Source organism: Bacillus sp. DE0042 (genome assembly GCF_007680225.1).
GTDB classification, from domain to species: Bacteria; Bacillota; Bacilli; order Bacillales; family Bacillaceae_G; genus Bacillus_A; species Bacillus_A wiedmannii.
In genome coordinates, this window is the sequence record NZ_VEJP01000011.1 from 1 (window position 1) to 115,343 (window position 115,343).

105 protein-coding genes, 4 tRNA genes, 1 pseudogene and 1 riboswitch are annotated in these 115,343 nt (G+C 35.4%); of the genes and pseudogenes, 75 read left to right on the forward strand and 35 right to left on the reverse strand.

Features of this window, described 5'->3' with window-relative positions; genetic code table 11:
- Window positions 1-262: 262 nt before the first annotated feature.
- The 6 genes from gyrA to dnaA all read right to left on the reverse strand — a co-directional run bounded on the left by gyrA (window position 263) and on the right by dnaA (window position 8,922).
- Window positions 263-2,734: a DNA gyrase subunit A gene (gene gyrA / locus FS802_RS27730; protein WP_098653619.1), complete on the reverse strand. Its 2,472-nt coding sequence runs from the start codon at window positions 2,732-2,734 to the stop codon at window positions 263-265.
- Window positions 2,735-2,822: 88 nt separating this feature from the next.
- A complete protein-coding gene (gene gyrB / locus FS802_RS27735; protein ID WP_000435974.1) occupies window positions 2,823-4,745 on the reverse strand; it encodes a DNA topoisomerase (ATP-hydrolyzing) subunit B in 1,923 nt (640 codons plus the stop codon).
- Between the two features lie 38 nt (window positions 4,746-4,783).
- Window positions 4,784-5,911 (reverse strand): DNA replication/repair protein RecF, encoded by a 1,128-nt coding sequence (gene recF / locus FS802_RS27740; RefSeq protein WP_000470743.1) that lies wholly within the window; start codon window positions 5,909-5,911, stop codon window positions 4,784-4,786.
- Between the two features lie 12 nt (window positions 5,912-5,923).
- Complete coding sequence (gene yaaA, locus FS802_RS27745; protein ID WP_000821366.1) at window positions 5,924-6,136, reverse strand: S4 domain-containing protein YaaA; 213 nt, start codon at window positions 6,134-6,136, stop codon at window positions 5,924-5,926.
- Window positions 6,137-6,263: 127 nt separating this feature from the next.
- The gene (gene dnaN, locus FS802_RS27750) at window positions 6,264-7,403 is read right to left on the reverse strand and encodes a DNA polymerase III subunit beta (protein WP_001212889.1); all 1,140 of its coding nucleotides are present in this window, start codon (window positions 7,401-7,403) and stop codon (window positions 6,264-6,266) included.
- Between the two features lie 178 nt (window positions 7,404-7,581).
- Window positions 7,582-8,922 (reverse strand): chromosomal replication initiator protein DnaA, encoded by a 1,341-nt coding sequence (gene dnaA / locus FS802_RS27755; RefSeq protein ID WP_098653620.1) that lies wholly within the window; start codon window positions 8,920-8,922, stop codon window positions 7,582-7,584.
- A gap of 565 nt (window positions 8,923-9,487) precedes the next feature.
- On the opposite strand from dnaA, the gene rpmH reads away from it, so the two are divergent.
- From rpmH to spo0J, 10 genes are all read left to right on the forward strand, one after another.
- Window positions 9,488-9,622 (forward strand): 50S ribosomal protein L34, encoded by a 135-nt coding sequence (gene rpmH / locus FS802_RS27760; RefSeq protein WP_000831901.1) that lies wholly within the window; start codon window positions 9,488-9,490, stop codon window positions 9,620-9,622.
- Between the two features lie 76 nt (window positions 9,623-9,698).
- On the forward strand, window positions 9,699-10,046 hold the full coding sequence (gene rnpA / locus FS802_RS27765) for a ribonuclease P protein component (RefSeq protein ID WP_000731505.1): 348 nt from the start codon (window positions 9,699-9,701) through the stop codon (window positions 10,044-10,046).
- Between the two features lie 52 nt (window positions 10,047-10,098).
- Window positions 10,099-10,866 (forward strand): YidC family membrane integrase SpoIIIJ, encoded by a 768-nt coding sequence (gene spoIIIJ, locus FS802_RS27770; RefSeq protein ID WP_000726759.1) that lies wholly within the window; start codon window positions 10,099-10,101, stop codon window positions 10,864-10,866.
- Entirely contained in the window at window positions 10,863-11,480 is a 618-nt protein-coding gene (jag, locus tag FS802_RS27775; protein WP_000117926.1) for an RNA-binding cell elongation regulator Jag/EloR, read from the forward strand. The genes spoIIIJ and jag overlap by 4 nt, the downstream gene beginning before the upstream one ends.
- A 226-nt stretch (window positions 11,481-11,706) precedes the next feature.
- Window positions 11,707-13,083, forward strand: a complete 1,377-nt coding sequence (gene mnmE / locus FS802_RS27780) for a tRNA uridine-5-carboxymethylaminomethyl(34) synthesis GTPase MnmE (protein ID WP_098653622.1) — start codon at window positions 11,707-11,709, stop codon at window positions 13,081-13,083.
- 46 nt (window positions 13,084-13,129) lie between these two features.
- Entirely contained in the window at window positions 13,130-15,019 is a 1,890-nt protein-coding gene (mnmG, locus tag FS802_RS27785; RefSeq protein WP_000541059.1) for a tRNA uridine-5-carboxymethylaminomethyl(34) synthesis enzyme MnmG, read from the forward strand.
- 21 nt (window positions 15,020-15,040) lie between these two features.
- Window positions 15,041-15,760 carry a 16S rRNA (guanine(527)-N(7))-methyltransferase RsmG gene (gene rsmG / locus FS802_RS27790; RefSeq protein WP_098653623.1) on the forward strand — a complete coding sequence of 240 codons (720 nt, stop codon included), beginning with the start codon at window positions 15,041-15,043 and terminating at the stop codon, window positions 15,758-15,760.
- A 105-nt stretch (window positions 15,761-15,865) separates the two neighbouring features.
- Window positions 15,866-16,738 (forward strand): nucleoid occlusion protein, encoded by an 873-nt coding sequence (gene noc, locus FS802_RS27795; protein WP_048560501.1) that lies wholly within the window; start codon window positions 15,866-15,868, stop codon window positions 16,736-16,738.
- Between the two features lie 189 nt (window positions 16,739-16,927).
- Window positions 16,928-17,689 carry a sporulation initiation inhibitor protein Soj gene (soj, locus tag FS802_RS27800; RefSeq protein ID WP_000516117.1) on the forward strand — a complete coding sequence of 254 codons (762 nt, stop codon included), beginning with the start codon at window positions 16,928-16,930 and terminating at the stop codon, window positions 17,687-17,689.
- A complete protein-coding gene (gene spo0J / locus FS802_RS27805; protein WP_098653624.1) occupies window positions 17,682-18,533 on the forward strand; it encodes a stage 0 sporulation protein Spo0J in 852 nt (283 codons plus the stop codon). Before soj ends, spo0J begins: the two co-directional genes overlap by 8 nt.
- A gap of 20 nt (window positions 18,534-18,553) precedes the next feature.
- Here the strand turns inward: spo0J and yyaC are convergent, their stop codons facing one another.
- Window positions 18,554-19,150 carry a spore protease YyaC gene (gene yyaC / locus FS802_RS27810; protein ID WP_098653625.1) on the reverse strand — a complete coding sequence of 199 codons (597 nt, stop codon included), beginning with the start codon at window positions 19,148-19,150 and terminating at the stop codon, window positions 18,554-18,556.
- 260 nt (window positions 19,151-19,410) lie between these two features.
- On the opposite strand from yyaC, the gene FS802_RS27815 reads away from it, so the two are divergent.
- From FS802_RS27815 to FS802_RS27930, 24 genes are all read left to right on the forward strand, one after another.
- Window positions 19,411-20,268 carry a mechanosensitive ion channel family protein gene (locus FS802_RS27815; RefSeq protein WP_098653626.1) on the forward strand — a complete coding sequence of 286 codons (858 nt, stop codon included), beginning with the start codon at window positions 19,411-19,413 and terminating at the stop codon, window positions 20,266-20,268.
- Window positions 20,269-20,288: 20 nt separating this feature from the next.
- A complete protein-coding gene (locus FS802_RS27820; RefSeq protein ID WP_000436051.1) occupies window positions 20,289-20,486 on the forward strand; it encodes a DUF951 domain-containing protein in 198 nt (65 codons plus the stop codon).
- A 114-nt stretch (window positions 20,487-20,600) separates the two neighbouring features.
- A complete protein-coding gene (gene ychF, locus FS802_RS27825) occupies window positions 20,601-21,701 on the forward strand; it encodes a redox-regulated ATPase YchF (RefSeq protein WP_000524656.1) in 1,101 nt (366 codons plus the stop codon).
- A 191-nt stretch (window positions 21,702-21,892) separates the two neighbouring features.
- On the forward strand, window positions 21,893-22,183 hold the full coding sequence (gene rpsF, locus FS802_RS27830; RefSeq protein ID WP_001233781.1) for a 30S ribosomal protein S6: 291 nt from the start codon (window positions 21,893-21,895) through the stop codon (window positions 22,181-22,183).
- A gap of 26 nt (window positions 22,184-22,209) precedes the next feature.
- Window positions 22,210-22,734, forward strand: coding sequence for a single-stranded DNA-binding protein (ssb, locus tag FS802_RS27835; protein ID WP_002096168.1), 525 nt, complete (start codon window positions 22,210-22,212; stop codon window positions 22,732-22,734).
- Between the two features lie 44 nt (window positions 22,735-22,778).
- Complete coding sequence (gene rpsR / locus FS802_RS27840) at window positions 22,779-23,012, forward strand: 30S ribosomal protein S18 (RefSeq protein WP_000918874.1); 234 nt, start codon at window positions 22,779-22,781, stop codon at window positions 23,010-23,012.
- A gap of 80 nt (window positions 23,013-23,092) precedes the next feature.
- A complete protein-coding gene (locus FS802_RS27845; protein ID WP_144525649.1) occupies window positions 23,093-24,028 on the forward strand; it encodes a YybS family protein in 936 nt (311 codons plus the stop codon).
- 78 nt (window positions 24,029-24,106) lie between these two features.
- On the forward strand, window positions 24,107-26,080 hold the full coding sequence (locus tag FS802_RS27850; protein ID WP_001113911.1) for a DHH family phosphoesterase: 1,974 nt from the start codon (window positions 24,107-24,109) through the stop codon (window positions 26,078-26,080).
- Window positions 26,077-26,523 carry a 50S ribosomal protein L9 gene (gene rplI, locus FS802_RS27855; RefSeq protein ID WP_000864225.1) on the forward strand — a complete coding sequence of 149 codons (447 nt, stop codon included), beginning with the start codon at window positions 26,077-26,079 and terminating at the stop codon, window positions 26,521-26,523. The genes FS802_RS27850 and rplI overlap by 4 nt, the downstream gene beginning before the upstream one ends.
- Before the next feature lie 27 nt (window positions 26,524-26,550).
- Entirely contained in the window at window positions 26,551-27,912 is a 1,362-nt protein-coding gene (gene dnaB, locus FS802_RS27860) for a replicative DNA helicase (RefSeq protein ID WP_001286242.1), read from the forward strand.
- A 215-nt stretch (window positions 27,913-28,127) separates the two neighbouring features.
- Window positions 28,128-29,417, forward strand: a complete 1,290-nt coding sequence (locus FS802_RS27865; protein WP_000100228.1) for an adenylosuccinate synthase — start codon at window positions 28,128-28,130, stop codon at window positions 29,415-29,417.
- A 140-nt stretch (window positions 29,418-29,557) separates the two neighbouring features.
- A tRNA-Lys gene (locus FS802_RS27870) sits at window positions 29,558-29,633 on the forward strand.
- Between the two features lie 13 nt (window positions 29,634-29,646).
- Window positions 29,647-29,718 (forward strand) — tRNA-Glu (locus FS802_RS27875).
- A 22-nt stretch (window positions 29,719-29,740) separates the two neighbouring features.
- A tRNA-Asp gene (locus FS802_RS27880) sits at window positions 29,741-29,816 on the forward strand.
- 41 nt (window positions 29,817-29,857) lie between these two features.
- Window positions 29,858-29,930, forward strand: a tRNA-Phe gene (locus FS802_RS27885).
- Window positions 29,931-30,314: 384 nt separating this feature from the next.
- The gene (gene walR / locus FS802_RS27890) at window positions 30,315-31,022 is read left to right on the forward strand and encodes a cell wall metabolism DNA-binding response regulator WalR (RefSeq protein ID WP_000971866.1); all 708 of its coding nucleotides are present in this window, start codon (window positions 30,315-30,317) and stop codon (window positions 31,020-31,022) included.
- A 3-nt stretch (window positions 31,023-31,025) separates the two neighbouring features.
- A complete protein-coding gene (walK, locus tag FS802_RS27895) occupies window positions 31,026-32,867 on the forward strand; it encodes a cell wall metabolism sensor histidine kinase WalK (protein ID WP_098653628.1) in 1,842 nt (613 codons plus the stop codon).
- On the forward strand, window positions 32,864-34,180 hold the full coding sequence (locus FS802_RS27900; RefSeq protein ID WP_098653629.1) for a YycH family regulatory protein: 1,317 nt from the start codon (window positions 32,864-32,866) through the stop codon (window positions 34,178-34,180). Before walK ends, FS802_RS27900 begins: the two co-directional genes overlap by 4 nt.
- Entirely contained in the window at window positions 34,161-35,003 is an 843-nt protein-coding gene (locus FS802_RS27905) for a two-component system regulatory protein YycI (protein WP_000383734.1), read from the forward strand. The genes FS802_RS27900 and FS802_RS27905 overlap by 20 nt, the downstream gene beginning before the upstream one ends.
- The gene (locus FS802_RS27910) at window positions 34,987-35,781 is read left to right on the forward strand and encodes an MBL fold metallo-hydrolase (protein ID WP_000522836.1); all 795 of its coding nucleotides are present in this window, start codon (window positions 34,987-34,989) and stop codon (window positions 35,779-35,781) included. The genes FS802_RS27905 and FS802_RS27910 overlap by 17 nt, the downstream gene beginning before the upstream one ends.
- A 63-nt stretch (window positions 35,782-35,844) precedes the next feature.
- Complete coding sequence (locus tag FS802_RS27915; protein ID WP_098653630.1) at window positions 35,845-37,020, forward strand: S1C family serine protease; 1,176 nt, start codon at window positions 35,845-35,847, stop codon at window positions 37,018-37,020.
- A 53-nt stretch (window positions 37,021-37,073) separates the two neighbouring features.
- Window positions 37,074-37,259, forward strand: a complete 186-nt coding sequence (locus tag FS802_RS27920; protein WP_001052827.1) for a CxxH/CxxC protein — start codon at window positions 37,074-37,076, stop codon at window positions 37,257-37,259.
- A 59-nt stretch (window positions 37,260-37,318) separates the two neighbouring features.
- On the forward strand, window positions 37,319-37,798 hold the full coding sequence (gene rlmH / locus FS802_RS27925; protein ID WP_001027003.1) for a 23S rRNA (pseudouridine(1915)-N(3))-methyltransferase RlmH: 480 nt from the start codon (window positions 37,319-37,321) through the stop codon (window positions 37,796-37,798).
- 171 nt (window positions 37,799-37,969) lie between these two features.
- Complete coding sequence (locus tag FS802_RS27930) at window positions 37,970-38,848, forward strand: radical SAM/SPASM domain-containing protein (protein WP_000713629.1); 879 nt, start codon at window positions 37,970-37,972, stop codon at window positions 38,846-38,848.
- Between the two features lie 37 nt (window positions 38,849-38,885).
- On the opposite strand, the gene pepF is transcribed toward FS802_RS27930, so the two are convergent.
- Both pepF and guaC read right to left on the reverse strand, forming a co-directional pair.
- A complete protein-coding gene (gene pepF / locus FS802_RS27935; RefSeq protein WP_098708167.1) occupies window positions 38,886-40,703 on the reverse strand; it encodes an oligoendopeptidase F in 1,818 nt (605 codons plus the stop codon).
- Between the two features lie 137 nt (window positions 40,704-40,840).
- The gene (gene guaC / locus FS802_RS27940; RefSeq protein WP_000432444.1) at window positions 40,841-41,824 is read right to left on the reverse strand and encodes a GMP reductase; all 984 of its coding nucleotides are present in this window, start codon (window positions 41,822-41,824) and stop codon (window positions 40,841-40,843) included.
- Window positions 41,825-42,064: 240 nt separating this feature from the next.
- Between guaC and FS802_RS27945 the strand changes: the two genes are divergently transcribed.
- Entirely contained in the window at window positions 42,065-43,096 is a 1,032-nt protein-coding gene (locus FS802_RS27945; protein WP_000827021.1) for an acyltransferase, read from the forward strand.
- A gap of 188 nt (window positions 43,097-43,284) precedes the next feature.
- Entirely contained in the window at window positions 43,285-44,730 is a 1,446-nt protein-coding gene (gene dbpA / locus FS802_RS27950) for an ATP-dependent RNA helicase DbpA (RefSeq protein ID WP_098653632.1), read from the forward strand.
- 42 nt (window positions 44,731-44,772) lie between these two features.
- On the opposite strand, the gene FS802_RS27955 is transcribed toward dbpA, so the two are convergent.
- On the reverse strand, window positions 44,773-45,333 hold the full coding sequence (locus tag FS802_RS27955) for a DUF1836 domain-containing protein (RefSeq protein WP_048560493.1): 561 nt from the start codon (window positions 45,331-45,333) through the stop codon (window positions 44,773-44,775).
- Window positions 45,334-45,497: 164 nt separating this feature from the next.
- On the opposite strand from FS802_RS27955, the gene trhA reads away from it, so the two are divergent.
- The 4 genes from trhA (at window position 45,498) to FS802_RS27975 (ending at window position 49,432) form a co-directional block, all read left to right on the forward strand.
- Entirely contained in the window at window positions 45,498-46,145 is a 648-nt protein-coding gene (gene trhA, locus FS802_RS27960; protein WP_098202029.1) for a PAQR family membrane homeostasis protein TrhA, read from the forward strand.
- A 223-nt stretch (window positions 46,146-46,368) separates the two neighbouring features.
- Complete coding sequence (gene galE / locus FS802_RS27965) at window positions 46,369-47,385, forward strand: UDP-glucose 4-epimerase GalE (protein WP_098708166.1); 1,017 nt, start codon at window positions 46,369-46,371, stop codon at window positions 47,383-47,385.
- A 469-nt stretch (window positions 47,386-47,854) separates the two neighbouring features.
- Entirely contained in the window at window positions 47,855-48,445 is a 591-nt protein-coding gene (locus FS802_RS27970; RefSeq protein WP_098708165.1) for an AmiS/UreI family transporter, read from the forward strand.
- Window positions 48,446-48,544: 99 nt separating this feature from the next.
- Window positions 48,545-49,432, forward strand: coding sequence for an NAD-dependent epimerase/dehydratase family protein (locus FS802_RS27975; RefSeq protein ID WP_050552136.1), 888 nt, complete (start codon window positions 48,545-48,547; stop codon window positions 49,430-49,432).
- 88 nt (window positions 49,433-49,520) lie between these two features.
- Here FS802_RS27975 and sodA read toward each other — a convergent pair whose 3' ends face one another.
- On the reverse strand, window positions 49,521-50,147 hold the full coding sequence (gene sodA, locus FS802_RS27980; protein WP_098720532.1) for a superoxide dismutase [Mn]: 627 nt from the start codon (window positions 50,145-50,147) through the stop codon (window positions 49,521-49,523).
- A 217-nt stretch (window positions 50,148-50,364) separates the two neighbouring features.
- On the opposite strand from sodA, the gene FS802_RS27990 reads away from it, so the two are divergent.
- On the forward strand, window positions 50,365-51,435 hold the full coding sequence (locus tag FS802_RS27990) for a nitric oxide synthase oxygenase (RefSeq protein ID WP_098708163.1): 1,071 nt from the start codon (window positions 50,365-50,367) through the stop codon (window positions 51,433-51,435).
- 360 nt (window positions 51,436-51,795) lie between these two features.
- Window positions 51,796-53,364 carry a BCCT family transporter gene (locus tag FS802_RS27995; RefSeq protein ID WP_098708162.1) on the forward strand — a complete coding sequence of 523 codons (1,569 nt, stop codon included), beginning with the start codon at window positions 51,796-51,798 and terminating at the stop codon, window positions 53,362-53,364.
- 119 nt (window positions 53,365-53,483) lie between these two features.
- Here the strand turns inward: FS802_RS27995 and FS802_RS28000 are convergent, their stop codons facing one another.
- Entirely contained in the window at window positions 53,484-54,782 is a 1,299-nt protein-coding gene (locus FS802_RS28000; protein ID WP_048560485.1) for an MFS transporter, read from the reverse strand.
- 328 nt (window positions 54,783-55,110) lie between these two features.
- Here FS802_RS28000 and lytS point away from each other — a divergent pair, with 328 nt between their 5' ends.
- The 6 genes from lytS to msrB all read left to right on the forward strand — a co-directional run bounded on the left by lytS (window position 55,111) and on the right by msrB (window position 61,318).
- Window positions 55,111-56,880 carry a two-component system sensor histidine kinase LytS gene (lytS, locus tag FS802_RS28005; protein ID WP_098653638.1) on the forward strand — a complete coding sequence of 590 codons (1,770 nt, stop codon included), beginning with the start codon at window positions 55,111-55,113 and terminating at the stop codon, window positions 56,878-56,880.
- Window positions 56,858-57,598, forward strand: a complete 741-nt coding sequence (locus FS802_RS28010) for a LytR/AlgR family response regulator transcription factor (RefSeq protein WP_048560483.1) — start codon at window positions 56,858-56,860, stop codon at window positions 57,596-57,598. Before lytS ends, FS802_RS28010 begins: the two co-directional genes overlap by 23 nt.
- A 133-nt stretch (window positions 57,599-57,731) precedes the next feature.
- Complete coding sequence (gene lrgA, locus FS802_RS28015) at window positions 57,732-58,163, forward strand: antiholin-like murein hydrolase modulator LrgA (RefSeq protein ID WP_000104908.1); 432 nt, start codon at window positions 57,732-57,734, stop codon at window positions 58,161-58,163.
- A 34-nt stretch (window positions 58,164-58,197) separates the two neighbouring features.
- The gene (gene lrgB / locus FS802_RS28020; RefSeq protein WP_000168869.1) at window positions 58,198-58,890 is read left to right on the forward strand and encodes an antiholin-like protein LrgB; all 693 of its coding nucleotides are present in this window, start codon (window positions 58,198-58,200) and stop codon (window positions 58,888-58,890) included.
- 327 nt (window positions 58,891-59,217) lie between these two features.
- Window positions 59,218-60,261 (forward strand): AI-2E family transporter, encoded by a 1,044-nt coding sequence (locus tag FS802_RS28025; RefSeq protein ID WP_001165997.1) that lies wholly within the window; start codon window positions 59,218-59,220, stop codon window positions 60,259-60,261.
- 91 nt (window positions 60,262-60,352) lie between these two features.
- On the forward strand, window positions 60,353-61,318 hold the full coding sequence (gene msrB, locus FS802_RS28030; protein WP_098708161.1) for a peptide-methionine (R)-S-oxide reductase MsrB: 966 nt from the start codon (window positions 60,353-60,355) through the stop codon (window positions 61,316-61,318).
- Between the two features lie 25 nt (window positions 61,319-61,343).
- On the opposite strand, the gene FS802_RS28035 is transcribed toward msrB, so the two are convergent.
- Window positions 61,344-64,460: an efflux RND transporter permease subunit gene (locus FS802_RS28035; RefSeq protein ID WP_098653640.1), complete on the reverse strand. Its 3,117-nt coding sequence runs from the start codon at window positions 64,458-64,460 to the stop codon at window positions 61,344-61,346.
- A gap of 143 nt (window positions 64,461-64,603) precedes the next feature.
- On the opposite strand from FS802_RS28035, the gene FS802_RS28040 reads away from it, so the two are divergent.
- Window positions 64,604-65,476 (forward strand): TetR/AcrR family transcriptional regulator, encoded by an 873-nt coding sequence (locus tag FS802_RS28040; protein ID WP_098708160.1) that lies wholly within the window; start codon window positions 64,604-64,606, stop codon window positions 65,474-65,476.
- 30 nt (window positions 65,477-65,506) lie between these two features.
- Here the strand turns inward: FS802_RS28040 and FS802_RS28045 are convergent, their stop codons facing one another.
- A complete protein-coding gene (locus FS802_RS28045; RefSeq protein ID WP_001170707.1) occupies window positions 65,507-66,478 on the reverse strand; it encodes a glycosyltransferase family 2 protein in 972 nt (323 codons plus the stop codon).
- Between the two features lie 36 nt (window positions 66,479-66,514).
- On the reverse strand, window positions 66,515-66,898 hold the full coding sequence (locus FS802_RS28050; protein ID WP_000413281.1) for a GtrA family protein: 384 nt from the start codon (window positions 66,896-66,898) through the stop codon (window positions 66,515-66,517).
- Between the two features lie 313 nt (window positions 66,899-67,211).
- On the opposite strand from FS802_RS28050, the gene FS802_RS28055 reads away from it, so the two are divergent.
- On the forward strand, window positions 67,212-68,654 hold the full coding sequence (locus FS802_RS28055; protein ID WP_064476033.1) for a glycosyltransferase family 39 protein: 1,443 nt from the start codon (window positions 67,212-67,214) through the stop codon (window positions 68,652-68,654).
- A gap of 55 nt (window positions 68,655-68,709) precedes the next feature.
- On the opposite strand, the gene FS802_RS28060 is transcribed toward FS802_RS28055, so the two are convergent.
- The 5 genes from FS802_RS28060 to FS802_RS28080 all read right to left on the reverse strand — a co-directional run bounded on the left by FS802_RS28060 (window position 68,710) and on the right by FS802_RS28080 (window position 75,225).
- On the reverse strand, window positions 68,710-70,167 hold the full coding sequence (locus FS802_RS28060; RefSeq protein WP_098653642.1) for an ArnT family glycosyltransferase: 1,458 nt from the start codon (window positions 70,165-70,167) through the stop codon (window positions 68,710-68,712).
- 92 nt (window positions 70,168-70,259) lie between these two features.
- Window positions 70,260-71,813: an ABC-F family ATP-binding cassette domain-containing protein gene (locus FS802_RS28065; RefSeq protein WP_098653643.1), complete on the reverse strand. Its 1,554-nt coding sequence runs from the start codon at window positions 71,811-71,813 to the stop codon at window positions 70,260-70,262.
- Between the two features lie 210 nt (window positions 71,814-72,023).
- On the reverse strand, window positions 72,024-72,845 hold the full coding sequence (locus FS802_RS28070) for a glycosyltransferase family 2 protein (RefSeq protein WP_064476036.1): 822 nt from the start codon (window positions 72,843-72,845) through the stop codon (window positions 72,024-72,026).
- Between the two features lie 28 nt (window positions 72,846-72,873).
- Entirely contained in the window at window positions 72,874-74,328 is a 1,455-nt protein-coding gene (locus tag FS802_RS28075) for an oligosaccharide flippase family protein (protein WP_098653644.1), read from the reverse strand.
- Between the two features lie 384 nt (window positions 74,329-74,712).
- On the reverse strand, window positions 74,713-75,225 hold the full coding sequence (locus FS802_RS28080; protein ID WP_000412135.1) for an acyl-CoA thioesterase: 513 nt from the start codon (window positions 75,223-75,225) through the stop codon (window positions 74,713-74,715).
- A 308-nt stretch (window positions 75,226-75,533) separates the two neighbouring features.
- On the opposite strand from FS802_RS28080, the gene FS802_RS28085 reads away from it, so the two are divergent.
- On the forward strand, window positions 75,534-76,847 hold the full coding sequence (locus FS802_RS28085; RefSeq protein ID WP_098653645.1) for an ArnT family glycosyltransferase: 1,314 nt from the start codon (window positions 75,534-75,536) through the stop codon (window positions 76,845-76,847).
- Between the two features lie 92 nt (window positions 76,848-76,939).
- Here the strand turns inward: FS802_RS28085 and FS802_RS32140 are convergent, their stop codons facing one another.
- The 3 genes and pseudogenes from FS802_RS32140 to FS802_RS28095 form a co-directional block, all read right to left on the reverse strand.
- A complete protein-coding gene (locus FS802_RS32140; protein WP_371399406.1) occupies window positions 76,940-77,680 on the reverse strand; it encodes a methyl-accepting chemotaxis protein in 741 nt (246 codons plus the stop codon).
- Between the two features lie 63 nt (window positions 77,681-77,743).
- Window positions 77,744-78,241, reverse strand: a pseudogene (locus tag FS802_RS32145) (protoglobin family protein); the annotation flags it as partial.
- A gap of 129 nt (window positions 78,242-78,370) precedes the next feature.
- On the reverse strand, window positions 78,371-79,003 hold the full coding sequence (locus FS802_RS28095) for a trimeric intracellular cation channel family protein (RefSeq protein WP_000924376.1): 633 nt from the start codon (window positions 79,001-79,003) through the stop codon (window positions 78,371-78,373).
- Window positions 79,004-79,275: 272 nt separating this feature from the next.
- Between FS802_RS28095 and FS802_RS28100 the strand changes: the two genes are divergently transcribed.
- The 8 genes from FS802_RS28100 to FS802_RS28135 all read left to right on the forward strand — a co-directional run bounded on the left by FS802_RS28100 (window position 79,276) and on the right by FS802_RS28135 (window position 88,694).
- On the forward strand, window positions 79,276-80,682 hold the full coding sequence (locus FS802_RS28100) for an O-antigen ligase family protein (protein WP_000947789.1): 1,407 nt from the start codon (window positions 79,276-79,278) through the stop codon (window positions 80,680-80,682).
- A 77-nt stretch (window positions 80,683-80,759) separates the two neighbouring features.
- Window positions 80,760-81,860 carry a glycosyltransferase family 4 protein gene (locus FS802_RS28105; RefSeq protein ID WP_098653647.1) on the forward strand — a complete coding sequence of 367 codons (1,101 nt, stop codon included), beginning with the start codon at window positions 80,760-80,762 and terminating at the stop codon, window positions 81,858-81,860.
- 15 nt (window positions 81,861-81,875) lie between these two features.
- Window positions 81,876-82,616 carry a WecB/TagA/CpsF family glycosyltransferase gene (locus FS802_RS28110; protein ID WP_000453366.1) on the forward strand — a complete coding sequence of 247 codons (741 nt, stop codon included), beginning with the start codon at window positions 81,876-81,878 and terminating at the stop codon, window positions 82,614-82,616.
- 291 nt (window positions 82,617-82,907) lie between these two features.
- Entirely contained in the window at window positions 82,908-84,107 is a 1,200-nt protein-coding gene (locus FS802_RS28115; protein WP_000521098.1) for an MFS transporter, read from the forward strand.
- Window positions 84,108-84,376: 269 nt separating this feature from the next.
- Entirely contained in the window at window positions 84,377-85,093 is a 717-nt protein-coding gene (locus FS802_RS28120; protein ID WP_098653648.1) for a LytR/AlgR family response regulator transcription factor, read from the forward strand.
- Window positions 85,094-85,214: 121 nt separating this feature from the next.
- On the forward strand, window positions 85,215-87,293 hold the full coding sequence (gene cstA, locus FS802_RS28125; protein ID WP_098653649.1) for a carbon starvation protein CstA: 2,079 nt from the start codon (window positions 85,215-85,217) through the stop codon (window positions 87,291-87,293).
- Complete coding sequence (locus FS802_RS28130) at window positions 87,286-87,489, forward strand: YbdD/YjiX family protein (RefSeq protein ID WP_048560464.1); 204 nt, start codon at window positions 87,286-87,288, stop codon at window positions 87,487-87,489. Before cstA ends, FS802_RS28130 begins: the two co-directional genes overlap by 8 nt.
- A 146-nt stretch (window positions 87,490-87,635) precedes the next feature.
- The gene (locus FS802_RS28135; protein WP_000942924.1) at window positions 87,636-88,694 is read left to right on the forward strand and encodes a GGDEF domain-containing protein; all 1,059 of its coding nucleotides are present in this window, start codon (window positions 87,636-87,638) and stop codon (window positions 88,692-88,694) included.
- Between the two features lie 81 nt (window positions 88,695-88,775).
- Here the strand turns inward: FS802_RS28135 and pdxK are convergent, their stop codons facing one another.
- Window positions 88,776-89,600: a pyridoxine/pyridoxal/pyridoxamine kinase gene (gene pdxK, locus FS802_RS28140; protein ID WP_098653650.1), complete on the reverse strand. Its 825-nt coding sequence runs from the start codon at window positions 89,598-89,600 to the stop codon at window positions 88,776-88,778.
- 134 nt (window positions 89,601-89,734) lie between these two features.
- On the opposite strand from pdxK, the gene FS802_RS28145 reads away from it, so the two are divergent.
- The 3 genes from FS802_RS28145 to FS802_RS28160 all read left to right on the forward strand — a co-directional run bounded on the left by FS802_RS28145 (window position 89,735) and on the right by FS802_RS28160 (window position 92,791).
- Window positions 89,735-91,306 carry a GAF domain-containing sensor histidine kinase gene (locus FS802_RS28145; protein WP_000485086.1) on the forward strand — a complete coding sequence of 524 codons (1,572 nt, stop codon included), beginning with the start codon at window positions 89,735-89,737 and terminating at the stop codon, window positions 91,304-91,306.
- A 20-nt stretch (window positions 91,307-91,326) separates the two neighbouring features.
- Window positions 91,327-91,974: a response regulator gene (locus FS802_RS28150; protein WP_000695794.1), complete on the forward strand. Its 648-nt coding sequence runs from the start codon at window positions 91,327-91,329 to the stop codon at window positions 91,972-91,974.
- Between the two features lie 190 nt (window positions 91,975-92,164).
- Window positions 92,165-92,791: an FMN-dependent NADH-azoreductase gene (locus tag FS802_RS28160; protein ID WP_000246726.1), complete on the forward strand. Its 627-nt coding sequence runs from the start codon at window positions 92,165-92,167 to the stop codon at window positions 92,789-92,791.
- A 62-nt stretch (window positions 92,792-92,853) separates the two neighbouring features.
- On the opposite strand, the gene FS802_RS28165 is transcribed toward FS802_RS28160, so the two are convergent.
- Complete coding sequence (locus FS802_RS28165; RefSeq protein WP_098653651.1) at window positions 92,854-93,525, reverse strand: transcriptional regulator YeiL; 672 nt, start codon at window positions 93,523-93,525, stop codon at window positions 92,854-92,856.
- A 106-nt stretch (window positions 93,526-93,631) separates the two neighbouring features.
- Between FS802_RS28165 and FS802_RS28170 the strand changes: the two genes are divergently transcribed.
- Window positions 93,632-94,327, forward strand: coding sequence for a YjjG family noncanonical pyrimidine nucleotidase (locus FS802_RS28170; protein WP_098653652.1), 696 nt, complete (start codon window positions 93,632-93,634; stop codon window positions 94,325-94,327).
- A gap of 40 nt (window positions 94,328-94,367) precedes the next feature.
- On the opposite strand, the gene FS802_RS28175 is transcribed toward FS802_RS28170, so the two are convergent.
- Window positions 94,368-95,600: a chloride channel protein gene (locus FS802_RS28175; protein ID WP_098631925.1), complete on the reverse strand. Its 1,233-nt coding sequence runs from the start codon at window positions 95,598-95,600 to the stop codon at window positions 94,368-94,370.
- Between the two features lie 319 nt (window positions 95,601-95,919).
- Window positions 95,920-96,024, forward strand: a riboswitch (SAM riboswitch).
- 93 nt (window positions 96,025-96,117) lie between these two features.
- On the opposite strand from FS802_RS28175, the gene FS802_RS28180 reads away from it, so the two are divergent.
- From FS802_RS28180 to FS802_RS28190, 3 genes are all read left to right on the forward strand, one after another.
- A complete protein-coding gene (locus FS802_RS28180) occupies window positions 96,118-97,416 on the forward strand; it encodes a bifunctional O-acetylhomoserine aminocarboxypropyltransferase/cysteine synthase (protein ID WP_000504750.1) in 1,299 nt (432 codons plus the stop codon).
- The gene (gene metA, locus FS802_RS28185) at window positions 97,400-98,305 is read left to right on the forward strand and encodes a homoserine O-acetyltransferase MetA (RefSeq protein WP_098631924.1); all 906 of its coding nucleotides are present in this window, start codon (window positions 97,400-97,402) and stop codon (window positions 98,303-98,305) included. The genes FS802_RS28180 and metA overlap by 17 nt, the downstream gene beginning before the upstream one ends.
- A 142-nt stretch (window positions 98,306-98,447) precedes the next feature.
- The gene (locus tag FS802_RS28190) at window positions 98,448-99,743 is read left to right on the forward strand and encodes a homoserine dehydrogenase (RefSeq protein WP_098720530.1); all 1,296 of its coding nucleotides are present in this window, start codon (window positions 98,448-98,450) and stop codon (window positions 99,741-99,743) included.
- Between the two features lie 30 nt (window positions 99,744-99,773).
- Here the strand turns inward: FS802_RS28190 and FS802_RS28195 are convergent, their stop codons facing one another.
- Window positions 99,774-100,400, reverse strand: a complete 627-nt coding sequence (locus FS802_RS28195; protein WP_088065058.1) for a YczE/YyaS/YitT family protein — start codon at window positions 100,398-100,400, stop codon at window positions 99,774-99,776.
- Window positions 100,401-100,497: 97 nt separating this feature from the next.
- Here FS802_RS28195 and FS802_RS28200 point away from each other — a divergent pair, with 97 nt between their 5' ends.
- From FS802_RS28200 to FS802_RS28220, 5 genes are read left to right on the forward strand one after another with little or no spacing between them, the layout of a single operon-like run.
- A complete protein-coding gene (locus FS802_RS28200; protein WP_098273096.1) occupies window positions 100,498-101,475 on the forward strand; it encodes a LacI family DNA-binding transcriptional regulator in 978 nt (325 codons plus the stop codon).
- 10 nt (window positions 101,476-101,485) lie between these two features.
- The gene (locus FS802_RS28205; RefSeq protein WP_141546033.1) at window positions 101,486-102,367 is read left to right on the forward strand and encodes an SGNH/GDSL hydrolase family protein; all 882 of its coding nucleotides are present in this window, start codon (window positions 101,486-101,488) and stop codon (window positions 102,365-102,367) included.
- Window positions 102,364-103,281 carry an ABC transporter ATP-binding protein gene (locus FS802_RS28210; protein WP_000207746.1) on the forward strand — a complete coding sequence of 306 codons (918 nt, stop codon included), beginning with the start codon at window positions 102,364-102,366 and terminating at the stop codon, window positions 103,279-103,281. Before FS802_RS28205 ends, FS802_RS28210 begins: the two co-directional genes overlap by 4 nt.
- Window positions 103,274-104,266 (forward strand): ABC transporter permease subunit, encoded by a 993-nt coding sequence (locus FS802_RS28215; protein WP_001206503.1) that lies wholly within the window; start codon window positions 103,274-103,276, stop codon window positions 104,264-104,266. The genes FS802_RS28210 and FS802_RS28215 overlap by 8 nt, the downstream gene beginning before the upstream one ends.
- A 19-nt stretch (window positions 104,267-104,285) precedes the next feature.
- Window positions 104,286-104,963 (forward strand): uracil-DNA glycosylase, encoded by a 678-nt coding sequence (locus tag FS802_RS28220; RefSeq protein ID WP_144525651.1) that lies wholly within the window; start codon window positions 104,286-104,288, stop codon window positions 104,961-104,963.
- Between the two features lie 41 nt (window positions 104,964-105,004).
- Here FS802_RS28220 and FS802_RS28225 read toward each other — a convergent pair whose 3' ends face one another.
- The 3 genes from FS802_RS28225 to FS802_RS28235 all read right to left on the reverse strand — a co-directional run bounded on the left by FS802_RS28225 (window position 105,005) and on the right by FS802_RS28235 (window position 107,894).
- On the reverse strand, window positions 105,005-105,298 hold the full coding sequence (locus FS802_RS28225) for a DUF3817 domain-containing protein (protein ID WP_048542756.1): 294 nt from the start codon (window positions 105,296-105,298) through the stop codon (window positions 105,005-105,007).
- 209 nt (window positions 105,299-105,507) lie between these two features.
- On the reverse strand, window positions 105,508-106,329 hold the full coding sequence (locus tag FS802_RS28230; RefSeq protein ID WP_098631919.1) for a Cof-type HAD-IIB family hydrolase: 822 nt from the start codon (window positions 106,327-106,329) through the stop codon (window positions 105,508-105,510).
- A gap of 281 nt (window positions 106,330-106,610) precedes the next feature.
- Entirely contained in the window at window positions 106,611-107,894 is a 1,284-nt protein-coding gene (locus FS802_RS28235; RefSeq protein ID WP_141547129.1) for a purine/pyrimidine permease, read from the reverse strand.
- Window positions 107,895-107,989: 95 nt separating this feature from the next.
- Between FS802_RS28235 and FS802_RS28240 the strand changes: the two genes are divergently transcribed.
- The 3 genes from FS802_RS28240 to FS802_RS28250 all read left to right on the forward strand — a co-directional run bounded on the left by FS802_RS28240 (window position 107,990) and on the right by FS802_RS28250 (window position 109,710).
- Window positions 107,990-108,982 carry a potassium channel family protein gene (locus FS802_RS28240; protein WP_141541572.1) on the forward strand — a complete coding sequence of 331 codons (993 nt, stop codon included), beginning with the start codon at window positions 107,990-107,992 and terminating at the stop codon, window positions 108,980-108,982.
- 6 nt (window positions 108,983-108,988) lie between these two features.
- Complete coding sequence (locus FS802_RS28245; RefSeq protein WP_001167358.1) at window positions 108,989-109,276, forward strand: YwdI family protein; 288 nt, start codon at window positions 108,989-108,991, stop codon at window positions 109,274-109,276.
- Between the two features lie 65 nt (window positions 109,277-109,341).
- Window positions 109,342-109,710 (forward strand): DUF423 domain-containing protein, encoded by a 369-nt coding sequence (locus tag FS802_RS28250; RefSeq protein ID WP_098653656.1) that lies wholly within the window; start codon window positions 109,342-109,344, stop codon window positions 109,708-109,710.
- A gap of 31 nt (window positions 109,711-109,741) precedes the next feature.
- Here FS802_RS28250 and gerQ read toward each other — a convergent pair whose 3' ends face one another.
- From gerQ to hemQ, 4 genes are all read right to left on the reverse strand, one after another.
- On the reverse strand, window positions 109,742-110,182 hold the full coding sequence (gerQ, locus tag FS802_RS28255) for a spore coat protein GerQ (protein ID WP_098720529.1): 441 nt from the start codon (window positions 110,180-110,182) through the stop codon (window positions 109,742-109,744).
- A 27-nt stretch (window positions 110,183-110,209) separates the two neighbouring features.
- The gene (gene cwlJ / locus FS802_RS28260) at window positions 110,210-110,632 is read right to left on the reverse strand and encodes a cell wall hydrolase CwlJ (RefSeq protein WP_000538163.1); all 423 of its coding nucleotides are present in this window, start codon (window positions 110,630-110,632) and stop codon (window positions 110,210-110,212) included.
- A 175-nt stretch (window positions 110,633-110,807) separates the two neighbouring features.
- Window positions 110,808-112,079: a serine hydrolase gene (locus FS802_RS28265; RefSeq protein ID WP_098653658.1), complete on the reverse strand. Its 1,272-nt coding sequence runs from the start codon at window positions 112,077-112,079 to the stop codon at window positions 110,808-110,810.
- A 357-nt stretch (window positions 112,080-112,436) separates the two neighbouring features.
- Window positions 112,437-113,180, reverse strand: a complete 744-nt coding sequence (gene hemQ, locus FS802_RS28270) for a hydrogen peroxide-dependent heme synthase (protein WP_001287595.1) — start codon at window positions 113,178-113,180, stop codon at window positions 112,437-112,439.
- A 279-nt stretch (window positions 113,181-113,459) separates the two neighbouring features.
- Here hemQ and pta point away from each other — a divergent pair, with 279 nt between their 5' ends.
- Complete coding sequence (pta, locus tag FS802_RS28275; RefSeq protein ID WP_000067226.1) at window positions 113,460-114,431, forward strand: phosphate acetyltransferase; 972 nt, start codon at window positions 113,460-113,462, stop codon at window positions 114,429-114,431.
- A gap of 48 nt (window positions 114,432-114,479) precedes the next feature.
- Here pta and lipL read toward each other — a convergent pair whose 3' ends face one another.
- On the reverse strand, window positions 114,480-115,325 hold the full coding sequence (gene lipL / locus FS802_RS28280) for an octanoyl-[GcvH]:protein N-octanoyltransferase (protein ID WP_098653660.1): 846 nt from the start codon (window positions 115,323-115,325) through the stop codon (window positions 114,480-114,482).
- Window positions 115,326-115,343 lie beyond the last annotated feature (18 nt).

The following is a 115,343-nucleotide window of genomic DNA, read 5'->3' on the forward strand; positions in this document are numbered from 1 at the left end:
GGATCAAACTCTCCAATAAAGTTAGTTTGTCTAGCATCTAAAAATAAAAATTGACGTTTCACGTTGTTTGTTTCGTTTAGTTTTCAAAGTTCAACATCGCGTTTCAGCGACTTTCATAATATATCATAGTATATTATTTTCGTCAACAAGTTTTTTAAGATAATTTGTATCTCTCATTTGCTGACTCTGCCTATTATATAGAGTTTTCTATTGCTATGCAAGTATTATTATAAAAAAATAAGAGGAGGAAAAATCCCCCCTCTTATTCTTCAGAAGAAACCTCTTCATTAGATTCCTCTTCTTCATCTTTCTGTGCTTTCGCTACCGTCGCTACCTCTTGCTCATCCTCTAATCGAATTAGACGAACACCTTGTGTATTACGTCCCATTTGAGAGATTTGATCAACTGGCATACGAATAATAACACCTGCTGCCGTAATTAACATGATATCTTCTTCACCTGTTACAGATTTAACAGCTACTAATTTACCGTTTTTATCTGTAATATTACAAGTCTTCAGACCTTTACCACCACGGCTTTGTAGACGGTATTCATCAATAGGTGTACGTTTTCCATAACCATTTTTCGTTACGATTAGAACATTTACATCCTCTTCGACAATTTCCATACCTACAACTTGATCTTCATCACCTAACGTAATTGCTTTTACACCAGCCGCATTACGTCCCATAGAGCGCACATCTTGCTCGTTAAAGCGAATTAACATACCATTGCTTGTTCCTACAATAATATCCTTATCACCAGATGTTAAACGTACAGATATTACTTCATCCTCTTCACGAAGAGAGATAGCGATTAAACCATTCGTACGTATATTTGCAAATGATGAAAGTGGCGTTCTCTTAGAAATACCTTGTTTTGTTGTGAAGAATAAGAATTCATCATCACCAAATTCACGAATTGGAATAATGGCGTTAATCCATTCACCCTTATCTACACCTAATAAGTTAATAATAGGTATACCTTTTGCTGTACGACTATACTCTGGGATTTCATATCCTTTCGTACGGTATACTTTCCCTTTATTAGTAAAGAATAAAATGTGATCATGCGTAGAAGTAGTTAATAAATGTTCTACGAAATCATCATCATTTGTTCCCATTCCTTGCACACCACGTCCACCACGGTTCTGTGTTTTGTACGTAGAAGCCGGTAACCTCTTAATATAACCATTATGAGTTAACGTAATAGCGATGTTTTGCTCTGGAATCAAATCTTCATCTTCAATAAATTCCATGCCACCAATTGTGATTTCCGTTCGTCTCTTATCATTGAAACGTTCTTTTACTTCCATTAATTCTTCACGAATAATCTCAAGAACTTTCTCTTCATCTGCTAAGATTGCTTTTAATTCAGCGATTAACTTCATTAAGTCTTGATATTCTTGCTCAATTTTTTCACGTTCTAATCCTGTTAAACGTTGCAGACGCATATCTAAAATGGCTTGTGCTTGTTTCTCACTTAAACCGAAACGTTCCATTAAGCCTTGTTTTGCAATATCTGCTGTTTTCGAACTACGAATTAACGTAATAACTTCATCTAGATGATCTAGAGCAATTCGTAATCCTTCTAAAATATGAGCACGTGCCTCTGCTTTTTCTAATTCATAAGCAGTACGTCGACGAATTACTACCTTCTGATGCTCCAAGTAATGATATAAATTTTGTTTTAAATTCAATACTTGTGGCTCTCCATTTACAAGAGACAACATATTAATACCGAAACTTGTTTGAAGTGCTGTATGTTTATATAGATTATTTAATAGTACATTGGCATTGGCATCACGACGTACTTCCATAACAATACGCATACCGTTTCGATCTGACTCATCACGTAAGTCCGTAATACCTTCAATTTTCTTATCACGAACTAATTCTGCAATTTTTTCAATTAATCGCGCCTTATTAACTTGATAAGGTAGTTCAGTTACGAGAATAGATTGTTTACCATTTGACTTCTCTTCAATTTCAACTTTAGCTCGAAGCATAATAGAGCCTCTACCTGTTTCATATGCTCTTCGAATCCCACTTCGTCCCAAAATTAAACCTGCTGTTGGAAAATCTGGTCCTGGAATAAACTCCATTAATTCCGCAATCGTAATGTCAGGATTATGGCTTAGTGCCAATACGCCATCAATTACTTCACCAAGTTGATGCGGCGGAATGTTTGTTGCCATACCAACTGCAATACCCGTCGTACCATTCACTAATAAATTAGGGAAACGCGCTGGCAATACAATTGGCTCTCTTTCAGAACCATCATAGTTATCTTGATAATCAATGGTATTTTTTGAAATATCACGTATTAATTCCATAGAAATCTTAGACATTCTTGCTTCTGTATAACGCATTGCTGCTGCTGAATCACCATCAACAGAACCAAAGTTACCATGTCCATCAACAAGCATATAACGTTGACTAAAATCTTGCGCCATACGTACCATCGTCTCGTAAACAGCTGAATCACCGTGAGGGTGATACTTACCGATTACTTCACCGACAATACGCGCTGATTTTTTATACGCTTTATCAGCTGTAATTCCTAAATCATTCATCGCATATAGAACCCTACGATGCACAGGTTTTAATCCATCACGAACATCTGGTAATGCACGAGATACGATAACACTCATTGCGTAATCTAAAAACGAGGTACGCATTTCATGACTAATATTAATTTCTCGAATTCGTGCTTGTTGTTGATTGTCTGACATCAACGAGCACCTCCTCTTACATTTCCGTTACACATACATTGATTTATATGTAGAAGACAGGAATACTTAGATTCCTGTCATTACCCATTTAAATATCAAGGTTTTTCACGTATTTTGCATTTTCTTGGATAAAGTTACGACGTGGCTCTACTTTATCTCCCATTAAAATTTCAAATGTTTCATCCGCTTCAATTGCATCTTGAAGTGAAACTTGAAGTAATGAACGTACTTCTGGGTCCATTGTCGTCTCCCATAACTGAGTTGGATTCATTTCCCCTAGACCTTTATAACGCTGAATTCCTGGCTTAGGTTGGGCTGGTAATTCTGCTAAGATTTTTTCAAGTTCCTTATCGTTGTAAGCATATTGAATTTTCTTACCTTGTTGTACTTTAAACAAAGGTGGCTGTGCGATATATATATAACCGCACTCAATTATTTGACGCATATAGCGATAGAAGAACGTTAATAATAGGGTACGAATATGCGCACCATCAACATCAGCATCCGTCATAATAATAACTTTATGATAGCGTGCTTTTTCAATAGCGAAGTCTCCGCCGATATTTGTGCCGATCGCCGTAATAATTGTACGAACTTCATCATTTGATAAAATTTTATCCAAGCGTGCCTTTTCAACATTAATAATTTTACCCTTCAGCGGTAAAATTGCTTGGAAATGACGATCGCGCCCTTGTTTTGCAGACCCACCCGCAGAGTCACCCTCTACGATATAAATTTCACTAATTGCTGGATCTTTAGAAGAACAGTCTGCCAATTTCCCTGGTAAACTTGAAACTTCTAAAGCACTCTTTCGGCGAGTTAACTCACGTGCCTTTTTAGCTGCTACACGCGCACGCGCTGCCATCGTCCCTTTATCTATAATTTTACGTGCGACATTCGGATTTTCCAGTAAGAACTTTTCAAATGCCTCTGAGAATACTGACTCTGTAATTGTTCTTGCTTCACTATTTCCAAGTTTCGTCTTCGTTTGTCCTTCGAATTGTGGATTTGGATGTTTAATTGACACAATCGCTGTTAAACCTTCACGAACATCTTCACCAGTTAAATTACTATCCGCATCTTTTAAAATATTATTTTTACGACCATAATCGTTGATCACACGAGTTAAGGCTGTTTTAAATCCTACCTCATGTGTACCACCTTCATACGTATGAATATTATTTGTAAATGAGTAAATATGATTTGTGTATCCTTCGTTATATTGAAGCGCAACTTCAACCTGAATACCATCTTTTGAACCTTCTACATATACAGGTTCTTCATGAATTGGCTGTTTTGAACGATTTAAATGTTCAACATATGATTTAATTCCACCTTCATAATGGAATTCTTTCTTCTGTTTATGTTCACGTTTATCTTCAATTGTTAATTTAATATTACGATTTAAAAATGCTAATTCGCGCATACGAGTTGCTAACGTATCAAATTCGTATACTATTGTTTCCTGAAAAATTTCTGGATCTGGTTTAAATCGAGTTATCGTTCCTGTTTGATCTGTGTCACCAATGACTTTTAAATCCGCAACCGGAATACCTCTTTCGTATTTTTGATAATGGATTTTGCCTTCACGATGTACAAATACCTCTAGTTCTGTTGATAGAGCATTTACTACAGATGCCCCAACACCATGCAAACCACCAGAAACTTTATAACCGCCACCGCCAAACTTACCACCAGCATGGAGAACAGTCATTATAACTTCTACAGCAGGACGTCCCATTTTTTCTTGTATACCAACTGGAATACCACGTCCATTATCCGTTACAAGAATACTATTATCTTCTTCGATACTAACGTTAATTTCATCACAATACCCTGCAAGTGCTTCATCAATACTATTATCGACGATTTCCCACACAAGATGGTGAAGTCCTTTTCCACTTGTAGATCCAATATACATCCCAGGGCGTTTTCGAACCGCTTCTAATCCTTCAAGTACCTGTATCTGACTTTCATCATATGAGTTTTCTTCCATTTGCTTTTGTTCCATTGACACAAAGATCACCTACTTTTCCATTTAAATAGGGATTACGCCCTATCTATTTCACAATCTACCGTGCCGTTCGTTACATGAATTGTTTTCGCTTCTTTTAATGTTTCGTGTTCAATTCCGTCGACACTCGTCGTTGTCACAAATGTTTGCACTTTTCCTTGAATTGTATTTAACAGATGCGATTGACGATAATCATCTAATTCTGATAATACATCATCCAATAAAAGAATCGGATATTCCTTAACTTCTGAGTAAATCAATTCAATTTCAGCTAATTTTAGGGACAGTGCGGTCGTTCGTTGTTGTCCTTGCGAACCAAAGACTTGAACATTTTTACTATTAACGAAGAATTGTAAATCATCACGATGAGGACCAATTAAAGTCGTACCACGGAAAATCTCACGTTGTTTCACAGATTGAAAATTTTCATAGTATACTTCTTTTATTTTCGACAAATCCATTGATTCTGATACATCCACACTTGGTTTATAGACAATTTCTAATTCTTCTAATCCACGGCTTATACCGCGATGAATTGGAGCTGCCCATTCTTGTAGTAAATGCAAAAATTCAAACCGTTTTTGCAATATTTTTGCACCATGCTCAATAAGTTGAAGTGTAAATACATCCAACATCGTTTCCTCATTCTTACTATTCCCTTGCATCTTTTTTAGCAAGTGATTTCGTTGCGTGAGCACCTTTTGATATTGACTCAATTCATACAAATAGACTGGAGCTATTTGACCTAATTCCATATCTAAAAAGCGTCTTCTTACTTGAGGGCTTCCTTTTACAAGATTTAAATCTTCTGGGGCAAACATGACAACATTCATCATGCCAATATATTGACTCAATTTTTGTTGTTCAAGTTGATTTAATTTTGCCTTTTTACCTTTTTTCGAAATATTTAATTCCAAAGACAAAGAACTATTTCTCTTTTGTAATTTCCCTTTAATTTGACCGAAATCTTCATCCCAACGGATAAGCTCGCGATCATTAGAGGTTCTATGAGATTTCGCCATCGCTAAAACGTAAATAGCTTCCATCAAATTCGTTTTCCCTTGCGCGTTTTCACCGATAATCACATTCACTTTATCTTCAAAGGAAAGCTCTAACTTTTCATAATTGCGATAGTTTTTTAATTGTATTTCTGAAATAAACAAAGGGCTCCCCCTTTATGCCTGAACTTGGAAACTTCCGCTTCCTGGAATTTCAATAATATCGTTCGCATATAATTTGCGACCTCTTCTATTTTCAAGTTCTTGATTCACGTACACTTCATATTCCTGTAAAAACCATTTTACAGCGCCACCTGTATCAATTACATCGGCTAACTTTAAAAATTGTCCTAGTGTAATATACTCTGTTGAAATTTTAATACGTTTCATAAAATCGCTCACTTTCTGAAAGTGTTCATTCTTTCATTGTACTAAATAAACTAACATTAGGAAAGTAATACCCAAAAATCAAATAAGGGCTACTAGTATCTGAAAACTAGCAACCCTTACTTCTTACTTAGTAAGTACGAACCGGTAAAATTAATTGAATAATGGACTCATCATTTACTGTACGAATTAAGAATGGTCTCATTGCGCCAGTAAAGCTAATTTTAATTTCAGTACTATCTAAAGCTTTTAGTGCATCCATCATATATTTTGCACTAAAAGATATTTTTAACTCTTCCCCATCTACTTTTTCACATTGAACTTCTTCTACCACTTTCCCAATTTCTGGTGAATTCGAAGAAATTTCTAGCATTTCTTGTTCTAAAGTTGATAATTTCACAACATTATTACGACCATCTCTTGCTAATAGAGATGCACGATCAATTGCTTGTAAAAATTCTTTTGTATTTACAAAAATATCTGTTTTACTTTCAGCTGGAATTAAACGAGTTGTATCAGGATAATTCCCTTCTAACAATCTTGAGAAGAATAATAAATGTTTTGTACGGAATAATACTTGATACTCCGTAATAACGATATCTACCATTTCTTCAGACTCATCTAGAATTTTGCTTAATTCATTTAAGCTTTTACCTGGAATAACAACATTCGCTTGAAATTCATCTGCGATTCCTTCGATTTTTGCTTTTCGAAGAGCCAACCTGTGACTATCTGTAGCAATGCAAGTTAATTCGCTGTTATATACTTTCCAGTTTACACCTGTCAAGATCGGTCTTGTTTCAGAAGTGGAAACTGCAAATACAGTTTGTCTGATCATATGTTTCAGTAAATCTGTTGGAATCTTAAAAACATGATGTTCTTCAATTTGTGGTAACAATGGATATTCAGCAGAATCTAAGCCATTTAAATTAAACTCTGATTTTCCAGAAATTATTTTTGTCATAAAATGATTTTCCACAGAAATTTCGACAGTCTCTTTAGGTAATTTTTTTACAATCTCACTAAAATATTTTGCTTGTAAAATAATACTTCCTGATTGTGCTACTTCTACGATTTCTTTTCCATCGTCTTCAACTGGGATAAAAGATTCAATAGAAATATCAGCATCGCTTCCTGTTAACGTTACTCCTTCTTCCGTAGCGACAACTTTAATTCCTGTAAGGATCGGAATTGTTGTACGGGAAGAAACAGCCTTCATTACATCTTGTACACTTCTTACAAGATAGTCTTTTTGTATTGTAAAACGCATAAAGAAAAACCTCCGGTAAGTATAATATTTTATTTAATTAATAAAGATAAAAAATAGTAGTAATAGTAATAGGTCCTGTGGATATGTGGATAACCCCATTAAAGGATGTAAAAACAGTCTATCTACATGTGGATAGACTGTGCATAAAATAAGGGAAGTTATTCACACTATTCAGCTACTACTTTAAAATATCTTTAATTTCTTCAACTTGCTTTTGTAATTGCGTATCCGTTTTAAGTAGCTTAGAAATTTTTTCGTGAGCATGGATAACTGTTGTATGATCACGTCCACCAAATTCTTCACCTATTTTAGGTAAGGAGTAATCTGTAAGTTCGCGCGATAAATACATTGCAATTTGGCGAGGGAAGGCAACTGATTTTGTTCGCTTTTTCGCCTTGAAATCTTCCAGTTTTATTTGATAAACATCCCCGACAGCCTTTTGAATATCATAAATAGAGATAATTTTTGGTTTAGAATTTGGAATAATATTTTTAAGTGCTTCAGCTGCTAAATCAGCATTAATATCTTTGTTAATTAAAGATGAATAAGCTACAACTCGGATGAGTGCACCTTCTAGTTCACGAATGTTTGAATCAATTTGATTTGCAATATAAAGCATAACCTCATTTGGTATATCGAGTCCTTCAGCCTTTGCTTTTTTACGTAAAATTGCAATTCGTGTTTCTAAATCGGGTGGCGTAATATCCGTAATGAGTCCCCATTCAAAGCGAGAACGAAGACGATCTTCTAAAGTTGGAATTTCTTTTGGTGGCCGATCACTTGAAATTACAATTTGTTTACTTTCTTCGTGTAATGCATTGAATGTATGGAAAAACTCTTCTTGAGTTTGTTCTTTTCCTGCTAGAAATTGAATATCATCTATCAATAAAACATCTACATTACGGTATTTATTACGAAAATCGACCGCTTTATTATCACGAATAGAATTAATGAATTCATTTGTAAATTTTTCTGATGATAAATATACAACCTTCGCGTTTGGGTTATGTTCAATTACATAATGACCAATTGCATGCATTAAATGGGTCTTTCCGAGTCCAACTCCCCCGTAAATAAAGAGAGGATTATATGCTTTAGCTGGCGCTTCGGCTACGGCCAATGAAGCAGCGTGAGCAAAACGGTTACCAGAGCCAATAACAAATGTATCAAACGTATATTTTGGATTTAGCATACTCTGTGGTAAATGATTAGAATCATCTTGTGCTGAATTTGGTTTAGAAGGAGGAAGATCAATCTCCTCTTCAGCTTGACTTTGGGGAATAATAAAGCGAATAGCTAATTTTGCCCCCGTTAAATCATAAAGTGTTTCCGAAATTAGTTCTGAATAATGAGATTCTAACCAATCACGAGCGAATTCATTTGGAGCCGTAATTGTTAATACGTCTTTTTTTAAATTATGTGCGGTTGTTGATTTTAACCATGTTTCATAACTAGGTTTACTGACCTTTTTTTCTAGTTCTTTTAAGGCGCTGTTCCATAAATCAGAGATGTTTTCCAAAGGTGTCCCTCCTTTACTAAGATGGTAAAAGAATAAGGTTGCGCAACAAATGTACAACCTAAATAAATATAAAATGTATATTTATACGAAACGTATTTTAAAACCTAAAAACGTCGTTTGTATATGAGATAGGGTTTTCGACAAAAAAAGCAAATGTGGATAATCATTTACCCACATGTGATTAAAACTGTCCACATGTTATACACAAATTGTGGATAAGATAAAGATGTGGAAAACTTATTCAAAGTGAAAACACAACTATAATATCAAAAAAAAGTAGCTATAGCAATGAATTTAAGAAAGTTATCCACAAAATCAATACCTTGTGGAATAAACTTGTCCACAACACGATATACTGTGTAAAAGTACGAAAAGGGTTTGTGGATATAAAAAACCGAAAAAAACATTTATCCACAAGGAAATATAGGGTCTGTGAAAAAGTATGTGAATAGGTTCAAAATGAATATTTGATGAAAATTTCGAGAACCATTGACATTTTCCTAGTTGATTAACTATAATTTATAGGACTGTCTTTAACAGATATTCCTCAGGGAGGTGTCATATAATGAAAAGAACTTACCAACCAAATAAACGTAAGCGCAGCAAAGTACATGGTTTCCGCAGCCGTATGAGCACAGCGAACGGACGTAAAGTGCTAGCAGCTCGTCGTCGTAAAGGAAGAAAAGTATTATCTGCGTAGACCACTGATCGTTCAGTGGTCTTTTTTTCTAATAATAGTGAATTTCCACTGATGAACTACAGGAGTGTCAATTGATATGAAGAAAAAATATCGTATAAAAAAGAATGATGAATTCCAGACGGTTTTTCAAAAAGGAAAATCAAATGCTAACCGTCAGCTTGTTGTCTATCAACTAGATAAGGGAGAGCAGCCAAACTTTCGTATTGGCCTTTCTGTCAGCAAGAAAATAGGAAATGCAGTAGTGCGTAACCGAATTAAACGTATGATTCGCCAGTCGATCACAGAATTAAAAGATGAGATAGATTCTGGAAAAGATTTTGTTATAATAGCAAGGAAGCCTTGTGCAGAGATGACATATGAAGAATTAAAGAAAAGCTTAATTCATGTCTTTAAACGCTCTGGTATGAAAAGAATAAAAAAGTAGCGTAAGGAAATGAATTACACTATATACATACCGAAACAAGGAGGAGCAGGCTTTGAAAAAGAAAATAGGTTTACTAGCCATGGTTATTGCATTAATGGCAATTGCTACTGGCTGTAGTGAAGTGAATCAGCCGATTACACCGAAAAGTACTGGAATTTGGAATGAATATTTCGTATATCCGCTTTCTCAGTTAATTACGTATTTTGCCAACTTATTTGGTAGTAATTACGGTTTAGCAATCGTTGTTACAACTCTTATCATTCGTTTTGCATTATTACCATTAATGATTAAACAAACGAAGAGTACGAAAGCAATGCAGGCGTTACAACCAGAAATGGTGAAGTTAAAAGAGAAATATAGTTCTAAAGATCAAGCAACACAACAAAAACTACAACAAGAAATGATGCAGTTATATCAAAAAAATGGTGTAAACCCATTAGCAGGATGTTTACCGATATTTGTTCAGATGCCTATTTTATTCGCGTTTTACCATGCGATAATGAGAACAGCTGAAATTAGTAAGCATACATTTTTATGGTTCGATTTAGGGCAGGCAGATCCGTACTATATCTTACCGATTGTCGCGGCAATTACGACATTTATTCAGCAAAAGCTTGCAATGGCAGGAACAGCTGGTCAAAATCCGCAAATGGCAATGATGATTTGGCTTATGCCAATTATGATCTTAGTCTTTGCAATTAACTTCCCAGCTGCATTATCACTTTACTGGGTTGTTGGTAATATCTTTGGTATCGCTCAAATGTACTTGATCAAGGGGCCAGAAATTAAGGCTAGTAAGGCAGGAGGATCAAGCAAGTGAGTGTAGTTACTGCTAAAGGACAAACAGTCGAGCTGGCAGTACAAGATGCTTTAAGACAACTAAATGTTCCAAAAGACCGAGTAGATATAAATATTATTGATGAGGGTAAAAGAGGATTCCTAGGTTTATTTGGGAATCGACCTGCAGTAGTAGAAGTTGTATTGAAGAAAGATCCAATTCAAGAATGTGAAGAATATTTAAAAAATGTTATTCACGATATGGGTGTGGAAGCTGAGATTAGTAAAATTGTAAAAGGACGCGAAGTTGAATTTACAATTTCTGGCGAAAATATAGGTGTTTTGATTGGGAAAAGAGGAAACACCTTGAATTCTTTACAGTATTTAACAAAACTTGTGGCGAATCGTAGTACGAAGCAGTATATTGGTATCACACTAGATGCTGAAAATTATCGTAGTAAAAGAAAAGGTACATTAGAAGCACTTTCTTATCGATTAGCAAAACAAGTAGTAAGTACGAAAAAAAGAGTTGTGTTGGAGCCTATGCCATCTTTTGAACGAAAGATTATCCACCAAGCATTATCTAATCATCAAAATATCATTACAACTTCTGAAGGAAAAGAACCACATCGACATGTTGTAATATCTTCCAAGTGACCGGTTACTCAATTGAGTGCCGGTTTTTTTGAGTGGAAAATAGGTGTGGATAACTAAAAAACACTAAACTTATCCACTGTGAATAAGTTTAGTGTTTTTTACATGAGGACATAATAAAATGAGTTATTATTCTTTTGTAGATAGGTTCGTTATGGTATTCTAATAATTTAGTGAAGAAAATAATCATGTTGAAATAGAGATAAATAAGCAAGTGAGGTGAAAGGACATGGAATTTGATACAATTGCCGCGATTTCCACAGCGCTTGGAGAGGGTGCAATTGCCATTGTTCGAGTAAGTGGAGATGATGCGGTTGAAAAAGTTAATCGTATTTTTAAAGGGAAGGATTTAACAGAGGTTCCTTCTCACACAATTCATTATGGTCATATTGTCGATTTAGATACAAATCAGGTTATTGAAGAAGTGATGGTATCTATTCTGCGTGCACCAAGGACTTTTACACGTGAAAATATAGTGGAAATTAACTGTCACGGCGGACTTGTTTCGGTAAATAAAGTATTGCAGCTTATTTTAGCACAAGGAGTACGATTAGCGGAGCCTGGTGAATTTACAAAACGTGCTTTTTTAAATGGCCGTATTGATTTATCACAAGCAGAAGCTGTTATGGACTTAATCCGTGCAAAAACAGATCGTGCAATGAACGTAGCGATTAATCAAATGGAAGGACGATTATCTAAATTAATCGGCCGTCTGCGTCAGGACATATTAGAAACGTTGGCTCATGTTGAGGTAAACATAGATTACCCGGAATATGATGATGTGGAAGAAATGACACATAATATTTTAATTGAGAAAGCTACACATGTTCGTACGGAAATTGCAAAAATATTAGAAACATCGAAGCAAGGAAAGATTTTACGTGAAGGTATTGCTACTGCAATCATCGGTAGACCTAACGTTGGGAAGTCATCGCTATTAAATAGTCTTGTTCAGGAGAAAAAGGCAATTGTAACTGATATTGCAGGAACAACTCGTGATGTTATTGAAGAGTACGTTAATGTGCGTGGTGTACCACTTAAACTTATAGATACAGCCGGTATTCGTGAAACGGAAGATGTTGTTGAACGAATTGGTGTAGAGCGTTCAAAAGAAATGATGAGCCAAGCTGATTTAGTGTTAGTTGTCATTAATTATAGCGAGGCTTTAACGCATGAGGATGAAGATCTATTCCGTGCCGTACAAGGAAAAGATTTCATTGTTATTGTAAATAAGACAGATTTATCGCAAGTAATCGATATGGAACGTGTTACAGAATTGGCAGCGGGAAATCGTATTATTACAACATCGTTAATTGAAGAACAAGGAATAGATGAGCTTGAAAAGGCAATAGCTGATTTATTCTTTGAAGGAACAATTGATTCTGCAGATGTGACATATGTTTCTAACGCGAGACATATTGGATTATTAACACAAGCAGGAAAAACAATTGGAGATGCAATTGAGGCGATAGAAAATGGTGTTCCAATTGATATGGTGCAAATTGATTTAACAAGAACGTGGGAAATACTTGGTGAAATTACTGGTGATACCGTCCATGAAAGCCTAATTGACCAGTTGTTCTCTCAATTTTGTTTAGGAAAATAATATAGCGATGTTTTAGAAGGATAGAGATTATTAGGAGGAATAAACAATGGGATACAATGCCGGTTCATACGATGTCATAGTAATCGGTGCAGGTCATGCAGGATGTGAAGCTGGTCTTGCGGCAGCACGAATGGGCTCCAAAACATTAATGTTAACAATTAATTTAGATATGGTAGCGTTTATGCCATGTAACCCTTCTGTTGGTGGACCAGCAAAAGGGATTGTTGTTCGGGAAATTGATGCATTAGGCGGAGAAATGGGACGCAACATTGATAAAACGTATATTCAAATGCGTATGTTAAATACAGGTAAAGGGCCAGCTGTACGCGCGCTTCGCGCACAAGCAGATAAGTTCTCTTACCAGCATGAATTAAAGAAAACAATTGAAGAAACACCAAATTTAACGTTGTTCCAAGGAATGGTTGAGCGTTTAATCGTCGAAGATGGCGAATGTAAAGGGGTAGTTACGCAAGCTGGTGCTGAATATACAGCCAAAACAGTTGTAATTACGACTGGAACATTTTTACGCGGTGAGATTATTATGGGAGATTTAAAATATTCGAGCGGTCCGAATAATCAACAACCATCTATTACTTTATCCGAACATTTAGAGGAGCTTGGATTTGATCTTGTTAGATTTAAAACAGGTACGCCTCCGCGTGTAAATAGTAATACGATTGATTACAGTAAAACAGAAATTCAGCCAGGTGATGATAAACCACGAGCTTTCTCTTTTGAAACGACAAAATTTATTATGGATCAAATTCCATGTTGGTTGACGTATACAAGTACGGAAACACATCGTTTAATAGATGAAAACCTACATCGCTCAGCTATGTATTCTGGTATGATTAAGGGAACAGGACCTAGATATTGTCCTTCAATTGAAGACAAAGTAGTAAGATTTAATGATAAACCACGTCATCAAATTTTCTTAGAGCCAGAAGGACGTAATACACAAGAAGTGTATGTACAAGGTTTATCCACAAGCTTACCAGAAGATGTGCAACGTGATATGCTTAGAACGATACCTGGCCTAGAAAACGTTGAAATGATGCGTACAGGTTATGCAATTGAATATGATGCAATTGTGCCAACACAACTATGGCCAACACTTGAAACGAAAAAAATTAAAAATTTATATACAGCAGGACAAATTAACGGAACTTCTGGTTACGAAGAGGCGGCAGGACAAGGGCTTATGGCTGGGATTAATGCAGCATGTCGTTCTTTAGGTAAAAAAGAAGTTATTTTAGGTCGCGCGGATGCTTATATTGGTGTCTTAATTGATGATCTTGTAACGAAAGGTACAAATGAACCATATCGCCTATTAACGTCTCGTGCAGAATATCGCCTATTATTACGCCACGATAATGCTGATCTTCGTTTAACTGAAGTTGGTCGTGAAATTGGATTAATTAAAGAAGAGCGCTATGAGCGATTTACAAATAAAAAATTAAAAATTGAACAGGAAAAGGAACGTTTAAGCAGCATTATTATTAAACCACGTCCTGAAGTTCAAGAATTAATTCGTAGTATTGGCGGAAGTGAATTGAAAGATGGAATACGTGCAAGTGACTTATTACGTCGTCCAGAGATGACATATGAGCATATTCATCTTTTAGTACCAAGTGAAGTAGAATTAAGTGATGAAATTACAGAACAAGTTGAAATTCAGATTAAGTACGAAGGATATATCGAAAAATCTTTACAGCAAGTAGAGCGTATGAAGAAAATGGAAAACAAAAAAATCCCTGTGGATATTGATTATGATGCGATTTCTAGCCTTGCCTCAGAAGCGAGACAGAAATTGAAAGATGTTCGTCCACTTTCAATGGGGCAGGCTTCACGTATTTCTGGCGTGAATCCAGCGGATGTTTCTATTTTACTTGTGTATATTGAACAAGGAAAAATTGCGCGAGTATCGAACCAATAAATAGTAAGGAGATATTGTTAGATGAACATAGAACAATTTCAATCTATGCTAGAAGAGAAGGGTATCACCCTCTCTTCTAAACAGTTAGAGCAGTTCGAAATCTACTTTGAAACATTAGTAGAGTGGAATGAAAAAATGAACTTAACGGCTATTACGGAGAAAGAGGAAGTATATTTAAAACACTTTTTTGATTCCATTACGGCTGCTTTTTATTATGATTTTTCAGAACCATTCTCAATTTGTGATGTTGGCGCAGGAGCTGGATTCCCAAGTATTCCTTTGAAAATCTGTTTCCCGCACTTAAAAGTAACAATTGTAGACTCATTGCAAAAACGTATTAACTTCTTAAATCATTTAGCACAAAAGTTGGAATTAGGTGACGTTGCGTTTTGTCACGATCGTGCTGAAACATTTGGGAAAAAAGAAGGTGTACGTGAATCGTACGATATTGTAATGGCACGTGCAGTTGCGCGTCTTTCGGTATTGAGTGAGCTATGTTTACCACTTGTAAAAGTTGGGGGAACGTTCATTGCAATGAAAGGTGCCGCAGCAAACGAAGAAATTGAAAATGGCAAGTATGCTTTAGAGGTGCTAGGCGGGAATTTAAAAGAAATGTCTACGTTCCAATTACCGTTTGAAGAAAGCGAACGTAATATTTTATTAATCGAGAAAAAGCGCAAGACACCAAAGAAATATCCACGCAAACCGGGAACACCCAATAAATTACCTATTGAAAAATAAATCTTATTAGACGTAAGATTAAATTATATAAATGAAAACGTAAATGTTTCATAGGAAACATTTTATGGAGAATAGTCAATAGGCCTAAAAGGTGGTGGAATATGTATGAAAAATACGTTTTCTCGTTTATTTGGCTTTGGAGATAAAGAGAGCGAATTCGAATTACAAGACGAAAGCCATGAAGAAATAGATAAAAAGGTATATGAAGAAATACAAGAAATTCCGATAGTAAATATTACCCCTAACCGTTATCAACCACGAACAGTTTTTGATGATGCGCGAATTGAAGAGCTAGCACTAACGATTCGTACACACGGACTGATTCAGCCAATTGTTGTGAGGCAATATGAGGATGACAAGTACGAGATTATCGCTGGAGAAAGGCGTTTCCGTGCGGCAACAAAGTTAGGGTGGGAAAAGGTTCCTGCAATTATAAAGAACTTAAATGATACAGAGACAGCTTCTGTAGCTTTAATTGAAAACTTGCAACGTGAGGAACTAACAGCAATCGAGGAAGCTGTGGCATATCAAAAGCTAATTGAGTTACATAATTTAACACAAGAAGCATTGGCACAACGACTTGGAAAAGGACAATCCACAATCGCAAATAAGTTGCGATTGTTAAAGTTGCCTGAAGAAATAAAACGTGCGTTATTAGAAAAAAGCATTACAGAACGTCATGCCCGCGCGCTCATTCCTTTAAAGAATGAGGAATTACAACTGAAGGTTTTACAGGAAATTGTAGAGAAACAACTGAATGTAAAGCAAACAGAGGAACGAATTGCGAAATTACTAGAGGAAGCCAAACCGAAGCGTAAGGCAAAGCAAAAAGCAGTAAGTCGAGATACGAGAATTGCCATGAATACAATTAGGCAGTCATTACAAATGGTTGCTGACAGTGGTTTAAATGTTAATTCTGAGGAAGCAGAATTTGATGAGTACTATCAAATTACAATTAAAATTCCGAAGAAAAAATAATAATGGCGTGTTAGAGACCTTATCCTATAGGATAGGTCTCTTTTACTATATTTTCTTGTTAGATGAAGAAGGAGTTTAGAAATAAATTTTGAAGTTTAATAAGGACGTAAAAGAAAAACTTTTATTTCATGTTACAATAAACGTAATTGTTACTAGAATAAGATAGAAAGGTTGAAAGTAGGTGACATCATGGGAAAAATCATTGCTATTGCCAATCAAAAAGGTGGCGTTGGAAAAACAACAACATCTGTTAATTTAGGGGCTGGATTGGCACAAGTAGGTAAAAAAGTCCTTCTTGTAGATATTGACGCTCAAGGAAATGCAACGACTGGTGTGGGAATTGAAAAATCCGAATTAGATCAATGTATTTACAACGTTCTTGTGGAAGATGCAGATGTTCAAGGGGTTATACGGAAAACCGCAACTGAAAACTTAGATGTTCTACCCGCTACAATTCAATTGGCAGGTGCTGAAATTGAATTGGTACCGACTATTTCCCGGGAAGTACGTTTGCAAAGGGCATTACAGCCAGTTCGTGATGAATATGACTATATTATTATCGACTGTCCCCCGTCCTTAGGGTTATTAACGATTAATGCATTAACTGCAGCAGATTCTGTTATTATTCCTGTTCAATGCGAATATTACGCACTAGAAGGATTAAGTCAGCTATTAAATACAGTTCGACTTGTGCAAAAGCACTTAAATAAAAATCTAGCAATTCAAGGTGTATTGCTAACGATGTTGGATGCCCGTACGAATTTAGGGATTCAGGTTATAGATGAAGTGAAAAAATACTTTAGGGATAAAGTATACCGTTCGATTATTCCTCGTAATGTTCGTTTAAGTGAAGCACCAAGTCATGGGAAACCAATTATGCAGTATGACGCTAAATCAAGAGGGGCAGAAGTATATATAGATTTAGCAGAGGAAGTGATTGCAGGTGGCTAAAGGATTAGGAAGAGGAATTAATGTGTTTTTTCCTGATTTAGATGTGAAAGAAGAAGAGGCAATTCAGGAGATCGTGATAACTGAATTAAGACCGAATCCATATCAACCACGTAAATACTTTAATAAAGAGGCAATTCAAGAATTATCGGCCTCTATTAAAGAGCACGGCATATTGCAACCGTTAATTGCTAGGAAGAGTATTAAAGGATATGAAATTGTTGCAGGTGAAAGAAGATATCGTGCTGCCAAAGAGGCGGGGCTCGAAAAGGTACCTGCCGTTGTAAGACAATTAAATGAGCAGCAAATGATGGAATTTGCATTGCTTGAAAACTTACAACGAGAAGATTTAAACCCAATGGAAGAAGCAATGGCATATCAAATGTTAATGAATGAGCTAAATGTAACGCAAGAACAATTAGCAAAACGTCTTGGTAAGAGCAGACCTTACATTGCAAATTATACGCGTTTATTAAGCCTCCCTCCATTTGTGCAAGATATGATTGCAAATGGGCAACTTTCAATGGCTCATGGGAGAACTTTGCTTACGATAAAAGATGAAGAACAATTGAAATCTTTATTGAAACGAATCGAAAAAGAAGGATTAAATGTTCGTCAATTAGAGAAAATTGTTCAGGAGATTAATCAACGCGTTTCACGTGAAACAAAACAAGTGAAAAAAGAGAGAAACATATTTTTTGTAGAACGCGAAACGTTCTTAAGAGAAAAGTTTGGCACAGATGTGAAAATTAAAGAAACGAAAAAAGAAAAAGGTAAAATCGAAATTGAATTTTTTAATAAAGAAGATTTAAATCGTATTTTAGAATTATTAGCGCAGAAAAACTAAAAAGCAAACCATCTTATTATTTATAGATGGTTTGCTTTTTTTAATACAGATAATTTTTGGTCTGTTTCTTTTATACTTTGTGCAATTACATCAGCCATTTTCATGACTAAACTTAATCTTGTATTTTGCAGGACGAAAAACTCCATAAAACCATTTAGATTTACGATGCCATGAATATGTAAATCACCAACTGCAGGTAATTTTTTGTTCATCGCAGCTCCAGGTTTACTAGGCCCCATTCCGGTAGTGATGGAACCGATGCTTTGAGACTTTCCTAAACAGGCATCAACCGCAATTATAAATGAAGTAGGATTATCTTTCTGTATATTTTGAATTCTTTCTTCTAAATTTAGCGCATGCACTGGCTCATCTAGTGTGCCGAACACTTGGAAGTTTTTAATTCCTACTTGTTCTAGTTTCGTACCGACTAACGGGCCGAGTGCATCGCCTGTAGAACGATCTGTTCCGATACAAACGAGAATAATCGGTATATTTATTTTAATAGGGATATGGGAAAGTAAGAAGTTACTAATTGTCTCGGAGGCTTCTACGTCTTGGTGCATAACATTTTGAGTTTCTTTTTCGAAAAAGGGTAAGCGAAAACTTCCAATATTCATGAAGCATCCATCCTTTTAATAAATTTTCAAAATATGTTATATGGTGAGTAAAATGGAAAACTATAAGTGCGTATTTCCTGTAAAACTTGAGTGAAAACGGAAATAATAGTACTAGTATATATATATTCGTTCCATTTTATACCTGCACGGAAGTTAACAAATACAATTAAAGTCATAAAATTTTTGCGGAAATCAGGGTGACTTCTGATACAATGAGAAGGATAATTAAAAAGGAATTTTAGCTGGAGAGGTAGAGGTATATGGATTTAGCGTTGAAATGGTTTGAGTCCATTGATTGGACGAATATAGGTGTGAAATCACTAAAAATAGTCGTTATTTTAATACTTGGTGCAATTATTGTGCGAGTTGCGCGTGCAATTGTACGAAATGCGTTTCGTATGGGAAGCCGTTCGCCAATTCAAATTTCAGAACGTCGTACAGTTACAGTAGCGAAGTTACTTGAAAATATTGTGGCATACGTTGTTATGTTCATTATGTTAATTGCGATTTTGGGTGTGTTTAATATTAATGCATCTGGTTTATTAGCGGGTGCCGGGGTAATTGGTTTAGCAGTCGGATTTGGTGCTCAAAGTTTAGTGAAAGATGTTATTACGGGGTTATTTATTTTGCTAGAAGATCAATTTTCAGTAGGTGACTATGTGAAAATTGGTCAGTTTGAAGGTGTCGTTCTAGAAATTGGACTTCGTACAACAAAAGTAAAGAGCTGGACAGGCGAAATTCATACTTTACCAAACGGAAGTATCATTCAAGTTACAAACTATTCAGTTAGTAATAGTGTAGCATTTGTTGATGTATCCATTTCGTATGAGGCTGACATAGCGAAAGCGGAGCAAGTCATTGAAGAGTTATTAGAAGAATTACCTGCACAGTATGAGCAAATGGTAACAAAGCCTCAGTTATTAGGTGTGCAAACATTGGCTGCATCAGAAGTTATATTACGTGTTATTGCGGAAGTAGAGCCGATGCAACATGCGGTTGTTGCAAGAGCCCTTCGTAAAGAAATTAAAAATCGTCTAGATTTACATGGAATTGAAATTCCATATCCACGTATGGTTTTATATAATCGTGAAGAATTGGTGAGTGGAAAAGCAATTTAGTATGGAGAGGGGTTTGGAGAATGGAGCAAAAGCAGTATAACTTGTACGATGTTGTGGAAATGAAGAAAGCCCACCCATGTGGTGAGAATCGCTGGAAGATTATTCGTATGGGAATGGATATCCGCATTAAGTGCGAGGGATGTGACCATTCAGTAATGATTCCTCGAAGAGAATTTGATCGTAAGGTGAAAAAAATACTTGTGAAGCACGAAGAATAGAGAGAAAGTAACAGTTGCAATGGGTAGCTGTTACTTTTTTCGTTTGGAGGAAACTTGTCATTTTTTTCGTTACTATCTATAATGATGAAAGATTGAGACATAGGAGTGAAAAATATGGGATTAACGGCTGGGATTGTTGGATTACCTAACGTAGGGAAGTCAACTTTATTTAATGCAATTACACAAGCAGGAGCAGAATCTGCAAACTATCCATTCTGTACAATTGATCCAAACGTAGGGATTGTAGAAGTACCAGATGAGCGTTTAAATAAATTAACGGAATTAGTAGAACCGAAAAAAACTGTTCCGACTGTATTTGAGTTTACTGATATTGCAGGTATCGTAAAAGGTGCTAGTAAAGGTGAAGGTTTAGGAAATAAATTCTTATCTCACATTCGCCAAGTAGATGCAATTTGCCAAGTTGTTCGTTGTTTTGAAGACGAAAACATTACACACGTTTCAGGGAAAGTAGATCCGATCGATGATATTGAAACAATCAACTTAGAGCTAATCTTAGCGGATTTAGAGTCTGTTGATAAACGTATCGAACGTGTTGCGAAATTAGCAAGACAAAAAGATAAAGAAGCGGTATATGAGCATGAAATTTTAGTTCGCTTAAAAGAGGCTTTTGAAGAGGGAAAACCAGCTCGTACTGTTGAATTTACAGAAGAGCAAATGAAGATTGTTAAAGGTCTTCATTTACTTACAACGAAAGAAATGTTATATGTAGCAAACGTAAGTGAGGACGATATTATCGATCCTTCTGAAAACAAATACGTACAAATGGTAAAAGAATTTGCTGCAAATGAAAATTCTCAAGTAATCGTTGTATGTGCAAAAATCGAAGAAGAAATCGCTGAGCTAGACGAGGAAGAGAAAAAAGTATTCCTTGAAGAACTAGGCATTGAAGAATCTGGTTTAGATCAATTAATTCGTGCTGCATATGATTTATTAGGACTTGCTACTTACTTCACAGCAGGTGTGCAAGAAGTACGTGCATGGACGTTTAAACAAGGTATGAAAGCACCACAATGTGCTGGCGTAATTCATACAGACTTTGAGCGTGGATTTATTCGTGCAGAAACAGTTTCTTACGAAGATTTAATGACAAACGGTTCTATGACAGCTGCAAAAGAAGCTGGTAAAGTTCGTTTAGAAGGAAAAGAGTATATCGTAAAAGACGGAGACGTTATGCACTTCCGCTTCAACGTTTAATTTAATATTTCCTAGGAAAAATAAAGATATGAACTTGGCAAATATATTATGTTTTTGCCAAGTTTTTTATGTATGGGTGAGTTGATTCATCTAACTTACTATGATATAATCTAAACTCGTGAGTAATTACTATAAATTAATTGCTCCTTGCCCATTATGGGCCGTTTAGACCAAAAGGAGGTGAAAGTGTAATGAGAAAGTACGAAATTATGTACATCATTCGTCCTGGCGTTGAAGAAGAAGCTCAAAAAGCTTTAGTTGAACGTTTCGCAGGTGTTTTAACAAACAATGGTGCAGAAATCATTAACACGAAAGAGTGGGGTAAGCGTCGTTTAGCTTACGAAATCAACGACTTACGTGAAGGTTTCTACATGATCTTAAACGTGAACTCTAACGCAGAAGCGATTAACGAATTCGACCGTTTAGCTAAGATCAACGAAGATATCCTTCGTCATATCGTTGTTAAAGAAGAAGAAAAATAATTGATATATAAGGGAGAGTGGTTCGATTGATGAATCGTGTTATCCTCGTTGGTCGTTTAACTAAGGACCCTGACTTACGTTACACGCCCAATGGTGTTGCAGTAGCTACTTTTACGTTAGCTGTGAATCGCGCATTTGCGAATCAACAAGGTGAGCGTGAAGCTGACTTTATTAATTGTGTAATATGGCGTAAACAAGCAGAAAACGTGGCAAATTATTTGAAAAAAGGTAGCTTAGCAGGCGTAGACGGACGTCTTCAAACTCGTAATTACGATGGACAAGATGGTAAACGTGTATATGTAACAGAAGTTCTTGCGGAGAGCGTACAATTTTTAGAGCCGCGTAATGGCGGTGGGGAGCAACGTGGTTCATTCAATCAGCAACCATCAGGAGCTGGTTTCGGTAACCAAAGCTCTAACCCGTTTGGTCAGTCTAGTAATCCAGGTGGTAACTCAGGTAACACTGGTAACTCTGGATTTACAAAGAATGACGATCCATTTTCGAATGTTGGTCAACCGATTGACATTTCGGACGACGATTTACCATTTTAATGGTATAAATCGGCTATTTTTAACAAAGAATGGAGGGAATAGACATGGCAGGACGCAAAGGTGGACGTGCGAAACGTCGTAAGGTGTGTTTCTTCACATCTAACGGCATCACTCGCATTGACTATAAAGATGTTGATTTATTAAAACGTTTCGTTTCTGAGCGTGGTAAAATTTTACCTCGTCGTGTAACAGGAACAAGCGCAAAATACCAACGCAAACTTACAGTTGCAATTAAACGTGCTCGTCAAATGGCACTTTTACCATATGTTGGTGAATAATAGCGTATGAAATGCACAGTAGAGTCGGACTCTACTGTGCATTTTGCTATGCTTTTCTTTTTTGAAAGAGAGGTTAGATAATGAAAAATACGAAATTTATTACTGAGGGTGCAGCACTGTTAGCGATATATGCAATGTTATTGCTTATATCTATGTATGTTCCAATTTTAGGTACAGTTGTAACGTTTGCGTTGCCATTGCCGTTTATATTGCTAACGATAAGATATAGATTATCTAATGCCTTTGTAATTTTTACAGCGGCGCTTTTTATTACTGTTATTGTCAGTCAACCGATGAACCTAGCAAAGACAACTATGTTTGGATTGATAGGTATCGTTTTAGGATATATGTATAAAAAACAAAAAAAACCGGTAGAAATTTTGATGGCGGGGACGCTTGCGTACTTAATTGCTATTATGCTCATTTATGTTGCAAGTATAAAGTTTTTTAACATAGATTTAATGAAGCAAATGCAAAATATGCTTAATGAAAGTATGGCGCAAAGTGAAAAAATAGTCACTACTGCTGGTATGCCTATTAGTAAAGAGCAAAAAGAATTATTTGCACAATTTAATGATGTGTTACAAACATTATTCCCAAGTTTGCTTGTAATGGTCTCGGTATGTTTTTCTTGGATTACAGTTATGATATCAGGTAGTGTTTTGAGAGAACTAAAGCATGACGTTATACCTTGGCCTAAATTTAAAGATATACAATTACCAAAGAGTATTGTTTGGTATTACGTTATATTTATTTTGCTATCAACTTTTATAAAAGTAGAACCGACATCATATTTACATATGGTATTTTCTAACCTATATGTCATATTTGCTTTACTACTAGTACTACAAGGTCTGACATTTATCGCTTTTATAGCGCATAGGAAAGGTTTTACGAAAGGAGTTCCTATTATTAGTTTTATTGTCTGCATGTTTATTCCGATGCTGTTTCCTCTTGTGACAATCTTAGGTATAATTGATTTAGGGATTTCATTGCGTACTAAAATAGGAGGATAAAGTAATATTCCTTATACTATTTTAATCTGTTTAACTAACTGGAAGGAGAGTTAGTTTTACTTTATAGGAGTTGTATACATGCCTGAATTTTATAAGAAACAGTGGTTTTTATATCCTGTTTATGTATTGGCATTTTTCGTGCTTGTGCTCATTGCGATCCTCTGTTATTTTCATTTAATTATGGGGATATCCACCTTTTTTATTTTTTGCATTGTACTTTTTGTTGTTATACGTTTTGAACTGACCTTTCAAAGGAATTTCGAAAAGTATACGACAGATATGATTACAAGAGTAAAGAAAGTGAGTAATGAAGCGTTTAACCAAATGCCGATTGGTATTTTGTTATACAATAAGGATTATGGGATTGATTGGGCGAATCCTTATTTATCTTCATGTCTAGGACAGCATGCATTAGCTGGATGGCATCTTTATGATGTATCAGAAACGTTACTTCTTTTTATTAAGGGAGAAACTTCCGATGATATAGTCTCTTTAAATAACCGAAAGTTTCGCGTTTTTGTAAGGAAAGAAGAAAAGTTAATTTATTTCTTTGATGTAACGGAACAAACAGAGATTGAAAAGATGTACGAGGATCAACGCACTGTTTTGGCTGTTATTTATTTAGATAATTATGATGAGGTTACACAAGGGTTAGATGATCAATTACGTACGAATATAACAAGTCTTGTAACATCACGACTAAATGAATGGGCCGTTAAGTATGGGGCATATTTAAAACGTGCATCTTCAGAAAGATTCTTCGTTGTACTAAATGAGAGTATTTTAGCACAGATGGAGAAAGGGAAGTTTAGCATTTTAGATCAGGTGCGTGAAGAAACATCCAAAAGGAATATACCACTCACCTTAAGTGTAGGTGTTGGATCAGGTGATTTACCTTTATCAGAGCTTGGGGCAATGGCTCAGTCCGGTTTAGACCTTGCGCTTGGCCGTGGTGGAGATCAAGTAGCTATTAAACAAGCGACAGGTAAAGTTAAGTTTTATGGTGGTAAGACAAATCCAGTTGAAAAACGTACTCGTGTACGTGCCAGAGTTATTTCGCATGCATTAAAGGATTTAGTGTTAGAAAGTAGTAATGTCATTATAATGGGGCATAGGGCTCCTGATATGGACGCAATTGGTGCTGCGATTGGTATTTTAAAGGTAGCACAATTAAATGAGCGCAAAGGATATATTGTGTTAGATGAAAATGATTCTGATAAGGGAATTAAGCGTTTGATGGATAAAGTGAAACAAAACGAAGAGTTATGGTCGCACTTTATTACACCAGGACAAGCGATGGAATTTGCAAATGATGATTCTTTACTTGTTGTTGTTGATACGCATAAACCTTCAATGGTGATGGAAGAAAAGCTGTTACACAAAATTGAAAACGTAGTTGTTATTGACCATCATCGCCGAGGAGAAGATTTTATTGAAGATCCATTGCTTGTTTACATGGAGCCATATGCTTCTTCCACGGCAGAACTTGTTACAGAATTACTGGAATACCAACCGAAAAATTTAAAAATGACAATGTTAGAAGCAACAGCATTGTTAGCTGGTATTATTGTTGATACGAAAAGCTTTACATTCCGCACGGGTGCTCGTACGTTTGATGCCGCTTCTTATTTACGCTCACATGGTGCAGATACTGTACTTGTACAAGAGCTTTTAAAAGAAGATATGGATCAGTATTTACGGGTTGCAAAAGCTATTAAAAATGCGTACATTTATACAAATGGAATTGCGATTGCAAAAGTTGATAGTGATGATTACTACGATCAAGTGCTTATCGCGCAATCAGCGGACACATTATTAACAATGACAGGAATTATTGCGTCATTTGTTATTGCGAAACGTGGCGAGAATTTCATTGGAATTAGCGGCAGGTCTTTAGGTGAAGTGAACGTGCAGCTAATTATGGAGAATTTAGGCGGTGGCGGGCATTTAACGAATGCAGCCACACAAATGAAAAATGTTACAGTAGATGAAGCTGAGGAGAAGCTTCGATTTGTTATTGATGACTATTTACAGGGAGGCACACAATCATGAAAGTAATTTTTCTAAAAGACGTAAAAGGTAAAGGGAAAAAAGGGGAAATAAAAAACGTACCAGATGGTTATGCAAATAACTTCTTACTAAAACAAGGATTAGCTGCTGAAGCGACAAATAGCAGTATGAAAACTTTAGAAGCTCAAAAGCGAAAAGAAGAAAAAGATGCAGCAGCAGAGGTTGAAAATGCAAAAGAGTTGAAAGAAACGTTAGAAAAACTAACTGTAGAAGTAAAGGCGAAATCTGGAGAAGGTGGCCGTCTATTCGGTTCAATCACAAGTAAACAAATCGTAGATGCAATGCAAAAATCACATAAAATTAAACTTGATAAACGTAAATTTGAAATGGATGATGCGATTCGTGCATTAGGCTATACAAACGTTACTGTGAAGTTGCATCCGCAAGTAACTGCAACAGTAAAAGTTCATGTTAGTGAACAATAAAAATAAGTTAAGCAAGGGGGATTGCGTATGAGTGATGTAATGGCTGATCGTACCCCTCCACATAATATAGAGGCTGAGCAGGCGGTTTTAGGGGCCATATTAATTGATCAAGATGCATTAACGTCAGCATCGGAACTATTGGTACCTGACTCATTTTATCGAACGAAACATCAAAAGATTTTTGAAGTCATGCTTGGGTTATCTGATAAAGGAGAACCGATTGACTTAGTAATAATGACATCAGCAATGGCTGATCAAGGATTATTAGAAGAAGTTGGTGGGGTTTCTTACTTAGCAGAATTAGCAGAAGTTGTTCCAACTGCTGCTAACGTAGAATATTATGCACGAATCATCGCTGAAAAGGCGCTGTTACGTCGTTTGATTCGAACGGCGACTCATATCGTATCTGATGGGTATGAGAGAGAAGATGACGTGGATGGTCTTTTAAATGAGGCTGAGAAAAAAATATTAGAAGTATCTCACCAAACAAATGCAAAAGCATTCCAAAACATTAAAGATGTTCTTGTAGATGCTTACGATAAAATTGAACTTTTGCATAATCAAAAAGGTGAAGTTACTGGGATACCAACTGGATTTACAGAATTAGATAAGATGACCGCAGGTTTCCAGCGAAATGATTTAATCATCGTAGCGGCACGTCCGTCAGTAGGGAAAACCGCATTTTCATTAAATATCGCACAAAACGTAGCGACGAAAACGGATGAAAATGTAGCGATTTTTAGTCTAGAGATGGGCTCTGATCAGCTTGTTATGCGTATGCTTTGTGCAGAAGGAAATATTGATGCACAAAGACTTCGTACCGGTTCATTAACTTCTGATGATTGGGCGAAATTAACAATGGCGATGGGTAGCCTTTCTAATGCTGGTATCTATATTGATGATACACCAGGGATTAAAGTAAATGAGATTCGAGCGAAATGTCGTAGATTAAAGCAAGAACAAGGCCTTGGGATGGTTTTGATTGACTATTTACAGCTTATTCAAGGAAGTGGGAAATCAGGAGAAAACCGTCAGCAGGAAGTATCTGAGATTTCTCGTACATTAAAAGGGATTGCGCGTGAATTGCAAGTGCCTGTTATTGCCTTGTCACAGTTATCTCGTGGTGTAGAATCTCGTCAAGATAAACGTCCGATGATGTCTGATATTCGTGAATCGGGAAGTATCGAGCAGGATGCTGATATTGTAGCCTTCTTATATCGTGAAGATTACTATGACCGAGAAACGGAAAATAAAAATACGATTGAAATTATTATTGCAAAGCAGCGTAATGGTCCTGTAGGCTCAGTAGAGCTCGCATTCGTTAAAGAATTCAATAAGTTCGTTAACTTAGAACGTCGCTTCGAGGATGGACATGCGCCGCCTGCATAAAGATAGTATAAAAAAGAAACGCATTTCTTATAATAAGATGTGTTTCTTTTTTTTTATAGGAAAGATAAGGCTTTCATAATGTGAAAATATAATTCTTACGAACGAAAATGTTTTTTAATAAAAAAATGTTCGCTTTTTGGTTGACTTCTTTTTCGGTTTTGGTACAATTATATTGTTTGAATAGATCGTTTGAAAATCGCGGAGGTGCTTTAATAATGTCTTCAGTAGTAGTTGTAGGAACACAATGGGGCGACGAAGGAAAAGGTAAAATCACTGATTTTCTTTCTGAGCATGCGGAAGTAGTTGCAAGATATCAAGGTGGAAATAACGCGGGACATACAATTGTTTTCGGCGGAGTTAAATATAAATTACACTTAATTCCATCTGGTATTTTCTATAAAGAGAAAATTTGTGTAATCGGAAATGGCTTAGTAGTAGATCCGAAAGCATTACTTGAAGAGTTAAAATACTTACACGATCGTGGTGTAAGTACTGATAATTTACGTGTAAGTAACCGTGCACACGTTATTTTACCTTATCACTTAAAACAAGATGAATTAGAAGAAGCAAGTAAAGGTGATAATAAAATCGGTACAACGAAAAAAGGTATCGGTCCTGCATATATGGATAAAGCTGCTCGTATTGGTATTCGTATGGCTGATCTTTTAGACCGTGAAGCATTTAAAGAAAAGCTTGAGCGCAATTTAGTAGAAAAAAATCGTTTATTTGAAAAAATGTACGATACAGAAGGTTTCAGTGTAGAAGAAATCTTCGAAGAGTACTTCGAGTACGGACAACAAATCGCGCAATATGTATGTGATACGTCTGTTGTATTAAATGATGCACTAGATAACAATCACCGTGTATTATTTGAAGGTGCACAAGGTGTTATGCTTGATATCGACCACGGTACGTACCCGTTCGTTACATCTTCTAACCCGATTGCTGGTGGTGTAACAGTTGGAACTGGAGTTGGTCCTGCGAAAGTTACTCGCGTTGTAGGTGTGTGTAAAGCATATACAAGCCGCGTAGGTGATGGTCCTTTCCCTACTGAGCTTCATGATGAAATTGGTCATCAAATTCGTGAAGTTGGTCGTGAGTATGGAACGACAACTGGTCGTCCACGCCGCGTTGGTTGGTTCGATAGCGTTGTTGTAAGACATGCACGTCGTGTTAGTGGTTTAACAGATTTATCATTAAATTCTATCGACGTTCTAACAGGTATTCCGACTCTTAAAATTTGTGTTGCTTACAAATACAATGGCGAAGTTATCGATGAAGTTCCAGCAAACTTAAACATTTTAGCGAAATGTGAGCCTGTATACGAAGAGCTTCCAGGTTGGACAGAAGATATTACTGGTGTAAAATCATTAGACGAGCTTCCTGAAAATGCACGAAAATACGTAGAACGTGTTTCTGAGTTAACAGGAATTCAATTATCTATGTTCTCAGTTGGACCAGATCGTAACCAAACAAATATTGTTCGTAACGTATACGAAGCTTAATTGATATTTTTGAGAAAAAACTCATGTCCGCATGAGTTTTTTCTTATCTTTTATAAAAAAATAAAAAAGGTATTGCAAAAAACAAAGAAAACATGTTATGATACATCTTGTCGTCACGAAAATATGACGTTGGTGAGTATGAGCCATTAGCTCAGTTGGTAGAGCATCTGACTTTTAATCAGAGGGTCGAAGGTTCGAATCCTTCATGGCTCACCATTTTATTTTTCGTGGCCCGTTGGTCAAGTGGTTAAGACACCGCCCTTTCACGGCGGTAACACGGGTTCGAATCCCGTACGGGTCATGTTTTTTTTATGTTCATTTTTGGTCCCGTGGTGTAGTGGTTAACATGCCTGCCTGTCACGCAGGAGATCGCCGGTTCGACCCCGGTCGGGACCGCCACTTTTGTTTATACCACCATTAGTGGTTTTATATATAGTTTTGGCTCGGTAGCTCAGTCGGTAGAGCAGAGGACTGAAAATCCTCGTGTCGGCGGTTCGATTCCGTCCCGAGCCACTCTCAGGATATTAAGTGGGCCCACTTAATATCCTTTTTATTTGTGTAATTTTACAAAAGTGAGTAGTTATTTTAAAATAGAATGAGAAGCCTCTAGCAGTTGAAGCTAGAGGTTTTTCTATAGATCGTATAGGATTCCGTGTAAAAGTGGATCATACATGAGTCTGTGAGAATAGAGGAGAAAGTACTTAAGCAAAAGATGCGGTCATATAGGGACATACTATGTAGACATCAATGTGTTTAGGGATATTGACCATATTTTTACCCGCTATTTGCCGAGCAGTAAGACCCCACCCAAAAATTCAGCGAAGGTAAAGAAGTTAGGTGTGGGATGAAGAAAACCAACACCGATTAAAGTTTCACTTTATAAGGAGGAAATAGACGATGATGGGAAAGAAAATTTTAGTAGTTGATGATGAAAAGCCGATTGCGGATATTTTGAAGTTCAACCTAGAAAAAGAAGGTTTTGAAATTGTAATGGCGCATGATGGTGATGAAGCGATTGAAAAAGCGAATGAAGAGCAGCCAGATATGGTTTTATTAGATATTATGCTACCAGGTAAGGATGGCTTAGAGGTTTGCCGTGAAATACGTAAAAGCTCAGAAATGCCGATTATTATGCTTACAGCAAAGGACTCTGAAATTGATAAAGTATTAGGACTTGAGCTTGGAGCAGATGATTATGTAACGAAGCCATTTAGTACGAGGGAATTACTTGCTCGTGTGAAGGCGAATTTACGTCGCCATCAACAAGGCGGTGCTGCAGAAAAAGAAGAAAATACGGAAATGGTTATTGGACCAATCGTTATCAATTCAAATGCGTATAGTGTAACGAAACGTGAGGAAAATATTGAACTTACACATCGTGAATTTGAGCTACTACATTATTTAGCCAAACATTTAGGACAAGTTATGACTCGTGAACATTTATTGCAAACAGTTTGGGGTTATGACTATTTTGGAGATGTACGTACAGTGGATGTAACAGTGCGTCGTTTACGTGAAAAAATTGAAGATAATCCAAGTCATCCTACTTTAATTGTAACTAGACGTGGAGTAGGGTATTACTTGCGTGACCCAGAGCAGGAATAGTATATGAAGAAAGTTGGTTTTTTTCAATCTATTCATTTAAAATTTGTACTCATATATATGCTATTAATATTAATAGCTATGCAAGTGATTGGGGTATATTTTGTAAGAGAGTTAGAAAAGAGTCTTGTACAAGGCTTTAGAGATTCTTTAACGCAGCAAACGAACTTATTAGCATATAACTTGAAACAAGAGTTTAAAAAAAGTTATACAAAAGCAGAAACAGAATCAACAGATGAAACGATTAAAACTTCAATTCGAAAATTTGCCTCTGATCGAAAGAAAGATATCCAAGAGGTAAGTGTATTTGATTCGCATAGAAAGTTACTCGCTATTTCAGATGAGTCAAAGCAAAACAAGGTAAATAGAACATCAACTGATATAGCTGTTCAGCGGGTATTGGTACAAAAAAAGCCAGAAGTGAAAATTGAGAAGGATGGTCGCACAGGCCATCGTGTACAAGTTATGCTTACTCCTATTCTAGATGATAACGGCAAGGATGCACTTGGTGTTATTTACATTGTTGCATCTATGGAAGATGTTTATAAACAGATGAAGGATATTAATCAAATTTTTGCGACTGGAACCGTTATTGCATTACTCGTAACAGCTGTACTGGGAATTTTGTTAGCTCAAACGATTACGAGACCAATCTCAGATATGCGAAGACAAGCGATTGAAATGGCAAAAGGAAACTATTCAAGAAAAGTAAAAGTGCATAGCCATGATGAAATTGGACAATTAGCATTATCTTTCAATAATTTATCAAAAAAATTACAACAAGCTCGTTCTTCAACTGAAAGTGAAAGACGTAAATTATCATCCGTTTTATCACATATGACAGATGGAGTAATTGCTACTGACCGAAAAGGAGACATTATTTTATTAAATGATCCTGCGGAAAAGATGCTAAATGTTTCGCGTGAAACGGCGCTCGATCAATCTGTTTTAGAAGTATTAGGGATACAAGAAGAATTTACGCTCGATCATTTATACGAAGAGCCTGATTCCGTTTTATTAGATTTTAGTACGAGAAATGAGCCATATATTTTACGTGCTAGTTTCTCTGTTATTCAAAAAGAGACAGGGAAAGCAAATGGTTTAATTGCCGTATTATATGATGTAACTGAGCAGGAGCGTATAGAAAGGGAACGCCGCGAGTTTGTGGCAAACGTTTCCCATGAATTAAGAACGCCATTAACAACGATGCGTAGTTACTTAGAGGCACTTACGGACGGCGCGTGGCAAGATCCGAATATTGCACCGCAATTTTTAACAGTTACACAAGAAGAAACAGAAAGAATGATTAGACTTGTAAATGCGTTATTGCAACTTTCTAAACTTGATAGTACAGAACATCGTTTAATGAAAGAATGGGTCGACTTTACTGACTTCTTTAATAACATTATTGATCGTTTTGAAATGTCTAAAGAGCAAAACGTAAGTTTCAAACGATCTTTCTCTAAGAAATCCCGATTTATTGATATGGATACGGATAAAATTACGCAAGTTTTGTATAACATTATTTCGAATGCATTAAAGTATTCACCAGAAGGTGGAACAGTAACATATCGCTTACGTGATCGGGGGGAATTATTAGAGATTAGTGTAAGTGACCAAGGAATGGGTATTCCAAAAGAAAACGTCGATAAAATCTTTGAACGTTTTTATCGCGTAGATAAAGCACGTTCAAGACAAATGGGTGGTACAGGACTTGGATTAGCAATTGCGAAAGAAATGATTGAGGCGCATGGTGGCTCGATTTGGGCGAAGAGTGAGGAAGGAAAAGGGACAACTATTTACTTCACATTGCCAATGGCAGCGGATGTAGAGGACGATTGGGAATGAGTATGGAAAATGTTAAAACGATAGTTTTAATTAATTTAGTTGTAATTAGCCTATTTCTTACTTTTAACTTATGGACGTATGTGCCAGATTCCACGTCTATGCAAAACGCAAAATTTGTGCAGGGGAATGAAGGAACTACTCAAACTAAAATCGCTGATGTTGTCCGTCCTACTTCTATCATCGTGCATAAAGATAAAAATCATTACGGGAGCAAAAGAGAGGGCGATATAGAATCAATCTATAAACCTTTGGAAGCAGGGGAATTACATGATTTCAAAGAGATATCGATTGCTAAGGCTGATTTCCTTTCTTATGTGCATGGTGAAGGGAAAATGGAACTTGTTTTTCCTACCAACATCCCATTTGATGCAGTTAAATCTATGTTTAATATGAAAGAAAAAAGTATAGATAAGCCTAAACATTTTAATCGAATTATTCTTGACCCTTCTAGAAGTAGGGAGCAAGAAATTAAAATTAATTTTGTTTCTGATGGCGATAACTCTAGAATATATGAAGCAAAATTAAGTGGTGTGTATTTAAAAGATATTGTAAATGCACAAAATCAATTTATAGTATCGGCAAAACCTTATTTTGACTATCAAATTAATGATATGAAAAAGCTATTTTTACCAGATGGAACGACAGAATTAAGTAATATAACATATATTTCATCTAATTTAGCGGTCGACACATTTAAGAATGCTCTTTTTAGTGACCCACGTTATTTAAGCCCTATTACCGAGAAATCGAAAGAAACATTTACAGATGGTATTAGGTCCATGGAGATTGAAAACGATCGTCATATGCTAAAGTATAAAAATTCTTCTGTTTCAAGTGAGAAAACGACAGATAATTTAGTGCTTTTACAAAAAAGCTTTGATTTTGTAAATGGTCACAGTGGGAGTTTGGATTCATATCGTTTGGACTATATGAATAAAGGGCAGACGGTATTCCGTTTACATGAAGATGGATATTCCGTATTCAATACAGATGGATTAGCTGAATTGAGACAAGTATGGGGATCAGAAGAAGTAATGGAATATGAAAGACCGTTGTTGTCTTTAAATACGAAAGGTATAGAACAGAAGGTTACTCTGCCATCAGGTCACGTTGTAATAGCATCCTTAGAAAATAATGCCGCGGTAGATAAACGATTCATTAAAGACATTGGTATTGGATACAAATTATCACTAGATGGGCAAGTAGCTCGACTACAGCCAATTTGGTATGTAAAGTTTGTTGAAGATGAAGCGGGTAAACAAAAAATATATGAGTGGAGTGAGGGAGGACTAAATGGATTGGGATCGGATTAAAACCATATTTATTGTGACCTTTTTTGTTTTGGACCTCTTTCTCATTTTTCAATTCATTCAAAAGCAAGATAGTAATCAATTGGAGCTTATTGCAGAAACAAAGATAGATCAAGAATTAAAAGCAAACAAAATTACTATGGGTAATTTCCCTAAAGAACCGAAAAAAGAGTCATTTATTAGGGCGGAAAACAAGGCATTTAAAGAAGAAGATGTACAGTCCTTAAAGAGTCAAACGGCGCATATACAAAATATGTACAAGATAGAAAGTAAGCTAAAAGAGCCCTTTTTAAATACAAAATCATTATCCAAAGATAAGTATAGTGATTTTTTGAAGAACTATGTATTGGATGGACAAAAGTATGAGTTTGGGGCGATGAAAGACTCTAAAATTTACTTCTTCCAAAAATATAAAGATAAGCCTATTTTCTATAACGATCAGGCAATGATTGTTGTGGAATTAAATGAAAAAAATGAACTTGTGTCGTACACGCAGACGATGCTAACTGATTTAAAAGAAATGGGCGAAAGTGAAAAAACGAAACAGCAAGAAATTATTACTGCTCAAACAGCTTTAGAAAATCTGTATTTAAAAAATAAAGTTCATGGGAATACACATGTAAAAGAAGCACAAATTGGTTATGCCACCCTTACCGCATCTACTTCTAATAACCAAGTACTCGCTCCAACATGGAATTTAAAAACGGAGCAGAAGCAGGACTTCTTTGTAAATGCAATTGAAGGACAAGTTATGGAATTAGGGGAAAGGGAAAATCAAGTGGTTGATGAACATACTGGAGTGAGAAAGAATGGGGTTGCATTTTAGCGTACTTGCAAGTGGAAGTACAGGGAATATGCTATATGTAGGAACAGATGAAAAAAAATTGCTCGTCGATGCAGGTTTAAGTGGTAAAGCAACAGAGGCTTTATTTAAACAGGCAGAACTAAATATAAATGATGTATCAGGTATTCTTGTAACACATGAACATAGTGACCATATTAAAGGGTTAGGTGTATTGGCACGTAAATATGATTTACCTGTTTATGCAAATGAGAAAACATGGAATGCAATGGAACATTTAATAGGAAATATCCCAACTGAGCAAAAGTTTATTTTCTCAGTTGGGGATGTGAAAACATTCGGTGATATTGAGGTCGAGTCATTTGGGGTTTCTCATGATGCGGCAGAGCCGATGTTCTATGCTTTTCATAACAATAATAGAAAGTTAGCCCTTATTACAGATACGGGATACGTGAGTGATCGTATGAAAGGTGTTATTAAGGGTGCTAATGCTTTCGTGTTTGAAAGTAATCATGACGTGGAAATGCTTCGTATGGGACGTTATCCATGGAGTATTAAGCGACGTATTTTAAGTGATGTGGGTCACGTTTGTAATGAGGACGCTGCATTAGCGATGGCGGATGTAATTACAGATGAGACAAAACATATTTATTTAGCCCATTTAAGTTTAGATAATAACATGAAAGAACTAGCACGTATGTCAGTATCACAAGTATTAGAGGAAAAAGGATTTGGAGTGGGAGAAGCCTTCGAAATTCATGATACAGATCCGAAAATGCCTACAAAAATTCAATACGTATAATTCTTCATTTTAGTAAACAATAAAGGTGAATATAGTTGTTTTCAGGAAGATGGGTGAACAAATATGTCCTTTATTGATGAAGAGAATTATCGTATGAAACGTGCAAGAAAAAAGAAGCATAAAGGTATTGTTATTTCTAGCATAGCAGGAACAATTGTAGGAGCTTCGTTATTTGCATTTGGAGCTCCTTTATTTTCAAATGATACGGACGCGTTTCCGCAAGCTGAAGCAAGTGGAAGTAATATGGCGGAAGCTCAAGGCATTAAACAGATTAGCTTTGTGGATGCTGTTGATCGTGCGTCTGAAGCTGTTGTTGGAGTTATTAATATTCAAAGAGATAATTTTTCAGAGGCAGATTCAGAAGCAGGTACGGGATCAGGTGTAATTTATAAGAAGACAGATGGTCAAGCTTATATTGTAACGAATAATCATGTTGTTGCTGGAGCAAATCGTATTGAAGTAAGTTTAAGTGACGGTAAGAAGGTTCCTGGAAAGGTATTAGGAACCGATGTAGTCACAGATTTGGCTGTACTAGAGATAGATGCAAAGCATGTGAAAAAAGTAATTGAGATTGGCGATTCTAATACTGTTCGTAGAGGAGAACCAGTCATTGCGATTGGAAACCCGCTCGGGCTACAATTTTCTGGAACTGTCACACAAGGTATTATCTCGGCTAATGAGCGTATTGTCCCTGTAGATTTAGATCAAGATGGACATTATGATTGGCAAGTAGAAGTATTGCAAACAGACGCAGCAATTAATCCAGGTAATAGTGGTGGTGCGCTTGTAAACGCAGCAGGTCAATTAATTGGTATTAACTCAATGAAAATTGCTGCAAAAGAAGTAGAAGGAATTGGACTAGCTATTCCTGTTACTAGAGCTGTTCCAATTATGAATGAATTAGAGAAGTATGGAAAAGTAAGAAGACCGTATGTTGGAATTGAACTTAGATCGTTAAATGAGATTCCAAATTACCATTGGTCAAAAACATTGCATTTACCAGGCAATGTAACAGAGGGAGTTTGCATTTTAGATGTGAAAAGTCCTTCTCCAGGTGTAGATGCGGGTTTACGAGAACACGATGTGATTGTAGCAGTAGATGGAAAACCGGTTCGCGATATTATCGGATTCCGTACGGCCTTATATGATAAAAAAATTAATGATAAAATGACTCTTACGTTTTATCGTGGTACAAAACGAGCAACAACAACGGTTAAACTAGGCATTCAAAAGTATTAAAAACAGGAGGGCCTACCTCCTGTTTTCTATTGTAGAAAAGTGAGGTGAAGAATATGAATTTACCTTGTTGTTTAGAACATGTTGAATTAGCTTTAGATATTATTGTGGATGAGTGTGAAGTTGCGCCAGTTATTAACAATGTGGATAACTCAGAAAAAGAGAAAAAAACATGTGAATTTTGTCAAAATGAGGCGACATATGTTGTATCGAACACAGATTCTCACACAATATGTGGGTAACAATTGTGGATATGTGGATAAGTTGTGTGGATAACATGTTTGTAAGGTGGGGAATGAGTGTGAATATCTCGATTATTTCAATTGGTAAATTAAAAGAAAAATATTTAAAACAAGGTATAGCAGAATACTTAAAACGATTATCTGCATACGCAAAAGTAGAAGTAATTGAATTACCAGATGAAAAGGCGCCAGAAAATTTAAGTGAAGCAGAAATGTTAATTGTAAAAGAAAAAGAAGGTATACGTATACTGGATAAAATTTCTGACGATACGCATGTCATTGCGTTAGCGATAGAAGGAAAGCAAAAATCATCAGAAGAATTTGCAGTAAGCTTAGATCGTCTTGCTACATATGGAAAGAGTAAAGTTGCATTTGTAATTGGTGGATCACTTGGACTAAGTTCAGAAGTAATGAAGCGTTCAAATGAATCTCTTTCTTTTTCAAAGATGACATTACCACACCAATTAATGCGATTAGTATTGCTTGAGCAAGTGTATAGGGCATTTCGGATTAATCGTGGGGAACCGTATCATAAATAAAATTACTTTTTGTATATAAAAAGACCATTGGAAAAAAACCACCGATGGTCTTTTAAACATTAATAGGTAGTACGAAGGTTTTCTAAAATAAGTATGTTTCTATTTATAAAAAAGTGTGTTGTAATATGAAGAGGAAAAAGTATAAGTAGTCATAGAAGTGAGGAATTAAAGGTGAAGAAGTTTAAAAAGTTTTACTTGGAGATTACGAGTGTATGTAATCTTGCGTGCAGCTTTTGTCCGCCGACGGAAAGGCAGAAGCAATTCATTTCTGTGGAGGATTTTGCTAAAAGATTAGACCAAATTAAACCTCACACAGACTACATTTATTTGCACGTGAAGGGTGAGCCATTGCTCCATCCGAAAATAGATCAACTGTTAGATTTAAGCCATGAAAAAGGGTTTAAAGTTAATATTACAACGAACGGAACGTTAATTAATAAAAGAAGGCATAGACTGTTAAATAAGCCTGCTTTAAGACAAATGAATTTTTCACTGCACAGTTTTGATGGGCATCCAGGTTCGCAAGATAAAGAAGGTTATGTAAGGAGTATACTTTCCTTCATTAGAGAGGCGACAAGTCAATCGGATTTAATTGTTTCACTACGGTTATGGAATTTAACTCAGGATAATAAAACAAATGCTGAAATCCAGAAAAATAGAGATTTATTATCCATCATTGAAAATGAGTTTGGTCTATCTTATCAAATCGAAGAGAAGCTTACACCAGGAAAAGGTATAAAAATTGCGGAACGTGTCTTCATTAATCAAGACTATGAATTCCAGTGGCCAGCATTACATGAAGAAGAGGATGATGGAAAAGGATTCTGTCATGGTCTTCGAAATCAAGCTGGTATTTTAGCGAACGGAACGGTTATTCCTTGTTGTTTAGATGGTGAGGGGATTATTAACCTTGGGAATATTAATAATGACTCATTTTCTAACATTATAGAAGGTGAAAGAGCAACAAACATTGTCGATGGATTTTCGAAAAGAGTTGCAGTCGAAGAGCTATGCAGAAAATGTGGATACCGTAAAAGATTTGGAAAATAAATATGAAACAAGCCCTCATAAAGCGAGGGCTTATTTTTTATTCTTGATAAGAGCGTTCTAATTCATCAATTAAGGAACTGACGTAAGAAACAGCTTTACGGATTGCATCTGGTTTTGACATATCTACTCCAGCATGTTTCATTAATTCAAGTGGTTTCATCGTACCACCAGCGCGAAGTACATCTAACCAGCGATCAACGGCAGGTTGCCTTTCCTCTTTAATCATTTGAGCTACCGCAGTAGATGCGGTGAGGCCCGCGGAATAGGTGTAAGAATATAAGCCCATATAGTAATGAGGTTGACGCATCCAAGTTAAGCCAGCGTCCTCGTCAATTTCTACAGAATTTCCCCAGAATGTCGAAAGGACATTTGTTTTTATTTCAGTTAAAGTTGTAGCTGTAAGTGCTTCTCCTTCTTCTGCTAGGGTATATACTCTTCTTTGATATTCTCCCTCAAGTAAGTGAGTAACAAAGTTATGATAATATGTGCCGAGTAGTTGCAGAATCACCCATCTACGCATTCTCTTATCGTCAGTCGTCGCTAATAAATGCTGGGCTAATAGTAATTCGTTCATCGTAGATGGTGCTTCGACAAAGTACATAGATGGACGTACATTCATAATACGCTGGTTTTTATTTGCTAAATAAAAATGACCAGCATGCCCAAATTCATGGGCTAATGTGAAGCATCCACGCATCGTATTTTGCCATGTAATTAAAATGTATGGATGAGAACCATATGGACTTGAACAAAATGCCCCTGTTGATTTCCCTACATTATCTGCAAGATCGACCCATCTCTCTTTAAATCCTTTTTCGATAATGGAACTATATTCATCGCCTAATACCTTTAAAGAATCTTGAATTAATTTACCAGCCTCCTTGTATGTGATGGTTGGATTAAATTCGGGATCTAAAGGTGCATGTAAGTCGCAGAACAGCATTTGATCGAGTCCTAATACTTTCTTTTTTAAATCTGCAAAGCGGCGCATATGAGGCGCTAATTCTTTATAAATAATATCAAGTTGATTGTTATACATTTCAAGTGGAACTTTTTGAGGTTCTAGAAGCATATGAGTAACAGATTCAAATTTGCGTAAGCGAGAAAGTGTCACTTGTTTTTTTACTTCAGTCGCATATGTTGTTGCCACTGTATTTTTATATCGTTTCAACGTGGAAACAAATGAAGAGTATGCTTTTCTACGTATGTCTACGCTTGGAGAAAACTCATATTTACTTTCAAATAATGCAAATGATACAGGGAGTTCGTTTCCTTGTTCATCTTGTATGGAGGTAAAATCCATATCGGCTAATTTAGTCATACCGTAAATTTTGTATGGAGAACTATGTACTTCGCCAAGTGCAGCAAGAGCTTCTTCTGTTTCAGGAGAGAGCGTGTGCGGCCTTTTTTTTAGTATGTCTAGTAATGATTTACGGAAAGGTTCGAGTTTTGTTTCTTCAGCTAAATATTTTTCAATTGTTCCTTCGTCGAATGAGAGGATTTCATTATGGATAAAGGATAATGCAGTATGTACTTTCGTCCATAAAGCAGCAATTTTGGAAGAGTTCGCTTGAATAACTGGATTTGTACGATCAGTTGATTCTTTTAAATTTGCATAGGAGTATAGTTTTGTTAACTTCATTAAAAGCTCTTCTTCTAAAAGTAGGCAATGCAATAAGGTAGTGGGACTAGTATGTAATTTTCCTTTAAACGCATCAAGTTTTTTTAAATCGTCTGTTAATACACGTAATGCAGTTTCCCAATCTTTATCAGATTCGAATAAATCAGAGAGGTCCCATGTTAGTTCAGTAGGGACTTCTGCGCGAATATGGCGTTTCTCAATTACATTTTTCATTTGTTATATCCCCCTTATTATAAGTATCTAAAAACATGATACTAGAAAATTCGGTAAAATGAAAATATTTTACATTTCTATATATGAAAAAGAAGGACAAACATAAAAATGCTTGTCCTTCGAGTTAAATTTAAAAATTAATATACTTTATCACCGTTGAAAATAGAGTTTTTCACGACTACATAATCTACAGTACGAATTGAATCTAATTTTGTTCCGCCAGCGTAAGAGATAGAAGATTGAAGATCTTGTTCCATTTCGATTAAAGTATCTTCTAAAGAACCTTTATGCTCAACGAACATTTTCTTACCTTCAACGTTTTTCTTCTCACCTTTTTGGAATTCAGAAGCTGAACCGAAGTACTCTTTATAAAGTTTGCCGTCTTTTTCGATTGTTTCCCCTGGAGACTCTTCATGACCAGCGAATAGAGAACCGATCATAACCATAGTCGCCCCAAATCGAATAGATTTAGCTACGTCGCCGTGCGTACGAATACCACCATCAGCGATAATTGGCTTACTTGCAGCTTTTGCACACCAGCGAAGTGCAGCTAGTTGCCAACCACCAGTTCCAAAGCCTGTTTTAATTTTAGTAATACAAACTTTACCAGGTCCAATACCGACTTTTGTTGCGTCAGCACCAGCGTTTTCTAATTCTCTTACCGCTTCTGGAGTTCCAACGTTTCCAGCGATAACGAAGCTTTCTGGTAAATGCTTTTTAATATGTTGAATCATGTTGATTACAGCATTAGAGTGTCCGTGTGCAATATCAATCGTGATGTATTCAGGTGTAAGTTGCTCTGCAGCTAATTGTTGTACGAATTCATACTCGTCCTCTTTTACACCAACGCTAATAGAAGCGATTAATCCACGTGATTGCATATCTCTAATGAATGAGATACGTTTCTCTGGTTGGAAACGATGCATGATATAGAAGTAATTGTTTTCAGCTAAATAAGTTGCAATTCTTTCATCAATAATCGTTTGCATATTTGCAGGTACGACAGGTAATTTGAATTTATGTTTACCTAAAGTGACAGTTGTATCACATTCAGAGCGGCTGTTCACAATACATTTTGCAGGAATTAATTGAATATCTTCATAGTCGAATACGTTTTCCATCATTTACACCCCTAAAATACGAATATTTTATTTAGTTTTTCAAAAAATGTTCGTCCAAAAGATAATTTACATTATTTTTACTCATAAGTCAAAGGTTTTCATATTTATATTTTAAAATTAAAATTTAGCCGCCTATGTTGTAAGTTCATATAACTAAAATGTGTTTAAACATAGCATTATTTGATGTAAAATTATGTTTGGAAAAGAAAAGTTAAATAGGTAAATTTAGGAGGGCTGTTAATGAAGCGCTTAGTATATATGGATTGGTTGCGTGTATTAGCAACAATCGCAGTGGTTACAATTCATGTTTCTGCTGGTTATGCTTCTATGTTAGATGCAAATAATGTATCACGCTGGATGGCTGGTAATCTATTTGAATCGATTTCACGTGCGAGTGTGCCGATTTTTGTAATGATTAGTGGAGCTTTATTGTTAAAAGGAACGAAAGATATTTCAGTTGGGGAATTTTTACAGAAGCGTGCAAGTAAAGTAATTATACCTTTTGTAGCTTGGAGTGCTATATTTTATGCATATGGAGCATATGCAGGATATTTCCCGGCATCTTTAAAGCAAGGGATAAAGCACTTTTTAACGGATACAATTGGGGGACATTTATGGTTCTTATACATGATTGTAGGTATATATTTAATTACACCTTTACTGAAAATCTTTGTGAAGAACGCTAAAAAAAGAGAGATAGAATACTTTTTAATTTTATGGCTATATGCGTCTGTTGTAGTCAATTTAGTTAAATATTATTATCCTATCAACTTTAATATTGAATTATTTTACGTTACAAATTATGTAGGGTATTTCTTACTTGGTTATTACTTATCCAATTACGATATTACGAAAAAGTGGAGAAATATTTCTTACATTGGAGGACTTGTAGGATTTATTAGTACATTCTTTATTACATATTACTATACAGTAAAAGCAAATGGACAGTTAGAGCAGTTTTGGTACGGATATTTTGCGCCAGGCGTTGTACTGATGGCGATTGGATTATTTGTATTTTTCAAATATGCTTTCCAAAAATCAGAACGAGAATTACCATTGTTATTCCGTTTTATAAATCAAGCAAGTCTTGGAATCTATATTCTTCACTTCTTCTTATTAAATAACTTGTTGTACATGGTTTTCCCTAAGGTAAATGAGCGTGTACATGCAATATTGGCAATACCTATTAATGTAACGATTACAATTGTTCTTAGTCTGGTAATTACGTTAGTATTGCAAAGAATACCAGTTGTGAAAAAATTAGTTCCGTAAAAAATGAATACAGTATAGATAGGGCAGACTTATTATTAAGGCTGCCTTTTCCTATTTTAAAATTATACTTAGATAAATTTAGGTTTAAACGAATTAAAAACAGTGGATTAATATAGTATCTTACTATAGTCTAAAGTGAGGTATGAAGAACAGAATAAGTTAAATATAAAATTAAATGAGGTTAATATATGAGTAAAAAAAGCTTTAGTAATTATGCATTAAGTAAAGAAGTAAGACGAGCACTTACTGGTTTAGGATATGAGCATCCGACAGAAGTGCAAGGAGAGGTTATTCCAGTTGCATTGCAAAAGAAGGATCTTGTTGTAAAGTCGCAAACGGGAAGTGGGAAAACGGCTTCGTTCGGTATACCACTTTGTGAAATGGTAGAGTGGGAAGAGAATAAACCACAAGCATTAGTTTTAACACCAACGAGGGAACTTGCTGTTCAAGTGAAAGAAGATATTACGAATATAGGGCGATTCAAAAGAATTAAAGCTGCTGCAATTTATGGTAAATCTCCTTTTGCACGTCAAAAATTAGAGTTAAAGCAAAAGACGCATATTGTAGTGGGGACCCCAGGACGTGTGTTGGATCATATTGAAAAAGGGACCCTTTCTTTAGAGCGATTGAAATATTTAGTGATTGATGAAGCAGATGAAATGCTAAATATGGGCTTTATCGATCAAGTAGAGGCAATTATTGATGAATTACCTACAAAAAGAATGACAATGCTATTTTCAGCAACCCTACCGGAAGATGTTGAAAAGTTATCTCGTACATATATGAATGCACCAACTCATATTGAAATTAAAGCAGCTGGGATTACAACAGATAAAATTGAACATACCCTTTTTGAAGTTAGGGAAGAAGAGAAGCTTTCACTTCTTAAGGATGTAACTATGATTGAAAATCCCGACAGTTGCATTATTTTTTGTCGTACACAAGAAAACGTAGACCATGTATATAGACAGCTAAAACGAGTTAATTATCCTTGTGACAAAATACACGGTGGTATGGTACAGGAAGATCGTTTTGAAGTTATGGATGATTTTAGAAAAGGAAAGTTCCGTTATTTAGTAGCAACTGATGTAGCTGCGAGAGGAATTGATATTGATAATATTACACATGTTATTAATTACGATATTCCATTAGAAAAAGAAAGCTATGTGCACCGTACTGGAAGGACGGGACGAGCTGGTAATAATGGAAAAGCTATTACATTTATAACGCCTTATGAAAATAGATTTTTAGAAGAGATTGAGGAATATATCGGATTTGAAATTCCAAAGGAACTGGCACCTTCAAAAGAAGAGGTTATAAAAGGGAAAGTAGCATTTGAAGAAAAGATATATGCTAAACCAATTATAAAGAAAGATAAAAATGCAGACCTAAACAAAGGAATTATGAAATTGTACTTTAATGGCGGAAAGAAAAAGAAAATTAGGGCGGTAGATTTCGTTGGTACAATTGCTAAAATTCAAGGTGTTTCTGCTGATGATATAGGTATTATTACAATACAAGATAATGTTTCGTATGTTGAAATATTAAACGGAAAAGGACCACTTGTTTTAAAGGTTATGAGAAATACAACGATAAAAGGTAAACAATTAAAAGTTCATGAGGCAATTAAGTAAACAAAAAAACTATCCACCTGTTATAGTGGATAGTTTTTTTGTTTAAGATTCTTTTAAATCATCAATCAACTTCTCAGCTAAGCGCCTATACATATTACTCATCGACACAAATGATGTTAGTAATAAAAATTTCTCTAGATTCGGATCTTCTAAGGAAGAAATTTCACTTACTTCTGAAACACGGTTATTTACGTCTTGTGTAAAGCTTTCGACGTTGTTTTCGGTAAGAGAAAGATAATCTTTATATAGTGTATTTAATTCGAATGAATCATCACTTAATAAGGATTCATTTATATTTTCTAAGGAGCTTTTTATGTCATTAATGGAAAGGGCTCCTTTTAATTGATAAATTAAGCTGATTAAAATCATATGCTCTTTTGAGTATTTTTTATTTTTGATTGGAATAAACAGTTTCCCTTTTGCGTAATTGTTAATCATTGTTTTTGTTAATACTTTTTCATCATCGGTTCTTGTTGTATCCGCATAAGTATTTTCAAATAATTGGACAACCTGGTCTACATACAAGTCGACATTTGGAATATCCTCAAGCGTAATATTTTTTTCTAAATGTAATGTTTCAAGCAGTTTATTTATATTTTCCACGTAGAACCCCTCACTTTTATAACTTAGTGGAGCATAATGTTTAGTTTATCTCTAAATATGGTATTACGAAACAAATGAATTGTAAATGTTGACCTCTAATAATAATGCGTATATAATTACATGTAGTTATTAAAACTACATGTAATTATATGAGGGGTGTATATATGAATGCCTATGTAAGAGAACCGGTTAATGCTTTTACCCATTTGGGAGGAGCTGTATTATCATTTATTGCATTATTAGCTATGCTTATAAAAGTTTCTATTAAGATGCCATCTTTTGCGGCAATTACAGCAGTTATTTTGTTTGGCATCGGAATGATGGTTCTGTATACAGCATCAGCTGTATATCATAGTGTTGTAGCCAGTGAACGTGTTATTTATTTCTTTCGGAAGCTTGATCACTCTATGATTTTTATATTGATTGCAGGTACATATGCACCATTTTGTTTAATTACATTACATTCCGCAAACGGTTTATTATTATTTTGTTTAGTTTATGCAACTGCCATTTGTGGTATTGTTTTTAAAATGTTTTGGTTTAGTTGCCCGAGATGGTTATCAACAGCAATTTATATTACAATGGGCTGGTTAATTGTTCTGTTCTTTGCACCGTTAGCTGCTAACTTAAGTGCAGGAGGTATCGTGCTTCTAGTGCTTGGAGGCATTCTGTATACAATCGGTGGATTTATTTATGGAACAAAGCCAAAATGGTTAGAGTTTAAACATATGGGGCATCATGAAATTTTTCACGTGTTCGTGTTATTGGGAAGCCTTGCCCACTTTTTAAGTGTATATTGCTACGTAATTTAACAAGATGAAATTTCCGAGTGATTTTTATTTTTCTTGATTAATAAATAAAGATATAGACACATATGTATGTTAAAGAGTTGTATAACGTAAAGGTTATGCGGCTCTTTTTTTATGAATAATAATTAAAAATAAATTTTTAAAATTATCAGTCTTTTTATGGTAGGATAGATATGTATTGAGGTTATAAAATTTTATAATTAATAATTAGTGGGGGACTATATATATGGCGATACTTATAACGGGTGGAGCAGGATATATTGGTAGTCATACGTGTATAGAATTATTAAATAATAATTATAAAATTATAGTCGTAGATAATCTTTCAAATAGTTCAATCGAGTCTTTAAACCGAGTAAAAGAGATAACAGGAAAACAATTCGAATTTTATAAAGAAAGTGTTTTAAATCGTGAAAAAATGAATGAGATTTTTTTGAGAAATAACATTGAAGCGGTTATACATTTTGCTGGATTTAAAGCGGTGGGGGAATCAACTACAATTCCTCTTACATATTATTATAATAATATAATAAGTACGATCATACTATGTGATGTGATGCAGAAACATAATGTTAAAAAATTTATTTTTAGTTCATCTGCAACTGTATATGGAATTCCAAAAACGTCACCAATTACAGAAGAATTTCCACTAAGTGTGACAAATCCATATGGGCAAACAAAATTAATGATTGAGCAAATTATGCGTGATGTGGCAAAAGCTGATGATGAATGGAGTATTGCGTTACTTCGTTATTTCAATCCCTTCGGAGCACATAAAAGTGGCCGTATTGGAGAAGATCCAAATGGGATTCCGAATAATTTAATGCCATATGTAACGCAGGTGGCGGTAGGTAAGTTAAAGGAGCTAAATATATTCGGAAACGATTATCCAACGAAAGATGGGACAGGTGTCCGTGATTATATTCACGTTGTTGACCTTGCAAAAGGACATGTAAAGGCACTTGAGAAAGTACTTGAGACGAAAGGAATAGAGGCATATAATCTTGGCACAGGTAAAGGGTATAGTGTGTTGGAGATGATAAAGGCTTTTGAGGAGGTTTCAGGTAGAAAAATACCTTATAAAGTGATAGGGCGTCGTCCTGGTGATGTAGCAGTATGTTTTGCTGATGTATCTAAAGCGAAACGAGAATTAGGATGGGAAGCAGAATATGGATTAGAAGAGATGTGTGTAGATTCTTGGAGATGGCAGGTAAATAATAAAAATGGCTATCAAATGATTTAAGGTAGTTAGTAAAGCATTCTCTTATTATTTTGTAGGATATGTTATGTATATAATAAATTGTATTCTTTATTATGTTGCTTTGGGTCAGTAATATGTTTAATTTAGGAAAGAGAATGTAATAAAATATTACTGACCATAGCATTTGAATAGCAACCGGTTCTATTGAAAAGTATTCCAATACTTGTATCCTTGTTAAAGTGCGTTTATAATCAAATAATCTTATTAGCTTTTTGCTTGAATTACGTATTATTGAAAGCGTTTTTATTGCGTGATATATTTTGATTGAAATCATTACTGTATGACATGTATAAAAAGGGTTTTTCTATTGTTTTTTAAGGTAGGAAGTCTGACTTATTTTCGAAAAAACTTTGTATGTAGTTGTAAGTAAGAAGGAGAATAAGGAATAATATAATTTTTACAAGACGGGGAGGGTACAGTGTGAAAATGTAAGGTTTTCACATGAGGATATATGGGGTATGTAGGATTATTACTTTCGGGTGCATCTTTATTTTTAAATAGTCTTGTTATATTAGGGAAAGCAGAGATGAAAAGTGCGGGTGTTTTTAATTTATTTGTAGGTGCACTACAAATTATTATTCCGTTCTATCTGATCATGATTTCTGACCAAAGCAATTGGACAGTGTATTCATATGCAGCTACTTTCTTATTTGGATTAACCTATTTATATGTAGGTGTTACCTTTATAAAAGGAATGGATAGTAGCGGTTTAGGTTGGTTTTGTATGTGGGTAGCAATTATTGCTTTATTCTATATGGTTGTTTCATTTGTTCAATTTCACGATGTTGTTAATGCATTAACGTGGTTTATGTGGGCATTACTTTGGTATTTATTCTTTGTATTAAATACACAAAAGAAGAATATCAATCAATATCTTGGAAGAATTGCCTTCGTACAATCATGGGTAACATTGACGTTGCCTTCACTCTTTTATTTTATGGGAGTATGGGGAGAGGGATTCGTATATGAACTATGGGTTTATGTATCCGTAATTTCTATTTTATACTTCTGTTATTGTATTTATAAATATCGAGTACGTTAATATATTTTCTGCAGAAAAGCATGGAATCGTTAAACGAATTCCATGCTTTTTATATATGAGCAGTTATAATAGAGAGGTATTATTTTACATTTTATCAAAATGGGGATGATGAAGTTGAAAAAAGTATTGGTGCTAGGGGGAACAAGATTTTTTGGTAAACATTTAGTAGAAGCACTTTTGCAAGATGGACACGATGTAACGATTGCGACGAGAGGGATTACAGAAGATCCTTTTGGAAGTGCAGTAAAAAGGCTGATTGTCGATAGAGAAGACGAAAAACAACTTGCAGAGCGTCTAGAAGATAAAAGTTATGATATCGTATACGATAATTTATGCTATAGCTCGAATGCAGCGAAGGTAATATGTGTGGTGTTACGAGGAAAAACGAAGAAATACGTTATGACATCTTCAATGGCTGTTTACGAGCCAGCGATAGGATTGTTAGAAGAGAACTTTAATCCGTATGAGTATGCTATTACGTATGGGGATAGGAAGGATTTTAATTATGGTGAAGGCAAGCGATTAGCTGAAGCTGCTGTATTTCAACACGCAACATTTCCAGTTGTTGCAGTACGTTTTCCAGTTGTTATTGGAGAAAACGATTATACGAAAAGGTTACAATTTTACGTTGAACATATTGTGAAGCAAGAGCCTGTCGCGGTGAAGCATTTAGATGGAGAGTTGTCATTTATACATGAGAAAGAAGCAGGAGAATTTTTAGCTTGGTGCGGAATGAAGGACATAAAAGGGCCAATTAATGCTTGTAGCAACGGGGTAGTTTCTACTAGCGAAGTTATTCATTTCATAGAAGAAAGTACGGGAATAAAAGCACTCGTTCAAGAAGTAGGAGATAATGTAGCGCCTTATAATGAAGTGATTAATTGCACATTACATAATGGAAAAGCTAGTGAATTAGGATTCCCGTTCCGAGAGGTGAAAATAGACATAGAGCAAGTATTACGTTATTACATACATGCAATGGAATAATCATAAATCCCCCGGTGGCAATCCGGGGGATTCTGGAGGATTTCGACAATACTAATTTTACATTACCAAACTTACCTTATACGCACGACTAATGTTTTTGTGATTGAATTGCTTGTAAATACTTTTCATTTACTTGGTCCCAGTTCACCGTATGCCACCAATTGGTAACAAATTCTGGACGCCGATTTTGATACTTTAAATAATAGGCGTGTTCCCATACATCGATGACGAGTAATGGAATTTTACCTTTTTGCAAAGGTGTATCTTGATTGGGTGTACTCATAACGGAAAGTTCCTCACCGTCCAGAACAAGCCATCCATAGCCACTTCCAAAACGACTAATAGCTGCTTTGGAAAGTTGATCTTTTAAGTTGTCAAGGGTATTGAAATAATAATCAATTACTTTTGCAACGTCTCCATTAGGCTCACCGCCACCTCGCGGGCTCATTAATTCCCAAAAAAGACTATGACAATAATGTCCACTACCGTTATTTCTGACAGCTGTAACAATTTCTTTTGGTAAAGTTTCTAAATTACATAGTGACTCTTCTAAAGATTTATTATGTAATTCCGTATAGTTTTCTAAAGCGGCATTCAAGTTATTTACGTATGTCGCATGGTGCTTTCCATGATGAATAGAAAGCGTGTTGCTATCGATATATGGCTCTAGTTCATCATAGTCATATGAAAGCTTTGGCAATTGAAATGAAGACATAACATTCCCTCCTTTCTCATTAAAAAGTTGGTCTAGGTAAAAATAATTTATCTGAGTCAAAAATACACCTATTTTTTATACAAGTCAATAGTAATCTCTTTAATTTTCTGAAAAATATTACAATAAAAGTAACACTTCGACTTTCATTTGTGACTCTTATTCTTTTTGCTTATACTGTAAAGTAGTAACGTTTTGTTGAAATAGAAGGAGATCGTTTATGAGTAAAACGAAACAATTAATAGAGGAAGCGAGTCATTTTATTACGGTTTGCTATAAAGAGCTTAATAAAGAACAATTCATAGAAGAGAGAATAAAAGAAATTCAAGTTGAGATAGAGAAGACGGGGACGTATGAGCATACATTTGAAGAACTTGTTCATGGATCAAGAATGGCATGGCGTAATAGTAATCGATGTATCGGAAGACTATTTTGGAGTAAGATGCACATATTAGATGCACGTGAAGTAAATGATGAGGAAGGTGTATACAATGCATTAATTCATCATATTAAATATGCAACGAACGATGGGAAAGTTAAACCGACAATTACAATTTTTAAGCAATATCAAGGTGAAGAAAATAATATACGAATTTATAATCACCAATTGATTCGGTATGCAGGATATAAAACAGAAATGGGAGTGATTGGTGACTCTCATTCCACTTCGTTTACGGATTTTTGTCAGGAACTTGGCTGGCAAGGAGAAGGTACGAATTTCGATGTATTGCCACTTGTTTTTTCTATAAACGGGAAGGCACCTATATATAAAGAAATTCCAAGAGAAGAAGTAAAAGAAGTGCCAATTGAACACCCAGAATACAAGATTTCGTCACTTGGAGCAAAATGGTATGGGGTTCCAATGATTTCAGATATGCGCTTAGAAATTGGCGGTATTTCTTATACGGCAGCCCCGTTCAATGGATGGTATATGGGAACGGAGATTGGGGCTCGTAACTTAGCGGATCATGATCGCTATAATTTACTTCCGGCTGTTGCGGAGGTGATGAAGCTTGATACATCGAGAAACGGTACGTTGTGGAAAGACAAGGCACTAATTGAGTTGAATATTGCCGTATTACATTCCTTCAAAAAACAAGGAGTTAGTATTGTGGATCACCATACAGCTGCACAACAATTTCAACAATTTGAGAAGCAAGAAGCAGCGTGTGGGCGGGTTGTAACAGGCAATTGGGTGTGGCTCATTCCACCGTTATCTCCAGCTACTACTCATATTTATCATAAACCGTATCCGAATGAAATTTTGAAGCCAAATTTCTTTCATAAATAATATTTAGTATAGTTTTTTTGTGCAAATTATAATTTTTTTAATTACTGTTACGTAGCAAATGGAAGCCTTTACTCTCGGTTATTTTTGGAAGGAGCTTTTTGAACCAAGGAGTTCCTTATGTTATAATCAAATTTCTGTTTCGAAGACCTTATAGAAATATAAGGTCTTTTGTTTTGCTTTTTTATGTAATAGGAATAGAAATTTTCTTTTAAATAAGGGATTTAGCATATTTTTAGGGACAACATAAGTGTGTAGAAAATCGATGAATTATTATGCTTATATAATCATTATGTTTTGGGTGTAAACAATAAAACATAATAAAGTTGTTTTTTTAGATTGCTGAGGAAGGAGGAAGTGTAAATGAGAATGAAGAGTCGAAAAACAGATTGGCCTGTATTTCTTATTAGTGGTGGCTCACTTTTATTATTTGTAATTGCAGTTATTTTAAATAAAAGTTACGTAGAGGGAGTCATTAATAGAAGTTTTGCAGCTTCGATTAAATATTTTGGTGCCTTTTGGCAGGTTTTATTAATTGGTACATTTATTGTGGCAATGTGTATGGCGTTTTCAAAATATGGGAGAGTTAAACTTGGGGGGCTAGAAAAACCTGAGATTAGTACGACAAAATGGCTCGCTATTATTATGTCTACATTACTTGCCGGAGGTGGCGTTTTTTGGGCAGCTGCAGAGCCGATGTACCATTTGATGACGGTGCCACCAATACATGAGGGTATAACTGCTGGAACGAAAGAAGCAGTAATGCCTGCTTTAGCACAAAGTTATATGCACTGGGGTTTCCTCGCTTGGACGATTTTAGGAACAATTAGTGCGGTAGTTATGATGTACGGACATTATCATAAAGGTATGCCGTTAAAACCTCGAACGCTTTTATATCCTATTTTTGGAGAGAAATTGCGAAAGAGTTGGCTTGGAACAATGATCGATGTGTTTGCCATTATTGCGGTAGCTGCAGGGACAATTGGTCCAATTGGATTTTTAGGACTACAAGCAAGTTATGGGTTACAAGCATTGTTTAACATTCCTGATGTGTTTACTACTCAATTAGCTATTATTGTTTGTGTAGTAGCTGTTTCTACTATATCTGCGGTAACAGGAATTGATAAAGGGATTCAAATTATAAGTAATTTAAATGTTAGGTTAGCAGTTTTATTAATGGTATTCGTATTACTGTTTGGACCAGGTGGATTTATTATTGATTCATTTGTTTCTTCGTTTGGATTTTATATAAATGAATTTATTCCAATGAGCACATATCGTGGTGATACGGCTTGGTTAGGATCGTGGACAATCTTTTTCTGGGGATGGTTTATTGGATACGGACCGATGATGGCAATTTTAGTGAGCCGAATTTCAAGAGGAAGAACAATCCGAGAAATCATCGTTGCAATTGGAATTATTGCACCTATTATTACAACGTTTTGGTTTACTATACTAGGGGGATCAGGTGTGTTTTATGAGTTAATGAATCCTGGTTCTATCTCGGTGGCATTAAGTGAATCTGGTATGCCAGCGGCTATGATTGCAATTACAGAGCAACTGCCACTATCTAATATTATTGGACCTGCATTTCTTTTATTAACAATTTTATTTGTAGTGACAACAGGAGATTCAATGGCTTATTCGATTTCAATGGCAGTGACTGGAGATGGAGATCCTAGAATTAGTTTGCGAGTTTTTTGGTCGCTTATTATGGGCGCAGTTGCGGCGATTCTTTTATATATGGGTGAGGGAAGTATTAACGCCTTACAATCCTTCATTGTAGTGACGGCTGTTCCGGTATCTATTCTGTTATTCCCAATGCTATGGCTAGCGCCTAAAGTCGCAGGGGAATTAGCGTTAAAACAAGGTATTGTAAAAGAAGAAGATAAAACTAGCTTCTTGTTCCAAAAAGCTAGTAAATCAAAATAAATAATTGTATTTATATAAGAAGAGGAAGCATTTCATTTGAGATGCTTCCTCTTTGCTATTTATCCAAATACTTTTCCTTAGGGGACAGTATTTGGATAAACATTTCGTACAGTTTCAATCTATTCTAATACTTTATCTTTCGTCTCTGGGACACATAATAGCATTGTAACTAAACCGATTGGATAGATAATGAAGATGAGAGATAGTGCTCCCATTAAGTTACCACCTGTAGCAAGTAATCCGATAATAACAGGTCCAAATCCAGCTAACCCACGTCCTGTACCGAAAATAAAGTTCTCTGCTGTCGATCGAGCTTCAGCAGGATAGTTTTCAGCTAAAACTGCTCCGAATCCTCCCATCATGCCATTTGCAAAGAATCCCAGCAATGCACTTCCCCATAACAATAATGTTGAGTCTGTGAATAAGAAGAAGTAAATGAGACAGTATATAGTACCACCGACATAATAGATTGTAAAAGTTTTACGGCGGCCAATTTTATCGGCTAGAATACCAAACGTTGCAATTCCAATTAGCATGCCGATCGTAGAGATGAACATCCAACCGCTCGCTTTTGCTAATGTGTAGTTATATTTATTCGCTAAAATAGTTGGCATCCATGTGAAAATTCCATAATATCCGAAGTTCTGGATAAATGACATAATAATAAGACCAATGGTTGTTATCGTTACTTTTTTATTGGCAAATAACTTTCGAAGTGGAAACTTTTTCATTTGCTTTAGTTGTTCTGCCTCAGTAGTTGTTAAATTACCTTCAGCTTCTTTTTGTAACAACTCTTTTTTGTATCGTTGTTTTTGTTCCCATATTTTCGGTTCACTTAAACTTTTGCGTACATAGACAGCTAGTAGAGCGGGAATGAGCCCAAATAAGAAAACAGCTCTCCATCCGAAATGCGGGACGATAAATGCTGGAAGGAGTGAAGCGACTAGTACGCCAAATTGCCATCCAAGTGCAACAACGGATGTCGCCTTAGCGCGCATTTCTTTAGACCATGTTTCAGTTACGATGGCCATCCCAATCCCGAATTCACCACCAACTCCCATTCCAACTAAAAAGCGAAGAATTAATAATTGCCAATAATCTGTTGCGAAATAAATAAGTGCTGTTGCTAGTGAGAATAGTAAGATTGTGAAGGCCATCGTACGGATACGCCCAAATAAATCAGCAATAAATCCAAATAAATAAGACCCAATTAGCATTCCTATTGTGGTAGCTAATGTTAAGTTTCCACCTTCAACAGGGCTTAAATGAAATTCTTTTAAAATGTAGACGAGTACGAAAGATAAGAGCAACATATCTAAACCTTCTGCTGCATATCCTAGCGCAGAACCAAACAATGTTTTATATCTTTTCTCCTTCGTTTCCTCTGTTGTTGATTGTACATCGGTAGTGACGTTCATCATTACTCCTCCTTATTTTCTTCTACAGTCGCTATGGAAGAATAACAAAAGGCCTTCTCACCTGATATGATGAGAAGGCCAAAAAAGCATACGTATCCCTAAAAAAGACCATACGTATAGTATATTCCGACTTCCTTCTCAACCTCACGGGGTTGGGTTAAAGGACTGTATTATATTACTTTATTTTTAGCACTCTTCTGTTAGATTGTCAAATAAAGAGGGGATAGCTGTGTGTAAAATATTTCAAAAGATATTGTATTCTTCTTGACGCCCACTTCATTATTTTCCCATAATAAAACTAACTCATATAAAAAGGAATGAATCACAGATGCTAAATTTAGTACTTATGATGATTGAACGTGTCGGACTTATTGTTATTTTAGGATTTTTACTTTCTCATATTAAAACGTTCAGGCGCCTTCTTCATAGACAAGATGGGTATGTAGATAAGCTTAAGCTTATTTGTATTTTTTCAGTGTTTACAATTGTCAGCAATTACACAGGAATTGAAATTGCCGGGAATACAATTATGAAAGAAAATTGGCTACAAGGTGTTTCGTCATCTAGTACAATTGCGAATACACGTATTATGGGTGTTGGAATTAGTGGATTGCTTGGTGGTCCTATCGTCGGTATTGGAGTGGGATCGATTGCGGGTATTCACCGTTATATGCTTGGCGGGACGACAGCGCTCAGTTGTGCAATCTCATCAATTTTAGCAGGTGTTATAACGGGGTATATTGGATACATTTTCAAAAAATATAATCGTGTAATTACGCCTAAATTTTCAGCGGTTTTAAGTGTGTTTATCGTTTCTTTAGAAATGATTATGATCCTATTAATCGTAGAGGATGGAACTAGTATCGTGAAAACAATTGCGATACCAATGATACTTGTAAATAGTTTCGGGAGTTTTATTTTACTTTCTATGATACAAGCTATTTTGCGCCAGGAAGAAAATGCGAAAGCTTTACAAACGCATAAAGTATTACGAATTGCTGACAAAACATTACCATATTTTCGCCGCGGATTAACAGAGGATTCTTGTAAACATGTGGCACAAATTATTCACCGCTTTACGGGAACAGATGCGGTATCCTTAACAGATACAGAGAAAATATTAGCTCACGTTGGATTAGCATCAGATCACCATATTCCTTCACATAGTTTAATAACTGGTTTATCGAAAGAAGTATTGAACACAGGAAAAATAATGAAAGCGAAATCGCGTGAGGTTATTAATTGTCAACATGAAGGCTGCCCTTTGCAGGCGGCAATCGTTATTCCACTAACTTCACATGGAAATACAATTGGGACATTAAAATTATATTTTAAAAATTCTAGCCAGTTAAGTCGTGTGGAAGAGGAATTAGCAGAAGGGTTAGCAAAAATATTCTCTACACAACTTGAGTTAGGTGAAGCAGAGTTACAAAGTAAGTTATTGCAAGATGCCGAAATAAAAGCGTTACAAGCACAAATCAATCCGCATTTTTTATTTAATGCAATTAATACTGTATCGGCTTTATGCCGAACAGATGTAGAAAAAGCGAGAAAATTATTATTGCAGCTTAGCGTGTATTTTCGTTGTAATTTGCAAGGGGCACGCCAATTGCTTATTCCATTAGAACAAGAGTTAAATCATGTACATGCATATTTATCGTTAGAACAAGCGAGGTTTCCGAATAAGTATGAAGTGAAGATGTACATTGAGGAAGAGTTAAAGACGACCTTAGTTCCACCATTTGTACTGCAGCTATTAGTTGAAAATGCATTGCGCCATGCTTTTCCGAAAAAGCAGCCGGTGTGCGAAGTTGAAGTACATGTGTTTGAAAAAGAGGGGATGGTGCATTTTGAAGTCCAAGATAATGGACAAGGAATTGAGAGTGAACGTCTAGGACAATTAGGAAAAATGGTAGTTCCATCAAAGAAAGGGACTGGAACAGCTTTATATAATATTAATGAACGACTTATCGGGTTATTTGGGAAAGAGACAATGCTTCAAATTGAAAGTGAATTAGAGCAAGGGACAAAGTTCCTCTTTGTAATTCCGAAAAAAGTAGGGGAGGAAAAACGGAGTGTTAAAAGTATTAGTAGTTGATGATGAAATGTTAGCGCGTGATGAATTGAAATATTTATTAGAGCAAACGAAAGAAGTAGAGATAATTGGTGAGGCAGATTGTGTAGAGGATGCATTAGAAGAGCTAATGCAAAATAAACCAGATATTGTGTTCCTGGATATTCAGTTATCTGATGATAACGGATTTGAAATCGCAAATATATTAAAGAAGATGAAAAATCCACCTGCAATTGTGTTTGCTACGGCCTATGATCAATATGCGTTGCAAGCATTTGAAGTAGATGCGTTAGACTACATTTTAAAGCCATTTGATGAAGAACGTATCGTACAGACATTAAAGAAATATAAAAAGCAAAAACAAATAAAATTAGAAACGAAACAAGAAGTAAAGAGTGTAGACGTAACGACCGAGATGCATAAATTAGCATTACCAATTGAAGAATCGATTGTACTCGTGAATATTGAAGATATTATATATGTAGGACTTGTGGACGGAAAGGTGACAGTAAAAACGATGAGAGAAACATATGTAACACACGATACACTTGTAATTTTGGAAAAGAAGTTGCCGCAAGCAAGTTTTATGCGTGTCCATCGCAGTTTTATTGCAAATATTAATCATATTACAGAAATACAACCATGGTTCAATTCTACATATAATTTAATTATGAAAGAAGGATCAAAAGTACCTGTTAGCCGTACATATGCAAAAGAACTCAAAAAGCTACTTCGTATTTAAGAAGTAGCTTTTTGTATTTCGTCTGCCTATTTTTGTAACTAATTTTGTATATTTGACGTTTTGTTGTGTAAACGCTTACAATTTTGTTTTTATCTTATACAATAAAGGTACCAAATCGAAAGAGGTGGCCAAAATGAGTACGAAAAAAGTATATAGTTTCTTATCACAAGCATTCATATTTTCAGCTATTATGTTAGTTTCTAATATTATTGCAACACATTTACCAATTCCGATGCCTTCATCGGTGATCGGATTAGTTATTTTATTTAGCCTATTATGTTTAAAAGTTATTAAATTGGAACAAGTTGAATCGCTCGGAACGGCTTTAACAGGTATTATCGGATTCCTTTTCGTTCCATCAGGTATTTCGGTTATTAATTCTCTCGGCGTAATGGGACAATATTTTGTACAAATTTTAACTGTAATTGTTGTCGCAACAATTATTTTACTCGCTGTAACAGGATTATTTGCACAATTTATTTTAGGAAAAGACGATAAAGAAATAGAAGATACGAAAGAATTGAAAGTAGTAAATAAAGGACGCAAGCACGGAAAAGTTGCGTAACCAATTTAGTATATATTGTTAGGAGGGAATGAACATGGCAAGCACAATGACTCCATATTTCGGAATCGTCGTTTCATTAATCGCATACGGAATCGGAACATTATTATTTAAGCATTCAAAAGGATTCTTCTTATTCACACCATTATTCGTAGCGATGGTATTAGGGATTGTCTTTCTAAAAGTAGGTAACTTTACTTTTGAAGAATATAATACTGGCGGAAAAATGATTAGCTTCTTCTTAGAACCAGCAACAATCGCGTTTGCAATTCCATTATATAAACAAGTGGATAAGTTAAAAAAATATTGGTGGCAAATTTTATCGGCTATCGTGGTTGGATCTATTTGCTCAGTAATTGTCGTGTTCATTGTTGCAAAAGCAATTGGTCTAGATACAGCGGTAATGAATTCAATGTTACCACAAGCAGCAACAACAGCAATCGCGTTACCGATCTCTGAAAGTATTGGTGGTATACCAGCAATTACATCGTTTGCAGTTATTTTTAACGCGGTTATTGTATACGCATTAGGAGCATTATTCTTAAAAACATTTAGAGTAAAACATCCAATTGCAAAAGGTTTAGCACTTGGAACAGCAGGTCACGCATTAGGAGTGGCAGTAGGAATTGAAATGGGTGAAGTAGAGGCAGCTATGGCAAGTATTGCTGTAACAGTAGTGGGGGTTGTAACTGTTGTTGTCATACCAATGTTTATGCCATTCATTGGCTAGTAAAACTTACTTAAAAAATGAGAAAAGCAAGCTATTTGTAGGACAGATTTCTACTGATAGCTTGCTTTTTATGTTACAGTAGTGGTAAGACCTATTCTAATAAAATGTAAGTTTCCTTAAATCTTCATTAATACTGTGTAGAATACGTTTTGAATTAGGTCATTGTATTGTAAAATAAGAAGTAAGCTACTATAGGATCTGCTAAGAGAGATCTATAATAAGCTTATAAAAATCTTTATATGAATGAATAATTAAAGGTAGAGAAGAGAGAAAAAATCTACTTATTAACGTTTTACTTTATAGGACAGGAGAGAGTACTCGTCGATTATGCAAATAAAAAACCTGTTTCAAAGCAAAGGATTTCAGAGGTTTCTCGTATTAGTAATACTTGCTCTCGTGTTATACGGGCTGCAAAGTATGTTGAATTTAATTTTAATTACGTTTATTCTCACATATTTAATGGATCGATTCCAAAAGTTTATTTCTCGCAAATTAGATCATTTCATGCCTATTAACCGAAAAATTATTATAGCATTTCTATATGTAATGTTAATTGGTGGAATTGCTATTACGCTATTTAAATATTTACCAGTATTAACGATACAAATTTCACAATTGATTTATCAATTTAACGTATTTTTAAGAAACCCACCGGATAGTGAATTAATTAAGTATGCAGTTAATGCTGTCAATCATATGGAACTTTCGAAATATGTAGGACAAGGCGTTGACATTTTGTATAAATCGATTACGAATGTTGGGAAATTTGGCCTTCAAGTGTTACTTTCTTTAATTTTAAGTTTATTTTTCTTATTGGAGAAAGCTCGGATCGTTGCTTTTACTGCAAAATTTAAAGAAAGCCGACTTGCAATTTTCTATACTGAAATTGAGTACTTCGGTAAGAAATTTGCACGTTCATTTGGAAAAGTAATCGAAGCACAATTTTTAATTGCAGTTGTTAACTGTGTTTTATCCGTTATTGCACTATGGATATTAGGATTCCCGCAATTATTAGGTTTAGCGTTAATGATCTTCTTACTCGGTTTAATTCCAGTAGCTGGGGTTATCATTTCGTTATTCCCGCTTTGTATGATTGCTTACAATATTGGCGGTATTATGTACGTTGTTTATATTTTAATTATCGTAACAGTAATTCATGCGCTTGAAAGTTACGTGTTAAATCCGAAGTTCATGTCGCAAAAAACAAACTTACCGATTTTCTATACATTTATGGTATTAATCTTCTCAGAACACTTCTTAGGTGTATGGGGATTAATTATCGGTATTCCAATCTTCATTTTCTTATTAGATGTCTTAGATGTGACAAGTGATGAAATGGAGCATGAAGCCAGAAAAAATAAGGTGAAGTAAAGAAAAAGCATCGATGTTCGATGCTTTTTCTTTTATAACATGATGTTTTTTATGCCATACTGTAAGCAGAAGATAAAATAGGGGTGAAATAATGGCTGTAAATGAAAAGGTAGAGTTAGCTACATTTGCTGGAGGGTGCTTCTGGTGTATGGTTTCGCCATTTGAAGAGATGGAAGGAATTATAAAGGTTGTTTCTGGCTATACAGGTGGTCATAAAGAGAGTCCAACATATAAAGAAGTATGTTCAGAAACGACGGGACATTATGAAGCAGTACAAATTACATTTGATGCAAATAAAATGCCGTATGAAGAGTTATTAAATATATATTGGAGACAAATTGATCCGACTGATATAGGAGGACAATTTCACGATCGTGGACAGTCTTACGAAACAGTAATTTTTTATCACAATGAAGAACAACATAAAAAAGCAGAGGCTTCAAAAGAAGAGCTTGCAAAGAGTGGACGCTTTTCAAAACCAATTGCGACAAAAATATTACCAGCAGCTACGTTTTATCCAGCTGAAGACTATCACCAAGGATATCATAAGAAAAATACATTCCGCTATGAGTTATACCGTAAAGGATCGGGACGAGATGCTTTTATTAAACAACATTGGCAAAAAGATAATACTCATTTAAAAGAAAAACTCAATGAGATGCAGTTTTATGTAACACAGGAAAATGGAACTGAGCCACCCTTTCAAAATGAATATTGGAATCATAAAGAAGAAGGACTTTATGTAGATATCGTCTCAGGTGAACCATTATTTACTTCTTTAGATAAATTTGATAGCGGGTGTGGATGGCCTAGCTTTACGAAGCCAGTTATGTCAGCAAGTGTGAAAGAAAAAATGGATGTCAGTCATAATATGACGCGTACGGAAGTGAGAAGTAAAGAGGGAGATTCACATCTAGGCCATGTATTCCCGGATGGCCCAGGACCAAATGGTCTTCGTTACTGTATTAATTCCGCAGCCCTTCGATTTATCCGAAAAGAGGAATTAGAGAAAGAAGGATATGGTGATTTTTTAGTCGTATTTGGGAATAAAAAATAACCTCGCAATTAGCGAGGTTATTTTTTTATTTTACTTTTTTCTTTTTGAACTTGCTTAATACTTCATAAACGATTGGAACAATAAGAAGTGTTAATAGCGTTGAACTTGTTAATCCACCAATTACTGTTACACCAAGTCCTTTAGAAATTAAGCCGCTACCTTCAAATCCTAATGCAAGCGGGATAAGAGCCCCGATTGTTGCAATTGCAGTCATTAAAATAGGACGAAGGCGTGTTGCACCGGCTTCCAATAAGGCTTCACGTGTTGATAGCCCTTCATTTTCCTTATGAATAACGCGGTCGATAAGTACGATAGCGTTTGTTACAACGATACCGATTAACATAAGTGCACCAATCATTGCAGAGACACTTAACGTTTCACCAGAGATTAATAAGGCAACAAGAGCTCCGATAATTGTGAATGGTAGCGAGAATAAAATTGCGAATGGTGCAAGGGCACCGCCAAATGTAACTACAAGAACGAAGTATACAATGGCAATTGCAGCTAACATCGCTAAGCCAAGTTGCTTGAATGATTCTTCAATATCTTTTGTCACGCCGCCCATAGAAACATCTACGCCAGAAGGAAGATCCATTTTATCTACTTCTTTTTGAACAGCGGCAGATGCTTTTGAAACATCATCAGATGTTAGTTTTGCACTTACTTCCGCATAAACACGGCCATCGCGGTGTTTCACTGTATTCGAAGTTTCCCCTTCTTTTACAGTCATAACATCTTTCACAGCCACTTCAGTACCAAGTGGCGTTGTAATTTTACGATTTGTTAAGTCATCGATTGTTTCATAATTTTGTTTTTCAGCTTCGACATATACATTGATATCTTTACCGTCTTTTTTAATTGTTGTCAGAACAGGTCGATCATGTTGATTAGAAAGTCCCATTCCGATTTGTGCAGCCGTTAGACCCATTTTACTTAGTTTTTCCTGATCTGCGACTAAAGTATACTCTGCATACGTTTTTGCAATACTAGAGTCTATATCCTTTAAGTCTTTATTTTTCTTCATGATATTTTGAATATCTTTTACAATAGGTTTAATGTCTTCCGAGCTATCTCCGTAAACGTATAGTTTAATTTCATTACTACCGCCACTCGCTCCGAAGTCTTGGTTTTTCCATTCGCCTTTTCCAGACATCTTCTGTAAATCTTTAACGACTTGCTCTTTTTCTTTTTCGAAGTTTTTCGTGTCGTTATCATATTGCACGAAGAACATTGCTTGATTTGATTGACCAGGACTCATTGGGTTTTCGCCACCTAATGAGAATTGAATTGTTTTGACGTCTTTATTATCTTGGAAGTGCTTCTCAGCTTTCGTTGCAATTTTTTCAACGTCTTCTAACGTTTGACCTGGTTCAGGGTTGTACGTTGTAATGATCATTTTTTCTTCTTCAGATGGTAAGAAACTTACGCCGATAATTGGAACAAGTGCAAGACTACCAACTAATAGAAGGACAGCGATACTTGATGTAATGATTTTATGATTTAAAGCCCATGCAAGTATGCGTTTATACCAGTTTGCTAATTTACTTGGTTTTTCTTCATGATGTACTTCTTTTTCCCTCATGCTCTCTTTTTTAAATAAAGAGTGAGCTAACATCGGCACGATTGTAACAGCTACTAGTAACGATGCTAATAAAGCGAAGACGATAGTTAAGGCAAATGGTAAGAACATTTCACCAATCATACCTTTTACTAGTCCAAGCGGTAAGAATACAGCAATTGTTACAATGGTAGAAGACATAATTGGGATAAACATTTCCTTCGTAGCTTCACGAATTAAATCTTTTCCGCGCAGTTTCTCTTCTGATAACGACATTCGTCGGTAAATATTTTCAATAACAACAATGGAGTCATCAACAACGCGTCCAATAGCGACTGTCATTGCTCCAAGTGTCATAATGTTAAGCGTAATATCCATTTGCTTTATGACTAATACAGCAATTAATAAAGAAAGTGGTATGGAAACGACAGAGATTAATGTTGTTCGGATATTTCGTAGGAACAGCATAATAATAACAATCGCAAAGATAGCGCCAAAAATGGCTTTGCTCAGCATTGTTTCTACTGATTTCTCAATTGGTGCACCTTGGTCGAATGTTGAAATAATCTCTAAGTCTTTATATTTTTTCTCAAGGTCTTTTACTTTATCTTTCACTGCATTTACAACATCAACAGTATTCGCGTCAGCAGCTTTTACAATTTGAATTCCAATTGCTTCTTTTCCATTTGTTCGAGAAATAGATTCTGCTTTTCCGACTTCTTTAATGTCAGCAATTTCGTCTAATGTAACTGTTGGAATCCCGTTCATAGCCGCTGGATTCATTTGCGGTGTTTGTGTACCGGATCCAGCATTTTGACTACCTTGACCGCTCGGTGATGAAGGTATAGCCGGGATTTTTAATTCTTTTAATGCTTTCATTGTTGTAATATTTCCATCTACAACAACTGATTTTTCTGTGTCTTTAAATGTATATAAGCCAAGTGGTAAAGATACGTCCGATCCTTTAATTACATTTTTTACAGTATCTTCACTTAAACCTAATTCTTTCATCTTATCTTTCTTGAAGACAAGTTGTACTTCATCTACTTGTTGACCTGAAATTTGAACAGATGCAACACCATCAAGTCCTTTTAATCCTGGCACAACATTTTTTTCTACATTTTCAGTTAAGGTAGCTAAAGATTCATTTTTACTTGCTACGCTTAATGAAATAACAGGAAAGGCATTGAAGTTTACACGTGAAACTTTCGGGTCTTTTACACCTTCTGGCAATTTCACATTTGCGAGAGCTTCTTTAATTTCTGTTTCAGCCTTTTCCATATTTTTATCAAAATCATATTCTACCTGAATAGAAGATGCGTTTTGAAAAGATGATGAACTAACAACGTTTACACCACTTAAATTTTGCAGTTGCTCTTCCATCGGTTTTGAAACTTTGTCAGCTACTTCTTCTGGTGTAGCACCAGGATAAACCGTGGTTACCGTTACAATCGGTGTTGTAATATCAGGAATTGTTTCCAGCTTCATGTTCAGCCCAGAATAAATACCTGCAATGGTAACAATAATGGTTAGTAGCCAAACTGCGAACTTATTTTTTAACGAGAAATTAATGAATTTGTTCATGTTTGCGCTCCCTTTTGTATTGTATTGACCAACTGGTCAGTCTAATACATAATATAACTGACTGATTGGTCAGTCGTCAATGAAAAGGGATGGTATAATAAATTCATAATAAGATGCGAGATTAAATTTAGGAGAGACATGATATGAAAGAAAAAGAGCGTTTAATTATAGAGATGGCTATGAAGTTATTTGCGACTAAGGGTGTAAATGCGACATCAGTACAGGAAATTGTTACAGCTTGTGGCATATCTAAGGGAGCTTTCTATTTATACTTTAAATCGAAAGAGGAGCTTTTATTAGCAACACTTCGATATTACTATGACAAGATTCAAAATAAAATGATGGATATTGAGAAAGAATCATTATTACCGCGTGAAAAATTTGCAAAACAATTGCATTGCCAGTTTAACGATATACAAAAGCATAAAGAATTTATTATTATGCATGCGAGGGAAAATGCTATACCTTTTAATAAAGAAGTAGAAGAGTTTATGATGAGAATGAAGTTAGAGTCTCACGCATTTTATCGGAATAGTTTGTTGTTTATTTATGGTGAAAAGGTTATGCCTTATTTATTAGATTTAGTCATTATGGTAGAAGGCATATGCCGTGGATATTTAGAACTAATCATTTTACAAGCACCGGAAATTGACTTATCTTATGTTTCTGCTTTTATTTTGAAAAGAGTAGATGATTTAGTAGAGGGATTGGTAGAATCTTCGGAAGAACCTGTGTTACATGAAGAAAAGCTTGGAGAATTTCTTTGCAAATCAGAGCTTATTAAGGAGCAGGTTAAGGAACACTTTTTAAAAGAAATTATTGTTTTTAAACGCACATTAGCTGATCAACTAGAAGATGAGGAATTGCTTGTTACATTAGATGTTTTGCAGGCAGAAATGAGGTTGCAAAATCCAAGGATCCCGGTCATTCAAGGGATGTTATCTAATTTAGAGATATATCCAAATTTAAAAGAATTTCGTTTGAGGATTATGGGGTATTACAATATAAAAAGGTAACAATGATGGTTTTCATTGTTACCTTTTTTATTATGCATTCACTTTTTCTTTTGTTTGTGTAGTCTCTTCTTGCTCAATATTGATTGTTTCTTTTACGATATAAATCGGACGGTTTTTACTCTCGTCATAAATACGAGCAATATATTGGCCAACGATTCCAAGACCAAGTAACTGAATACCGCTAAAGAATGTAATAGCAACCATAATAGATGCCCAACCTGTTTGCGTACCAGTACCAATAATTTTTACAGTAATTGTATATAGTAAGACGATTATTGAAATAAGAACTGATAATAAACCTAAAGTCATAACGATACGTAATGGTTTTGTTGAAAATGCAATAATGCCATCTGATGCAAATTTAATCATTTTCTTTAATGGATATTTTGTTTCACCAGCAAAGCGCTCATCGCGTTCATATTCAACATACGTTTGACGGAAGCCAACCCAAGACATCATACCGCGGATGAAGCGATTTCGTTCAGTCATTTGATTGAAAACATCAGCTACTTTGCGATCGATGATTCGGAAATCACCAGTATCTTTTGGGATATCGATATCAGACATGTAGTTTAAGAATTTATAGAAATATTTAGCTGTTAAAAGTTTAAACCAAGTCTCACCTTTACGTTGTTTACGTTTAGCATAAACAACTTCATATCCTTCTTCCCATTTTGCAATAAGTTCAGGAATAACTTCAGGTGGATCTTGTAAGTCTGCATCGATAATTACAATAGCGTCACCTTTTGCAGCAGCAATACCAGCTGTAACAGCTATTTGGTGTCCAAAGTTACGTGCGAAATTAACGATTTTTGTACGGTAATCATTTGCTGCAATCTCAGATAAGATTTCCATTGTACGGTCTGTGCTACCGTCGTTTACAAAGACAAACTCGTAATTAATATCATTTTGAAGCATAACGGACTTTAAACGGTTATAACATTCCTGTGCTACTTCTTCCTCGAAGTACATAGGAACTACAACCGAAATTAATTTTTGCATGTTGTATCCTCCGTATTTTTAATAAGTTGTTCAAGTTTAATTAGTAGCCTTTTCAGTTTGGTTGAATGTCCAAATTTTATTAAGGACAAAGTTTATAACCATTCCGACACCAATTGCGAAGATCTGTGCAATTAATGCATTAAAAGTAAGTTTATCTACTAATATAAATAAACATAATGTATTAAAAGCCAATACAATTAAATTTACAGTTAGAAATTTAAAGAACATTGACGTGCTTTTATTATTAGGTTTAAACACCCAATTTTTATTCCAATAGTAGCTATTGGCAACACCAATTAAATAGGCAATGGTATTCGCAATCAGGTAGTTCATCCCGAATTTTAATAATATCCAAAAGCTAATAATTGTAATGAGTGTATTAAAGATCCCTACTAAACCAAACTTTAAGAGTTTCTCCATAATAGTATCCTCAACTTTATAAAATGTATAAATAAAACAGGAATGTAAAAAGGTTATTCGTACATAACAACTATCAATTATATCATAGTTTATGCTAAGATGTTATATGTTTTGGGTAGATATCATTTTAGGATATAAAATAAATCTGTTCATAATAAAATGATTATTTTAAATTGGTATACTAGGAAATATAAAAGCAAACATAAAAGCAAACATGGAAATCATGATAATATTAATGTATAGTAGCTGGTAGTGTGATTTTTTTAGGAAATATAATGTTTTCCCATATAAATATGTTAAGGAGTGAGTTTTTTTGGAACGTTTTTCTGGATTGTTTTCAACCTTTTCTACACGTGCCATATACGGCATTTATAGTTTTTTCGTTGCAATATTAATTTTTGATTATTTTTCAGATACTCAAAAATATAATTATGTAATGATATTAGTTGGAGTTTTATTATTATGTACAATTGGAAACTTTATACTTAGCAGTGGATCGCTATACCTTGAAAGAGTAAATGAAAAAATATGTTTTTTTGTACTGCTAATTATTTGTGTAGCAGTGAAAACAGCGTGGATTCTTACATATAAGATTGATCCGATTGGTGATTATGAAGCGTTTTTTAATACGGCAAAAGCATTAGGTGACAACTTTGTTATTCATGATAGATATGTTGCATTATTTCCACATATTTTTGGGTATGCTTCATTCTTAAGTATCTTCCTAAAAATATTTGGGGCAAACTTTATGATTCCACCAATTATTAATGTTGTTTTAACTACAATATCGATGGGATTAATATATTTTATAGCTAGAAGAATTGGTGGAGTGAGAACAGCGATAACAGCAAGTGTTTTATGGATTCTCTTGCCATCACAAACGATGTATAACATGTTTGCACTTTCAGAACCGTTGTATTGTACAATACTGTTATTAGCCTGGGCAATTATGATAATTGTTTATGATAAAATTGCAAATATAACGATTGCAAAGGTTCTTATGTATTCAATTCTAGTAGCTGCATTACTTGTATTAATAAATATGGCAAGGCCAATTGCAGCAGTGCCAATTATAGCCCTAGCAATATGGATGTTTATTATAGATACAAAGCATATTGGGAATAAAAAGCTACTTATTAACAAGGTGGCATATGTAGGGGTTATCATTATTGGATACTTAATGATGTCTTCGGCGGTAAATCATTATGTAACATTACGTTTAGGTGAAGAGATAGCAACAGTGCCGGGATACAATATTCATGTAGGATTTAATAAGGGAGCTTCAGGAACATGGAATCCAGGGGATTCAGCATTACTATATCATTATAGTGGTCAACCAGGATGGAGTGCTCAGGACGTTCAAAAGCAAATGCTTGAAGAAGCGAAAAAGAGAATAAAAAACGATGATATAGATTTCGGGAAACTAATGTATGATAAATTTATTATCTTTTTAGGGAACGATGATCAAGCTGTTAAATATGCAGATCCAATTATGGATCATAAAGTACGATATACTATAATTTCTAATGTTTTCTATTACTTTTTACTAGCTACTTCACTGTTCGGGGCGTTAGTAGCTATAAAAAATAAAAATAAATCTTCACTTCTCATTATTTGTTTATACACGATTGGGCTAACAATGGCACAAATGATAGTAGAAGTAGCACCGAGATATCATTATTCGGCTACAATACCTATGATCTTTTTAGCTGCTTTTGGCATTAATCATATTTACAATAAAAAAGAATATAAATAAAAAGGCATGAGCTCGGTATTGCATCGAGCTCATGCCTTTTTTATTTGGCCTTATCTTATATTTTTGTAGTCTTTCTTTTAGACATGAGACGATAAACTACATATAGTCCAGAACTTTGAATGATTGTAAAGCTAGGGATGATAAAGTATCGGTATCTTGTTTGATATTCGATTAAGAAGTGAATCGTTATATATCCAATTATTAATAATAAAAATAGTGTGTAATGTGTGTTGTTTTGCTTGGTTAGTATGAGATAAAAAGTTGCTAACGTACCAAATAACATAGTTGTAATATATATATATTTATCGTATGTCTTAAGGTCGTCTTGTAAGGTAACCATATCATTCTCTGTGTTACTTAGTGTTGCCAGACTCCATACTGGGGCGGAATCATAATCTGCCCACATAATCGTGAATTTATCACTAAATAAAGATAAAACCTTTTGTGGATCAGCTAGTCGCTCTTGAATCAATTTCTTCTCAACGGCTTCCCGTTCTTTTCCAAGCTCAAAGGACATAACATATTCTACATCTGCTGAAGAATATCCACCTCTTGTTTCGTGATTAAGTCCTACGGTGAATTTCCAGAGAGGATCCCTGTTAGATAGCGGATATTGGGTAATTCCGGCAGATATAAATGAAGAACTTATAATGTAATGAACAAGGTAAAAAATGATGAAAATCCCAGATAATTTTTTTATAGAAGTTAAAATATCCTGTTTTGATTTTCCTAATATACCTTGTAAAAAGACATAAAGAGCTACTGCAATCAAAACTAAAGCGCCAAGTGGACGCATAATATCTCCTAAAGCTAGGGAGATCCCTATAAAAATCCACATATATTTATGGGTTAGGCCTTTTGTAATTAATAAATAAAACCCAAGATAAAATAGGAATGTGGCAATATGTTGATTCGTTAGTAATGAGCTCATTACAATGCTTGGAATATATAATGCATATAGTAATCCAGCCATTCTTCCAGACCATTCATTAAAAACATATGAAGTTATTTTGTAAATTAGCAAGGTTGTTCCTGTGCAATACATTATATTTAAAAGTTTTAGAAGGAAAGGCCCTTCACCGAATAAATTAATAATGAGGGCTTGGTACATTGTAAATCCAAGTTGATAAACCCATGAAGTATAATAGTCATCTTGTGCAAAACTAAAATCGCCTTTAGTAGCTTGAATAGCACTATTGTACATCACTGAAAAATCTGATTCGATAGGAGTTGGAACGTAGAGAACCCAAATTAATCGAACAGAAAAAGCTAAAACAATAAGTGAAACGGTAAATGTAAATGTAGACATATACTTATTAGAAATATAGCCAATAAGCAAAAATAGAAGGCCTATTAGAATAATAATCGGGATGATAATAAAGGAATGTGTGTCAGTTTTTTCTTGAATTACGACTATTGATTGCCACGTTATAGCAGCAGAAATAATTAGACATAGTACTAATAAGCACTTTACAAAAAATATATTAAGCTTTAGGGGGAATGTACGTTGCATTACTAAAAACTCCTTATCAAACTGTATGGTTATTTTAAATCGAAATCCCTTTACACGCTAAATAGTAGTGTAAAGGGATTTTTTTTAGGGGATTAAGAATTTTCTTGGGCCCATTTCTCTACATCCCAAGTTTTTGTTATCCACTCTTCATAAAAGTCTGGTTCGTGGCATACAAGAAGAATTGTTCCTTTGTATGCTTTCATCGCTTTTTTCAACTCTTCTTTTGCTGTAACATCAAGGTGGTTTGTTGGCTCATCAAAGAGTAGCCAGTTACTTTCTTCACCCATTAGTTTACATAAACGAACTTTTGCTTGTTCGCCACCGCTTAATTGATTCAGTGGACGAGAGATGTGTTCGTTTTTTAAACCGCATTTCGCTAACATTGCACGTACTTGATGCTGGTCTAAGCTAGGGAATGTATTCCAAACATCATCAATCGGTGTTATATTATCAGCTTTTACTTCTTGCTCGAAGTATGATGGGTTTAAGAAGTCACCAAGACTTGTTTTTCCGCTTAATGGTTTAATCTTACCTAAAATCGTTTTTAACAGTGTTGACTTACCAACACCATTACATCCAACAATTGCAATTTTTTCACCACGTTCGATTGTCATTGTTAATTTTGGTAATAACGGATGTGTATATCCAATCTCTACATTTTCCCCTTCGAAGACAAATCGACTACTTGCACGACTTTCTTTAAAGGAGAACTCAGGCTTAATCGCTGTTTCAGGACGATCGATACGCTCCATGCGATCAAGTTGTTTTTGACGGCTCTTCGCACGGCCTGTTGTTGAGTAACGGGCTTTATTTTTTGCAATAAAATCTTCTTGTTTTTTAATAAACTCTTTTTGTTTTTCGTAAGCATTAATATGTTGATTTTTATTAATTTCCGCTAGTTCTAGGAATTTTTCATATGTCGCTGTATAACGCGTCATTTTTGTGAATTCTAGATGGAAAATAACATCGACACATTTGTTCATAAATTCCGTATCATGGGAAATTAATAGGAACGCATGTGGATATTCTTTTAAATAATTTGTTAACCAATGAATATGTTCAACGTCTAAATAGTTGGTAGGCTCATCTAATAGTAGTACTTCTGGTTGCTCAAGTAGTAATTTTGCAAGTAATACTTTCGTACGTTGTCCACCACTTAATGCCGCAACATCACGATCTAGACCAATTGCGTCAATTCCAAGGCCACGTGCTGCTTCTTCAATTTTAATATCTAATAAATAGAAGCCACCTGCTTCAAGGGCATCTTGAATTTCTGCCATTTGTTCAAGAAGTTCCTCTAATTCTTCCGGTGTAGCAGTTCCCATTTTTTCTGCAACTTCATTTAAAGCTTTTTCTTTTTCAAATAAAGGTAAAAATGCATCTGCTAATACGTCACGGATCGTGCGACCAGGTGTTAAAATGGTATGTTGGTCTAAGTAACCATAATTTGTACCAGGTGTCCATTCTACACGACCTTCGTCATGGATAAGCTGACCAGTAATTATATTCATAAATGTTGATTTACCAACACCGTTTGCTCCAACTAATCCAACATGTTCTCCTGCGAGTAAGCGCATGGATACATCTCTAAATAATGTACGATCACCAAATGTATGGCCTAATTTTTCAACAGTTAATAAGCTCATAATGTCCTCCGTTCATTTCTAAATAGTGTCTTGAATCATGATACTAAATTCTTGGATATAATGCTATCATTTCAAAAATATATAATATAATTGACCAGTAAGGGATGCGATTATAAAAGAATGATGGGTTACTTTGCAAGAAATAAGAGATGCAAGAGAAATAAAAAAACAAGGTGTAACCATTTAATAAAAGTGGTTACACCTTGTTTTTTATTTTAAATATCCACGAACAATTCCGCGTAAGCGATTTGCGTGGAATTTGCGCTTATCATTAGAAATATTTTGTGTCATACGGAATGTTGCCGCAGCGACAGCACGTAAGAAATAAGGGAATCCATAGTGTAGGCGAATAACCCTACCAAAACCACCAGCATAAGAAATGGCACGTTTTAATGATTGTTCATTAATAATTTCCTCTTTTACAGGATGGTATACGAACAGATCTTTTCTAAATAAACCAGTATAATTTTGTTTCATACCACGTAGTACAAAGTCAGTTTCTTCACCAGCTCCATAAATCGTGCCAGAACCAACACCTAAATCTTCATCAAATGTACCTACATCTTGTACAAATTGCTTTGTGAAGAATAGTGTGAAAGAAGGTCCCATGAATCCATACTTATTATTTAAAATAATGTCTGTATTCGGTGCGTGTATTAAAGAACCTGTTCCTTCAACATTTGTAGTGTTTGTTGAGATGAAATGAACATCTTTATTAGAGTTGAAAGTTTCTAATATACTCTCTAAAACATTTGTTTCATAAATACAATCATCATCTGGAAAAGCGATGACATCGCCATCCGCTACTTTTAATCCTGCATTTCGCGCTCTCGATAGTCCTTTAATGGGTGTATAAATGTAATGAATAGAAAATTTTTCTTTATATTCATCAAATAAATCAGAGATTGGTGTATCATTTTGATCTACTACGATAAGTTCGAAGTTTTTGTAAGTTTGTTGTTCAAGTGATTTTAGTAAGTCAAGAATATCATCACGTCTGCCACAAGTAGCCATGATTAAAGAAAATTTCAAGTTTAACAGCTCCTTTTAGAGATTGCGTTTAAGCTTTTTTGAATCGTGCCAGTATCTTTTCAAGTAGTGAAAATAGAATTTCATCCTTTGTTATAAAGAGGATAAGGGCATATGTTAATCCACACGTTATTATTACTAGGATAACTTGTAGTATTTGCCCAGATACGAGCATATCAATAACGAATGCTATCGGGACAAATGTTAGTGAATAAAATAGATATTTAAGTTTTTGTATATCGAATAACGTATAATTCACTTTTAATTTCTTTTTCACATAAATATATTCAAATGTGATTAAGAAACAATTCGCAATTGTTGTTGTGAAAATTGCGGTTGTTGGTGTAAGTACATGGAAATATATTAGTGCAATATTGGATGCTAAGTTGATAAATCCACAAATGAATAAAAATCGCACTAAAATGCTTTCTTTCTTTTTTACATAAATAATTTGATTCGATAAAATGGACTCAATACCGACTGTAATCATATAGAAGGCGAAAACAATTAATGTATTACCAGCCTCAGCAAATTGTTGTCCACCGTAAATAACAACAGCTCCATGAGCAATGAGCATTAAACCAATTGAGGCGGGGAATAGGGTAATGAAATATACTTTTGAAATTTTGTTTAATAATGATTCGTATTCCATTTCAGATGCGTTCCCTGATAAGTAAGACAGTCTTGGAACGGTTACTTGTACAACACTTAACATAAGTGTATTAATAATCATCATAATTTGAAAAGCCATTACGTAATATGCAACTTCTTCTTTTCCAACATATACCCCTAAAACAAGACGATCTAATTGAGTATATAAAATATTAGCATTTGAAAAAATCAAGACTAATAGTAACGGTTTTAAATGAGGAATAATCGTTAAGTCGGAAAAATCAAATTTTACTTGGCGTTTCACATATATAAAGCTAATAGAGTGGTTTAAAAATGTCGATAATACTAATAAACCAGCATATGTTTTGTAATCGTCGACCCCATGAATGAAAGAGAAAAGAAGTACAACATAGATTAATCGAACGATAACTGTTTTTTTAGTGATGAAGTCATAATTTTCATATGCTTCATTGAACCATTCCACATAAAACATATTAGATATAAAGTTAAAACCGAAAATAAGAAGAACAGGAAATAGACTTTCATGTCCGTATCCAATATAACTAAAGAGCACAAAGCCTGATAAAGCCAAAATACTAGTTGTGAAGTTAATTACATAGAGACTTGTAAATAACTTAGAAACTTTCTTTTTATCGTTTTTAATTAAGCTAATTTCACGTAAACCATATTGATATACACCAAATACGGCGAACACGAAGAAGTAATTGAAAAAAGTTTCAGCAAGGTTAACGGTTCCAATTGAACTTGCTCCTAACGTTCGATATGCGTAAGGACCAACTAAAATTGGAAGTATAATATTAAACGTGTTGAGCAGTATTTTATAAAAAATATTTGAAGCAATTGATTTCTGCATAATTTCACCTTTCCATTAAAATAATCCAGTTTCATTAAAATACTTGCTATGTCATAGTAAGGTTTTTTTCACTAGAGTTAATTCTCTCAATATAATGAAGTGTAAGGTGTTTTCTACACTGTTTACAAATCCTTAAATTGTTTTGTTGACCACCCGTATAAGTGTACCCTACATAAACTTTGTAAATCAACTGTTGATGGCATAGAACCCTATTATAAATGGGTTTTTATTCATTAAAAAAAGCTAAGGCTGAGCAGGTATGTATAAAAATATTACATAATATGTGTGAAAAGGGGTAATGGTTGTATGAAGGTGTGGAATTTCTTATAAAAATGAGCGAATACATGATAGTATTCGCTCAGAAGATATTTTAATGGTGAAGGCCTATATACTCCAAGGTTTACTTAAAGTTAGAACTTCAGCCATTTCCTTGCTTTTTACACGTCCTTTTTTTCTACTTTCAGCACGTTCAGAACCAGTTGTGTGTAGCCAATGTTCTTCTTCCGTTTCAGGTAGCACTTGTGGAACAGAAGAAGGTTTTCCATCTTTTAATGCAACGAATGTAATGAAACATGTTGCAGCTATTCTACGTTCGCCTGCTAATAAATTCTCTGCAATTACTTTTACGAACACTTCCATTGAAGATTTTCCTGTATAACATACGAATGCTTCGTAACAAACAGAATCTGCTTGGTGAATGGGAGTTAAAAAATCAACCGAATCGATAGATGCTGTTACGCAATGTTTACGGCTATGTCTTGCAGCTGCAATTGAAGCGATACTATCAATTTCTGCTAATAATTTTCCTCCGAAAAGTGTTTGATGATTATTTAAATCATTCGGAAAAACACGTGTTGTTTTAATTGCTTTGGATTCTCGCATGAATTTCTTTTCCATATGGTCAGCCCCTATTTTCTGTTTTCAATCAGAATGACATGTATTGTAAGTGGAGTACAAATAAAAATCGATAGATATTTAATGAAGTAAAGAATTCCAGAAGAGGGTTAGTAAAACTTCTGTATTTGTATTCATGTAACTGAAAGAAAATTTATTACTATATAAAGTGTAGTGTAAAAGAGGATTCGCTTACATTGCAAGTGAAAAAATTAGGACCCTGTATTTGTCATAGAAATTCCCTATCAGCTGTGTACCTATTCATGATAGAATCGTTTTGTTATGAATGGAAATAGAGGTGCAATGGACATATGAATCATATACAAACAAATTTTTCGTCTTTTTTCAGTAAAATAATGATTGGTGCGATGCTCGCATTTTTTGTTTATAGTTGTTGGTCAGCGTTTGAAACAAGTAAACAATTTTTTGGCGACAGTACAACAAGTGTAACAATTGTATTGGTTATTTTTGTTATTCTCATGCTGTTAGTGGCATCAATTTTACAGTATCGTTTTACAGATAAACAATTTCTTGTTTTCCTTATGAGTACATCTATAATTGTGAGACTTAGTATGGTTCTATTTGTAGACGTTCCGATAATTGGTGATATGAAAGCTATGTTTGAGTCTGCAAAGCAGATTGCAATTGGTAATAACATAGAGAACGTAGCGCAGTTACCTTTTATTATTTATGAATCAATTATTATTCGTGTATTTGGTGATACAGTATTTGCATTGCAGTTATTCAATATTTTATTTTGCACAGGGACTGCATTTTTCATTTATCGTATTGCAGCAATGGTTTTCGGAGAAGAATGCGGCCGTATTGCGTCTGTATTTTACGCTTTATATATTCCGAATATATTTATGAGTTCCTTATTAACATCAGAATCGCTCGCAATATTTTTATTTTATTTGGCTTGCTACATACTTTTATATAAAGGTTTAGATCATCCTTATATGTGGGTACTTTCAGCAATTTTATTTGCATGCAGTAATATGATTTTCCCAATAGGATTATTTCTTCCCATTTTTATTGCTGTATATGTGTTGTTAATTGAACTCTTTCAATCAGCAATGAAGCAAAAAGTACTATTAAAGATGATAGGGATACTTATTCTGTTTTATAGTGCTCATTTTGGTGTGAGTTATGGAATTCAGACAATGGGAATGTCACAATATACAATTTCAAATGAGACGTATGTTCAATCTGTTTTAATTGGAAAAAGTAAAAATGAGGAAAAAATAACAAAGAATCAAAACGTAACAGAGCATATTGATCAAAAGCTAAAAGAGATTGAAGAAGAAAGATTTAAACTTTTAAAGCCAGTAATTAATCAATTCTCAGGTGAGGGAATACATTCTATTCTATTTAAATGTGAAAAACTTATATATATAGCGGTAACATTATTTATGTCGATAGCTTTATTACACTTTCTTATTAAGAAACAACAAAGCGAAGGATATATGTTGTTCGTTTTGTTAATTGGCGGATACGTATTGTTAAGGCTCTTCCAAGTAGATATGGCATATTACAATCTTATTGTACCAGCCTTGTTTATTTTGCAAAGCTTTGGTGTTTATATGAGTTACGTTTATTGTCAAAAAATATTCTTCAGAAAATAAAAAGAATCCAGTTTGGATTCTTTTTTTATGGATGGAAGATGAGGACTCAGAGTCAGCAGAGATGAAGAATCTCTACTGACATAAGCTTCACCCTATCTATTCAGTTCTAGTTGTAAACTATCAGCTGTTAGAGCCATTTTTGAGGAATCGTCTTGAATTCCTTTCATTACTTGTGAAATGGTTTCTAACTCATTTTCAATTTTTTTATTCTGTTCTTTCGAGTTAGACATGTCTTTTACAATTTCTTGGAAGTATTGATCTGTTGCAGACATACTATCCGTTCCTTCAGATACGAGGGAGCTAATTTGTTTCACTGAAGAAGAGACACGAACAATTTGTTCATTTGTTTTTTCAACGAGCTTTGTAACGTTGAATATAGATTCTTTCGTTTGCTCTGATAACTTGCGAATTTCTCCAGCTACAACAGAAAAGCCTTTGCCAAATTCCCCAGCACGTGCAGATTCAATAGCAGCATTTAGTGCGAGCAAATTTGTTTGCTCTGCAATTGATTTTACAATGTCTATAATCTCGTTAATTTTGTTAGAAATATCGAGAAGTTCATGAGTATCTGTAATAATCGTTTCCATGTTTGTTTGAATGTATTCCATTCGTTTATTCTGTTGATTTAATTGTTCTTTCCCTTTATTCGCTTTTTCTTCTGATGTTGTAGCTAATGATGTACCTGTTTTGGCAATTTCTACAATAGTTTCAGATTTAGCGGTTAACTGTTGAATAGAAGCACTCGTTTTTTCAGATACAGATGCTAGTTCTGTTGCAATATGCGTAATGGTCATAGCTGTTATTTCTTTTTCTTTTTCATGTTCTTTTTGCATTCTTTCATATTCATATTCATAGGCCGCAATAACGAGCTCTTGTTCAAGGGTGAATAATTTGTTTATTACGTTTATAGAATAAGAAAAATCGTCAATTGTTGTAATTTTTGTTTGCAAAATCTTCATGATAGAGCGGAATAATTCTTGATAAGCAGCTGTATACCACTTTCTATGTAAACCAATTTGTACATGTCTTTTGGCAATTCTAACACGTTGTTCAATAAAATCTTCGTGCATATCTCCGCTGAATAATTCTTTTATATGTGTTTTTAAAGTTTGCTTTAGTTTTGGAATAGAGCTATAACGTTCAATAATAGTAGTTAAATTAGGCTGCTTTGTAATATTGGCATAGAATTTTTCCGTAATCCAATCAATTTTTTCATAAATAAAGGGTTGTAGTACCTTTACGATTTGTAAATCTTCTTTTGAAATATGTAGCATATCCATTTGAATTTTCAGTTCAGAATTAGTAGGCACGTTAAAAGTGATTTTTTGATCCTTACTTAATTCAAGTATACTGGCGTTTGTTTTATTTGTATGTTTTTTAAAAACCCCAAGCATCGTTCTTCCCCCTGTGTATAAAGCGTTTTCATTTTTAGTTCTAATATAATTATATATTTTTATATGCAATTACTCTATATTAGTGTGTAGAATAGTATATAAATTAAGAGAATTCTATGTAGAATTCTCTTAATGGCCTTTATTAATTTTAGCATGTGTTTTAAAGAAAACTGGGAAATGTACATTATATATTACAGTGACAACACGAATAATGAATGTTACTAATAAACAAACATAGAAAGCTAGTACGTGTGCCCCCATTGCATATGTGATTAGGAAACTAATTGCTCCTAAGATAGAAGCGATTGCGTAAATCTCTTTTCGGAATACGTAGGGGATATCTTGAGCGCAAATGTCACGCAAAATACCGCCTCCAATACCTGTAATGACTCCCATTGAAACAACTAAAAATGAGGCGTCAACATGATGTGACATTGCCGCATTTGCACCAATAGCTGTAAAAACACCTAAGCCAACAGCATCAGAAAGCATAATAACGACTTGCAGTTTATTGATACGCTCAAAAAACATACAAGTAAATAATGCTGATAATACACTTACAAAAAAGTAAATGGGTTTAACAAATGCGACAGGAGGCAGGTTACCGATCATAATATCACGAATAATACCGCCGCCGAGCGCAGTGGCTACAGCTAAACAAAGGACACCGAATAAATCTAAATCTTTTTTTAAACCAACTAATGTACCGGAAATAGCAGCGGCGATAATGCCAAGAAACGTAAATATGTCGATTAATAACATTGCTGTAATCCCTTCCTCCTAAAGATGTTCCAGAGAAAAAATATACACTAAAGTTATGTAAATAACAATGCATTTTCTTTACATGTAGAAAAAAAGAAAAAATGAGGAAAGAAAGCGCTTGAAAATGCAAATATGCTTTTTTTCTATAAGGTAAGATGGGGGAGAAATGTGAGACGTTTAATTAAAAAATATATGTTATAATAAATATTTGAGATAAGAAAAAAATATTAACAGTATAGATTGAAATTAGGTAATAGTTATGGAGGTTCTAGATGTTAAGCGAAAATAGTAAAAGTAATAAATTTGAAAATTTCCTATTAATCTTTATTTTGTTGCAACCAATTTTAGATTTGCTCACAGCATTCTGTATAATGGTTTTAAAAATTGATACGACCATTGGAGTTATTACACGCTTATTCGTTATGTTCCTAAGCGGGATATATATTTTAATTCAAACGAAGAAACAAGGAAATATAAAATATATATTGTATATAATTTTAGTAGGAATAGTCTTCACCATCGGATTGGTAAATAACAAGCTTACAAAAGATCCTATGGTACTTTCAGAGGAAATTAAGTTTATAGCAAAAGCATTATATCCGTTTGTTATGCTTACTTGTTATGTGTTTGTATTTAAGTCTTTAAAAGAGAAAAGCCGTTCAAATTCAAAAATGCGTGACTATATTACGTATGCGTCGCTAATTATAGGAGTAGTCATGGTAGCTTCGATTACTACTGGAACAGACTATAATAGTTATGAATGGGTAAAGTTAGGATCACGCGGTTGGTTTTATGCAGGTAACGAGCTAGGATCTATTTTAGCCATCATGTGTCCAATTGTTATTTTGTATTCAATCGAAAAAACAAAAAGTATAGGTAAAGCGTACTATTGGATTCCTTCAATTTTAGTTGTTTATTCACTATTTGCAATTGGGACAAAGGTTGGCGTAGGAGCAATCTTTGGATCAATGGCTATCGCAGTTGTTATGTGCTTTATTCAAGCATTTACACAGCGTAAAGATGGAAAGAAACATGCCTATTTATTGAATGGTTTTCTTGCAATAACTGTATTTGTAGGCATATTGGCATATACACCTTTTTCACCGTTTATGAAAAATATGGGATTCCATTTCCAATTAATTGAACAAGAACAGAGTGTGAAAAAGGAAGAGAAAAAGAAGGAGGAAGCTAAAGAGCACAAACCTCCTGTGACAGAGCAAGAAAAAGAGAAAGAAAAAGCAAAAGAAAAAGTAGCGGAGAAGAAAGAAGAAACGCAAGCTCTTATTTTTAGTGGGCGTCAATTATTTGAACAGATGTATAAAGATTTCTATAATGAAGCCCCAATGTCTCAAAAATTATTAGGAATGGGTTATGCTGGTAACTATAAAGAACAGCCGAAATTAATTGAACGTGACTTCCACGATTGGTTCTATTCTTTCGGAATCATAGGGTTTATTTTACTTGTAATTCCATTCTTATACTTTGGTATTAAATTTATTGCATGTATATTTACTAAATTTAAACAAATATTCACAGTGAAATATGCAATGATGATTGCAGCAATACTTCTCGGATTAGGTATCTCATTCATGGCTGGTCATATTTTAATTGCACCTGGAGTGAGTTTCTACTTAGTATTAATCATGGCATATTTAATAGTTGACTTGGAAATTGAATGATAGAAAAATAAAAGCTAGCATATGTTAGCTTTTATTTTTCTATAGTAAATAAAAAGAAAAAATGGGGGATGTAAGAAATGAAAGTGTTGCATATGAATGCTGGTGCAGAAGAAGGTGGGGGGAAAACACATATTATTTCACTTTTATCTCAATTTTCAAAGGAAGAAGTGGAATTAATGGTATTTGAAGAAGGTGCGATTGCTAGAGAGGCGAGAAACCTTGGTATTCAAGTGCATGTTTTTACCCAATCATCTCGGTACGACCTATCAATTCTTTCAAAAATAAAAGCATTTATTAATGAAAATCAATTTGACATTGTGCATACACATGGCGCACGAGCAAATTTCTATCTCTCCCTCTTGAAAAAAGGTATAAAAGCGAAATGGATAATGACTGTCCACAGTGATCCAACTTTGGATTTTATGAAGAGGGGATTAAAAGGATGGGTATTTACGAAGTTAAATTTACGTTCTTTCAGGAAGGTAGATTTATTCTTTGCAATTACGGAAAACTTTAAGAGAAACATAATAAAACTAGGTGTACCAGAAGAGAAGATTTGTACGGTTTATAATGGAATTGAGTATGATAAGACTCTAGCAAAACCTTATGATAAGAGTGAATTTGGCATCGATGAAGGAGTATTTACAGCCGTTCAAGTAGCACGTCTTCATCCTGTTAAAGGTCATGATATTTTATTTGAAGCGTTACAAAAAATTCAAATTCAAAATATAAAGGTGCTCTTGCTTGGTGATGGACCTATAGAAGCAGAATTAAAAGAGATGGTGAAACAAAAGGGCTTAGAGGATAAGGTGATGTTTCTAGGTTTTCGTACAGATTCCAAAGAATTATATGCATCTGCACACATTAATTTGTTAACCTCTTATAGCGAAAGCTTTCCTCTTGTTTTATTAGAAGCGGCTAATCAGCGCTTAACATCTATTGCAACAAATGTAGGTGATATGAGAAAGTTAATAGTTGATGATACGTATGGATGGGTTGTACCAATTGGTGATGCAGACTCATTAGCAAACGCGTTAGAAAATGCTTATGAAAAATGGTTGAATGGTGAATTAGAAGCGATGGGAAATCGTTTATATAATCATGCATCTACTCATTTCTCGCTAAAAAATTTGTATGAAGATACTTATAATGCATATAAAAAACTTTTACTGAAATAGAGAGGATAGTTAATCATGGAAGTAAAAACGGTTGATATTCTAGGTGTTCCTTTTTCTACAATGACAATGGATGAAACAATCCAATATTTGAAGGGACAACTAGAATTGGAGCGAACTCATACTTTTCAGGTAGTAACAGCAAATCCTGAAATTGTTATGTGTGCAAAAAAGGATGAAGCATTCCATAAAACATTATTAAATACAGATTTAATTACACCTGATGGTATTGGAGTTGTAAAAGCAAGTGGTATGTTAGGTACACCTGTAAAGGAACGTGTAGCAGGTTTTGATTTAATGTGTAATCTATTTGCAAAGCTATCAGAGGAGAATAAACCGGTATCTGTTTTCTTACTTGGTGCAAAACCGCATGTTGTACAAGCTGCAGCAAATCATTTAACGAAGACATATTCAGCTGTATCTATTGTGGGTACACAAGATGGGTACTTTAAACAAGAAGAAGAAGAGAGTATCGTTTCTCGTATTCAGGAAGCAAAACCAGATTTATTACTTGTCGCGCTTGGGTTCCCAAGACAAGAGAACTTTATCCAAACTAATAAGCATCGTTTAGAAACGAAGATGGCTGTTGGAGTGGGCGGAAGTTTAGATGTATGGGCTGGAGAGGTAAAACGTGCACCAAAATGGATTCAAGCGATTAACTTAGAGTGGTTTTATAGATTGTGTAGTAATCCAACGCGCTGGCGTCGTCAGTTAGTATTAGCGGAATTTTTAAAAGAAGTCATGCGTTCGAAAAAGTAGCGAAATATCGCTACTTTTTTATTTGTTCATTTTTAATAAAGTGAGGCTTTGCTCATCCACCACTGATGGTTAACCCTCACCAATCGGACGTTTAACAGCAGTTGATTTTCCATCTAACCTCTTTGCTTCAGCTAAATTTGGAGGTGGGAGTCTTACTGCCCTCAAATAGTGGGATAAGTATTTTACTTTTTGGGAATGATGAAGGAGAATTTTTTACACGAAAGTATTTTACTTATGCAATTCACACATGTAAAATTATGTGTAAAGACAGCTGTGTAAGGAGGACTTCTTGTGGGCAAGGTGAAGGAAATTTCGAAGCGAAAGCTACTTGGTATAGCAGGGCTTGGATGGTTATTTGATGCAATGGATGTTGGAATGCTTTCATTTGTAATGGTAGCATTGCAAAAAGATTGGGGATTAAGTACGCAAGAAATGGGCTGGATAGGCAGCATTAATTCAATTGGTATGGCAGTCGGAGCGCTCGTTTTTGGAATACTATCAGATAAAATAGGGCGGAAATCAGTCTTTATTATTACATTATTACTATTTTCTATCGGTAGTGGTTTAACTGCTTTAACGACGACACTTGCGATGTTCCTTGTGTTACGATTTTTAATTGGTATGGGGCTTGGCGGAGAGCTTCCAGTTGCTTCTACATTAGTATCAGAGAGTGTTGAAGCACATGAACGTGGCAAAATAGTTGTCCTATTAGAAAGCTTTTGGGCAGGTGGATGGCTAATTGCAGCTCTTATCTCGTATTTTGTTATTCCGAAATATGGTTGGGAAGTTGCAATGGTATTGAGTGCGGTTCCGGCGCTATATGCTTTATATTTAAGATGGAATTTACCGGATTCCCCAAGATTTCAAAAGGCTGAAAAAAGACCATCTGTTATCGAAAATGTAAAGTTGGTTTGGTCTGGTGAATATCGTAAGGCAACAATTATGTTATGGATTCTATGGTTTTCTGTTGTCTTTTCTTACTATGGGATGTTCCTTTGGTTACCTAGTGTAATGGTATTAAAAGGATTTAGTTTAATAAAAAGTTTCCAGTACGTACTTATTATGACGTTAGCTCAATTGCCAGGATATTTCACGGCTGCTTGGTTTATTGAACGACTTGGTCGTAAGTTCGTTTTAGTTACGTATTTAATCGGTACAGCATGTAGTGCTTACTTGTTTGGAGTGGCGGAGTCATTAACCGTATTAATCGTGGCAGGCATGTTACTATCCTTCTTTAATTTAGGTGCTTGGGGTGCATTATACGCTTATACACCGGAACAGTATCCAACGGTTATTCGTGGTACAGGTGCAGGGATGGCAGCAGCATTCGGTCGTATTGGTGGTATTCTGGGGCCGCTATTAGTAGGATATTTAGTTGCTTCACAGGCTTCACTATCACTAATATTTACGATTTTCTGTGGATCAATTTTAATTGGCGTAGTTGCTGTAATTGTACTTGGGCAAGAAACGAAGCAACGAGAATTAGTATAAGGTGAAACTTTAATTGGCGAGGGATTTATCCCCCACTGATTATTAGCCAGCACCAATTGTGTTTTTGGGGAAGTAACACTCATTTCTTCGCATTCAGTGAGTGTTACTTCCTACAAATAATGGAATAAAAGGTCAGGGGGAACCGTTGTGGTTTCCTTTTTTCTGTTTTTTTAGATAAATAATGGTATAGTAAGAAAAAGGGAATGTTTCTTATAAAAGCGAATGTATACAACAAGACATATGGACAAACGAATTAGGTGGTTGAAGAAATGAAAATTTTACTGATCATGGAAGAAGCAGAAGAGCGAAGAAGTTTAGCTGAAAAATTTACTGAAAATATAAGGAATGTAGAATTTTTTGAAGCGAATACGGGAACAGAATCATTATTTATCATGAAAAAACATACACCAGATTTTGTTTTCTTGAATTCAAAATTATTAGATGGAACTGGTTTTGAATATGCGAGTTTATTACGGGAAGTAAATTGTTATACGAAATTGATTTTTATGGGTGAAGATATAGAAGAGTCGATTATGGCATTTCGTTTTCAAGCATTCTATTATTTACTACGCCCATTTCGTGAGGAAGATTTGCAATTCCTTTTATATAGAATGTGTAAAGAGCAAGGCGAGAAAGCAAAGAGTTATTTGCGGAAGCTACCGATAGAAGGTCAAGAGGGAATTCGATATATTTTCCCTGAAGATATTGTATATGTAAGCAAAAATAAGGAAAACAAAACGGTTTCAATTTATACAACAAATAATCATTATATTTCAACATATACACTTCAGGAGCTGGAAAATAAGCTAAATGTATATGATTTTTTACGTGTGCATAAAAGTTATTTAATTAATATGTCATATGTACAAGAACTAAAACCTTATTATAATGGCACATATAATCTGTATTTAGATAAATATGATGAGCAACCGATTCCAGTTAGTCGTAATTATGTGAAACGACTTCGAAATAAGATTGAATTATAGTAGGTAATGCGAATTTTTTAACATGATAAACTAAAAATCCTTCATGATAAGGAGGATTCAAATTAAATATTCAGAAAATTTAGTACAATCCCACTAAGCAATAGTATTGGGGGGATTGTATGTGAAAACATTGAAGTCGATTTTACTATGGGGAGTTATTGCAGCAGTAGGCGCAGGTGCTTTTGGTGTAATAGCTTTATCACAAGGTGAAACTATTAATGCCGTGTGGCTCTTAGTAGCTGCGGTATGTGTGTATGCAGTTGCTTACCGCTTTTATAGTAGATTTATAGCGAGAAAGGTATTTGGTTTAGATAATAATCGGCAAACGCCAGCCCATACATTAAACGATGGAAAAGATTATGTTCCGACAAATAAGTGGGTATTATTTGGGCACCATTTTGCAGCAATTGCTGGGGCAGGCCCTTTAGTAGGACCGATTTTGGCAGCGCAAATGGGATATTTACCAGGGACAATATGGATTATTGTTGGGGTAGTTGTCGCTGGAGCTGTACAAGATTTTGTAATTTTATTTGCTTCGATGAGACGGAATGGTAAATCTTTAGGAGAAATGATTAAAGATGAGATCGGTCCTGTTACAGGGCTTATTGCAATGATAGGCATTTTAGGCATTATGATTATTTTATTAGCGGTATTAGCATTAGTGGTAGTAAAGGCGCTTGTCGGAAGTCCTTGGGGAATGTTTACAATAGCAGCAACGATTCCTATTGCTATTTTAATGGGAGTGTACATGCGCTACATTAGGCCTGGCCGGGTTGGTGAAGGGTCAGCAATCGGAATTATTCTACTTATACTGTCTCTTATTGGAGGACAGTATGTAGCAGAGCATCCAACGCTTGCAAGCATGTTCACGTTTAGCGGTGAAACGATTGCTATTATGCTTATTGTATATGGATTTATCGCATCGGCCTTACCAGTTTGGATGCTTTTAGCACCACGTGATTATTTAAGCACATTTTTAAAAGTCGGAACAATTGTTGGATTAGCAATCGGTATTTTAATTGTAGCACCAGATTTACAAATGCCAGCAGTTTCGAAATTTATCGATGGAACAGGTCCTGTTTTCTCTGGAAACTTATTTCCATTCTTATTTATTACAATTGCTTGTGGTGCGGTGTCTGGATTCCATGCTCTCGTTTCATCAGGTACGACACCAAAGATGATTGAACAAGAGGGACACGCACAGCCAATCGGTTATGGGGCAATGTTAATGGAATCATTTGTAGCCGCGATGGCGATGATTGCAGCTTGTGTATTAACACCAGGGACTTATTTTGCGATTAATAGTCCCGCAGCGCTTATCGGTACGGATGTCTCGCAGGCAGCTCAAGTTATTTCCTCATGGGGATTTGCTATTACACCAAATGAACTAAAAGATCTCGCTGTAAACGTTGGAGAGCAAACGATTTTATCACGCACAGGTGGTGCACCAACGTTAGCAATAGGTATGGCGTATATTTTCTCACAAGTAATAGGTGGAACAGCCATGATGGCCTTTTGGTATCATTTTGCAATCCTCTTTGAAGCTCTATTCATTTTAACAACAATTGATGCTGGAACGCGTGTAGGCCGATTTATGATTCAAGATATTTTAGGACATGTATATAAGCCATTTGGGAAAACGGATTCTACATTAGCGAATGTAATAGCTACAACGTTATGCGTATTAGGATGGGGTTATTTCTTATACCAAGGGGTAGTTGATCCGCTTGGTGGAATTAATACATTATGGCCACTTTTCGGTATTGCAAATCAAATGTTAGCAGGTATTGCATTATTACTTGGAACGACAATTTTGTTCAAAATGGGGAAAAAGGCATATGTTTGGGTGACACTTATTCCAACTGTTGGATTGCTTATTGTAACGATGACGGCGGGTTATCAAAAGCTATTTCATGAAAACCCTAAAATAGGATTTCTATCTCATGCAAAGGTGTTTCAGGGAGCATTAGATGAGGGAAAAGTGTTAGCACCAGCTAAAAATGTCGCTCAAATGAAACAAATTATTTTCAATGATTATATTGATGCAGCGCTTTGCGGGATTTTTATGATAGTTGTAATCGCTGTATTAATTTCTGCAATTCGAATTTGGATTCAAGTATTAAGAAATAGGCCGATGCTGCTAAAAGAGGCGCCATATATTTCTAGAGATGAAAGTGAGTCGAGGAACTATTATGCTTAAACGACTACGGAAAGTATGGGGACAAAGAAAACACTTTATTAGTTTACTGGTTGGGGTACCAAGTTATGAAACATATGTAGAGCATATGAAAAAGCATCATCCAGAAGAAGAGGTTGTATGTCAAAAACAATTTTTTGCAGAAGCGCAAGAAGCTAGGTTTAATGCAAAGGGTGGAAAGATATCACGGTGTTGTTAATAAAAAGGGCGACTTTTCGTCCTTTTTTATTTTTTGCTGTTTCACGTGGAACAGCAAAAAATAAATAAAAAGCTTTGGGAATTATAGGTATCTCGTATACAATAAAATAAGGAAAGGGATAGATAGAAAAGTTGGGAGATTATTTTATGTTAAGGGACTTATTTGTAAACACAACCATTATTCTTTCCTTTATTTTTGTTGGAGGTCAGCTTTTAAGAGAGAGGCCGTTAAAAGAAGGGTTCTCTTTTTGGCAGAAATGTGTAGTAGGTATTCTTACTGGAATATTAGGTATATTACTAATGTATTTCGGTGTTCATGTTGGTACCATCCTATTGGATTTGCGCTACTTAGCTGTTATTTTAGCTGTTATAATTGGAGGCCCGATAGCGAGTACTATAGCTGTTAGTATGATTTTAGTAACTAGGTTATTATTTATGGATTATTCATTAGCTTCTCAAGTAGCTTTTTATACAATTATTGCGATAGGAGTAGGTAGTATCTTTATTTCGCGTCTAAATCTTTCTCTAGGAGAAAAGTGGGCATGGTTACATACATATATTTTATCTATTCTAATCCCCTCACTATATATATGGTTAATTAAAGATATTAACATAGTAGGATTATATTTAATTTCTAGTATTATTACAGGCTACATAACATTCATAAGTGCAAATTACGTTTTACAATCCAATGAGTTATTCCAAACGATGAAGCAATACGCAACGGTAGACGCATTGACAGGTTTAGGAAACGTAAGACAGTTTGATTTAGAGATGAATCGTCATATTGGTAATAAGCGCATGAAAAATGATTCACTTTGTTTACTACTTATAGATATTGATCATTTTAAGTGTGTAAATGATACGTATGGGCATCCTGCGGGAGATGAAGTATTAAAACAAATGGGGCATATTTTACGAGAAGTTTCAACGTTTCCAGATTTGGCTTTTCGAAAGGGTGGGGAAGAGTTCGCGCTTTTGATACCGCAGAAAGGATTAGCTTATGGAATGCGTATGGGGGAACAAGTTCGCACGGCTGTTGAAAACCATTCATTTCAATTGCTAAATGGAACAAAAATAAAAATTACAGTTTCAGTAGGAATTTCAGTGTATGAAGAATCACCAGAGCGATTTATTCAAGCTGCTGATGATGCATTATATTACTCCAAAAGAAATGGTAGAAATCAGGTTAGTTCTGCATCTTAAAGATAAGATGACCAGAAGAGCTTATAAAAAACACCCATAGAGAGGTAATATATAAACTCTGTGGGTGTTTTCATTTATATATTAGACAAGTTCTTTTGATGTAACGAATTTACGATATGCACCGTGATGTGTTGGGCCTACGTATTCGTTGATCTTGAATGAATAACGGATAGCAGCTGTGATAAATTCTTTAGCAGTTTTTACTGCTTCTTTCACAGTTTTTCCTTTTGCAAGTTCTGCTGTAATTGCAGCAGAATATGTGCAACCTGCGCCGTGTGTATTTGTCGTATCAATTTTTTCTGATTCTAGAAGATCGAATGTTTTTCCATCATATAGGACGTCGATTGCAGTTTCCGTACCAAGCTTGCTACCGCCTTTAATTAGGACGTATTTCGCACCTAAAGCGTGGATTTTTTTTGCTGCTTCTTTCATGTCTTCAAGAGAATTAATCTTTACGCCACTTAATTGGTAAGCTTCAAATAAGTTTGGTGTTACAACTAATGCTTTTGGAACAAGAACGTCACGTAAGCAGTCGTTCGTTTCAGGATGTAATGCTTCATCAGCACCTTTACATACCATAACAGGGTCAACTACTACATTTTTGAAATTATGTTTTTCGATTGTTTCAGCAACCATTTCAATAATTTCTACTGATCCAAGCATACCTGTTTTTAAAGCATCTACTCCAACACCGTCAATTGTCGTTTCTAATTGTGGTTTTAATGTAGAAGCTGGGATTGGGAATACGTTATGTGCCCAACCGTTATGTGGATCCATCGTTACGATTGTCGTAAGAGATGTCATTCCGTATACACCAAGTTCTTGGAATGTTTTTAAATCTGCTTGTATACCAGCACCGCCACTTGTGTCAGAACCAGCAATAGTAAGTGCTTTATTTAATGTCATTATGAAATCCCCCTCAAGTGATATAATGAAAACTATGTTTTCACCATTATATCAATGTTACGAATAAGTACAAAGTGAAAAGTAGATGATTTACTTTAGGGGCGATTTAAAATCTTGTATGTAGGAGACGAATTATGTTTCAAGAGAATCGTACAAATGAATTAGTTATATTAAAAGAGATTGCAGAGACGTTGAACACCTCAAATGATACATATCATGTGCTGCAAGCTGTGTTGGAAAAACTGTTGAATGTAACAGGTTTAACGACAGGATGGATATTTCTGGCGGATGAAAATGGTAGATATACAAAATTAATTGATTATCAATTACCAGAGGGATTAAGATTTGAAAATAAACGACCGATGTGTGAGGGGAATTGTTGGTGTTTACACCGATTTGTGGAAGGGAAACTAGAGAAAGCCGTTAATATTATTGAATGTAAGAGAATTAATAATGCGATTGAATATAACTGGGGAGATACAGAAGGGATTGTGCATCATGCGACAGTGCCGCTAAAAGCGGGGGGAGATGAGTTTGGCGTATTAAATGTGGCTAGTCCAGGTAAAACGCATTTTTCTGAAGAAGAGTTAGTGCTATTACAATCAGTTGCTTTTCAAATTGGAACAGCATTAAAACGTACAAAATTGTATGAAAATGAAAAGAGAAGGGCTCATTATTATGTAAAGTTAGACCGCTTTATTCAAGCTTTAAGGACGATTCATAAATTTAATGCATTGCCTGAGGAGATTGTAAAGCAAATAGGGAAGTTATTTTTATGGGAGCAAGTTGTATTCTTTATTAGAGAAGAAAATGAACTTGCTGTAAGGGCCTCATATAAGATAGATGAGCTACAAGAGGATTTGAAGTCAGCGGCACAGGAAGCTCTGAAAAAAGAAGAGCCTGTTTTGTTAAAGAGTCAGGTTGGGAATATCGTACATCCTAATCGTGCAGTTATTGCCATTCCCATACATATTCAAGATCATATATTTGGCGTACTAAGTGTAAGTTCGAATAATGGAGAATTTGATATAAATACGATAGATGTAGTGCAGGCGTTAGCCAATCATATATCGTTAATGATAGAGAACTTAAGGTTAAATGAAAAACGCCGAGAACTTGTACGAATGGAAGAACGTAATCGTTTAGCTAGAGATTTGCATGATTCTGTTTCACAAAAGTTGTTTTCATTAACTTTTATGACGAAAGGTGCCGAAGCCGTCTTAAAGGGGAAAAACGAAAAGGTAGATCAGTCTTTGCATGAGATACGTGAGTTATCGCAAGGTGCTTTAAAAGAAATGAGGACGTTAATTTGGCAACTACGTCCAGCGGGATTAGAGAAAGGACTATTACCAGCTTTAAAACAATATGGTGAAAGTTTGGGATTGAAAATTCGGGAACAAGTTACAGGTGTTCGTGATTTGCCGCGCGTAGTAGAGGAAGCGCTATGGCGAATTGGACAAGAAGCTTTAAATAACGTAAGTAAACATGCGAATGTCAGGGAAGCGGCGATTTATTTCAAAGTGACGGAGAAGAATGTATCATTAGAAATAGTCGATCAAGGAAACGGCTTTGTAGAAAAGGATGTAAAAGAGAAGAAATCACTCGGTATGACTACGATGCGAGAAAGAGTAGAATTAGTCGGTGGAACAATTAAAATTGTAAGTGATAAGAAAAGAACAAGTGTAAAAGTAAACGTACCATTATGATGTGAAAATGAGGGAAGTTTGTGAAAATAAAAGTATTGTTAGTTGATGATCATACAGTCGTTTTAAAAGGATTAGCATTTTTCTTAAGTACACAGGAAGATTTAGCGTTAGTTGGAGAAGCAAATAATGGGAAAGAAGCGTTAGTGAAAGTAGGGGAGACGAATCCTGATGTTGTATTAATGGATTTATATATGCCCGAAATGGATGGTGTCGAGGCGACGGCGTGCATCAAAAAAGAATATCCAAATGTGAAAGTAATTGTATTAACTAGCTTCTCTGATCAGGCGCATGTTTTACCAGCGTTAAGGGCGGGGGCAAGTGGGTATATTTTAAAAGATGTAGAACCGGATCAGCTTGTTGAAGCTATTCGAAGCGCATATAAAGGTAATATTCAATTACATCCGGATATAGCAAATACTCTTCTCTCTCAAACACTACCTGTGGAAGAAAAGGAAGAAGAACCTTCTATTCAAGTGGATGTGCTAACGGCGAGAGAAAATGAAGTGCTGCAGCTATTAGCGAAAGGGATGAGTAATAAAGAGATCGCTTCTGTTTTAGTTATTACAGAAAAAACGGTAAAAGCTCATGTAAGTAGTATTTTGAGTAAGTTGAATTTATCTGATCGCACGCAAGCAGCATTATATGCAGTGAAAAATGGAATTGTATAAGACAAAAGTCGTAAGACCTAGTTCGCCTTTAGAAGGTGGACTTTTTTTATGGAAAAATACGTCTATGTGAGGACGAAATTGTCTTGATATAAAGATAAAATATGTTTGTAAGCAACAAAACAACAATTACAAGGGATACCTTTTTTGAAAGCATATAACAACAGAAGAGTGAGTACTAGGAGGAAAAACAATGGCAACAGTTTTATTTGTAAAAGCAAACAACCGCCCAGCGGAACAAGCAGTTAGTGTGAAATTATACGAGGCATTTTTAGCAAACTATAAAGAAGCACATCCAAATGATACAGTAGTAGAACTTGATTTATATAAAGAAGAATTGCCATATGTAGGCGTAGATATGATTAATGGTACATTCAAAGCAGGTAAAGGATTTGATTTAACTGAAGAGGAAGCAAAAGCAGTAGCAGTTGCTGATAAGTATTTAAATCAATTTTTAGAAGCTGATAAAGTCGTTTTCGGTTTCCCATTATGGAACTTAACGATTCCAGCAGTGCTACACACATATATTGATTATTTAAACCGAGCTGGCAAAACGTTTAAATATACGCCAGAAGGTCCAGTTGGTCTAATTGGAGATAAGAAGATTGCATTATTAAACGCGCGCGGCGGAGTATATTCTGAAGGTCCAGCAGCTGAAGTAGAAATGGCTGTTAAATATGTAGCAAGCATGATGGGCTTCTTCGGTGCAACAAACATGGAAACAGTAGTTATTGAAGGACATAACCAATTCCCAGATAAAGCAGAAGAGATCATTACAGCTGGTCTTGAAGAAGCAGCTAAAGTAGCAAGCAAATTTTAATTAAAAATAGAATCGTCACTCAAAAAAAGTAGCATTAACAGATAAACGTTAATGCTACTTTTTTATATTTTAAGTTCCTCAGCCAGTTTTTCTAATTGGATTCGATCTTGTATGTAATAGGTTCTTCCGTCTTTTGTTAAGTAATTTTGCTGGAAAAACTGGTTTAATACGTATAAAAGATGGCGGTAGCTGACATTTAAGTATTCTGAAACCTCGGTATGTTTTTCTGTATAACTGTTATTTTGTTCTGTTAATAGAATAAACGCCGCTAATCGATTTTCGAACGGATAGCTATTGTTTTTGGCGTAACTTTCTGTTCGGCTAATTGTTTTTTCGCCGATAAATTTGCATAGTTTCTGTAGAAGTATAGCATCTTGCAATAAAAGATGCTGACAATCTTTAAGAGGAAGCGCTAAGCACATACAATCTTCAATCACTTCCACTGTTTTCGTAACGGATTCTACGCCAATTAATCCTAATTCTCCAATGAACGAAGGTGCTTGAATAAAGTTAATTAAGGAGACCTTCCCGTTTTTGTGACTCATATATATTTTCGCTTTCCCGGAAATTAAGTAATAAAGATAAGGAACATCAACGCCTTCATTACATAACCTTTCTTTCTTTTGAAAGGAATGTAGTTCAGCGTAAGGTAAGACATCAAAAGAAAAAAGAGTATGGAAGTTGTAAGTTTGCATGTAATGAGAGATTTCGTTGCTATTTTTGCTGACTTTCATATTTTCACCTCATGTTTAGTATGAGATATCTCCTATTATTTTTACAAGAAGGAATGATACGATTTACGTAAATTTATTTTTGTAGAAAAGAGTGTGTGAAGGGCTTATGAAAAAATATAAAACATTGCTATTTGATGTAGATGATACATTGTTAGATTTTCAAAAGGCGGAGAAAGTGGCGTTACGTATGCTTTTTGAAGAGAAAGGGATTCCTCTAACTAGTGAGGTTGAAGTGCAGTATAAAAAAATTAATAAAAGTCTTTGGGATGCTTTTGAAGAAGGTGAAATCAACCGTGATGAAGTCGTAAATACACGGTTTTCGATTTTGTTTAAAGAATACGGGGAAGAGGTAGATGGGATAGTATTCGAAAATAATTATCGTAGCTACTTAGAAGAAGGAGACCAACTTATGCAAGGTGCGTTTGAATTTATAAATCAAATTCAAAGTGAGTACAATTTATATATAGTGACAAACGGTGTTTCTAAGACGCAAGATAAACGTTTACGTAATGCAGGATTACATGCCTTGTTTAAAGATATTTTCGTTTCTGAAGATACAGGATTCCAAAAGCCGATGAAAGAGTATTTTGATTATGTGTTTGAACGAATTCCTAATTTTTCTCCTAGAGAAGGGCTCATTATTGGGGATTCGTTAAGTGCTGATATGAAAGGTGGATATGTAGCGGGAATTGATACTTGTTGGTTTAATCCAGAAAAGAAATCAAATAATAGCGAGATTGTGCCAACATATGAAGTACAAAATTTTGAAGAGTTATACGCGTTATTGAAGCAACGTGTGTAATAAAAATAGGCAGTGGAACTTTTGTCCCTACTGCCTATTTTTATTCGTTTGTAACTTCGTTGTTTTTAGGAGGTGGAAATGCATTACCAATCGCTGCCGCTCCAAGCATTGGTAATAGTAAATTGAGCGGGAAAAACATGAGTAATAGTAATGTTATAGCAATTGGTTTTCTTAATGCATAGCTTGAAATTGCTGTCGTGACGATGGCTACCGAAGCGATTGGATCTATCGGGATAATGGAAGCTATAGCATATCCGATACTAGATCCAGCAAATATAATTGGGAAAATATGTCCACCGCGCCAACCTGTATTTAAACAAACGGCAGTAATACATAATTTTAAAACACCTGAAAGAAGTAGTACCCAGAAGGGTAAGTGACTCCATTCAACGACTAAATCTTTTAATTGGTGTTCTCCTGAGAATAACGTGTACGGGAGAAAGGTTCCTGTAATTCCTAATAAAATACCACCGATAATTCCAAGTGATAGTTTGTATTCCCTGAAGGGATGGATTAATTTCTCTAATGTGAATTCAAATTTGAAATAAAAGAAACCAACTATAGCACCAATACTAGCAAGTGGTAGAAAGGCAATCCATTCATTAAGAGAAAGGGAACCTTCCCCAAAATTAACGATAAAGGATCCGCGATTATCAAATTTACTAAGTAATAAATAAACGGAAAAGCCAGCGAAAGTGGTAGCTAAATATACAATTGCTTTTTTTCCTTTAGAAAATTCGTTAATTTGCTCACCCTCATTTTCATTTGGAGCTAAATAACCGAATAATGGCGCGTTAAAAATTACACTTAAAGTAGCGCCAATTCCAACCTCTGTTAGTTCATTCATTCCTTTTAAGGCAAATGTAAAGCGATCCCCTACCCATGTACAAAGTCCACCGATAATTCCAACAAGTGCTGCTTCGGGACCTAAGCTAGCTCCAAATATTAAAACGATAATCGCAGTTAAAGTAGCTTTATGTACAAAACGGTATTCAATTCTACCTGTTTTTTTATATTCACCCATCACTTCCGGCATAAGACGTGGATATGTGCCGAAGTATTTTTGGGTTAAACCAACGAGAATACCACCGATAGTTGTTACACAAATAGTGTAATACGGGGGAGAAGAGAAAATAGTAGGTAAGTACCCCCAAATAAAGTGAATGCCGATATTTATTGTAACTAAAAATAGCCAGACTGTAGCTCCTACTATAGAGCCCAAAAGAATGCCGTATAGGACGATTATATAGTGCATGTCCTTTGTGTTTGTCATGTGATACCTCCGTTATGTAAGTTTTAATGTCGAAAGGATTAAATATGCTACTGTGAAAGGAAAGGAATATGTATAGTATCTTTTTGAGAGGTTGGCTTATTCAATATATTGAGGTCTCGTGAGAATTTGAAATGTATACAGTTAAACTACTTACTTAATTTTATATAGTAATCGTGGGTTTTAAAAGGTCTTTTTCGAATGAATATGGAATATATTTCTTTTGTTATGCATGTCAAATTCTTTGTATTTAATTTAGAACATTCAGAAAAACTGATTGACATTAGGAAATTATTGCTATAAAATCAACGGTAATTGCATAGTCTTATCAAGAAAAGGTGGAGGGACAGGCCCGATGAAACCTTGGCAACAGCCGTATAACGGAATTGTGCCAAATCCTGCAGGTAATAATCCTGAAAGATAAGAAAGAGCCTTTAGAGCGTGTTTTCAAACTGCTCCTTTCTTGTTTTCAGGAAAGGAGCAGTTTTTTTATTTTGTATAAAAGAAAGGAGAATGAGAGATGGGAGAATCATGGGGAAAAGGAACAATTTGTGTGCAAGGTGGCTATACACCAAAGAATGGTGAACCGCGTGTTTTACCACTTTATCAAAGTACAACGTATAAATACGATACTTCAGATGATTTAGCAGCGCTATTTAATTTAGAGGCAGAAGGATATATATATACGCGTATTGGAAATCCTACTTTAGCTGCATTTGAGCAAAAGTTAGCGGATTTAGAGGGTGGTGTAGGAGCTGTTGCAACGGCTTCTGGGCAGGCTGCTATTATGCTTGCTGTTTTAAATATTTGTAGTAGCGGAGACCACTTGCTTTGTTCTTCCACAGTTTATGGCGGAACGTTTAATTTATTTGGAGTGAGTTTGCGTAAGCTTGGTATTGACGTTACGTTCTTTAATCCGAATTTAAGTGCTGATGAAATTGTGGCCCTTGCTAATGATAAGACGAAACTTGTTTATGCAGAATCGTTAGGAAATCCAGCGATGAACGTTTTAAATTTCAAAGAATTTTCAGATGCAGCGAAAGAGTTGGAAGTACCTTTTATTGTGGATAATACATTAGCAACTCCTTATTTATGCCAAGCATTTGAGCACGGAGCAAATATTATCGTTCATTCTACGACGAAATATATTGATGGTCATGCAAGCTCTTTAGGCGGCATTGTCATTGACGGAGGGAACTTCGATTGGACAAATGGGAAATATCCTGAACTTGTTGAACCGGATCCAAGTTATCACGGCGTAAGTTACGTTCAAAATTTTGGTGCAGCAGCTTATATTGTGAAGGCGCGTGTTCAATTATTAAGAGACTACGGAAACTGTATGAGCCCATTCAATGCGTATATTAGCAATATCGGCTTAGAAACGCTGCATTTAAGAATGGAGCGTCATAGTGAAAATGCTCTCGCAGTTGCTAAGTGGCTTGCTAACCATGAACGTATTGAATGGGTGAATTATCCTGGATTAGATAGCAATGAAAATTACTCGTTAGCACAAACGTATTTGAAAAAAGGTGCTAGTGGTGTTTTAACATTCGGCATTAAGGGCGGATTAGAAGCAGCGAAAGAATTTATCGCAAATGTAAAACTAGCAACTCTCGTAACGCATGTAGCGGATGCACGAACTTGCGTTATACATCCTGCTAGCACAACGCATAGACAATTAAGTGCTGAAGATCAGCGTTTAGCTGGCGTTACATCAGATTTAATTCGTTTATCGGTTGGTATAGAAGATGTTTCTGATATTATTGCAGATTTAGAAGCAGCGCTAGTCGGAGGCAAAGAACATGCCGATCATAATTGATAAAGATTTACCAGCTCGCAAAGTGTTGCAGAAGGAAAATATTTTTGTAATGACGAAGGAGCGAGCAGAAACACAAGATATCCGGGCATTGAAAATTGCTATCTTAAATTTAATGCCTACAAAGCAAGAAACAGAAGCGCAATTACTTCGTTTAATTGGCAACACACCGTTGCAATTAGATGTTCACTTACTTCATATGGAATCACATTTGTCTCGCAATGTAGCGCAGGACCATTTAACGAGTTTCTATAAAACATTTCGTGATATTGAGAATGAGAAATTTGATGGACTTATTATTACAGGAGCACCAGTTGAAACTCTTTCTTTTGAAGAGGTAGATTATTGGGAAGAGCTTAAACGTATTATGGAGTATTCAAAAAAGAATGTAACATCTACGCTTCATATTTGCTGGGGGGCACAGGCTGGCTTGTATCATCATTATGGTGTTCCAAAGTATCCTCTTAAGGAAAAAATGTTCGGTGTATTTGAACATGAAGTCCGTGAGCAACATGTGAAATTGTTACAAGGGTTTGATGAATTGTTTTTTGCTCCGCATTCTCGTCATACAGAAGTACGAGAGAGTGATATTAGAGAGGTGACAGACTTAACATTATTAGCAAATTCTGAGGAAGCGGGTGTTCACCTTGTCATTGGGCAAGAAGGAAGGCAAGTGTTTGCGCTCGGGCATAGTGAATATAGTTGTGATACGTTAAAGCAAGAATACGAACGGGACCGCCAAAAAGGGTTAAATATTGATGTACCGAAAAATTATTTTAAGCATAATAATCCAAATGAGAAACCACTTGTAAGGTGGAGAAGCCATGGGAATCTATTATTCTCTAATTGGCTGAATTATTACGTGTATCAAGAAACCCCTTATGTATTATAAAAAAAGATTGTGTAACACGTGGCAACGTTTTCTTTGTAAAGATTAACTTATATTTTTCTGAATGTTCAAAAAAACATTGTTTTTCAGATTTTTTACTCATATAATTTCATCTAAACACAATTTTTGAGGGGTGGACAGGATTATGAAAGAAATTCAAATTGGTTTATTAGGTCTTGGGACAGTTGGTAGCGGTGTAGTTCGTATCATTACAGATCATCAAGAGCGACTTATCCACCAAGTAGGTTGTCCTGTAAAAGTAACGAAAGTATTAGTACAAAATATTGAAAAAGAGAGAGAAGTAGAGGTACCTTCTACTCTATTAACACAAGATGCAAATGAAATTTTAGATAATCCAAATATTGACGTTATCATCGAAGTGATGGGTGGCATTGATGATGCAAAAGCATATATTTTGCAAACCTTACAAAGTGGGAAGCATGTTGTGACTGCCAATAAAGATTTAATGGCGTTACACGGGGCGGAACTGTTAGCGGTAGCAAAAGATAATAAAGCAGATTTATTTTATGAAGCAAGTGTAGCTGGAGGGATTCCGATTTTACGAAGTATCGTAGAAGGACTTTCTTCAGATCTTATTACGAAAGTAATGGGAATTGTAAATGGAACGACAAATTTTATTTTGACGAAAATGTCAGATGAAGGGAGAGCATATAACGACGTGTTAAAAGAAGCCCAACAACTTGGATTTGCAGAAGCAGATCCAACATCAGATGTGGAAGGTTTAGATGCAGCGAGAAAAATGACGATTTTGGCTACCCTTGGTTTTTCTACAAATGTAGAGCTTGGAGATGTGAAGGTAAAAGGGATTACTTCTATTACAGAAGAAGATATTGAATACAGTAAGAGTTTAGGATACACGATTAAATTAATCGGTCTTGCGAAGCGAGATGGTGAAAAATTAGAGGTGACAGTTGAACCGACACTCCTTCCAAATACACATCCTCTTGCGGCCGTGCAAAACGAATATAACGCTGTATATGTGTATGGTGAAGCGGTCGGAGAAACGATGTTTTATGGGCCAGGTGCAGGAAGTTTACCGACAGCAACAGCTGTTGTTTCAGATTTAGTAGCTGTAATGCAAAATATTCGATTAGGTGTAAACGGAAATAGTGCGGTATCCCCGCAGTATAAAAAAGTATTAAAAGAGCCAGACGAAATTGTTGTGAAGAAATTTTTAAGACTTCATGTAAAAGATGAAATTGGTGTATTTGCAAAAATTACTTCATTGTTCTCTGAGCGTGGCGTTAGCTTTGAAAAGATTATTCAAATGCCGCTTGAAGAGAAAGGGAAGGCTGAAATTGTAATTGTGACGCATCGTGCGTCTCTCGCTGATTATGATTATATTCTACATACGTTGCAAGGGTATGAAGAAATAGATTGTTTGAAAGCAAACTATCGAATTGAAGGAGATGCTAAGTAGTATCTCTTATCATAAAACAGAAAGAGCCTGTTAAGCAGCTTGCTTAATAGGCTCTTTTCTATTTAAAATCTTCGTACCAATTTGAATAAATGCTTGGATAATCCAGCCTGTTGTAAAGGATAAGATTATTGTTCCAAAATAGATAGGTCCATCTAATAGGAAGCTTAATGTTAAAAATAAAAACGCTAACGAAATTTCTGTTCTTCTAAATGTCCATTTCTTTTTCTCAGCAACGGTTAAAACGAAAGCTTCTTGAGGTGCTGCGCAAAGGTTTGTAGAGACGTAAAGACCAATCCCAGCTCCAACGAATAGATTTCCGCAAATAAGTGTTATATATTTTGGAAGAGAACGGATAGCGTCCATAATAGTTGGAATGGAACCAATCCAATCAACAAAAAGAGAAATAAGAACCATCGTTACAATTGTACCGATCGTAATTTGTTTTTTATTCCAAAAGAGTACGATAAGGGTAAAAGCAAAGTTAATCATGAAAATCCAAAAACCGATACTTATCCCGAAATTTTGATATAGTGCAATAAAGAAGGAATCATAAGGGCTAAGTCCAAAGGAAGTAATTGTCGTCATCATATTAATACCGATGGCGAGAGTGAGTAGACCGCCAATGAAAAATATATATTCTAATTTGAATCGAAGCATAGTTGTATATCCTTTCAAAATGTATTTGCTAGGAAAGGATATATTGTGGAAAGCTTACCAGGTCAAGGGAGAATTTTTGCGAGAAGGGGAAAATGAGATGACGAATATAAGGAAGATTGCTGAACTTGCTGGAGTATCTGTTTCAACTGTTTCACGTGTATTGAATAATCATCCATATGTGAATGAACAGAAACGAAAAGAAATTTTAACAATTATAGAAGAATTAAATTATACGCAAAATGTGAATGCAATTCATTTAGTGAAAGGAAAAACGAATGTCATTGGTGTTTTATTACCGCACGTAAATGATCAATATTATAGCGCTATTATCGAGGGAATATCAAAGGAAACAGCAAAGAATAACTATAATATGATGCTTTGTCAGACGAATTATAGTGAGGAAAGAGAATTAGAAATTTTGAATATGTTAAAAATGAAAAAGCTTGATGGGGTTATTATATGTTCCCGAGCAAATAGTAAGGAAAAGCTTGAAGAATATACGAAATTTGGTCCAATTGTTATGTGTGAAGAAATAGACTCGAATTTCATTTCGAGTGTGCATATTGATTACTATAAAGTCTTTTCGCGCGGCATGAAGAGCTTAATAGATGCCGGCCATACAAGTATTGGGTATTGCATTGGAAGAAGTAATAGCATTAATAGTCAGAGAAGAAAACAAGCGTATGAGGATTCGCTTCAACAGATTGCTGTAACACCGATAGAGGCCTGGAAGTTTAAGGGCTGTTTTACAGTGGAAGATGGACGTAATGTAATCAGGGAATGGGTCTGTATGTCAGTGAAACCAACTGCGTTTCTTGTATCTTGCAACCATATTGCAGCGGGAATGGTAACGGAAGCAAAAAAACAAGGAATTCGTATTCCAGAAGATATTACGATTATCGGTTGTGATGATCAAGATGTCGCAGATATTTTAGGCATTACGACGATTTCGTATTGTAGTAAAAATGTTGGCGTGAAGGCATTTGAATTATTATATGAAAAGATTAATGATGAGAAAATAGATGTAAAGCACGTAGAGTTATTGCCAGAACTAGTACATAGGGAAACAACATAATAGATAAGGTGTGAAAATCGCTTTTCAAAATTGCGTTTGGTATAATTATGGACAATCTATGAGGGCTAAAAGGGGTTTTGATATGAGATCAAAAGTAGTAAAAGTAATTCTACTCGTTACAATTGCATCTTTCTGTTTATTTGCATATGGCTTTGTTTCAGGTGTAAATGATGTGTTAAATCCGAAAGCTTCAAATTTAATTAAAAAGACCGATGTAGTGGCAAAAGAGAAAAAGAAAACGGGAACGTTACAAATCGTTAGTTTAGGTGATTCATTAACACGTGGTGTTGGTGATAAAGAAGGAATTGGCTATATTGGAAGGGTGAAAGAAGATTTACAAAAAGATTATAAGCAAAAGGTTGCTTTAACGAACTTAGCTGTTAGTGGTGCGAAAATGCCTGACTTATTAAAACAAATGGAGAGTAGTGGCGCTCAATATTCAATTAAGCAAGCAGATGTAATCGTTTTAACGATTGGAGGGAATGATTTATTTCCAGGTTGGGAATCGCTTGGAAAGGTAGATTTAGAAACATACCGTCCTGATACAGAAACATTCCAGAATGAAGCAAAGAAAATTATAGACGAAATTCGTAAGTTAAATACAGATAGTCCTATTTTTTGGCTAGGTTTATATAATCCTTTTGAAGATGTAGAAGATTTAGAAGGGTCTTCAAACATTGTTGTAGACTGGAATGCATCTTTAGAAAAATTAGCGCTAAATGATAAAAATGTATATATTACACCGACATTTGATTTATTCCAAAACCGCGGGAAAGATTTATTATACTCCGATCATTTCCATCCGAATGAAGTAGGGTATACATATATGGCAGACCGATTAGTTCAAAATGTTGTGAGTAAATTAAAACTAGAACAAGGAGGGGTAAAATGACGACGATACTTTCCGTACGAGACGTGAAGAAGGTAATTGGAAAGAAGACAATTGTAGAGAATATTTCCTTCGATGTAAAACAAGGGGAAGTGTTTGGCTTCCTAGGGCCGAATGGTGCCGGAAAAACAACTACAATTCGAATGTTAGTTGGATTGATTAAAGAAACAGAAGGTACGATTTCTATCGGTGGTTATTCTATTAAGGAAAATTTCAGAGAAGCGATGCGTCAAATAGGGAGTATCGTTGAAAACCCAGAACTGTATACATATTTAACGGGATGGGAAAATTTAAAGCAATTTGCCCGTATGCTAGGTGGTATATCAGATGAACGTATTATTGAAATTGCTCAAATGGTTCATTTAGATGAAAGAATTCACGATAAGGTAAAAACGTACTCACTTGGTATGAAACAGCGCCTTGGCATTGCGCAAGCGCTTCTTGGAAATCCAAAATTGCTCATATTAGATGAGCCAACAAATGGTTTAGACCCAGCTGGAATTAGAGAACTTAGGGAATTTATACATAAGCTTGTGGAAGAAGAAAATATGAGTGTGTTTATTTCAAGTCACTTGCTAAGTGAAGTACAAATGATATGCGATCGGGTTGCGATTATTCATAAAGGAAAAATGATAACAGTTGCCAAGATTGAGGAGTTAATTAAAACAGCAAGTGATCGTGTAGAATGGATTGTTACACCGATTTCTAAAGCGAAAGATATGCTAGAAGATGCTAAGGAAGTAAGAGAAGTGAGTATAGAAGATAATCGATTACTATGCCGCATGGATATCGCATCTATAAGTAGTTGGAATAAACATTTTGTAGAAAATGGGATAGATGTGCATAGCGTTAAGGAGCTTGTATTTACGCTAGAAGATTTATTTATTGAACTCACAAGGGGTGAGCAGCATGCGTGAATTTGCGAATCTAGTTTTAAATGAATCGGAGAAAATTTATCGTAAGAAACGTATTTTTGTTGTCATGCTTATTTTAGCAATCTTGATCCCACTTTTTGTGTATGCGCAGTATCGTGAAGTAGAAACGACACAAAAAAGGCTAGGTACAACGGATTGGAAAGTTTCGCTGCAACAACAAATTGTTGATTCTCAAAACCGCTTGAACAATTCTAGACTACCAGAAGAATGGCGTGATTGGCTAAAGGTAAGAGTGGAGCAGCAACAATATTATTTAGATCATGATATTAACCCGATGGCACCGGGCGCACCCACTTTTGTAAGGGCGTTTATTGAGCAAGGAATTACATTGTTTATTCCGCTTCTTGTAATGATTGTAGCTATTGATATTGTTTCAGGAGAACGAAGTGATGGAACGATGAAGATGTTACTTACGCGGCCGATTCGGCGCTGGAAAATACTCCTTAGTAAGTACGTGACGATGTTATTTTTCATTTCACTCATACTGCTCCTTGTCGGTTTGTTTGCTTACGTATTATCAGGGCTTGTATTTGGATACTCAGGATGGAATTTACCCGTTTTAACTGGGTTTGTTATTGATAAGGAAACGTTAAATACGAATTTTGTACATCTTATTCCGCAGTGGCAATATATTTTGATGGCGTATGGATTAGCTTGGTTTGTTGCTATCGTTGTCGGAACTATTTCATTTATGGTTTCCGTTTTAATTCGAAATACACCAGCTGGTATGGGCGTTATGTTAGCCGCACTAATTGCAGGTGGTATTTTAAGCTCATTCGCAACATCTTGGGAAGGTGCGAAATATATTTTTAGTGTGAATTTATCATTAACAGATTATCTATCAGGAAAATTACCTGCATTACAAGGGTTATCGATGGGGTTTTCTTTAATGAATTTAACTGTATGGGCCGTTGTGTCCCTTATTATTTCGTTTGTAGTATTTACAAAGCAGGATATGGTGAATTAATTGGACGGGAAGTGAAAGCATGAAAAATGTTTTAAAAAATGATTGGGGGCCATTATTGGCACTGGAATTTGAGAAAGAATACTATCGCACACTAGCTGGTTTTTTGAAAGAAGAGTACAGCACACATGTTGTTTATCCGAAAGTAGAAGATATTTTTAGTGCTCTAGAATATACAAGTTATGAAAATGCAAAGGTCGTTATTTTAGGACAAGACCCATATCACGGACCGGATCAAGCGCATGGTTTAAGCTTTTCGGTAAAACCTGGTATTAAAACGCCGCCATCATTGCTAAATATGTATAAAGAACTTCGAGATGAATATGGTTATGAAATCCCGAATAACGGTTATTTAGTAAAGTGGGCAGAGCAAGGAGTTTTATTATTAAATACTGTACTAACAGTTCGACAAGGTGAAGCAAATTCTCATAAAGGGAAAGGATGGGAGCATTTCACAGATCGCGTAATTGAGCTATTAAATGAACGTGAAAAGCCGGTTATTTTCATATTGTGGGGACGCCATGCACAGGCGAAGAAAAAGTTAATTACGAATACGAAGCACCAGATTATCGAATCTGTACATCCAAGCCCACTATCAGCAAGACGTGGTTTCTTTGGTAGTAAACCATATTCTAAAGTAAATACGATTTTAGCTAATATGGGCGAGAGAGAAATTGATTGGGAAATTCCAAATCTATAAATAGAAAAGGTAGTTAACAGTCGTTAACTACCTTTTTGTTATTATTGTTGTTCGTTCTTTAATTTTGCATCTAGTACAAACGTACCGAATGGGATAATTGATGAAACGAATGCTCCAAGTGCCCATAAAATTGATTTGCGGTGTACGATTGTTACTTGAATTACCGCAAAGATGAATAGAATAAATAAAACACCATGAGCCATGCCTGTAATTTTAACGGCTGTAGCAAATCCTGCAAAATATTTTAATGGCATTGCTACAAATAATAGTAGTAGGAAAGAAATCCCCTCAACAAGTCCAATTGCTCTTAATCGTCCGATTGGTGTAGATAACATGAAGTAGCCTCCTTTAATGTATGCTTGTATATAGTAAATTTGTATTCTTTTTCAAAATAAAATAGTCTATTTTGTTCCATTATATACAAAAAGAAAGTTTACACTACGAGAATAGTGCAAAGTTCAAAATATAGTCACAAAAGCATGAGAATTTAAATAAAAACCTATTTGAAGTGTTTGACTTCAAATAGGTTTTATGAGTGAAAATATTAAACAAGTGCTTCTATTTTTAGTACGAACTTCTCTACAACTTTTGCAACGCCATCGTTCATATTTGTATCTGTTACGTAGTTTGCAATTTCTTTAATATCATCTGGTGCATTGCCCATTGCAACACCAAGACCAGCAAATTCAATCATCGCTTGGTCATTATAGCTATCGCCCATTGCGATAACTTCTTCACGCTTAATGCCAAGTTTTTGAATCAGTTGGTTTAAGCTTGTTCCTTTTGTAACACCGGCTTCAGTAAATTCTAAGAAGAATGGTTTAGAACGCATAACACTTAATTGGCCTTCTAGTTGTTTTTGTAGTTTCTTTTCTACTACAACAAGTCGTTCAGCTTCTTTATTCATTAATACTTTTACTACAGGCTCTTTAACAGCAGTTTTAAAGTCATCTACTACAACAATTGGCATACCAGTAATATCGCCTTCAATTTCAGTATAAGGATTATTCTCTTCTGTTACGATATCATCGCCAATATAAGTATGAATCCATACACCCTCAGTTTTACTAATTTCAAATAGGTTGTGAACGATTTCAGGAGATAGAGTACTACTAAAGATTTCTTCGTTTGTTTTACAGTTAATAATTTTTGCGCCATTAAAAGATAAAATAAAACTTCCATATTCTTCTAAAAGGAGTTCTTTCGCTACATTGCGCATACCGAAAGTTGGACGTCCAGAAGCAAGTACAACTTTTACACCTTGCTCTTGTGCAGTCATTAAAGCTTCTTTCGTACGCGGTGAAATAGTATGGTCGTCACGTAATAAAGTATCATCTAAATCTAAAACAATCATTTTATAAGTCATATTGAAAATTCCTCTCTTTGTTGAAATAGAAATAAAGTTTTATGAAAATATTGGGGAATATATAGTAAGACATCGAACTTCTTTATGTGAAGCTAGGAGAAGTTCTGTATTTTTAGTATAAATTACCACGAGCATGTTGCCCATGATAATTTATACTGATAATGCCCGATCGGTGAGAGCTAATCATTAGTAAAGATGAATGGCTCTCATTGATTAAAGTTTCACTTTATCATTATCGTAACAACTCTAAAGATAGAGTGCAATAATGGAAGTTTTCCAATTTACGATGGTTGTTTTTCTGTAGAACGAGAAAATAGTATTTCGAGCAAAATTGCCATTACAGATCCAAGAACAAGACCGTTACTTAAAAATGATGCTAGAAATGGTGGGAGTGTAGAAAATGCTCCTGCTGGAACAAACATAACTCCGACTCCTGTAAAGATTGAAAGACCTGCTACTTTAAATAACCGTTCTTTATCTTGTACTGTTTCGTATTCGCGAAAGGCAAGACCAATCATGCTTGCAAATACAGGATAAATGGCAGCATATCCGACTGCGACAGGTATCGCCGCAAAGAATGAAGTAATCTTTGGGAATATACTAACGAAAATAATAAAGCTTGACCCTAACATAAAGGGGAGTCGTTTATAAATATTAGTCGTTGCAATAAAGCCTGCTGATCCGGAAATCGCTACAGGTCCAATAGCTGAAAAAAGGCCTCCTAGCAATTGATTTATGCCTGTTATAATGCCGGCTTGTTTGAAACGATCTGGTGCTGCATTCTTTTCATACTTAGAGACAATCCTTTGCACAACGCGAATACTTGCTAACATATTTGTTAGAAGTAATAGTGTAACGAAAACGACTGTAATTGCCATATTCCATTCAACACGAGGCATTCCGAAAACAAATAGAGACGGAAAACGGATTATATCTGTCACAGGTGTTACTGGATTAGATAATCCGAAGCATGCGAATAATATCCAGCCGCAGACGATACTGAAAAGAACAGAATATTGTCCGATAATAGGTAGCTTCATGATGAAAAAGGATAGTAAAATAACAATGAGTGAAAGAATAAATACGTCAGCTTGTACTTCTGTATGTCTTCCATCAAGGCCAAACATTCCTTTTAAGAAGGAACCGCTAAGTTGCGCGACAAGAAGAAATAAATATGTTCCAATGACTGTCGGTGTAAAATAGCGAACTAGTTTATCGATGAGTCCAAAAACACTAAGAATAATACAAATGATACCACTTAATAGGAATGCGTACTGAAGGACTTTAAGCGTTTCATTGCTGGATCCAAATAATACGACACCTAAACTTGCATAAAGGGAGAAAATGCCCCACCAAAGGCCTGCAGGACCTTCTTGAATAGGCAGTTTATGTCCAAATACAGCTTGCAGTAGGCCGGCAAAGCCAAGAACAAATAATGTTCTTTGTACGAATGCAATAGCTTCAGCGCCATCGAGACCATAATTAGTTGCGACGCTAATTGGTACAATAAGGCTCCCAGCTAAAATAAATAGCGCCCATTGTAAGGCGGAAAGAAATGTTTTCATTATATCAACCTCTTTCATAGATTCCGTATCTAGTATATATGTATTTCATTTCTACTGGCAAAGATTGTAGATAGAGAAAAGAGTTGAAACACGATATGAATGCACGTAAGCAATTATGGATAGCAGTTATATGTATGACCTTTGTTGTAATTCTAGGAACGTTAGGATTTATGACGATTGAAGAGATTAGTTTGTTTCAAGCATTTTGGATGACGATGATTACTGTATTAACTGTTGGGTACGGAGATGCCGTTCCTGTAACACAGGCAGGAAAAGTTTTTGCGCTTCTTATCATACCGGTTGGAGTCGGTATTGTTACATATGCAATTGGTGTAGTGGCAGCTATGATTATTGAAGGGAATTTATTTCATGCAGTTCGGAGGAAGAAGATGGATAAACAAATAGCGCAGTTACAAAATCATATTATCGTATGTGGTTGTGGTAGAGTGGGGCTTCAAGTTGTACATGAATTGCAAGAAAAGAACATTCCATTTGTCGTTGTGGATAAAGATGAAAGCATATTAGAGAAGGAAAAACTTTTGTATGTACACGGAGATGCAACGGAAGACCAAGTGTTACATCATGCTGGAATTTCAAAGGCAGCTGGTTTAGTTGCTATCGTAGCAAATGATGCTGAAAATGTATTTATTACATTAACGGCAAGAGGATTAAACGATGCAATTAAAATTGTGGCAAGAGCAGAAAAACCAGAAACTGAAGATAAGCTAAAGCGGGCTGGGGCAAATAAGGTGATTAATCCATCTAGCATGGCAGGAATTCATATTGCAAAAGGTATTGCGAATCCGCTAACAGTTCATTATATTGATACAGTACTATATGGCGTGGATCAGTCATTTGTAATTGAAGAAATTGCAGTCGGCAAGGGTTCTATTTTAGCTAGTAAATCGTTACTAGAGAGTGATGTGAGAAATCAATTTGATGTAACAATTTTAGCGATTTTGAGAAATGGGAATGTTATACATAATCCAACGGGGCAGGAAAAACTACAAGAACATGATATGATAATAGTGTTTGGTTCAGTAGAGAAGCTAGGACAATTTGAGAAAGAACTACAAAGTAAGAGGTGACAAGGAATGCAAATATCGAGCGATAAGATTTTAAATAAAATGGCGAATGAAATTGCAAAGGCAAAAAGCAGTGAAGGGCAACAATCAAAAGCGCATTTATTAGTTGTGCGAGCGTTATGTGATTTATTATTAGATGAACAAGCTGAGCCTTCTATGTATAGAGAACCTGAGATTCCATCACAAGTAATTGGCTCTCAGCCTATGACGACAGTTCAACCAGTTATGCCGGTTTCTGGAGAACCTGTTTATATAAAAGAAGAAGGCGCAAACGGTAATTCTTTATTTGATTTTTAGAAGATAAATCGTTTGGCTTATATGAAAAAATTGCTTATGATAAAGGTAAAAAAAGGGGAATTAAGATGAAAATTTTCTTTTTACTAGGTTGTATTGCGGCAGGGCTATCTGTTGCGTTAGGGGCTTTTGGAGCACACGGTTTAGAAAATAAAGTTTCTGCAAAAATGTTAGAAGTTTGGAAAACAGGTGTTACATATCAAATGTTTCATGCAGGTGGACTATTCGTAGTTGCTTTATTAATGGATAAAATTCAATCATCACTTTTAACTAATGCTGGCTGGCTTATGGTAGCTGGGATTATTATGTTTTCAGGTAGTTTGTATGCATTAAGTACGACAGGTATTAAGTTCTTTGGCCCAATTACACCTCTTGGTGGTGTAGCGTTTATCGTGGCATGGATCTTAGTCGGAACTGCAGTTGTAAAAGGATTATAAAAAACAAAAGCTGGCATACGCCAGCTTTTTTTTATGGTCTTGGAGCATAAGTTGCTTGTTGACTAGGTAAATAAGTAATTTCTTCTGGGAATTCTACATAATCTAAGTAAATCATTAATAGTAAATAACGTTTCCCTGATTGGGGCTCACTAATTACGATATGATCACGACCAGCTGCCTCAATAATACCTGTATAAGATTGTGTACCGAGCGAACTACCACGCTCATAAGTCATTACAACGGTGGCTTGCTTGCCTTTGTTCAAGCGAAGAATATTTTCAATGTACGACTGTTCTAATGGTAACATGCCTTGAGAAACGGCATATTGAGCTTGCGCAGCTTGTTGTTGCATTGCTTGCTGTTGTTGCTGTTGCTGTTGCTGTTGCTGTGGGGTCATTTGTTGCGGTTGTACATAAGTTCCAGATGGTTGATAGAAACCTGTTCCGTAATACGGGTTTTGTTGCTGTGCCATTCAAAAATCCCTCCTCATTATCAATCCTTAATATACGCCAGGACAATCCTCGCCAGATGGCTGGAAGAAGCAGTGCTTTTTGAAGCGACCAGAGTTTTGTTGATTATACCAAGTTGGCGGACAAGGGCCTTCCGGTCTAAAAAACCATAAGGAAAAGTTGGCGGGCCAAAAACGTTGTCCTTGAATCGTTCGCCTTGCTAATGCGATATCTTGTTCTCTTGCACGCTGATAAAAATACCCTTTTTGCGTTGCCTCAAAACCGCCAGGATTTTGATAAACCATTTGACGTAAATTACGTATTTTTTTAAAATCTAAACAATTTCCGCGGACACGATTTACTCCTACGTTTCCGACCATTAACATTCCTTGTTGTCCTTCTCCTTCGGCTTCAGCACGCATCAGTCTAGCTAATAACTTTACATCTTCTTCGTTATAAGCAATAACACCCATTATGTGTCACCTCTCTTTTTGGAATACCTTGTGGAAAGAGGTTTATTTCTAGATGAAGTGTGTAACGATTACTAGTTCATACGTATGAGAAAAAGGACTCAGATATGACAACCAAACGAAGTTTTACATGGAGAGAGGGAAATAAAAAAAGCTAGCGTGAGCTAGCTTTCCATCATTAAAATACTTTAGACCATAAGTTTGAGAAGAAATCTCCAATAGAGCGCATTGTTAATACGAACCAATTTGCCTTTTCAACTTCTTCTGTCGTTTTTGCAGTAACTTTCATGTTTTTATTTCCATCTAAAAATTCGTATTTATCAGTTGGTTCTAGAACGATGGAACCTACCTTTGCATCCTTTTTAACAGGAGCGACTAAATGTCCATCTTCAGCAAGGGATTTATCTACTTCAGTCCCAATTTTATAAGGATCTTTGCTACCTTTTTTCGCAATTACTGTTATTTCTTTTTCCGGTGTAACAGTCACTTGATCTTCTTTCCCTTTTAATACAGGGATTGTATTGTTTTTATCTACTTTTAATTTTTGTTTCTCAAAGTTATTAAATCCGTATTCGATTAATTCACGAGATTCAGTGAAACGCTCGTCCATTGATTTTGTTTTAATAATTACTGAAATGAGGCGTAAGTCACCACGTTTTGCTGTAATAGTGAATCCGTATCCAGCAGTATCAGAACTACCAGTTTTTAAACCATCTGTTCCTTCATAAGAAAAAGCGGCACCTGGTAACATCCAGTTCCAGTTTTCCATACGAATTGGTTTCGGATGATTATCTGGGAAGTTTCTAAATCTTTGTTTTGTATCCTCTAGCATTTCTGGATACTTTGTAATTATTGCTTTTGAAAGCATACCCATATCGCGAGCTGACATGGAATTTTCTCCATTCGGATCCGTTCCCTCAGGGTGTTTTCCCTTTAAGTCAGCGTTATTTAACCCAGTAGCGTTTACAAATTTATATTTCTTTAACCCTAGTTTTTTTGCATGTTCATTCGCAAGGTTTAAGAAGTTTTTCTCACTTCCTGCAAGAAGTTCTGCTAAGGCAATACTAGATCCGTTTGCAGAGAAGATAACGATAGAATGATATAATTCTCTTACAGTATATTGACGTCCCTTTTCAAACGGAACGTTAGAGAATTCATTATTACGTGAAACTTCATAAGCATAATCAGAAATGTTTACCTTTGTATCCCAAGTGATTTTTCCTTCTTTAATTGCTTCTAATACGGCATAAACAACAATTAGTTTTGACATACTAGCAATAGCTAGCAATTCATCTGGATTTTGTTCATGCAGTATTTTTCCTGTATCTGCATCAAATAGAAGTGCAGCAGCTGCCTCAATGTGTATTTTTTCTTCCGCATGGGATGTTGTTACTACTAAGGAAGAAATTGACAATAAAAGCGCTAGTAAAATAGACAAGATTTTCTTCATATAGATTATCACCTTCGCATCGTTATTAGCATGTAGCTCGTACCATTTTAGCATAAATTTGGATATAGAAAGGTTACAATTTTGTAAGGAATTTGAAAGGGATTTTTCGATTTTTGTTCAAATTTGCGGAGAAAAGAAGTTTTTTGAAGAGAAATATAGAGGGTAATAAAAAAAGGAACGAATTTCGTTCCTTTTTCATGATTTGCCCCGCTATTTGCCGGGCAGTAAGATCCCCACCTCAAAATTAAGCGACAGCAAAGAAGTTAGGTGGGCGATCAACTGCTCGTAAAAGCCCGATTGGTGAGGGATGATAATGAGTGGGGGATGAACAAAACCCCCACTCATTAAAGTTTCACTTTATATGTGTAAAAATTTCTCTACCTTTTCGTCTGGTAAAATGTTTCCAACGAAAAATGTTCCGAATTCACCATAACGAGCACTTACTTCATCGAAGCGCATTTCATATATAAGTTTTTTAAATTGAAGAACATCGTCAGCGAATAATGTTACGCCCCACTCAAAATCGTCGAATCCAACTGATCCTGAAATAACTTGGCGTACTTTACCTGCGTACTGGCGACCGATTTTACTATGACTGTACATCATTTTTTTGCGTTCTTCCATAGGAAGCATGTACCAGTTGTCATCACCTTGGCGACGCTTGTCCATTGGGTAGAAGCAAATGTGATTTGCTTTTGGTAGTTCTGGATATAAGCGAGCTAAGATTTGTGGGTTTTGATATGGATCTTCATCAGCTGGAAGGTAGTTGCTTAGTTCAACAACAGATACGTAAGAGTATGCAGGAACCATATATTCAGCTAATGTTGTTTTATTCAATTCTGTCTCAATTTCATTCAACTCTTCCATTGTTGGACGTAAAATCATAAGCATAATATCAGCTTTTTGGCCAACAACTGTATACATTGCATGACTACCTTTTTTCGCAGTAGCTACTTCATTCCATTTTTCAACGACATTTAAAAATTCAGACACAGCTTGTCCGCGTTCGTCGCTAGATAATGTTTTCCATGCAGCCCAATCAATAGAACGTAAATCATGTAAACAATACCAGCCATCTAACGTTGTTGTTGCTTCACTCATTCTATTCACCTCAGTTAATGATAGTTTTACACGTTAACTATAGCATATATAGTTTTAAAATCATCTATATAAAGCTTTAGCGCATAAAATTGTCACATTTAAATTTACTTAAAAATAGGAGAAGATAAGGCTTAAAGGGGATTTATTTCTAGGCTGAATTTTATGAAAATATAATCATTTTCATTTTATCTATTTTTTGGGAGCTATAAGTTTAAAATATAGAGGAAAAGCAGTATTCTTAAAGATAGAGTTTTTTAACATATGTAGGAGGGTTTATTCGTGAGCAACTTATTTACAACAGTAAAAGAAAAAGTTCAAGGAAAAGGCATTTCTATCGTACTTCCTGAAGGAACTGATGAAAGAATTTTAGGCGCTGCAGAGCGTTTAGCAAAAGAAGAGTTAGTACAACCAATTTTAGTTGGTAATAAAGAAGAAATTAGCGCAAAAGCTGCTAGCATGAATTTAACATTAGCAGGCGTTGATATTTATGACCCAGCTACATACGAAGAAATGGATGCAATGGTAGCATCTTTCGTTGAACGCCGTAAAGGTAAAGCAACTGAAGAAGATGCTCGCAAAATCCTTAAAGACGAAAACTACTTCGGTACAATGCTTGTATACATGGGCAAAGCACACGGTTTAGTAAGTGGTGCGGCTCACTCTACAGCTGATACAGTTCGTCCAGCACTTCAAATCATTAAAACAAAACCAGGCGTTACAAAAACTTCTGGCGTATTCATCATGGTACGTGAAGAAGAGAAATATGTATTCGCTGATTGCGCAATTAACATTGCACCAAACAGCCAAGATTTAGCTGAAATTGGTATCGAGAGTGCGAAAACTGCTGAACTATTCGGTATTGATCCACGCGTTGCTATGTTAAGCTTCTCTACAAAAGGTTCTGCGAAATCTCCAGAAACAGAAAAAGTTGTAGAAGCAACTCGTATTGCAAAAGAAATGGCTCCGGAATTAACTTTAGATGGAGAATTCCAATTCGATGCTGCATTCGTACCATCTGTAGCTGAGAAAAAAGCTCCAGGTTCTACAATCAAAGGTGATGCTAACGTATTCGTATTCCCAAGCTTAGAAGCTGGTAATATTGGCTACAAAATCGCTCAACGTTTAGGTAACTTCGAAGCAGTAGGACCAATCTTACAAGGTTTAAATATGCCTGTAAATGACCTATCTCGCGGATGTAACGAAGAAGAAGTGTACAAGTTAGCTTTAATTACAGCAGCTCAAGCACTTTAATTTTATAATGAATCGAAATAAAGACCATCGCTATTATAGCGACGGTCTTTATTTTTCTAAGCCAAGTGCTTTATTGTTACGATCAATAATACGTTGTAAATTCGTCTCATATAAAGGTATTTCATCTATTGTTAATTGAGATGGTGTTAACTTTGGAGCGAATTGCTGCAGTGTTTTTAAAAGGCGCATCATTAAATCTTGTACTGTAATGGTTTCGCCAAGTAATTCTGAAAGTGAAGCCATCGTACTTGGTACAATTTCAGGATACGTAAAGCGTGTTTCTTCTCCTTGAATGGCTAGGTTGTAGAAATCACGAACGAGTGCGGCACGCTCAGAGCCACTTCCTGTAGCGCAGAGATAAATTTGGACAGCGACACCACCGCGAATACGGCGCTGTGAAATGCCAGCAAATTTTTGATTGCGAATACTTAAGTCATAGCTACCAGGACAGTAAGAACCAACAATTTCTTTTGCCTCGATTGTAACATCGTAATCGTTTAACATTTCCTTAATTAAATGCCACATTGTATCGTATCCAAGATCAATATCGATACCTTTTTCTGTCTCTTGGAATAAAAGTGATACGTTTAAAACACCTTCATCAAGTACGACTGCAAGTCCACCGGAATTACGAACGATAACATTGAAGTTGTTTTCTTTTAAAAAGGAAATACCTTCTTCCAAATGTGGTAGGCGTGAATCTTGAATGCCAAGAACAATTGTATTGTGATGAACCCAAGAACGCATTGTTGCAGCTGATTGACCATTTCCAATGCTTGTGCACAGTGAGTCATCCATTGCGAATGATTGCAATGCATGGAATGTTGGTCCCAAACTAGACTGATCTACAATACGCCACTCTGGCTGAGATAAAATGGAACGGGAATTGCTCATATAACTAACCCCTTATCT

Excerpts from the sequence above, each read along its gene's own strand:
- gyrA (WP_098653619.1), bottom strand. The coding sequence starts at position 2,734 with ATGTCAGACAATCAACAACAAGCACGAATTCGAGAAATTAATATTAGT.
- gyrB (WP_000435974.1), bottom strand. The coding sequence starts at position 4,745 with ATGGAACAAAAGCAAATGGAAGAAAACTCATATGATGAAAGTCAGATA.
- yaaA (WP_000821366.1), bottom strand. The coding sequence starts at position 6,136 with ATGAAACGTATTAAAATTTCAACAGAGTATATTACACTAGGACAATTT.
- dnaN (WP_001212889.1), bottom strand. The coding sequence starts at position 7,403 with ATGCGTTTTACAATACAAAAAGACTATCTTGTAAGAAGTGTACAAGAT.
- rpmH (WP_000831901.1), top strand. The coding sequence starts at position 9,488 with ATGAAAAGAACTTACCAACCAAATAAACGTAAGCGCAGCAAAGTACAT.
- rnpA (WP_000731505.1), top strand. The coding sequence starts at position 9,699 with ATGAAGAAAAAATATCGTATAAAAAAGAATGATGAATTCCAGACGGTT.
- mnmE (WP_098653622.1), top strand. The coding sequence starts at position 11,707 with ATGGAATTTGATACAATTGCCGCGATTTCCACAGCGCTTGGAGAGGGT.
- mnmG (WP_000541059.1), top strand. The coding sequence starts at position 13,130 with ATGGGATACAATGCCGGTTCATACGATGTCATAGTAATCGGTGCAGGT.
- rsmG (WP_098653623.1), top strand. The coding sequence starts at position 15,041 with ATGAACATAGAACAATTTCAATCTATGCTAGAAGAGAAGGGTATCACC.
- noc (WP_048560501.1), top strand. The coding sequence starts at position 15,866 with ATGAAAAATACGTTTTCTCGTTTATTTGGCTTTGGAGATAAAGAGAGC.
- soj (WP_000516117.1), top strand. The coding sequence starts at position 16,928 with ATGGGAAAAATCATTGCTATTGCCAATCAAAAAGGTGGCGTTGGAAAA.
- yyaC (WP_098653625.1), bottom strand. The coding sequence starts at position 19,150 with ATGAATATTGGAAGTTTTCGCTTACCCTTTTTCGAAAAAGAAACTCAA.
- FS802_RS27815 (WP_098653626.1), top strand. The coding sequence starts at position 19,411 with ATGGATTTAGCGTTGAAATGGTTTGAGTCCATTGATTGGACGAATATA.
- FS802_RS27820 (WP_000436051.1), top strand. The coding sequence starts at position 20,289 with ATGGAGCAAAAGCAGTATAACTTGTACGATGTTGTGGAAATGAAGAAA.
- ychF (WP_000524656.1), top strand. The coding sequence starts at position 20,601 with ATGGGATTAACGGCTGGGATTGTTGGATTACCTAACGTAGGGAAGTCA.
- rpsF (WP_001233781.1), top strand. The coding sequence starts at position 21,893 with ATGAGAAAGTACGAAATTATGTACATCATTCGTCCTGGCGTTGAAGAA.
- rpsR (WP_000918874.1), top strand. The coding sequence starts at position 22,779 with ATGGCAGGACGCAAAGGTGGACGTGCGAAACGTCGTAAGGTGTGTTTC.
- FS802_RS27845 (WP_144525649.1), top strand. The coding sequence starts at position 23,093 with ATGAAAAATACGAAATTTATTACTGAGGGTGCAGCACTGTTAGCGATA.
- FS802_RS27850 (WP_001113911.1), top strand. The coding sequence starts at position 24,107 with ATGCCTGAATTTTATAAGAAACAGTGGTTTTTATATCCTGTTTATGTA.
- rplI (WP_000864225.1), top strand. The coding sequence starts at position 26,077 with ATGAAAGTAATTTTTCTAAAAGACGTAAAAGGTAAAGGGAAAAAAGGG.
- dnaB (WP_001286242.1), top strand. The coding sequence starts at position 26,551 with ATGAGTGATGTAATGGCTGATCGTACCCCTCCACATAATATAGAGGCT.
- FS802_RS27865 (WP_000100228.1), top strand. The coding sequence starts at position 28,128 with ATGTCTTCAGTAGTAGTTGTAGGAACACAATGGGGCGACGAAGGAAAA.
- walR (WP_000971866.1), top strand. The coding sequence starts at position 30,315 with ATGATGGGAAAGAAAATTTTAGTAGTTGATGATGAAAAGCCGATTGCG.
- walK (WP_098653628.1), top strand. The coding sequence starts at position 31,026 with ATGAAGAAAGTTGGTTTTTTTCAATCTATTCATTTAAAATTTGTACTC.
- FS802_RS27900 (WP_098653629.1), top strand. The coding sequence starts at position 32,864 with ATGAGTATGGAAAATGTTAAAACGATAGTTTTAATTAATTTAGTTGTA.
- FS802_RS27905 (WP_000383734.1), top strand. The coding sequence starts at position 34,161 with ATGGATTGGGATCGGATTAAAACCATATTTATTGTGACCTTTTTTGTT.
- FS802_RS27910 (WP_000522836.1), top strand. The coding sequence starts at position 34,987 with ATGGGGTTGCATTTTAGCGTACTTGCAAGTGGAAGTACAGGGAATATG.
- FS802_RS27915 (WP_098653630.1), top strand. The coding sequence starts at position 35,845 with ATGTCCTTTATTGATGAAGAGAATTATCGTATGAAACGTGCAAGAAAA.
- FS802_RS27920 (WP_001052827.1), top strand. The coding sequence starts at position 37,074 with ATGAATTTACCTTGTTGTTTAGAACATGTTGAATTAGCTTTAGATATT.
- pepF (WP_098708167.1), bottom strand. The coding sequence starts at position 40,703 with ATGAAAAATGTAATTGAGAAACGCCATATTCGCGCAGAAGTCCCTACT.
- guaC (WP_000432444.1), bottom strand. The coding sequence starts at position 41,824 with ATGGAAAACGTATTCGACTATGAAGATATTCAATTAATTCCTGCAAAA.
- FS802_RS27945 (WP_000827021.1), top strand. The coding sequence starts at position 42,065 with ATGAAGCGCTTAGTATATATGGATTGGTTGCGTGTATTAGCAACAATC.
- dbpA (WP_098653632.1), top strand. The coding sequence starts at position 43,285 with ATGAGTAAAAAAAGCTTTAGTAATTATGCATTAAGTAAAGAAGTAAGA.
- trhA (WP_098202029.1), top strand. The coding sequence starts at position 45,498 with ATGAATGCCTATGTAAGAGAACCGGTTAATGCTTTTACCCATTTGGGA.
- galE (WP_098708166.1), top strand. The coding sequence starts at position 46,369 with ATGGCGATACTTATAACGGGTGGAGCAGGATATATTGGTAGTCATACG.
- FS802_RS27970 (WP_098708165.1), top strand. The coding sequence starts at position 47,855 with ATGGGGTATGTAGGATTATTACTTTCGGGTGCATCTTTATTTTTAAAT.
- FS802_RS27975 (WP_050552136.1), top strand. The coding sequence starts at position 48,545 with ATGGGGATGATGAAGTTGAAAAAAGTATTGGTGCTAGGGGGAACAAGA.
- sodA (WP_098720532.1), bottom strand. The coding sequence starts at position 50,147 with ATGTCTTCATTTCAATTGCCAAAGCTTTCATATGACTATGATGAACTA.
- FS802_RS27990 (WP_098708163.1), top strand. The coding sequence starts at position 50,365 with ATGAGTAAAACGAAACAATTAATAGAGGAAGCGAGTCATTTTATTACG.
- FS802_RS27995 (WP_098708162.1), top strand. The coding sequence starts at position 51,796 with ATGAGAATGAAGAGTCGAAAAACAGATTGGCCTGTATTTCTTATTAGT.
- FS802_RS28000 (WP_048560485.1), bottom strand. The coding sequence starts at position 54,782 with ATGAACGTCACTACCGATGTACAATCAACAACAGAGGAAACGAAGGAG.
- lytS (WP_098653638.1), top strand. The coding sequence starts at position 55,111 with ATGCTAAATTTAGTACTTATGATGATTGAACGTGTCGGACTTATTGTT.
- lrgA (WP_000104908.1), top strand. The coding sequence starts at position 57,732 with ATGAGTACGAAAAAAGTATATAGTTTCTTATCACAAGCATTCATATTT.
- lrgB (WP_000168869.1), top strand. The coding sequence starts at position 58,198 with ATGGCAAGCACAATGACTCCATATTTCGGAATCGTCGTTTCATTAATC.
- FS802_RS28025 (WP_001165997.1), top strand. The coding sequence starts at position 59,218 with ATGCAAATAAAAAACCTGTTTCAAAGCAAAGGATTTCAGAGGTTTCTC.
- msrB (WP_098708161.1), top strand. The coding sequence starts at position 60,353 with ATGGCTGTAAATGAAAAGGTAGAGTTAGCTACATTTGCTGGAGGGTGC.
- FS802_RS28035 (WP_098653640.1), bottom strand. The coding sequence starts at position 64,460 with ATGAACAAATTCATTAATTTCTCGTTAAAAAATAAGTTCGCAGTTTGG.
- FS802_RS28040 (WP_098708160.1), top strand. The coding sequence starts at position 64,604 with ATGAAAGAAAAAGAGCGTTTAATTATAGAGATGGCTATGAAGTTATTT.
- FS802_RS28045 (WP_001170707.1), bottom strand. The coding sequence starts at position 66,478 with ATGCAAAAATTAATTTCGGTTGTAGTTCCTATGTACTTCGAGGAAGAA.
- FS802_RS28050 (WP_000413281.1), bottom strand. The coding sequence starts at position 66,898 with ATGGAGAAACTCTTAAAGTTTGGTTTAGTAGGGATCTTTAATACACTC.
- FS802_RS28060 (WP_098653642.1), bottom strand. The coding sequence starts at position 70,167 with ATGCAACGTACATTCCCCCTAAAGCTTAATATATTTTTTGTAAAGTGC.
- FS802_RS28065 (WP_098653643.1), bottom strand. The coding sequence starts at position 71,813 with ATGAGCTTATTAACTGTTGAAAAATTAGGCCATACATTTGGTGATCGT.
- FS802_RS28075 (WP_098653644.1), bottom strand. The coding sequence starts at position 74,328 with ATGCAGAAATCAATTGCTTCAAATATTTTTTATAAAATACTGCTCAAC.
- FS802_RS28080 (WP_000412135.1), bottom strand. The coding sequence starts at position 75,225 with ATGGAAAAGAAATTCATGCGAGAATCCAAAGCAATTAAAACAACACGT.
- FS802_RS28085 (WP_098653645.1), top strand. The coding sequence starts at position 75,534 with ATGAATCATATACAAACAAATTTTTCGTCTTTTTTCAGTAAAATAATG.
- FS802_RS32140 (WP_371399406.1), bottom strand. The coding sequence starts at position 77,680 with ATGCAAAAAGAACATGAAAAAGAAAAAGAAATAACAGCTATGACCATT.
- FS802_RS28095 (WP_000924376.1), bottom strand. The coding sequence starts at position 79,003 with ATGTTATTAATCGACATATTTACGTTTCTTGGCATTATCGCCGCTGCT.
- FS802_RS28100 (WP_000947789.1), top strand. The coding sequence starts at position 79,276 with ATGTTAAGCGAAAATAGTAAAAGTAATAAATTTGAAAATTTCCTATTA.
- FS802_RS28105 (WP_098653647.1), top strand. The coding sequence starts at position 80,760 with ATGAAAGTGTTGCATATGAATGCTGGTGCAGAAGAAGGTGGGGGGAAA.
- FS802_RS28110 (WP_000453366.1), top strand. The coding sequence starts at position 81,876 with ATGGAAGTAAAAACGGTTGATATTCTAGGTGTTCCTTTTTCTACAATG.
- FS802_RS28120 (WP_098653648.1), top strand. The coding sequence starts at position 84,377 with ATGAAAATTTTACTGATCATGGAAGAAGCAGAAGAGCGAAGAAGTTTA.
- FS802_RS28130 (WP_048560464.1), top strand. The coding sequence starts at position 87,286 with ATGCTTAAACGACTACGGAAAGTATGGGGACAAAGAAAACACTTTATT.
- FS802_RS28135 (WP_000942924.1), top strand. The coding sequence starts at position 87,636 with ATGTTAAGGGACTTATTTGTAAACACAACCATTATTCTTTCCTTTATT.
- pdxK (WP_098653650.1), bottom strand. The coding sequence starts at position 89,600 with ATGACATTAAATAAAGCACTTACTATTGCTGGTTCTGACACAAGTGGC.
- FS802_RS28145 (WP_000485086.1), top strand. The coding sequence starts at position 89,735 with ATGTTTCAAGAGAATCGTACAAATGAATTAGTTATATTAAAAGAGATT.
- FS802_RS28160 (WP_000246726.1), top strand. The coding sequence starts at position 92,165 with ATGGCAACAGTTTTATTTGTAAAAGCAAACAACCGCCCAGCGGAACAA.
- FS802_RS28165 (WP_098653651.1), bottom strand. The coding sequence starts at position 93,525 with ATGAAAGTCAGCAAAAATAGCAACGAAATCTCTCATTACATGCAAACT.
- FS802_RS28170 (WP_098653652.1), top strand. The coding sequence starts at position 93,632 with ATGAAAAAATATAAAACATTGCTATTTGATGTAGATGATACATTGTTA.
- FS802_RS28175 (WP_098631925.1), bottom strand. The coding sequence starts at position 95,600 with ATGACAAACACAAAGGACATGCACTATATAATCGTCCTATACGGCATT.
- FS802_RS28180 (WP_000504750.1), top strand. The coding sequence starts at position 96,118 with ATGGGAGAATCATGGGGAAAAGGAACAATTTGTGTGCAAGGTGGCTAT.
- metA (WP_098631924.1), top strand. The coding sequence starts at position 97,400 with ATGCCGATCATAATTGATAAAGATTTACCAGCTCGCAAAGTGTTGCAG.
- FS802_RS28190 (WP_098720530.1), top strand. The coding sequence starts at position 98,448 with ATGAAAGAAATTCAAATTGGTTTATTAGGTCTTGGGACAGTTGGTAGC.
- FS802_RS28195 (WP_088065058.1), bottom strand. The coding sequence starts at position 100,400 with ATGCTTCGATTCAAATTAGAATATATATTTTTCATTGGCGGTCTACTC.
- FS802_RS28200 (WP_098273096.1), top strand. The coding sequence starts at position 100,498 with ATGACGAATATAAGGAAGATTGCTGAACTTGCTGGAGTATCTGTTTCA.
- FS802_RS28210 (WP_000207746.1), top strand. The coding sequence starts at position 102,364 with ATGACGACGATACTTTCCGTACGAGACGTGAAGAAGGTAATTGGAAAG.
- FS802_RS28215 (WP_001206503.1), top strand. The coding sequence starts at position 103,274 with ATGCGTGAATTTGCGAATCTAGTTTTAAATGAATCGGAGAAAATTTAT.
- FS802_RS28220 (WP_144525651.1), top strand. The coding sequence starts at position 104,286 with ATGAAAAATGTTTTAAAAAATGATTGGGGGCCATTATTGGCACTGGAA.
- FS802_RS28225 (WP_048542756.1), bottom strand. The coding sequence starts at position 105,298 with ATGTTATCTACACCAATCGGACGATTAAGAGCAATTGGACTTGTTGAG.
- FS802_RS28230 (WP_098631919.1), bottom strand. The coding sequence starts at position 106,329 with ATGACTTATAAAATGATTGTTTTAGATTTAGATGATACTTTATTACGT.
- FS802_RS28235 (WP_141547129.1), bottom strand. The coding sequence starts at position 107,894 with ATGAAAACATTTCTTTCCGCCTTACAATGGGCGCTATTTATTTTAGCT.
- FS802_RS28240 (WP_141541572.1), top strand. The coding sequence starts at position 107,990 with ATGAATGCACGTAAGCAATTATGGATAGCAGTTATATGTATGACCTTT.
- FS802_RS28245 (WP_001167358.1), top strand. The coding sequence starts at position 108,989 with ATGCAAATATCGAGCGATAAGATTTTAAATAAAATGGCGAATGAAATT.
- FS802_RS28250 (WP_098653656.1), top strand. The coding sequence starts at position 109,342 with ATGAAAATTTTCTTTTTACTAGGTTGTATTGCGGCAGGGCTATCTGTT.
- gerQ (WP_098720529.1), bottom strand. The coding sequence starts at position 110,182 with ATGGCACAGCAACAAAACCCGTATTACGGAACAGGTTTCTATCAACCA.
- cwlJ (WP_000538163.1), bottom strand. The coding sequence starts at position 110,632 with ATGGGTGTTATTGCTTATAACGAAGAAGATGTAAAGTTATTAGCTAGA.
- FS802_RS28265 (WP_098653658.1), bottom strand. The coding sequence starts at position 112,079 with ATGAAGAAAATCTTGTCTATTTTACTAGCGCTTTTATTGTCAATTTCT.
- hemQ (WP_001287595.1), bottom strand. The coding sequence starts at position 113,180 with ATGAGTGAAGCAACAACAACGTTAGATGGCTGGTATTGTTTACATGAT.
- lipL (WP_098653660.1), bottom strand. The coding sequence starts at position 115,325 with ATGAGCAATTCCCGTTCCATTTTATCTCAGCCAGAGTGGCGTATTGTA.